The organism is candidate division WOR-3 bacterium, from assembly GCA_039804025.1.
GTDB lineage: Bacteria > Hydrothermota > Hydrothermia > Hydrothermales > JAJRUZ01 > JBCNVI01.
This window is the reverse complement of record JBDRZP010000002.1, coordinates 1-115,343: the sequence shown is the minus strand read 5'-3', so window position 1 is coordinate 115,343 and position 115,343 is coordinate 1. Positions and strand designations below refer to the sequence as shown.

Genomic DNA, 115,343 nt, shown 5'->3' with positions numbered 1-115,343 from the left:
GAGTTTTCTTCCTGAGATTGAAAACCGATAAGGAAAGTCGCGTTGTTAAATTCCTTAATTACTAAAATATAAGAAGAAAAAATTAAAAGAGAGGGGGAGGAAATTACCCTCCCCCTTCATTAAATTGAAGTTTCTTTTTATTTCTTATTATTTTCCACCAGAACCTTTTGCTGCATCTATAAGGGCATATAACTATATTAAATATTTAAAAGATTTTACTGAGCCTGTTATTTTAACAAAAAAATTACCAAAAAAAATTTTAAAAGATGATTCTTTATCAGAGGATTTGAGAGGTGTAAAAATAGAGAGGGTTTTTGATTACTTAATTTTTTTAAAAACACCTTTAAAAATTAAAAATAAAGGTGGAAGGGAATTAAAAAGATATTTAAGACCATTTTATAAAAGAGCAAAAACGATTTTAAAGGAAGAAAATTTTAAATTCATATTTGTTACAATTCCTCCCTTTGAACTTTTAAAAGTTGCTCTATCCCTAAAAAGGAGATTTAATTTACCCCTTATATGTGAGATAAGAGATCCTGCAGATTTTGAAAGTGGAAAGAAATTTAAAAAATTTATTAAAAATTCAGAAAATATAGTTGATTTATTTATAGGTTCCCATTTTTATGTTTTAAAGAGTTTTAATATAAAGGGTTATGTTTTGCATGGAGGAACAATAGAGTTTGAAAAAAAATCTCATGAGGGATTTAACATAATTTATACAGGAACTCTAAAAAATGCTATTGAAAGTTTTGAAAGATTTGTTAAGTTTACAGAATCTGTTAATTACAATCTTTACCTTTTGGGTCCTGAGGTAAGATTAAAAGATAGAAGAATTAAAAACATTGGCTATGTGGAATATAAAAATTTAAAAAATTATTTTGAAATTGCAGATTTATTTATAATTTTTAGGGATAGTGATACCAGAAATTATATCCCTCTTAAATTTTTTGAATATTCTGGAAGTTCTGTTCCTATTCTTGCTTATTTTAAAAATTCTTCAAATCTTTTTTCTTACCTTGTGAAATATGAAAAAGGTAAGGGTTTTGTTTGGGGAGAAGAAGATAAAATGCTAAAATTTATTGAAGATATAAAAAAAGGTAAGTTATCTTTTAAAAAAGCTTTTAAACCTTGGAAGGAAGTTTCTCTTGAGCTTTTAAAGGTAATAAATGAAAAAGTTCTTAACAGGAATAACCGTTTGTTTTAATAGCAGTGAAGTTATAATCAATTTACTTAATTCTATAAAAGAAGTTTTAAATAATGAAATCGAATGGATAATTGTTGATTCAGGTTCAAAGGATGAGACCCCATCAATTTTAAAAAAAATAAAAAATATTAAAATTTTCTTATTTAAAAAAAATATTGGTTTTTCAAAAGGCAACAATTTTGCTTTTAGATTCTCAAGGGGTGAATATGTTTTTTTCTGCAACCCTGACATTTCATTTGATAAATCAAACTTTGAAGGAATTATTAATGAATTAAAAAAATATAACCCTCTGGTTTTGGTTCCCCTTTTAAGAAAAGATGATAAATATTATTATTTTTTAAGAGCCTTACCTTCACTAACAAATATACTGAGATTCAGATGGCATAAAGGAATAATTAAAAAAGGTGAAAAAATTCAACCTGCTTTTTCTGCAATTTTTTTAAAAAGAGAAGTTTTTGAAAAACTTTTTGGTTTTGATGAAAGTTTTTTTGTTTATTTTACAGATGTTGAATTTTTTATAAGATTTTATAATAAAGGATTTAAAGTCAAGGATATTTATTTTTCAAAAAATTACTTTTCTCACAAGGGCTCATCTATCCTTTTAAGCAGAAAGAATGAATTTTTAAAAAAATTCGATTTTGCAAGAGGTTTTTTAATTTATTTTTTAAAATATGGAAATTTAATTGGGAAAACTTTCTCTATTTTTTTATTTATTTTTTTGCTTTTAAGGGCTTTTTATTATTATTTTAAATAAGGTTCTTTTCTTTTAGGAAATTAAAAATTTTTTCCTCATCTATTTTTACTGGAAAAGTTTTTAAATTAAACCTTATGTAAAAAAGGAGTGAATTTGTATTTTTTATTTTCTCATTAATTATTTTAAATTCATTTTCAGCTTTATCAAATTGTTTTGTATAATATAAATATAAAAAATATGGTATTCTATAAGTTGTTTGTCTATAAATATTTTCTTTGCATATTTCAATTCCCTTTTTGAAATATTCCTCTGCTCTCTCATATTCTTCTTTTTTAAAATAAATTTTTGCAAGAAGTATATTTTTTTCACTTTCAAGAATGTTTCTTTCTGTTTTTAAAGATAGTGCAATCTCTAAGGCTTTTTCTGTATTACAATTTATCAGATTGTAAAAAGATTCAAAAAGTTTCATATCAAAGATAATTTCAGGGTCTTTATATTCCTCATAAATTTCTTTTAACTTTTCATTAATTGAGTAAGCTTCTTCAAAATTCTCCATAAAAACATAGTAATCTCTTAGAACAGTGTAATATGTATTTAAATAGTAATAACTTTTTGATTTTTCAATTGATTTTTTCATTTCATTTAATGTAATTAAAGTTTTTTCTATGTTTCCAGAATAGAAATAGCTTTGAGATAACCAGCCGAGGGTGTAGGCAATTAGGTCTTCATCTACTGTATAGCTGAGGGCTTCTTTATAATTTTTTTCTGCAAGTTCATACTCACCTCTTCTTAGATAAATTGAGCCAAGGTTTGTAAGTAATATGGAGAGTCCTCTTTTTGATATTTTAATATTTTTTGCTATTTTTAATGCTTCTTCATAAAATTTTTCCGCTTCTTCTAAATTTTCTTTCATTGAATTAATTGCACCGAGCAAGTTGTTTAAGCGATAAAGAATTCTATTTTCAATTTTTTCTTTATAAAGAAGACCATTATATGCATTTTTTTCTGCTTCTTCATAATTACTTAAATAATATAATGCAGCTCCTTTCAAATAGTAATAAACACCTAAATATAATGGTTCCAGTTTATTTATGTCTATTTTTTCAAGCTCCTTTAGAATTTCTTCAAATTTATGTTCTAATAGATAAATCTGTGCTTTAATTAATATTATAAGGAAATTCTGACGAAGTTCTTCTGGCAATTTATCAAGAATAGGTTCTATTTCAAGGGCTCTATTCGTTTCAAGGATATCAAAAAACTTTTTACTTAAAATATCAAGAATTTTTGAATAGAATTTCAGTTTTTCAAGATAAAAAAGAGCCTGGAAAAAATCTTCCTTTTCAAGGTAATATTCAATGGCATTGTCAAGTATCCATTTTTTAAGCATAAGTCCCTTTGGGCTTTTTTCAAGTTCCTTTTGGAGGTATTCTCTGAAAAGGGGATTTAAGTAATAGTAATCACCGGCTTTTTCTACAAAAAGGAATTTTTTAGTTATTTCATCAATAAATTTTTCTGGTTCTTTCAATCCAAAAATTCTCTCAAGTTCTTCTTTTTTAAATCTTTCTAAACAGGAAATTCCCATAACTAAGCTTTTTTTATCAGGTTCAAGAGACATAAATTTTTCTTTTAAAATATTTTCAATATAATCTGATTCTATTTTTTCTGGTATTATATTTTTTGATAAATACTCTGATAAGAATATTCTTGTAAAAAGTCCATGCCCTCCAGTTTTTGACAAAATTTTCTCAATATCTCTTTTTTTGAAAGTTATATTATTCTTTATTAAAAAATCAATTACTTCTTCTTCAGTTAAAAGGAGATAGTTTCTATCAATCCTTTCTGTTTGGGTTTCAAGAGGTGTTTTAATTTCTTCTCTTGTTTCTAATAGAAAACTTATTTCAGGATTTGAATTTATACTTATATTCCAGAATAAACTTTCTGTTTCAGAACCTTTTATTTCTTCAAATCTTTCAAAAATAAAAAGTTTAATATCTTTTTCTTCTCTAAAAAAATTAATAAGTGAATTTTTCATTCCCTCAAGACTTTCTGCCTCACCTCTTATTAACTTTTCTGAAAGTCTTTGAAGGAAATAAGAGGTTTTTTTATCTTCTGTTTTTAAAATAAATCTTTCATAGGGAATTTTTGTTTCTGAGATAAATTTCTCTATTAATTCACTTTTTAAAAGCCCTGGTTCTCCGGAGATTATTATATATTTTTTCCCTATGCTACTCTTTAATTTATTTAATGCTTTTACTGGTATAAGGTCTTTAATTACTTCCACTTATAAATTTTATTTTTTTTGATTTAAGATTTTCAATGTAAAGGTTAAAAGAGGTAAAAAAATCAATATAGAAAGATATAGGTAGTTTATTTTTTCAGTATAAATAAAAATACTTTTATTAGATAAAAAATTTAAAAGAAAAAAAATTATTTTTGTTATTATTTCTGTAAAAACTACGAATCTTTCTGTTAAAAATCCAAAAGGTGAAATTAAACTTAATATTCCTCCAAGTAGAGATAAAAAAATAAGTGGTGAAAGAATAATATTTGATAATGGAGCAATAAGTGAAATATTTTTGAAAAAAAAGTAGATATAAGGAAAGACAAATAATTGTGCAGAAAGTGAAACGGAAAAGGGAAGGTATAAAAAGTTTCTTAAAAAATAGTTTTTGATTTTCATTTTGTTAAAAAGGGGGAATAAAACTATTATTCCTGTTGTTGCAAGATAGGAGAGATGAAAACCCGGATCAAAGGCACTTTCTGGGAATAGTATGAGGGATAAAAATCCTGCATTTCCAATAATAGAAAGCGGATGGACTTTTATATTTAAAGAAAAAGTTGAAAGAAAAGATACTATCATTATATAGGCTCTCAAAACAGAAGGTCTTAAAGGAATAATTGTTATGTATAGGGAGACTCCAAGGATTGAAAATATTATAGCCCTTTTAAAATTCATTCTTAAAAAAATAAAAAAGGAAATGAAAATAGAAGTAATTATTGTCATGTGAAGACCTGAAATAGCCAAAAAGTGGAGTGTTCCTGTTCTTATAAATTTTTTAAAGTTTTCTTTATTTAATTTACTTCTTTCACCTAATAAAAGAGGAAGTAAGAATTCCTTTGTTTCCGATTCAAAGTTTTTTTCCATTTTGTCTTTAAAGTATTTGTTTAATTTTTTTAACAAAATAGGATAATTCAAATTCTTATCTTCTTTTTTATTTAAATAAAAATGAAGATTTCCAAGTGGAATAAAAGTTAAATATTTAAATGGTGAAATTAAAAATATTAAAAAAACTAAAATACTCAGAAAAAAATTTTTAATGTTTTTACCTAAAATTATTCCAGAAAAAAAGAATATAAAAAGAATAAAACTTGGGTATTTTTTAAATATTTGCATTTTTAAAAAATATATGGTATTTTATAGAGATTTATTTTAAAGGTTCAAATCCTAAAGTTTTTTAATCAAAAGGAGTTTTTAAGATGCGTCTCACAGGTCGCGTAAAGTGGTTTAACGCAAAAAAAGGATATGGATTCATTGTTCCTGACGATGGATCCGAAGAGCTCTTTGTCCATTACTCGGACATAGAAATAGATGGATTTAAAACCTTAAGACAGGGTGAAGCTGTGAGTTTTGAAAAAGTAGATTCACCAAAAGGTCCCAAGGCTGTAAAAGTAAAAAGAGCTTAAATAGAATTTTATAGTTCTATAAAAGGGTGGAAAAAATTGGGTTGGTGGGTTTCCCAAATTCAGGGAAATCTACCTTCTTTTATATTGTAACAGGAAAGGAAGTAGAGAGAAATATCTATCCATTCACAACCATTGGTAAAAATGAAGGAAAAGCAGAGATTGAAGATGAACTTTTAAAAAAACTCGCTTTTAAGGCTAACTCAAAGGAGATAAGAAATTTTAAAGTAAATGTTTATGATATTGCAGGGATAATTGAGGGTGCCCATAAAGGAGAAGGTCTTGGTAATGAGTTTCTTTCTTATATAAGAGAAGCTGATTTATTAATATTTATTTTAAGGGGGTTTAGTGATGAAAGGGTTTCTTCTTATTTAAAAGAAATAAATCCTGATAAAGAGAGAGAAATCCTTTTACTGGAACTTTCTATTTCAGATGTGGAGAGAATAGAAAAAAAATTGAAAGAAAAAAATTTAAATAAGGATTTAAGGGAAAAATTAATTGAGGCAAAGGAAAAAATTGAAAAGGGGCTCGAACCAGAAGATATAAAAGACTTTCCCCTTTTAATGGCAAAGAAAAAAATTTTTGTTATAAATTCTGATGATAAAAAGAAAGATTATAAACTTGATATTAAGGATAAATATTTTATTTCTCCTTTCAAAATATATGAAGAATTAAAAGATCTAAGTGAAGAAGAAAGGGAAGAAATTTTAAAAGAATTAAAAAAAGAAGGTTTTTCTTCCCCCTTTGAAATTCTGGAATATGCCTTTAATTTTCTTGGCTTTATAAGATTTTATACATTAAAAGGTGAAATTGCAAGTGCCTTTCCACTTAAAAAAGGAAAGAATGCTTATGAAGCAGCAGGTAAAATCCACAGTGATATTCAGAAGGGATTTATAAAAGTAGAAGTTGCAAACCCCTTTGACTTTCTTGAAATTCCTTCCTGGAAAGAACTTAAGGAAAAGGGTAAAATAGAGATTCACGGACCGGATTATATTGTTAAGGATAGAGATATTCTTGAATTTAAGTTTAGTTCCACTGTATAATTAATTCTTAAACTTGTCTCAGGACCCGTAGGTAAAAATTACGGGTTCCAGACCCAACCTGAGACATTTTAAACAAAGGAGGAAAAATTGCGAGAGTATGAAATGATGTTAATTTTTGATCCTGAACTGGATGTTGAGAAAAGAAAAGAAATTTATAATAAATTGGAAAGTCTTATAAAAGAAAATGGTGGAGAAATTTTAAAGGTGGATGACTGGGGAATCAGGGAGTTTGCTTATCCTATAAGGCATAAAAATTCTGGATTTTATAGTTTATGGGAATTTAAATCGGGTTCAGATTTACCTATCTTTTTAAGAAATCAGATTCGTCTGATTAGAGAAATATTTCGTGTAATGATATTGAGAAAGGAAAATGTAAAATCTTTTAAAGGAAAGAAGGAGGTGGAAGTTGGCTGATATAAAGGTTCCGAATATGAATTTAGTAATTCTTTCAGGGAGACTTGTTCAGGATCCTGAAATAAGATTTACCCCTCAGGGTAGGGCAATATCAAGATTTAGGCTTGCCTCTACTAGACCTTATAGAGATCCTTCAACAGGTGATTGGAAAGAGGATACTCTTTTTGTAAATGTAGTAACCTTTGGTGCTCTTGCTGAAAGAGTAAACCAGAAACTTTCCAAAGGTTCACCTGTTTTTATTGAAGGTAGATTACAATCAAGAACCTTTGAGACTCAAAATGGTGAAAAAAGGAGTGTTGTTGAAGTTGTTGGTTTAAGGGTTCAATTTTTAGAAAAGGAAAAGACAGAAGAGATATCTGTTGCACCTGAAGAAGAATTACCACCTGAGGAGATACCACCTGAGGACGATTTACCTTTTTAAAAGGAGGAAAAATATGAAATCAAAAAAATGCAGGTTTTGTAAAGAAGGAATAGGAATAATAGATTACAAAGATGTTGAAACTTTGAAAAATTATCTTACTCCAAGAGGTAAGATAATGACAATAAGACAGACAAAGCTCTGTGCATACCATCAGAGGAAGCTTGCCCTTGCAATAAAAAGAGCAAGACAGATGGCACTTTTACCGTTTGTTAAGGAGTATGTGATTTAAAAGTTATGAAAGTAATACTTTTGAAAGATGTTAAAGGACTCGGGAAAGAGGGAGAAATAAAAGTAGTAAAAGATGGATTTGCAAGAAATTTTTTGATACCAAAGGGATTAGCAGCACCGGCAACGGACGGTATCATAAGGCATTTAAAAGAAGTTGAAAAACAGAAATTAAATAAAGAAAAGCATTTAATAGAACAGGCTGAAAGGCTTAAAGATTCTTTATCTTCAATATCTATTTCCTTTACTTTAAAGGGTAAAGAAAAAACTTACGGAGCTGTGACAAAGATTGATATAGTTAAAGCACTTGAAGAGAGAGGTTTTAAAAATATTGAAAAGACTCAGATTGAACTTGATTCACCTTTAAAAGAACCAGGTTTATATGAAATTCCTATAAAACTTTACAAAAATATTGAAGGAATAATAAAGGTCTGGGTTATAAAGGAAGAATCTTGAATTCTTTTTTTTTCTGGCATTTAACTTTTGCTCATTTTCTTACAGATTATCCTCTTCAAACAGATAAACTTTTTGAAAAGAAAACTAAAAGTATATCAGGTATTTTAATTCATGGTCTTTTGCTTTTTTCTTCAATGTTCTTATTTCTTTTGCCTTTTTCCTTTTCTTTAAATGTTCTTTTTGGGATTATTCTCATAACAATTTTGCATATTATCCAGGATAAATTTAAGGTATTCTTGTCTTATAGAGAAGAAATTGGAGAAAATTTTTTTTATTATGTAATTGATCAGCTATTGCATATATTTATCATTTTCATTTTTTCTATGTATTATCCGCTTCCTGAAGTAAAGGAAAAGGGTTTATGGTTTGAGCCTTCTTTTTTTAAAATTTTAACATTTATTATTATTGTTACTTATGCTTACTGGATTCTTTTATATTCAATAGAATATACATTTTTTAAGTACAATAATCTTATTCAGGGAAAAATGAAATTCTGGGGATTTGTTGAAAGGGGTTCTTCCTTTTTTCTTTATTTTTTAAACCCTTTTCTTTCTTTAATTCCTTTTATTTCAACCCTTTATTTTATATTTAACTTTAAAGATAAAAAAGTTAAGTTTTTTTTAGTTTTTAGGTCTTTTTCAGGTATAGTTTTAACAATTTTGACTGCTTTTTTATTTTATAATTTTATATTATGAATGAACCTCAAATTGTAGAAGTAGAAGTTTTTTCAATTTACCAACAAACCCTTGGTCCTGAGGGTGCTATAAATGAAGAGACTTTTGTGGTTGTTTTAAAAGAGAAAAACAGGAACCGTTTTCTTCCAATATGGATTGGAAAACCAGAAGCACAGGCAATTTATATGGGTATGAAAGGCATAGTTTATGAAAGACCTTTAACCCATGATTTGATTAAATCAATTCTTGATGCTTTTGATATTCAGTTAGAGAAAATTGTTATTAATGCTTTAAAAGATACAACTTATTATGCAAGACTACTATTTAAAGATAAAGAGGGAAACATTTATTCTATTGATGCAAGACCCTCTGATTCAATAGCAATTGCCTTAAGGACAGGTTCAAAGATTTTTGTAGCTGAGGAAATTATGCAAAAAGGTGAAGAATTTGATTTAAAAGAAGGATTTTAATTAATTTTAAAAAAGGAGGGATTTATGAAGGAGTATTTAAATTATATTGATGGTAAATGGAAACCTTCAAAATCAGGTAAGTTTTTTGAAAACAGAAATCCTGCAAACTGGGATGAAGTTATTGGACTTTTCCCCAAATCAGTAAGAGAGGATGTAGAAGAAGCTATTTTAGCTGCAAAAAAGGCTTTTAAGATGTGGTCAAAAGTTCCTGCTCCAAAGAGAGCTGAAGTAATGAGAAAGGCTGCTGAAATTCTTCTTGAAAGAAAAGAAGAAGTTGCTAAACTTCTTGCAAGGGAAAATGGAAAAATAATGAAGGAAGCAAGGGGTGATGTCCAAGAAGGAATTGATACTGCTTTCTATGCCTTTGGAGAAGGAAGAAGACTATTCTCTTATAACACTCCCTCAGAACTTCCTGATAAATTTGCTTTGACATTCAGAATGCCTGTTGGTGTTTTTGCTGTTATAACACCATGGAATTTTCCAATTGCTCTTCCTGCATGGAAAATTTTCCCTGCTCTTTTAGCAGGTAATACTCTCGTTTTTAAACCACCTTCTGATGCTCCAGCTTGTGCTTATGAACTGGTTAAGATTTTAGAAGAAGCAGGAACACCTCCTGGTGTTATAAATCTTGTATTCGGAGGGGGTAGTGAAGTTGGGGAAATTTTACTTTCTCATCCTGATATAAGGGGCGTTGCTTTTACTGGTTCTTCAGAAGTGGGTTCAAGAATAGCAGAGGTTGCTGGAAAAAATCTTAAGAAAGTTTCCCTTGAACTTGGTGGTAAAAATGCCCAAATTGTCATGCCTGATGCAAATCTTGAACTTGCCCTTGAAGGAGCCTTATGGGGAGCTTATGCCACAGCAGGTCAGAGATGCACTGCTACATCAAGGATAATTGTTCATCAGGATATTTATGAGAAGTTTATTGAGATGTTTGTGGAAAGAGCAAAGCTTTTAAAAATCGGAAACCCTCTTGATGAAAGAACTGAAATGGGTCCTGTTATTAATGAAGCTCAGAGGAATAAAATTCATTCATATGTAGAAATTGGGAAAAGGGAGGGTGCAAAACTTATTCTTGGTGGAGAACCTTTAAAGGGAGATGAATATGATAAAGGTTTCTTTTATAAACCCACTGTATTTAAAGATGCTGAACCTTCTATGAGGATCTGTCAGGAGGAGATATTTGGTCCTGTTGTTGCTTTTATAAAGGCTAAAAATCTTGATGAGGCTATTGATATATTAAATGGAACCAAATATGGCCTATCTTCTTCAATTTACACACAGGATATAAATAATGCAATGAAGGCAATAGCGAGAATTGAGGCTGGTATTACTTATATAAATGGACCAACAATAGGAGCAGAGTGTCATCTTCCTTTTGGAGGGGTAAAGGCTACTGGTAACGGACACAGGGAAGGCGGGTGGACGGTTTATGATATCTTTACGGAGATAAAAACAGTTTATATAGATTATTCAGGAAAACTTCAAAAAGCTCAGATTGATACCTGGGAAAATAAATAACTTTGAAAAATTTTAAAGAGATATTAGATAATGGGAAAAGGTAAAAATTAATTTTTTGAAAATTTTTGACATTTATTCTCATATTCTATAATTTTATGGTAGCCGCACCCTTTAGGGTGCGCAAAAATTCACTTTTTATGCAAAAACGGGTAAAGTAAAGGTATATTTTCTGTGCAACTCTTTTAAAAACAAAGTTTGGTTTTGCTTATGCTTACAAATTTTTATGAGGTGAAATGCAAAAAATTTTATGAGAAAATACCTATGTTGAAAAATTTAAAGAGGAATATACAAAAAACATTTTGTAGTGGGCACCTCTTTTAATCTTATTGAGCCAGAAAAATTCAATATTGTTATGGTATTCTACAAACTTTTGGCATTTATGAAAATTTGACTTAAAATAAAAATATTATTTAGGGGGGGTTAAAGGAAAAAGATAGAAAATTTAATTAAAGAATCAGTTTAAATAAAGGTTAAAAAGGAGGTATAAATGTTTAAATTTTTATTAATAATATGGGGGTTAACTCCCCCTTATCTGCCTTTTGAGGGTAAAATAACACCCTCACTAAGAGAAAAATTGAATTATCTCTCAAAGAATGATAGAATTCACGTTGTTGTGCATCTTTCTGATATTTATCCTTATGATGAAATAACTTCCCTTTCAACAGAAGAAAAAGTTCGGTTTTTTAAGGAATATGCCAAAAATTCTCAGTCAAAAGTAATAAAATGGCTTGAAGATAATTTTAAGGGTGAATATGAAATTCTAATGAAGAATTTTGCTTATAATGGTTTTCATATGGAGGCTACTAAAAAAGTTATTTATGCACTTGAAAAAAATGATGATATCTGGTTTATAGATGAAAATCGCGAGGTAAAGATAATATACACAAAAACTGAAAAGGATAATACCTATCCAGCAGCTATTGAGTGGAATGTTTCAAAGGTTAAAGCTGATTCCTGCTGGTATGCTGGTTATAATGGACAGGATGTTATAATAGGTCATATTGATACAGGAGTAGAGGTATCTCATCCTGCTCTTTCAGGTAAATGGGTTACAGGTTACTGGTTTGATGGTGTAAATGGAAATCCTAATCCATATGATGATAACGGACACGGAACCCATACAATGGGAACTATTCTCGGAGGAGATGGCGTAGGTCCTTTTACAGAAGATATAGGAGTTGCTCCTGGTGCGAGATTTGTTACAGCCAAGGCTTTTAATTCTAGCGGTTCTGGAAGTTATGCAACTATAGACCCATGTATGGACTCAATGGTTTCCTGGAAGGGAAGAGTTGATATCAGAGCTGTGTCAAATTCCTGGGGAACAACAAATTATACAGATTTGCACTGGTGGGGTGTTGTATATACCTGGCTTACTCTCGGCATTTTACCTGTTTTTGCCGCTGGAAATGAGGGTTTTTCAGGTTTAAGAGCACCAGGAAGTTATCCTCATACTCTTGCAGTTGGTGCAACTGATATAAATGATAATATTGCTTCTTTTTCAAGCAGAGGACCGGCCCCTAATCAGAGTCCCTTTAATGATACAACTTACTGGTTGAGAAATGACTGGAACTTTATAAAGCCACAGATAAGCGCACCTGGAGTAAATATTCGTTCCTCTGTTCCAGGTGGGGGTTATCAGGGAGGCTGGAATGGAACTTCAATGGCAACCCCCCATGTTGCCGGTGCAGTTGCTATTATTGTTCAAAAAAATAATCTGCTTACACCAAAACAGATATACAGTTTAATAATTGATTATCCTGACAAGCCTACTCAGGGTTCACCTTATCCAAATAACAATTATGGATGGGGAAGATTGAATATATGGAAAGCCTTACAAAATACTCCCTCACCGAATAGACCCTTTATTCTATTTTCAAGGTATAGAGTTGATGATGCAAATGGTAATGGAAACGGTATATTTGACCCGGGTGAAACTGTAAATCTTTTTATTACATTGAGAAATATAGGTATTAATGCCACAAATGTAAATGCTGTTTTAAAAACCTCAGACTCATATGTTAGTGTTTTAGACTCAACTGCACTTTATCCTGATATGCCTACAGAAAGTTCAAAGGTAAACATTGATCCCTTTGTTGTGACATCTTCACCTTCAACTCCACTGGGGTATCAGGCTCCCATGGTTCTTAAAATAAATTCCAATGATTCTATCTATGATTTCAGAAATTTCAATTTGAAGGTTGGACTTATACCAGTTCTTTACGGAAATCATGATGTTGGTGAAATTTTGCTAACAGTTACAGCTCTTGGAGCAATAGGATTTACAAATAGTAACCAGAATGAAGGTAGTGGGCTTCATTACCCTAAAAATAGTCAAAATTATCTTAAAATTGGTTCAATCTGGGCTGGTAATTCAAATTCCTATGTATTAAATACAGACTATTCAGCTGATAACGCAGATTGGATGTATTTACCAAATGGATTATTACAGATAGGAGCCACTAAATATTCAGATCAGGATGCAAGTGCAAGGTATGATGATTCAGGACACCCAAATTCAAGGGGTGTTGAGGTGCATCAGGAAAGTTTTGCTTGGGCACTTCCACCCTATAACGATTTTATAATTTTTAAATACACAATAAAAAATAACTGGAATTATAATTTGATTGATTTTTACTCAGGAATGTTTCTTGATATTGATATAAGTCCAAATTCTGATACAGGTGGAAGAGATCTTGGAAGGAAAGCTATTTATTTAAGTAATGGTAACCCTACTCATAACAAATGTCTTGGAATTGTACTCCTTGAACCACAGAACCCCAGAAATATAACATTTATACAGAATTCCGTTTATGTTGACCCTAATGGCTATATTACGGATGCCTATAAATTTCAATTTCTTAAGGGTTTAATTGGAATTCCTAATACTTACCAGAAGGATAACTGGTCTACTCTTATTTCAGCGGGTTCATTTACAATCCCTTCAGGTGATAGTATTGTTTTAGCATTTGCTGTTGTTGCAGGTGACAGTCTTTTTGATTTTCAGGGAAATGCTGATACTGCAAGAGATGTCTGGAATGGATTAGGTATTAGAGAAAAACCTGTTTCCTTTATTTATTCAAATAGTCCTTATATCATATCAACTTTTGGTTTAAAAAATAATGAATTAAAACTTTTTGTTCCTTACTCAGGTAAATATTATGTTTCAATTTATAACCAAACAGGTAGAAGACTCGGTAATACCTTTAAATTTTATGAAAAAGAGGGAATTTATACCCTTTCACTTTCAGAAATTATTTCAAAATCAAATAAACTATCCAAGGGCACTTACTTTATAAAACTTAGCTCGGATTCAAGGGACTTTTTAGGTAAGTTTATTATATTTAAATGAAAGTTAATGAAGGGTTCAATCCCCTGAAAAAATAAGGAGGAAAAGCATGAGGAGTCTCATTTTAGCCCTTTTAGTAGCAGGGCTTATAGCTGGTGAAGGCATTACAGTAAAAACAGGTTCTTTACCTACCTCTAAAAAAGATGAACTTTTAAAAGCAGGTGCCTCTCTACTTCAAAATGGAAAACCTTCAGAGGTTTATAAAAATCTTTTAAAGGTTCCTCTCTGGGATGTTGTTGATTCCTTCCCTGCTCCAGGTTCATATCACATGGGTCTTGGGTTTGATGGGACTTACCTTTATAATATTTCAAATGCAACTACCCCTGTTATAGTTTATGTTATTGATCCCTCAACTGGTAATGTGGTTAATCAGTGGCAACTTTCAAGTGGCGGTTATTGTCTTGGAATAACATATTTTCAGGGTTATTTATGGATAGCTGATTTTAGCTATGGATACATATATAAATACCAGACAAATGGAACCTATGTTCAAACATATTCTTCACCTGTTGGAACATATATAAGGGGTCTTACAAATGATAATAATTATTTATGGGTTGCAAGTGTTGGTGGTGGGGTTGGATTAGGCTCTCTTGTTCAATGGGATCCTTCCACCAATCAGATTATTAGAACTGTAAGTGTTGGAAGTATTATTGATTGGCCAATGGATATAAGTTATGATTCAAGAACAGGAAATATGTGGGTTACTGATGATAATGGAGCTTCTGCAGAGATAAATGAGGTTGATATTTCGGGCTCAAACGGTGTAATTGTGGCTCAGTATGCTCCACCCGGGGGTTACAGTCTTATTCCAGAGGGTATAGTTTTTGATGGTGATAAGTTTATATACTATACTGCCTTTTATGCCTCTTATATATGGAAAATATTGGCAGCCACTTTCAATAACGATGTCAGCACCTATCAAATAATATCACCTTCCTCAACTACTATGCCCTATACTCCTACTGATATTAAAGCTGTAGTTAAAAATATAGGTCAAACAAATGCAGGTAGTTTTAATGTTTATTGTGTTGTTGAATCTCTCGGTGTCCAGGTTTACTCTTCGTCTCAAACAATACCTTCTCTTCCTGCTGGAGCATCTGATACTATTACTTTTTCTCCACAGTGGACACCATCAGAATTTACTTATGAGATAATTGTATGGCACGATTATGCTGATGATTTTGCCGGAGATGACACTTTGACAAAACAAGTTAAAGCTTCTTCAGGTGAATGGATATGTTATAATGACGGAGTAATGGCAAATGCCTATGCATTTTATGCTGCTGGTAATGCATGGGGACACAGAATTTCCCCAGCAACATATCCTTATTATGTAGATACAGTTAAAGTTTATATTCTATCAGAAGGAGACCCTTACTGGCCATGGCCTGATGCAACCCATCAGGATTTCCAGATTTCTGTATTTGATGAGAATTCAGGTTATCCTGGAAATGAAATTTTTGTTGATACCGTGAATGTTACAACAGACTCACTTGACCCTTCAGGCTCAAGGTCCTGGGTTTATGCTTTTCCAAAAGTAAAGATTAATTCAGGAGATTTCTGGATAGGTCATGTTCAGCTTTATCCTTATCCTGGAACAGAGGGTCAGGGTGTGGATGCTTCTCTTAATTATCCATCAAGAACTTGGGCAAGAATTGGTGGAACCTGGCAGCAATATGCAACTACTGGAGATCTTATGATGTGTGCCTTTGTAAGATATCCTTATGCACATGATGTTGGAGTATTTAGTATTGAAAAACCAAAACCCTTTGCTCCTGCCTATTCTTCAATTCAGATTCAGGCTAAAATAGTTAATGAGGGATTAAATACAGAAAGTTTTAATGTGGAAGCCAAAATAGACTCTGCTGGAGTCACAGTCTATGCTGATACAGTTCTTGTGAATAACCTAATAAGTGACGATACTTTGCTTGTAAGTTTTGCTCCCTTTACTACTGGTGCAGGTAACCTCAATTATACTCTCACTATAAAAACCCTTCTTTCAACTGATGTAAAACCTACAAATAATTTTAAGTCTCTTTCCTTTACAACAGTGGAAGTTCCAAGATTTATTACTGTTCCTGTTTCTCAGGTTATGCCAATTATTGATGGATTTATTGATACTTTGAGTGAATGGAATGATGCTATAAAACTTGATGCATCAGATGTATTCCAGATGCATAGATTACTTAATCCCCCGGGTTCTGCTTTCATTTATTTAAAATACGATGGTGATTATCTCTATGCAGCTGTGAGGGCTCCCTTTGATTTGACAAGAACTCAATTTGATAGAATATTCCTTTATTTTGATGATAATAACGATGGTCAATTTCCTCCTCCAGGTATTAAAAAAGAAGGTAGAGTTGCTCTCTATTATACTTCAATTCTTGATATAGCAGCTTTCACACCTATTTTTGTAGATAGAACTCTTGGACAGACAAAAAGCGTTGGATTCCCTTGTGCTTCTGCCATGCCTCTTGGTTACGAACAGTATGAAATTGCTATCCCTTTTGGGTCCCTTGATGAGGAGCTGGATGTTTCTTTCCCTGACACTGTTGGATTTTTCTTCCAAGTAGGTGATACTTTTGCAAATAAAATAGAATATGGTGGATGGTTCCCTCAGGATAATGATAGCGTAAGGGTCCCGTCCTATTATACAAAACTTATTTTCCCTGTTGTTGCTGTCAAAGAAGGCAAAAAGCCAATTAATATAAAAGAAAGACTTGAACTTGCTCTTAATATTCCCAATTCAATTTCTAAAAATCCTGAAATTAATTTTACAATTCCATATGCTTCCCCTGTGAAGATAAATCTTTACAATGTAAATGGTGTAAAAGTTGCAACTCTAATTGATAACAAATTTATGACACCAGGTAAATATAGTGTAAAGATTGATAGAGACAAACTTTCTTCAGGTGTATACTTTGTGAGACTTGAAACAAATACAAAGGATATCACTAAGAAACTTGTATTTGTGAAATAATTATAAGGGGGGGGATAACCCCCCTTTTTTATTTATCATTATATATTTTTGTATTGTACTTTTTTAATAAATTTTCTTTTATTTTATCTTTTTTTTCTTTAAATTTTTCCATTCTTAAAGCCTTTTCTATATAAATCTTTGCATCCTCAAAGGTTTTATTTTCTTTTTTGAATTTATCTAAGTGTTTATTATAATAATTTTTAATATCTTCTTCTTTTATATTTATTGTATCAGCAATCTTTTTAAAATATAACTTTATTAAATTTTCCTCTTTTAAATTTTTTAATTCCTTATTATATTCATAATCCCAAAAAAGTCCTTCTTTTAAGGATTCAATTAAAATTAATTTTTTTAATAATAAATCTTCAATAACTTTTTTTTCTTCCTCTTTATTTTTAGGTTTTTTATAAGGTGGTAAATTCTTTACATAATTTTCATATTCCAATTTTGTTAATTTTATATTTCCAGCTTCTGCAACATATTCTTTTAACCTTTTTTCAAAAATTTTGTCTATCTCCTTTTCTGCAATTTCCTTTAAAATACTTTCTTTGTAATCTATTAAAATTTTTTGAAAGTACTTTAAGGCACTGTCTGTTTCACCTATATTTTCAAATGTTAATCCCAGTTTATAAAAAATAGAATCTCTATTTCCTTTTTCTCTTATCTTATTTAAAGTTTTTAAATAATTTATTGCCAGATTATACTCGCCTGTAAAATAAGCTATATCAATAATTTTTGAGATAATTTTTTCTTTTTCTTCCTTCAAAACGGATTTTTGTAAGGCTTTTTCACATAAGACAATTGCTTTTTTGAATTCAAAAGATGCAAAAAGAGAATCAGCCTTTTTAAGTATAGAAACTTCTGTTTTTAAGAAAATTAGATAAATTATTAGAATCATACTAATAATTTTAAAAGAAAATGTGAAATTCGTTCTATATTAATTATAAGTTTATTTTCAATTTTTTATTTTTTTGTTTTAAAATAGATTATGGGAAATTATAAAATATTAATAACAGATAAAATTCATGAAGAAGGGAAAAATTATTTAATTTCAAAAGGATTTGAAGTTAAAGAAATATTAAATCTTTCTGAAGAAGAACTGGCAAAATTAATTAAAGATTTTCATGTTCTTATTGTTAGAAGTGCTACAAAGGTAACAAAAAATATTATTGAAAATGCTTCTAATCTTAAAATAATTGGAAGAGCTGGTGTTGGCCTGGATAATATAGATGTTAAAGCTGCAGAGGAAAGAGGAATAAAAGTTATAAACTCACCTGAAGCTTCCTCAGTTGCTGTTGCTGAGCTTGCAATACTCTTTATACTTTCTGCTCTAAGAAATTTTCCTCATGCCCATATTTCAATGAAAGAAGGTAAATGGGAAAAATCTAAATTTATGGGATTAGAATTAAAAGGAAAAAAGGTGGGAATTATTGGTTACGGAAGAATCGGTAAGGAAGTTGCAAAAAGATTAAAATGTTTTGAAACTGAAATATTAGTTTATGATCCTTATGTAAAAAGAAAGGAAAATAAAACCTTTGTTCAAACTCTTGAAGAAATTTTTTCAAATTGTGATATTATTACTATTCATACTCCTCTCACAGAAGAAACTAAATACATGATAAATAAAAAAATTCTTGAGAAAGCTAAAAGAGGGATAATAATAGTTAACTGTGCAAGAGGAGGTATAATTAATGAAAAGGATCTTTTATGGGCTTTAAATGAAGGAATAGTTTCCTATGCTTGTCTTGATGTTTATGAAAATGAACCCCCTAAAAATTTTGAACTTTTAAATCATCCAAATGTAATATTAACACCTCATATTGGAGCACAAACTTTAGAGGCTCAAAGTAAGGCAAGTTTAATTCTTGCTGAAAAAATTTATAAAGAACTTATTGAGTTTTCTTCAAAAGTTTAAAGCAGTTTTTTTTGAAGATAAAGTAAGAGAAAAAATAAAGATAAGGTTAGAAAATTATTTTTCTTTTCTTGAAAAGAAAGATTTTTTAAAAAATCACCCTTTTTATGAATTTGTCAAAAAAGTTAATGAGGATGGTTTTAAATACATAGAAAGTCTCTTTAAAAAAGAAATTCTTAAAATGGATGAAGAAGAAAATTTTTATATTTATGAGCAAGAGTTTAAAATATTTGGAAATAATTATTTAAGAAGGGGTCTTTTATGTAACTTTAATATGGATTATGAAAATAAAATTTTTCCCCATGAACAAACTTTTGATTTTGCTGCTGAAATACATAAAAATTTCTATGAGAAATCAAAATTAAATTTTGAACCTGTTCTTCTTTTATATAAAGGTGAAAAGATAGATAATTTTATTGAAAAAGAAGAATTTCTTTTTGAAACTCAAGATGAATATGGTGAAATACATAGAATCAAAAGGTGTGATTTAAGAAAAGATTTTTTTGAGATAATAAATAAAAGTGAACTTGTTATTGCTGATGGACATCACAGATTTGAAGCAATTAGAAAATCTAAATTTAAAAAGAGGCTAACCCTTATATTTTCTATTGAAGATGAAAATTTAAAAGTTTTACCAACACACAGGGGTGCATTTATTAATAAAAAATATCTTGAGCATCTTATAAATAAATCAACAAAAATTGAAGAATTAGAATTTGAAAATTTCCTAAAAAATTTAAAAAATCCCTATCTAATTTTTTTTAATGGTCAAAATTTCTATTTACTAAAGGGAGAAAAAAATCTTTCAGTAGAGTATCTTCATAATGATATTCTTAAAGATAATAAAGAAAAAATTGGATTTTATAGGGATTATAAAAGTTTAATTAATGATGTTAAATTAAAAAAATTTAATGTTGCCTTTTTCTTGCCTCCAATAACACCTGAGATCGTTTTTGAATATGCAATTAAAAAAATTAAATTTCCTCCAAAATCAACAGATTTTTATCCAAAAACACTATGTGGTTTTATTGGACTTAAACTGGTATAGTTTTTTGAAATTTTAAAAACAAAGTTATAAAATAATATCATGAAAAGAATAATTTTGTTTTTTATTCTCTTATCAAACTGTTTATATATTCACCATTATCAGCATTTTCCTAAAATAGAAGAAAAAAAGGAAATTAAAGAAAAAGGTCCCTTTAAACCCTGGGATGAAGTTCTTAAGGATACAAAAATTGAGGAAGGATTTTTAAAGATTTATATAAAAAGGGATAACACTTTATACCTTGAACTCTCTCCTTCAGATTTTGAAAAGGATTTTGGTCTTATCATGCATCTTTCCTACGGTCTTGGAGATTTAAATATTATTGAAGGTCTCCCTTTAAGTGATACAAGACTTTTAAGATTTAGAAGAATTGGAGACAAAGTTTATTTAATTCATAGAAATGTAAGATTCAGGGCTGAAAGAGAGGAATTCAAACATTTTCTTGAGGAAAATGTTGGTCACTCAGTTTTAGCCTCATTTAAAATAGAAAGTGAAAATGAAAAAACTAAAAATGTTTTGATTAATATAACAGATTTTTTAGTTTCTGATTACCCTGATCTTTCAAGATACCTTAAATATTATTATGGAAATAAACCTTTAAGGTTTGATAAAAATAATAGCACAGTATATAAATTAAAAAATTTTCCAGAAAACACTGAAATAGATGTTCTTCTGAATTACGAAACATCTGATACTCCCATTTATGGAGGAGAAGGTATTTCAGATTACAGATATTTAACTATAGGTGTTAGATTTTCCTTCTATAAATTACCTGAAAAACCCATGAGAATAAGATTGGCTGATGAAAGGATGGGTTACTTTTTAGAAGCCTTTATGGATTTTGATAGAGAAAAAGAAGAATCCCCATTTTTAAGAATAATTAATAGATGGAGACTTGAAAAAAAGGACAATTCACAAGAAATATCAGAACCTGTAAAGCCAATTGTGTTTTATCTTGATAAAAGTATTCCACAGGAATATAAAAAATATGTAAAAGAAGGAATTTTGGCTTGGAATGAGGCTTTTGAAAAAGCAGGTTTTAAGGACGCAATAGTTGTCAAAGATGCCCCTGATGATCCAAACTGGGACCCTGAAGATATAAGATATTCAACAGTAAGATGGATTTCTGCAAGAGAAATGGGCTATGCGATAGGACCTTCACAGGTAGATCCAAGAACAGGTGAGATATTAAATGCTGATATTTTGATTTCAAGTAGTTTTGTAAGAGGCTGGCTTTTTGATTACGAGGAACTTATTGAACCTTTAAAAAATCAAAAGGAGATAGAAAGATTTATTAATACTTTGCCAGAAGATTTAAGGAAAAGACTTTGTTTATATGAATATGGCTTAAAACAACAAATCGGTTTTCAATATGCTGTTCTAAAAACTCTTGGAATAATAAAGGAAGATAAAGAATTTCCAGAGAAATTTATCGGTGATGCAATTAGAGAGCTTGTAATGCATGAGGTAGGACATACCCTTGGTTTGAGGCACAATTTTAAAGCCTCTTCAAGTACACCCTTTGAAAAATTGAATGATACATCCTTTACCCATAAATATGGCCTTTCCTTATCAGTTATGGATTATAACCCTGTTAACATTTCTTTGGATAGTAAAAAACAAGGAGATTTCTGGAACAAAAAGGTTGGTGAATACGATAAATGGGTTATAAAGTATGGATATGCTCCATGCTACAAACAGAAAGAGGATGGCCCTTTTCCAATGAAAGGGGAACTTATTGAGGATCCAGTGGAAGAATTTAAATATTTAAAAAAGATAGCAAGAGAGAATACTTCGCCATTTTATGCTTATGGAACAGATGAAGATGCAAGTTTTTATTATGGTGTGGATCCTCTTACTTCTACATGGGATCTTTCAGATAATCTTTTAAAATACGCAGAAGAAAGAGCCTTTATAACGAAAAATGTGTTACCAAAACTTGAAGATGTGCTGATTCAGGAGGATGAAAGTTATCTCAGATTAAGGAACGCATTTGTAAGGGTAAATTATGAAAAGTATATAGCATCTTTACCACTTATTAAATTCATTGGAGGAGTCCATTTTAACAGATTTCACAAAGGTTATGAAAAACCTCCTCTTGATCCAGTTCCTCCTGAAAATCAAAGAAAAGCAATAAGTTTTCTCCTTCAAAATTTCTTTTTGCAGAATTCTTTCAATTTTGATGAAAATTTATTGAATAAACTGGCTCCTAACAGATGGGCACACTGGGGAATGTGGAATTCCTTTTATCCTACGGATTTTCCAGTTCACGATTTTGTTTTGTTCCTTCAAAAAAGTATCTTAGAATTTTTATTTTATCCTGAAAGATTAAAGAGAGTTATTGATAATGTTGTGAGAACTAAAGACAAAAGTCCCTTTACTTTAAGCGAACTATTTGAAAATGTAACCAATTCAATTTTTGAGGAGGTTTTAAAGGATGAAATTACTATTATAAATTCTTTCAGAAGGAATCTTCAGAGAGCGTATGTGGAAAAACTTGGTGAAGTTCTTTTAAGTGAAAAGTATCCAAGTGATGCAAAATCCCTTTCAAGATATGAATTGACTAAGGTAAAAGATAAAATTGAAAAAAAGATTGATAAAATAGAAGACCTTGATACAAAAGCACACCTTATAGAAATTAAAGAGAAAATTAAAAAGATTCTTGAAAGCTCTTTAACTATAGAGGTTAAATATTAGTTAATAAAAACCTTCTCTAACAGTGGCAATTTTAATATTAATAGAACTTCCCTTTTTCACCTTTGTTCCAGGTTTTGGATTTTGATCAATTATTTTATTTTCAGGATATTCTGCACTTATTTCTTTTTCTACTTCTCCTAATTTTAATCCTTCTTTTTCTAATATCTGGTTTGCTTGGTTCAGGTACTTTCCAATAAGGTTGGGAACAGTAACGAGTTCTTCTCCAGAAGAAATATAAATTGTAATTTTTGAACCCTTTGGAATTTCACTCCCTTGTTCTGGGTATGTTTTAACAACACGACCCTCAGGTATCTCAGAATTTCTTATTTTTTCTATATCACCAATTAAAAATCCATAATCAATGAGAACTTTCTGTGCAGAAGCAAGGTCTAGACCTGAAACAGGGGGCACTTTAACAAATTCTTCCTTTTTACCTTTTGCTATTTTTACATAAATAGAAGTTCCTTTTGAAACAATTGAACCTGCAAGTGGTCTTTGTTCTGCTATCACCCCCTCTGGAACTTCAATTGTTTCTACTTCCCCTTCAATAACAAGTGATAAACCAAGCTGTGAGAGAACAAGTTTTGCTTGCTGGGGTAAGGTTCCCTTTAAATCAGGAACCTCAATATTTTTTGATTCTTCAGTTTTTTCTGATACAGTACCTTTTTTTGCTTCAAGAGCAGGTTCAATTAAATAGTAAAAAGCAAAGTTAACTCCAATTGCCACAAAAAGTGAAGTTATAAGAGAAATTAAAAAGGCTGTTCCCCTGTCAACCATAATTTATCCTTGAGAGAATAATTCCAAGGGTAAAAAGAATCCCGAAATAAAGATGTAATTGAGCTGTAAATAAGTCAAGGAGTCCGAACTGAAGGTAGTTTGGTTTAAAGGAAAGTTTTACATTTCTGTAGGCTACTGGTAAGGAAAACAGAACAAGGATTGTTTGCCAGGGAAGCATTTTTAAAAATATGAAAAAAATTGTCAAAATATATGAAAAAGAGATAAGTAAAAGGTAATAGTAAGATGAACCTTTTATACCCAAAAAGGATGCAATAGTTTTATAACCTGCTTTTATATCTTCAACAAGGTCTCTGAAGTTATTTCCGTGGAGAATTCCTATTACAAGAAGTCCTATCGGTATGGATATAATAAAGGGTAAAATTGAGATTTCTCCTGTTTGAACATAGTATGAACCAAGTGCAAGAAGTGGACCAAACCCAAGAAATACTGAAATATCACCAAGAGCCCTGTATTTTAAACCTATTGGCTTAATCTGATAAAAAACTCCAAGGAAAAATCCTATTATTCCTATGATAAAAACCCATATTCCTTTTAAAAATGTCAAAAATATCCCTATTAAAGAGCCAACTGTCAAAAGTGAAATTGAGAGAATAGTCTGTTCTTTAACACTTAGTAATTTATCCTGGAGCATTCTTGAAGCACCTAAAACAAGCCAGTCATCAACACCGTATTTATAGTCCATAAGGTCATTCAAGGCATTTACTCCAGCGTGAATGAAAAGGACACCGAAAAATGTGAGCAAAAGGATGGGTATATTAACTTTTGGGGCAATAAATGCTCCTATAAGAACCGATATGAGTGTTGCTGTAAAAGCAAAAGGTCTTGTTGCCCTAAAGAATCTTTCAATTTTTGGCATTCCCTTATCCAGTTCAAGGGCTTTCTTAAAATCTTCTTCCTGAGGCACTATTTCCTCTCTTGGTTTGAATACTGTCCTGAAGTCGGATAGATAGATTTTTGTTGGCTTAATTTTAATAACAACAAGGTTTTTGATCATTTTAACAAAAGGGATAAGTTCAATATTTTTCTGGAAAAGTAAAGCTCTTTCCTCTTCTCTTTCTTTAGGGTTTCCAAGAATTTCTACTTCTCCTTCACCCTGAATAAAAAAGTCCGGTATCCCTCTTTCAATAACGAAAAAAACCCTGTTGTTTTTGATTAAATTTTTATAGTTTTTGGATTTTTCTATAATTGCATAAATATAAAGCCCTTTACTCGCAAAATAAACCCTGCTTGACCAAAGATTTTCTCCAAAGGTGGAAATGGTCATACTTTTATTTTTTTTGAATACTTCAAAAATTCTTTTAATAGTTTTTTCTTCCATCCTTTAATTGAGATAATCTAAGGATTTGAACCTTAATTAAAAATTATAAAAAAAACAAGAAATTTTTTCAATTTAGCTGATTATTATTTAAGATTGTTAATAATTTTGTAAGATTTTTTTATATGTTAAACTTTTCTAAAGGTTTATATAATACCTTTTCACATACTTTTTGCCATTTCATAAAGCCTTTTTATTCTTTTTTCAACAGGGGGATGGGTTGAGAAGAGCTCAAAGAGGGCTTCACCTTTTAAAGGGTTTTCAATAAATAAGTGGTGAGTTCCCTCATAAATCTCAGCTGGGGCTATTTTTATTCCTTTTGATATTTTTTCAAGTGCCCTTGCAAGATAAAGAGGATTGAGAGATAGCTTTGCCCCATATTCATCTGCCATATATTCCCTTGACCTTGATATTGCAAGCTGTATTAAAAGAGTAATTATTGGAGTAAATATTAAAAGTATTAAAGCTCCAATAAAAGAGAGGGGATTATTCTCCTCCCTGTCCCTGCTATTAAACCCAAACATTAACCCCCATCTGATCCAGTGTATTATTATTGAAATTGCTCCTGCAATTGTTGCTGCTATTGAGGCTATAAGAACATCCCTGTTTTTTATGTGGGCAATTTCATGAGCTAAAACCCCCTTTATTTCCTCTTTTGTTAAAATCTGCAATAGCCCTTGAGTAACTGCAACACAAGATTTTTCAGGACCCCTTCCTGTTGCAAAGGCATTGGGCTGAGTCATCGGTATCAGGTAAATTTCAGGTTTTTTAATACCTGCTCTTGAGGAAAGCTCCTCTACAATTTCATGAAGAAAAGGTGCTTCTTCATAACTAATTTTCTTTGCACCATACATAGCAAGAACTATTTTATCTGAGAAATAGTAGGATACAAAGTTCATTATTCCAGCAAGAATTAGAGCATAGAACATACCAGTATAACCACCTAAAAGATTACCGAGAAATATTAAAATTCCTGTCAAAAAACCTAAAAATAAAAAAGTTTTTATTCTGTAATTCATAATTTATATATACTCCAGAATTTTTTTATTTTCAATCTTTATGTTTCACGTGAAACATTTAAAGGTAACTTAACCAGTATTCTCTGTCAAGTGTTCTATAGTTTATTGCCTCTGCTATATGTTCTTTTTTTATTTCTATGGAACTTTCTAAATCTGCTATTGTTCTTGCAAGTTTTAAAATTCTTGTATAAGCTCTTGCTGAAAGGCTCAAATTTTCCATTGCCTTTAAAATAAGGTTTTCGCATTCTCCATCAATTTTTATGTATTTTTTTATAAGTTTTGAATTTAAATGGGAATTTGAATATATCCCATTTTCATTTTTATATCTTTCAAGTTGTATTTCTCTTGCCTTAATAACCCTTTCCCTTATTCTTTCTGAGCATTCTCCCTCCTCTTTATTTTTTAAATCAGAAGGTGAAATTGCTGGAACTTCAATATGTATATCAATTCTATCGAGAAGTGGTCCAGAAATCTTTCTTGTATACTTTCTTATCTCCCTTGCAGTGCATCTGCATTCCCTTCTTCTATCTGTTAAATATCCACAGGGACAGGGATTCATTGCAGCAATAAGCATAAATCTTGCAGGATAGGTTAATGATATTTTTGCCCTTGAAATAGTTACAATTCCATCTTCAAGGGGTTGTCTTAAAACTTCTAAAACATCCCTTTTAAATTCAGGGAGTTCGTCAAGGAATAAGACTCCATTGTGAGCAAGTGAAACCTCACCTGGTTTTGGAATTTGTCCTCCCCCTATCATTCCTGCTGTTGATATTGTATGGTGTGGAGCTCTGAAAGGTCTTCTTGCAAGGAGTGGTTCATCTTGCGAAAGGGTTCCAGCAACTGAATGAATTTTTGTTACCTCAAGGGCTTCTTCAAGGGATAAGGGAGGTAGTATGGAAGGGACTCTTCTTGAAAGCATTGTCTTACCTGCTCCAGGCGGACCTATCATTAAAACATTGTGTCCTCCAGCTGCAGCTATTTCAAGTGCTCTTTTAACATGGTATTGCCCTTTTACTTCTGAAAAATCTTCCTTATAATTTGATAGTTCTTTAAATACTTTAATTTTATCAATATTAACAGGTTTTAAATTTTCTTCTCCCCTTAATACCCTTATCGTGTGATCTAAACTTTTCACCGGATAAATAAGAACATCCTGGACCAAACCCCCTTCTTTAGCATTTTCTTCAGGAAGATAAATTTCCCTTATCCCTTTTTCTTTTAATAGAAGGACAATTGGGAAAACACCTTTAATTTTTCTTAATTTTCCATCAAGGGAAAGTTCACCTAAAAAGGCTTTATTTTTTAAAATATGGGGTTCTATTAAATTACAAGATGCTAAAATTCCAAGAGCAATTGGTAAATCAAAACCTGCCCCTTCTTTTTTAATATCAGCAGGTGCTAAATTTATAACAATCTTTTTTACAGGAAGACTGAATCCGGAATTTTTTATTGCTGAAAGAACCCTTTCCTTTGATTCCTTTACTGCTGTTTCAGGTAAACCAACAAGAGTATAGGAAGGTAGCCCTGGTGATAAATCAACCTCAACTTCTACTAAAAAGCCATTTATTCCATAGTAGGAGGCTGATAAGACCTTTTCAACCATAAAACTTATTATAAATTAAATCCCTCGTAAAAAGCATTTTCTAAAATATTTAAGCTTTCTCCCTCAATTATTGCAACATCAAATCTAACATCTACTTTTTCATACAAATTTTTTCTTTCAAGATAAATTTTTGAAAATTTAATAATTCTATCAATTTTCTTTTTGTTTATTGATTGGATTCCTGATAGAAAATAGCCTTTCTTTCTCTTTTTAACCTCAACAAATACAATTAGATTATCCTTTTTTAAAATTAAATCGATTTCTCCTCCTCTGAAATATACATTTCTGTCTAAAAGTTTATAACCTTTTTTAAAATATTCCTTTAAGACTAAATCTTCACCCTTATGTCCTTCCTTTAATTTATTCTTCAATATTAACTATTTCCACTTCTTTTGTTTTTAAATCAATTATTGCAAAAGTTTTTTTATCATAAAGATACCCGCAGGCTTCACCAGGATTTAAAAAAATTGTATTTTCTTTTCTAACATGGATAACCTTGTGCCAGTGCCCAAAAAGTAAAAAATCTATTCCCTTAATTTCTGCAAAATAATCTTCTGGATAAATATGGAAAAGCATAAATTTTATTTTTTTTAATTCGTATAAAAGGGGTGGCTCATAAATTTCAAAATTCAGCGATTTTGCCCTCTCATAAAGACCCTGTTTTTCTCCATCATTGTTTCCAAAAATAGCCACAAGTTTTCCGGAATATATTTCTCTTATTTTATTTAAAGTGAAAGGTGATATTATATCACCAAGATGAAATACAAAATCAATTTTTCTCTGATTTATCTTTTTGAAAGCCTTAGATACGGCTTCTAAGTTATCGTGGGTATCACTTATACAGGCAATTTTCATTTTATTAAATATTTTTCAAAAATTTTTTTTATTTCTTCAGGGATTCTTATTGGTTTAAAATTTCTGTCAGTGAATACATGCCTTGTGTAGCCTGTTGCAAGTAAAGTGCCATCCCTTAATACATCATAGTGAATTTTAAAGGAAGAATTTTTCATTTCCTTTATTCCAAGTTTGATTAAAAGTTCTTCATCATAGTGGGCGGGTGATTTGTAATGACAGTAGGCCTCAATGACAGGTAAAAATAGTCCTCTTTTTTCAAGTTCACTGTATGGATAACCGTTTTCTCTCATAAAACTTGACCTTGCTGCTTCAAAATATATAAAAAAATTTGCGTAATAAACAACTCCCATCTGGTCTGTTTCAGCATATCTAACAAAAAGTTTGTATTCAAACATAATTTTATAATAAAATAAAAGAGTATGATTTTTCTAAAAATTCTCATAATAATAAATTTTTTTGAATTTAGGCCACATTTTAATAAGGGTTTTATATTTATTCCTTATCAAATTGACTATTCTCACTTTGGCTCTTACGGTGTAGCTACCTTTAATGGTTTTTGGTTGATTTATGATAATCTTTTTTACGATTTAGGTTTATCTTCTTTTTTACTTTTTGATGAAGGAATTGATTCAAGGATATTTTATGCAGAAAAAATTGTTATGGGAGGTTATGGAATTGATTTATTTTTACAGAAAAAGTTTATAAAAGGGAATAAAAATTTATTTTTACCCTTTGATATAAAACTTAGTTTTGAAGATTTTTATTCACAGTTAAGAACTATAAATTCTTTGAAGCCATCCTTCAAATTTTCTCCATCATATTATCAAAATTTTTCAAAAAATCTAAAACCAGGAATAAAGTTTGAAGGAATTTATAATATTCAGGGAGAAAGAGAGATTTTTGTTTTAAACCCATTAATTGATTTTATTTTCTTTCCTGAAAAGATTCTCTCTGTTTCTCTTTCTTTAAATTATAAGAATTTATTTTCATCTGGATTGAGTTATTCATATCCCGAAGCAAGGTTAACGTTTTTTTCAAATCCACTTTCCAATATCTTTCTTCTTTTACAGGGTTTTCTTTCTCTAAAATCAGGTGAAAATCCTTTCAGTGGTGGTTTAAAAGGTGATTATTTGTATGGGGAGCCTGTTTTAAAGGAAGGAGCTGGATTTAAATTTCTCCTTGGTTTTGTTATTTATCCTGAAAAGAAGAGGAAAATTCAGATTTTTGTAAAAGATGAGGAAGGTAAATACTTATCACCGAATGTAGAGGAAAATCCTATAATTGGTTTTGAAAGAAGAAAGGAAGGTTTTTATGAAAAAATTAATTTAAAGCCTGATACTTATTTAGTAAAATTTAGTTTAGAAGGGTATAGGGATACATCAATTTATTTATATCCAGAGGAAATTGAAAAGGATCTGGTAAAGTATTTTATAACAATGAGGAAGATTGAGTTGAAAGAAGAAATTGAAAAGCCTTTAACTATTGAAAGAACTGATTTTTATTTTTATTTTGATTCTGCAAAGGCTGAAATAAGAGATATTTACAGGGATACCTTTGACTTAATTTTAAAAATAATTAAAGAAAGTAAAAAGGATACAGTAAATTTACTTGTAAGGGGTAATGCATCCCCTGAGGGTGATACTTTATTTAACAGGAGATTATCCTTTGAAAGGGCAAATAGGGTTTTTAATTTTTTGAAACTTTTGCTTTATAGAGATGTTTTTATTTTAAGCAAGATTGAATCTGAGTATGATCCGAAAATAAAAGTTTCAGATTTGCCAAAATCAGAGTGGAAGTATAAAAGAAGAGTTCATTTAAAGATATATTAGATAATGGGAAAAAATAAAAATTCGCAGGCTAAAGCCTGCGCCTACCACTTTTTGAAAAATTTTTAACATTATTCTCATATTCTATAATTTTATGGTAGCCGCACCTTTTAAGGTATAAATTAACAAGTTTTTCAGAATATTGTTTATATTATCCTTCATATTATCTTCACCCTTAATTTTCCAAAAAAACAGAGGTTCTATAATTTTATGGTATTCGCACCCTTTAGGGTTCGCAAAAATTCTTTAAGAGAGCCTTTTTCTTTTATCCCCATAATTTTATTTAATCATATTTAATCATATGACTTCCACAATTTTATGGTAGCCGCACCCTTTAGGGTGCGCAAAAAATTCAATTTAAGATTAAAATACGAAAAAGAAAAAAAGTTTAAAAAATAATGATAGAGAGGGGAAATTTTAGGGAGATCCCTTTAAAGAGGCTTGAGATTATCAGATTTTTTGAAAAATAGGCAGTGAGTCAACAAGGGATGTTTTTATAGTTAAAAAGGTTGCGGTATATTTATAGAAAAAGCAAAATCAGGAACATTTTGTAAAAAGGCGCCCCAAAAAAATCTTATTAGCCAGAAAAATTCAATATTTTTATAGTATTCTATAGATACTTTGAATTTTTCTTATTTTTTCTTTATAATTTAAATTATGAAAATAATAACAATTCCAAAAGTTTTGAGGGAGAAACTTGGGGAGGATGGGGTTGATGCATTGATTGAACTTTTAAATGCTTCTAACGAAAAACTGAAAATTGATTTAATTGAGTTACAGACTGAAAAATATGAAAGGAGACTTACTGAGGAGATTTCAAAGTTAAGGGTTGAATTTAATGAGAAAATTTCAAAAACTTATGCGAACATAATAAAATGGATGTTTATATTCTGGGTAGGGCAAATAAGCGTTATGACTTTAATATTTTTTACCTTTCTAAAATTCATTAGATAATACTTTCAAAGTGTAAAAATCTTGTAAAGTTATTCATTAATTGAAAAATTTTAAAGAAATATTAGATAATGGGAAAAGGTTAAATTCGCAGGCTAAAGCCTGTGCCTACCATTTTTATAAAATCTTTAGATGGAAAGCTACACCTTTTAAGGTATAAAGTAAAAAGTTTTTTAGAATATTGTTTCTATTATCCTTCATATTATCTTCACCCTTAATTTTCCAAAAAACAAATGTTTTATAATTTTAGTGTAGCCGCACCCTTTAGGGTGCGCAAAAATTCACTTAAAGATTAAAATACAAAAAATAAAAAAAGTTTAAAAAATAAATGATAGAGAAGAAAAATTGAGGTGAAAATGCAAAAGATTTTATAAAAAAATGCCTATGTTGAAAGATTTAAAGAGGACTATACAAGAACATTTTGTAGCAGGCATTTATAAAAATTTTATTGAGCCAGAAAAATTCAATATATGCCTTAAATAACTTGAAAAAATCTTAAAAAGAAAGTAAAATTCAATATACAGGGAGGTAAAATTATGGAGAAAAAATGGATGGAATATTTATCAAAAGCTGTTGATGCTTTTATTGATGATATGAAAACAATTGTCCCTGAAGAAACTAAAACTCACCTAAGAAATTCTGTTAAGGAACTTATGCTTGCAGTTAAAGTTTTAATAGATAAAAAAATAGAAAAAATTGAAGGAGAAAAAAAGAAGGAGGGACATAAGGTAGAAATTAGAGAAGCTTAAAAAAATTAATGAGAATAATACTTTTCACAGGAAAGGGAGGGGTGGGTAAAACTACAATTGCAGCAGCTACAGGTGCATATGCCTCTATTTTAAATAAGAAAGTTCTCATTATTTCTGTTGATCCTGCCCACTCTCTTTCGGATGTTCTTGAAGTAGAGCTTGAAGCAGAACCAAAGGAAGTACAAAAAAACTTCTTTGCTCAAGAAGTTGATGTATATTACTCAGTTGAAAAATTCTGGGGAGAACTGAAAGATTACATAAGAGCTCTATTTCAGTGGAAAGGGGTTGACGAAATTTTAGCAGAAGAACTATCTGTTTTACCTGGAATGGAAGAGGTTTCCTCTTTTTTATGGATTAATAAACATTTAAAAGATGGAATTTATGATGTTATAATTCTTGATGCTGCACCAACAGGAGAAACTTTAAGATTTCTTTCAATTCCAGATGTTGCTAAGTGGTGGATTGACAAAATCTTACCTATACAGAAAAAGATAGTCAAAGTTGTAAGACCTGCAGTAAAAGCTATCACGGATTTTCCTCTTCCAGAGGATGAAACATACGATGCCGCAGAAAATCTTTTCAATGACTTATTTTTTTTATATAAAACACTTCAGAATCCTGAAATCTCTTCAATAAGACTTGTAACAAACCCTGAAAAAATGGTTATGAGGGAGACAGAAAGAGCTTTTACTTATCTTCATTTATATGGTTATCCTGTGGATGCGGTTATATTAAACAGGGTTGTTGATGAAAATAATTTTCTTTATGAAATTCAGAAAAACTATCTTGAAAGGATAAAGACAAGTTTTGAGCCTCTTCCTTTATTTAAGGTTCCATATTATGACAAAGAAATTTTAGGTTTTGATAGTCTTGTAAAGCTGGGTGAAGAAATTTATGGTTCAGAGGACCCTTTAAAGGTATTTTACAGGGATAGTCCCTTTGAAATTTTGAGTATGGATGGAAAGTATATTTTAAAACTTTATTTCAAGAACTTAAAAAAGGAAAAGGCTTCTGTTTTTCAGAGGGGAGAAGACCTTGTTATAAGAATAGGTAATCAGAAAAGGCACTTTTATCTGCCAAGAGTTTTAACTTCTAAGATTGCAAGAGAAGCTATTATAAGGGATAATTCTCTTGATGTAATTTTTGAATAAATTATTAAAATTTATTTTCAATAACAGTAGGTCCTTTTATTTCCTCCCCATCTTTTATTATTGAATTCTTTATTGTAACAAAAGGACCTATCTTTGCTCTTTTTCCTATTTTAGTTTTTCCCATTAAATAAACCATGGGATAAATTACTGTGTCTTTACCAATTTCCACTTCAACTTCTATATAAGTTGAGTCCTTATCCATTATTGTAATGCCCTTTTCCATCCATTCCTTAATTATCCTATTTTTAAAAACTTTAAATACTCTTTCGTAATCTTCCCTTGTATTTATTCCCAAAATTTCTTCGTGATCCTTCAAAGTATATGTATCCACTTTTTCCTTTTTAGACACAAGTATTTCAATACAATCAGTTATGTAATATTCACCTTTTAAATTATCAGGTTTAATTTCAACTATGGCTTCCTTTAATGCATTTACTTTAAAAATATAAACTCCTGCATTAACTTCCTTTATCTCTCTTTCTTTTTCCGTAGCATCTATTTCCTCGACAATTTTAAAGGGCTTTCCATTCTTTCTCAAAATCCTACCATATCCAGTTGGATCTGGTAGGAAGGCAGTTAAAAAGGTGCATGTATTTTTTTCTTTATTGTGTTTTTCTATTAAATTTTTAAGAGTTTCTGACCTTAAAAGAGGTGTATCACCCGGTAAAACGAGTATATCACTTTCTTCATCTATGTAATCAAGAGCAACCCTTACAGCATCACCTGTTCCCATAGGGACTTTCTGTTCTATAACTTTTACCTCTTGTGGTAAATTTTTTTTAAGTTCATCATAATTTTTTCCTGATACAACATATATTGGATTTAAGTTAATTTCTTTTAATTTATCAATAATATGAAATATAACAGGTTTACCAAGAATTTCATGTAGAACTTTTGATTTTTCAGAATTAAATCTTTTACTCTTCCCACCTGCTAAAATAACAGGATAAATCATTTTACTTTTACAATCTCGTTTTTTTCATTAAAAAATAAAATTTTAGGTTTAAAATCTTTTATCTTTTCAGGCTCTAAATAAATAAAAGAAAAAACAAGAATTTTGTCACCTTTAATACCGAGCCTTGCAGTTCCGCCGTTTAAAATAACTTCTCCTTTCTTTCCTTTTATTACATAGGTTTCAAACCTTTTCCCGTTAGATAAATTAACAACATAAACTGCCTCGTATTCTTTTATTCCTGCTTCCTTTATAACTTCCTCAGGCAAGGTTATTGAACCTTCATAGTTTAAATTTGTATCTGTAACAGTAAGACCGTGTAATTTAGCCCTTAAAATTTTAATATACATATTAAGATGATCCCATATTCAATTCTTCCTTGAGGCATTCTTTTAAATTATCAAGCATTTCGCCAGGAATAATAAAATTAATGTAATTCATTGCCGTAGATGTAGCAAGTATTTTTATTTTGTTTGTTATAAATATATTTAACAAACCTGCCATAACCCCTTTTTCTTCCATTAAATTTTTCCCGTAAAAAGAAACAAGAGCAACATCGTCAAAACTTCTTAAAAATCCCCATTCGAGACTTTCAAGAATTTCATTAAAAGTCTCCTTTGCTTCATCTTTTAAATAAGGAGGAACTAAAACAGTTATTGTTGATTTTCCTCTTGAAGAAGGAGAAGTTAAAATATAAGGTAGTGATATCCCTTTATTACTTATCTTCTCAAAAACATCAAGAATTACACCTATTTTATCAGGAACATCAAGAAGTGTAAAAAGTGTAAGTGGGTGTTTTATAGTAAAAGAATCTATTTTCTTTTTCATAATATTAAAATAAAGATATGCATTCGTTTATTTCACTTTCAATCATTTTTTCTGTTGCACCTATTAGAAGGTAATTTTCCTTGAAACCAAAAATTTTTAAAGGTATTCCAGGCATTATTCCCTTTTCTGAAATAGCTTTTTTCACAAATTCTTCAGCATCCTCTTTTAATTCAACTACAAATTCCCTATAAATTTCCCCTTCAAAAACTGTTTTATAACCTTTGTTTAATAGAGCATTTCTTATTTTTATTGTATTTTGGTGAGTTTTAACTGCAACTTCCCTTAAGCCTTTCTGCCCCATGTAGAGAATGTATACAAGAATAGCAAGTGCACATAACATCTGATTGGTGCATATATTACTTGTTGCTTTTTCCCTTCTTATATGTTGCTCTCTTGTTTGTAAAACCATCACATAACCTTCTTTTCCATCTAGATCAAAAGTTTTTCCAGCTATTCTTCCTGGCATCATTCTTATAAATTCCTTTTTAGCTGTGAATATTCCTGCATAGGGTCCACCAAAAGATAGGGGAAGACCAAGAGGTTGTCCCTCACATACAGCAATATCAGCATCATATTCACCAGGAGGTGAAATTATTGATATTGAAATAGGGTCAAATATAGAAATTAAAAGTATGTTTTTATTTTTTGTGATTCTTCTTATTTCAAAGGGATTTTCAAGAATACCAAAAAAATTTGGATGTTGAAAGGCAAAGCCAACTGTATCTTCATCTATTTTACTTTCTAAATCTTCAAAATCGATAGTTCCCTTTTTAGAAGAATATTTAACATATTCAATTTTTAGAGTAAAGGATGCATAAGTTTCTAAAACTTTCTTATAAAAGGGGTTTATGTTATCTGCTACAAGAATTTTATTTTTTTTGTTAATTCTTTTAGCCATAAGCACTGCTTCTGCAAAGGCTGAAGCACCATCATACATTGAAGAATTTGCTACATCCATTTGAGTTAATTCACAAATTGCAGTTTGAAATTCATACATTGCCTGAAGAGTCCCCTGAGATACCTCTGCCTGATAGGGGGTATAAGCTGTAAAAAAGGAAGGGTTTTTAATTATAAATCTTACAACAGGTGGAACATAATGGTCATAAGCCCCGGCTCCCCCAAAGATTTTTAGTAGTTTATTTTGAAGAGCAAGACCTTTTACATATTTTTCAACTTCAGATTCTGATAAAGCATAGGGTAAAGGTATTTCTTCTCTTAGTTTTATTTCGTCAGGGATAACCCAGAGGAGCTCTTCGATACTTTTTATATTTAAAAAATTTAAAATTTTTTTATAAGCTTCTTCCTGATTGGGTATAAATGGCATTTTTAGCTTTCTCCTATGTGTTTCTTGTATTCCTCAGCAGAAAGAAGATTTTTAATTTCTTCTGGATCTTTTATTCTAATTTTAAAAATCCATCCGTGACCATAAGGGTCAGAATTTATTATACCGGGTTCGCTTTCAAGTTCTTCATTTACTTCAATTACCTCTCCTGAAAGGGGAGAAAAAATATCCGCAACTGTTTTTACAGCTTCAATAGTTCCACAGGGTTCAAATTGTGTTACTTCCTGCCCAACAGAGGGAGGCTCCACATAAACTATATCAGAAAGTTCACTCTGGGCAAAATCAGTAATTCCAACTGTAGCAGTTTCTCCTTCTATTTTAACCCATTCGTGCTCCTTTGTATATTTTAAATCTTCCGGTATATGCATTTTTCCCTCCTTCAATTTTAATTTAAATTTAGGGATTTAAACCCAATTTTAAATTTTATAATATAGGATTATTATTGAAAAAATCAAAAAAATTTGGCATAATAGAGAATTATAAATGAAAGTTATACTTGCAATATCAGGTGGAATAGATTCAAGTACTGCTTTATTTTTGCTTAAAAATATGGGAGCAGAAATTGAAGCAATAACTTTATTTCTATGGGATAAAAATTCCCATAAAAGATCATGTTGCTCTATTGAAGCTGTTCAGAGAGCAAGGAGAATATGTTACAGGTTAGGCGTTAAACATACTGTAATTGATTCAAGAAGAGATTTTGAAGAAATTATAGTGAATAAAAGTTTTGTTGAAGAATATAAAAAAGGACTTACACCTAACCCCTGTGTTTTCTGTAATAGATTTTTTAAATTTGGGACTTTATTAGAAGAAATGAAAAAAAGAAATTTTGATTACCTTGCTACAGGTCATTATGCAAGAATATATAAGGAAAATGGAAAATATTTCATAAGAAAAGCAAAGGATGAAGAGAAAGATCAGAGTTATTTTCTTTCAATGATTTTCCCCTCAATTTTAAAACACCTTTTTTTTCCTCTTGGTGATTTAACAAAGAAAGAAGTTTTAGAAATTGCTGAAAGGGAAAATTTACTTTTACCTTCCTATGAGGAATCCCAGGATTTATGTTTCATAGAAAAAAGCATTCAGGATTTTTTAAAGGAAAGGCTGGGGGAAAAAAAAGGTTTTATTTTTTTTAAAGATAATGTAATAAAAGAGCACAGTGGTTTTTATAACTTTACAATAGGTCAAAGAAAAGGTTTAAATTTAAGTCTTGGTGAGAGAGTTTATGTTAAAAGAATTGATCCTGAAAAAAATGTTGTTGAAGTTGATGTTAAGAAAAATGTTATGAAAAAAGAAATATTAGTTGGTAAATTGAACCTGTTTGATAAAATAAAAGGAGAAAAAAAATTGAAGGTGAAAATTAGAAATTTACACAGGGAAAGTGATGCAAGGGTAAAATTTTATGATGATTATGCAGAGGTCAATTTTGAAGAAGAACAATTTGCACCAACACCAGGACAGATAGCAGCATTTTATGATGATGATATACTTTTTGGGGGTGGAATAATTTATGAAAAGAGATAAGATTCTTATTATTGATTTTGGCTCACAATATACAATGTTAATCGCAAGAAGAATAAGAGAGCTTAATGTTTATTCAGTTATTCTTTCTCCTTTTGAAGAAAATTTAATAGAAAGTGTGAATGCTGATGATGTAAAGGGAATAATTCTATCAGGTGGTCCAAGTAGTGTTTATGATGAGTCTGCTCCTAAAATACCCATTGAGATATTTAACTCAGGAAAACCCATACTAGGAATCTGTTATGGCTTACAGCTTATTGCCCATTTACTCGGTGGAAAGGTTTCAAAATCAAAGAAGAGAGAATATGGTTATGCTCTCTTTAAAGTTATAAGAAATTCAATACTTTTTGACGGGGTAGAAAGAAAATTTCAAGTGTGGATGAGTCACGGAGACTATGTAGAAAAGCTTCCAGAAGATTTTGTATCTACAGGAAAAACAGAGAGTACACCTTATGCCTCTATAGAAAATAAAAAATTAAAAATCTACGGAACTCAATTTCATCCAGAGGTTTATCATACGAAAAATGGGAAAAAGATAATTAAAAATTTTATTTTTAAAATAGCAGGTGCTAAAAGAAACTGGAAAATCACAAGCTTTATTGATGAAAAAATAAGAGAAATAAGAGGGGTTGTTAAAGATAAACCCTGTTTTCTTGCCTTATCAGGCGGTGTTGATTCCTCTGTTCTTGCTTTTCTTCTCAGAAAATCAATACCAGAAAATTTTTATCCAATTTTTGTGGATACAGGTTTATTAAAGGAAAAGGAAAAAGAAAGAGTTAAAAGAATTTTTAAAGATTTCAAAAATTTGAAAATTGTGGAGGCAAAGGATGATTTTTTAAATGCACTTAAAGGTGTAAAGGATCCTGAAGAAAAGAGAAAAATAATAGGTAAAGTTTTTTTTGAAGTATTTGAAAGAGAAGCAAAAAGTATTAGTAAGGAAAAAGGTGAAAAAATTGGTTTTTTAGCTCAAGGGACTCTTTATCCTGATTTGATTGAGTCAAAAAGCTATAAGGGACCTTCAAGTAAAATAAAGACACATCATAATGTAGGGGGTGTTCCAGAAAAGCATCCCTTTATTTTAATTGAGCCCTTTAAAGAACTTTTTAAGGATGAGGTGAGAAAGATAGGAAAGAAATTAAAAGTTCCTGATGAGATAATTAAAAGACATCCTTTTCCTGGTCCTGGTATGGCAGTAAGAATAATTGGTGAAATTAACGAAGAGAAACTTGAAATCATAAAAAAAGCAGATTTAATTGTTGAGGAGGAAATAAAAAAAGCAAAGCTTTATAACAAACTGTGGCAGGTTTTTCCTGTTCTTTTACCTGTTAAATCAGTGGGAGTAATGGGTGATACAAGAACTTATGAAAATGTTATTGCCATAAGGGCTGTTAAAAGTGTTGATGGAATGACTGCTGATTGGGCAAAACTCCCCTATTTTTTACTTGATAAAATAGCAAGGAGAATAATTGGAGAAATAAAAGGTATTAATAGGGTAGTTTATGATATAACTTCAAAACCTCCTTCAACAATAGAATGGGAGTGATTGAAGGAGCTTATAAAACATTATCATTTTTAAGTTATCCTATAGCCAAGAATAGAATTAAAGATTTCAGAGTAGATAAAGATTCAATATGGTTTCATGCTGCTTCTCTTGGTGAAGTTATTTCAATAAAGCCTGTTATAGAGTATTTTAAAGGAAAAGGTATATCCTTTTTTTTAACTACAATGACAGAATCAGGGAAAAAAAAAGCAGAAGAAGATTTTAAAGGTAATGTTTTTTTGTTTCCTTATGATAATCCCCTTTTTATAAAAGAAATTTTAAAAAAATCTAAGTTAATAGTTTTTGCTGAAAGTGAGTTCTGGCCGAATACAATTTTTGAAATAAGGAAAAATAAAAAAAGAATAATTCTTGTTAATGGTAGAATCTCTGAGAACTCTTTTAGAAAGTGGAAGGTTTTTAAAAATTTTTTTAAGAAAATTTTATTTTGTTTTGATAGATTTTTTGTAATAAGCAGTAAAGAGAAAAAATATTTAAAATTTTTCGGAGTTGATGAAAAAAAGATTTTTGTATCCGGAAATTTGAAACTTTTAAGTATAAAAAGAGAAGTCCTTCCTCTTTTTGATAAGCCCTTTGATTTTACCATCACTTTTGCAAGTGTAAGGTCAGGTGAATTTAAGGGTTTGGTAAATTTTATAGAAAAAGTTATAAAGATAAATGAAAATATTGGTTTTATAATAGCTGTTAGACATTTAAGTACTCTAATTTTACTTGAAAATATTTTAAGGGTGAAAAATATTGAGTATGTGAAATTTACTGAAAAAGGAGAAAAATCAAAAGAAAAAAAGAGGGTTTTAATTCTTGATACCCTTGGAAACTTGATAAGGGTTTACCCTGTAAGTGATGCTGTTATTGTAGGTGGAACCTTTGCTCCCTATGGTGGTCACAATTTACTTGAGCCAGCACAGTTTGGTGTTCCAGTTTTTTTTGGACCTTATACTTCTAATGTCAAAGGTATGGAGGAAATTTTGTTAAAAGAAAGGGGCGGAATAAAGTGTAAAACTTTTAATGAACTTTTTGAAATTTTTTTAAAACTCGTAAATGACAAAAAGGAAATAGAAAATTTAGGAAAGAATGCAAAAAGGGCTTTTGAAAGGGCAAGAAAGGTTACTGAGAATGGTTTTAATGAGATAGTAAAGTATCTGGAAAGTAATTTATGAGGAAGATAGTTATCGCGATAGATGGAACAGCTGGAAGTGGTAAGACAACTCTTTGTTTGAAACTTGCATATCTTTTAAATTATGTTCCAGTTTTAACAGGAAAACTTTATAGAGGTATAGGAGCCTATATAAAAAGAAACAATTTAAAACTAGAAGAAATTAAAAAGAAAATAAAAGATTTAAAAGTCGATTATAAATTTGAAGTAGTTCCTAAGGTTTTTGTTAATGGAATTGATTTAACAGAGGAACTTGATGACCCAGTTGTTGAAAGGATAACTTCAGAGATTGCTGAATATAAAGAGGTTAGGGAGCATCTTTATCATGTTCAAAGAAAGTTTGTTGATGAAAAAGGAGTTGTTATGGAAGGAAGGGATATAGGAACTGTAATAGCAAGGGATGCAGATTTAAAGTTTTACATGGATGCTGATCTTATGGTGAGAGCTCAAAGGAGGTATAGAGATTTTTTAAAAAGAGGAGAAAAAATAGATTTTGAGAGAGTTTTCTTAGAATTAGAGAAAAGGGATAAAAGAGACAAATCAAGAGAGAATGCTCCTCTTAAGATACCTGAAGATGCCTATTTTATTGATACAACAAATAAAAAAATAGAAGATGTTTTAATTTTATGTTTAAAACTTGCTTATGAAAAGATATATAAATCAAGAGAAAAATTCAGGTGGAAATTTGCCTATTATTTTACCTATCCTTTTATAAAATGGCTTTTTGGAATGAAAATAGAAGGAAGAAAAAATTTATTTAAAAAAGGTCCCTGCATTATAACACCCAATCATACAACTTTTTGGGATCCTCCTTTTATAGGCTTTGCAGCAAAAAGAGAAAGTTATTTTTTAGCAAAGATTGATCTTTTTTTACCAAATCCCCTTTTTGCATGGCTCATAAGAACCTTTAACGCAATTCCAATAAAAAGAGGAATAGGTGCTGTGAGTGCTTATGAAAAAGCAGAAGAATTACTTGAAAGTGGTAAGATGGTTGTAATTTTTCCAGAGGGAACAAGGAGTAAAACTGGGACTCTTCTTCCATTTAAAAAAGGTGCAGCGTCACTTGCATGTAATTTAAGAGTTCCTGTTATTCCTGCTTATATAAAAAATGTAAGAGAAAATCCATTAAAGTGGATATTGAGAAAAAAAAGACTATCAGTAAAATTCGGAGTTCCCCTTTTACCTTTTGGAAATACAAAAGAATATATTGAAGAATTTAATAAAAAAATAGAAGAAGAAGTTAAAAAACTTTCTTTGACTTGAAATTTTGCTTTAAAATGCTTAATAATAAAATTCAAAATTTCCTCTCCTTTTTGGTTCAAATCCACTCTAAGGGAGAGGAAATAAGGGAGGATTATTTTTAATGAAAGGTGAAGATTTAAAAAATCTTGATGAATTTCTCTCACAGACTTTTAAAACTATAAAGGAAGGAGATATTGTAAAGGGTAAAGTTCTTAAAGTTGGTGAAAGGGAAGTTTATTTTGATCTTGGAGTAAAAGCAGAAGGAGTTTGTCCCAAGGATGAATTTAAAAATCCAGAGGAACTGAAACCAGGTGATGAAGTTTTGCTTTATGTTGAAGATCCTGATGGTCCTGATGGTTTTGTAATTCTTTCAAAGCATAAATCAGATTTTGAGCTTGCGTGGGATAAAATAAGTGAAGCCTACGAGAAAAATAAGACAGTTACAGGTAAAGTTCTAAGAAGGGTTAAAGGAGGGTTAATTGTTGATGTTTTTGGTGTTGATGCCTTTATGCCTGGTTCCCAAATCGATGTGAAACCTGTAAGAAATATAAATCTTCTTGTAGGAAAAAATATTCATTTTAAACTTCTGAAAGTAAATAAGGAGAGAAAAAATATAGTTGCGTCAAGGAAAGCCTACATAGAGGAAGAGTTAGAAATGAAGAAAAAAATAATAGAAGAAAAGTACGAGGAAGGTGAAATTGTAGAAGGAGAAGTGAAGATGGTTTCAAACACAGGAGTAATCCTTGAGCTTGAAAATGTTGAAGGTTTTATTCCTCTAAGTGAATTATCTTCAAGGAGAGTAAAGAATGCAAAGGAAGTGGTAAGAGTTGGTGAAAAAATAAAGGCAAAGGTTATTGATAAAGATCTTGAAAGATTAAGAGTAATTTTATCTCTCAAAGATTTAATACCGGAAAAATGGGAGGAAATTGAGAAAAATTATCCAATAGGTAAAAGAGTAAAAGGGATAGTTAGAAAAATTTTACCTTATGGAGTTTTAGTGGAAATAGAAAAGGATATTCTTGGCTTCTGCCATATAAGTGAACTCTCTTGGAAAAAGATAAAAGATCCTTCAGAAGTTGTTAGAGAAGGAGATTTAGTTGAAGCTCTTATTCTTGATGTTGATAAAGAGAAAATGAGAATTGCCCTTGGAATAAAACAGACACAGCCTGATCCCTGGACATATATTGAAGAAAAATTCCCGAGAGGCTCAATTGTAAAAGGTAAGGTTGTAGGATTTGATAATTTCGGTGCAATAATTGAACTTGATGATGGAATTGAAGGTTATTTGCATACATCTGATATTTCATGGACAAGAAAATTTTCAAACCCCCAGGAGGCTTTGAGACTAAATCAAAGACTCAGATTAAAAGTTATGAATATTGATAAAAAGGCAAGACTTATAACCCTTTCCCTTAAACATCTGAGACCTGACCCATGGAAAGAAATTGTTAAAAGATTAACTCCTGAAACCACTTTAAAGGCTCCTATAATTAAAGTGAATGATAAAGGGTTAATAGTAGAGGTTGATAAAGGGCTTGAAGGTTTTGTTCCAGTTTCTCATCTCACAAAGAAAGGGAATGTAGCAGAAAATTATAAAGAAGGCGAAGAGATAAATCTTAAAGTATTAAAGGTTGAACCGCAGAGGAAGAGAATTTTATTATCAGAGAAAGAATTTGAAAGAATTATGCAGAAAAAAGAAATTGCAAAATACACTGAAAGTGGTCCTGCAAGAATAAATCTCGGAGAACTTTTGAAAGCAGAACTTGAAAAATTATCGAATATAGAAGAGGAAGAAGAAAAAGAAGAAAAATAAACTTATTCCTGTAAAGAAGGTAAAATCGTTTCAAAGAAATTTCTTTCTATTTTTAAATCAGGAATTTCTTTTATCCATATTCTGAATTGATAATCATAAAAGGGTCCTGTTTTAGACCATCTTATTTCAAGGGAAAAGCAGTGTAAATCTCTTGTTAGATTTAAACTCTGTGATACAACTCTCTTTTCTTCACTTGTGTAAGTAAAGTTATAACTAAAATTCCACATTTTTGTTATTCTTCCATTTATCTGTGAACTTAATAAATGGTTTTCCTTTTCAATATTTCTCTGATAGGTATATGTGCCATTCAGATTCAATTTTTCCTGTGAGGGTAAAATTTTATCTGTAAAAAATAAATTTATGTTGTAAGATAGTCTTAAATCAGAGCTTTCTATTTTACCGGTATATGGATTATAAATAAAAGAAGAGCTACCAGAGAAATTAAACGGTAAAGGTATTGTTCCTGTAAAATTTATATTTGAGAATTTTTTTTCTTTTTTTAAAAAGTCATAATTAGATGAAAGATAAAAATTAATTAAAGAGTATTTTTTATTTTCCTTTTTAACATAATAATCATTTTTAAGACTCAAATTCATACTTGATGAAGGATTTTTAGGTCCTTCTCCTTTGACATTTATTGCCCTAAAACCTGGTCTATAACTATAACCTAATGATAAAGTAGCAAGGTGATAAAAGTTATCAAAAAATGGTGGTTTTATAATGGATTTTCCATAAAAAGTTATTGCAGATGAAGTATTTAAGGAGATATTATGAGAAACAGGATACTTATTCTGTAAAGTATCCTCGGGATAAATTTTCTGTGAAAAATTTGCTGAACTTGTTACATTAAATATTCCCAGTATATTGTTCTGCAAAAAAAATCCTTGATTCATACTTAAAAATTTATCCTCGGTTTTCTTAGTAGTGTCTTTTGTTATTTTTCTTAAAAAATTAAATCCCCCCTCGCATCTCATTGGACCAATTTGTTTTCCAAAAAGATTAAGAGAGAGGTGAGGCACTCTTGTTTCCTTTTTCTTATTTAAAAAATCATCTCTGTGATCAAGAGTTAAATTTAATGATGATATTTTAAAATTTTTAGAAAGGGTCAAAAAAGAATAGCTTTCACTTTTAAGTCTTTCAGGTCTGTATTCAGAATAATCAGTTGCATAGGTCTGGTCTGATATAAAGTCAGCCTTTGCCTGCATTTTAATATTAAAAGGCATATTCTGTGAATGAATTGCATTTATACTCCATCTTTCCCTTTTGGGATTAATTTCCCTTGTAAATGTTCCATTTATATTACCTTCAAGGGTTTTAAAAATTTTATATTCATAATCGCTTAATATAGTTACTCCTCTTCTTTCATAAAGATCAAATCCAAAGGTAAAATCCATATAGTTATTTATTGCCCAGTAATAGGTAATGTTTTTAAGGTATAAACCTAAAAGAGAATTTCTCCCTGGTTTTGGAGTTAAAAATCCTGATTTTCTTTCTCTTGTTGCAGGAAAAATCCAGAAAGGAAGGTATAAAACAGGGAAATCCCTTATAAACATAATAACAGGTTGTGCGATTATATCTTTTTTAGGTATGGTTTTTACTTTACTTGATAAAAAGAAATAGTGGGGTGAATCTAAATCACATGTTGTATAGTGTGCTTTAAAAGCTTTTAAATTATCCTTATCAACTTTAAAAATTTCTTCTGCCCATAATATTCCTTTTTCAATTTTAGTTTTTCCTTTTGTTACTTTTCCTTTTTGAGTTTGTAAGCTATATACAATTTTTTCTCCCTTTAATGAATCTTTTCCTGACTTTAATTTAGCATTTCCGTAAGCATACATAAGATTTTTTTCTTGATAAAATAAAACTGTATCAGAGTAAAGGGTTATGTTTTCGTAATCAATTTTTACATTTCTATATAGATAAAAAACTTTTTTTCCTGCATCATAAAATAGGGAGTCAGCCTGAAATTTAATTGGTTTAAGGAAAATTAAATAAATTATTAATCCCAAAGAATATTTAAAATTTTTATTATTTTCTTTTTCAATTCTCTTCTATCAATTACCTCATCAACCATCCCATGTTCAAACTGAAATTCTGCTCTCTGAAATCCTTCAGGTAGTTTTTGTTTTATTGTTTGTTCAATTACCCTTGGTCCTGCAAAACCAAGTAAAGCTCCTTTTTCTGCAAATGATATATCTCCAAGGGCTGCAAAGGAAGCCATTACACCACCCATTGTAGGATCACAGAGAACAGTTATATAAGGTAATCTATTTTCCTCAAGTAATTTAACACCAATATTTGTTTTTACAAGTTGCATAAGGGAAAGAATTCCTTCCTGCATTCTTGCTCCACCACCTGAAGAGGTTATTGAAATTAAAGGCAATTTTTCTTTTACTGCGTATTCGCATATCCTGTAAAACTTTTCTCCATAGGCAGATCCCATACTTCCTCCCATAAAGGAAAAGTCTGTTATAAATACTGAGACTGAAAACTTTCCAATTTTCCCTTTTCCTGTTATACATGCTTCATTTAATCCTGTTTCTTCTTTTGCTTTTTTAATTTTCTTTTTATATTCAGGAAAATTTAAAGGGTCGTCGGATTCTATATTTTTAAAGAATTCTTCAAAGGAATTTTCCTCAAATAAAATTTCAATGTATTTTTTAGCAGGTATTCTGAAATGGAAGGAGCATTTCGGACAAACCCATAGATTTTTTTCAAGCTGAGCCAAGTGAAGGGTTTCCCTGCAATTGTCACACTTTCTCCACACTTCTGCCACTATTTCCTTTTTATCAGGTTTAAAGGGTTTTCTGAAGAACATAAACTATTATAAAGTATATCTTATAATTAATTCATGAAAGAATTTACTTTAAGAGCAGTAATTCTGGGAATTATTTTATCCGTAATTTTTGGTGCAAGTAATGCTTATCTCGGTCTTAAAGCTGGTATGACTGTATCTGCTTCAATTCCTGCTGCCTGTGTTTCAATGGCTATTTTAAGGGGAATTTTAAAAGGTGGAACAATTCTTGAAAATAACATTGTTCAGACAATTGCATCAGCAGGTGAATCCCTTGCAGCTGGAATTATTTTTACAATACCCGCTCTTATTCTGTTAGGAATAAATCCTTCAATTTTTTATATTTTTCTTACATCACTTTTAGGAGGAATTCTCGGTGTAGTATTTATGATACTTGTAAGGAAAAAATTTATTGAGGAAGAGGATAAAGATTTACCTTTTCCTGAGGGAAGAGCCTGTGCTGAAGTATTAAAGGCAGGTGATGAAGGGGGAGAAAAGGCTAAAAGTGTTTTTGAAGGCATTTTTTCAGGTTTCTTATATAGATTTTTTGCCTTAGGATTTAAATTGTTTCCCGATGTTTTTTATTTTAATTTTAAAAATAAGATTAACCTGGGTTTTGAAAATTCCCCTGCCCTTTTAGGTGTGGGAATTATTCTTGGAAGAAGAATTTCCTTTTTTCTTCTTGGGGGAGGTCTTTTAGGATGGTTTGTTTTAATTCCCCTAATAGGTAATTATTTTCCAGAGGCTAAACTTTTTGATCCCCATACTATATGGAGCAAATATATAAGATATATAGGTGCAGGAGCAGTATTTGCAGGTGGTTTTATTTCTTTTTTAAAAATTCTTTTTCCTTTATTTAAGGAAAGAAGTTTTTATTCCTTTAGACCAGGAGAAAAAGATCTTCCCCTTTCTTTTATTTTTATTTCTTCCTTAATTATTTATCTTTTAATTTCAATTTTACCTTTCTTTAATCAAAACTTTTTTACCTCTTTACTTATAGTTATTTTTTCCTTGATTTTTGTCGTGGTTTCTTCAAGGATTGTAGGTCTTGTTGGTTCTTCCTCAAATCCTGTTTCAGGTATGACAATTGCTACACTTTTTACTTTCAGTTTAATAATCTATTCCCTCGGTGGAAGAGGTTTTCCCGCTATGATAGCTTCTCTTACAACGGGTGCTTTTGTGTGTATTTCAGCGGCAATTGCAGGTGACATTTCTCAGGATTTGAAAACAGGTTACCTCCTTGGAGCAACACCTAAATTACAGGAAATTGGAGAAATAATAGGTGTCATCACTTCCTCAATTTTTATAGGTTTTACTCTTTTTTTATTACACAAGGCTTATGTTATTGGAAGCGAAAAACTATCTGCGCCTCAAGCAACACTTATGTCACTTATTGTAAAGGGTATTTTTGAAGGTGATATGCCCTTTAATCTTTTCTTTACAGGAATTATGATAACAGTTTTTCTTGAAATTCTTGGTATATCTTCTTTACCTGTTGCTGTTGGACTTTACCTTCCACTTTCTTTATCTACTCCTATTGCCCTTGGTGGTATTATTTCTGATTTAATAAAGAAAAAGGAAAAAGGAGTTTTACTTGCTTCTGGTTTTGTTGCAGGTGATGCTATAAGTGGAATAGTTCTCGCAATAATAATTCTATCAGGAATTTCTCTTTTTAATTTTAATATTTTGAATCCTCTTTTTGGGGTAATTTCCCTTTTAATTTTTTCTATCTATACATTTTTTAGATTAAAATAAAAATTTATAAAAAATATGATTGAGGTTATAAATATAAAAAAATTTTTTAAAACACAAAAGGAAATAATAAAGGCAGTTGATGGTGTTTCCTTTACGGTTAAAAGAGGCGAAATATTTGCTTTACTTGGTCCAAATGGAGCAGGAAAAACAACGAGTTTAAGAATAATAGCAGGAATAATGAAACCTGATGAAGGTAGTGTTCTAATAAATGGAATAGATATTTCAAAAGAGGAGGATAAGGCAAAAAAATTTATAGGATACCTTCCCTCAGATACAGGACTTTATCCAAGGTTAAAGGTAATAGAGTTTATAGAAATTTTTTCAAAACTTTATTATCAAAATAAAATTGAAAAAAGAAAAATTGAAGAGGTTATTGAAAGAATGGAATTAAGTGAGTATAAGAATATGTTGATTGAGAGATTATCTCTTGGAAATAAACAAAAAGTTTTACTTATTCCTTTAATAATTTCAGAGCCTGAAGTTTTAATACTTGATGAACCTGCAAAGGGTCTTGATGTTCCATCAGCTAAAGTTATTGAAGATTATCTGATAGAGTTAAAGAAAAAAGACAAAGCGATCTTGATATCAACACATGTGATGGAACAGGCTGAATATCTTGCAGATAGAATTGCTTTTTTATTTAAGGGTAAGGTAAAGAAAATTTATGAAAAAGAAAAACTCATGTTTGAGAAGAAAAATAAATCTTTAAGAGAATTTTTTATTGAGGTGATGTATGAATGATTTTATTTTGATTTTTAGAAAGGAATTTCTTGAAGTTATAAGGGATAAAAGAACAATATTCAATCTTTTTATTTTACCGGTGATTGGTATTCCACTTTTACTTATATTTCTTTCAAATTTAATCAGTGTAAAATCAAAGGAAGCTTCAAAAATAGTAATTAAACCTTTTGAGGAATATGATAAAATAGAAAATCTTCTTAAAAAAGAAGGTTTTGAGATTATTCTTTCAGAAAAACCTGAATCTTTAATTTTAAAGAATAAAAATATTTCAGGTCTCATTTTAGAAAATAATGAATTTAAAATTTTATTTAATCCTAAAAGTCTTGAAAATTATAGAGAAATTAAAATTATAAAGAAGGTTTTGGTTGAATATAAAAATGAAAAGATAGAGGAATTTTTTAAGAAAGAAAATATTGAGAAACCTTTGTTCTTAGATTATGAAATAAAAGAAGTTCCAATTTATGTAAGGGAAGGTTTAAATGAAATTTTTTTCCTTTTAATAGTTTTTTATTTTTTAATAATTCTTTTACAATCCTCAATTTATCCCTCAATAGAAGTTATAACAGGTGAGAAAGAAAGAAAAACAATGGAACTTCTATTATCCTATCCTGCAAAAAAATTTTATATAATTTCAGGTAAACTATTAACAGTTGTTTTACTTTCCTTTACTTCATCAATTCTTGCAATTCTTATTTATTTTTTTGTTTTCCCGAAGATTTTATTTGTCAATGTTCCCCCTGAGTACAAGGAGAGTCTTAATGTGTATTTTCCATCCTTTCACAGGGTATTTCTTTTATTTATTTTTGTTCTTGTTCTTGCCTTTTTAGTTTCTTCAATTAATATGGTTATTTCTTCTTTTGCAAGGACTTTTAAAGAAGCGCAATCTTTTCTTCAAGGCACTTTGCTTTTCTGGTTTATGCCCCTTTTTTTATTTCTTTTTTTAGTTCCTCAGGTAGATCTTCGTATATCTTTTATTCCTGTAATTAATTTTATTTATGTTACAAAACTTGTATTTGAAGGAGGGAAAATGTTTTATTTATTTTATTTAATTTCAATTTTGACGAATTTAATAACATTTTTAATTTTATTTTTACTTTTAATCCGCTTATTTGAAAGGGAAGATATAATATTTAGGGTTTAGTTAATAATAAACTTTCTTTTAAGTTTTCCTTTCTCCTTTTCAATTATCACAAAGTAAATACCCTTTTTATTTTCCTTATAGGGTAAAAACTTTGTAATTTTTTTATTCTTTTCCTTTGTTTTGAAAAGGATTCTACCTGTTAAGTCAAGAATTTTCATTTCATAGGGAGAATAATCTGGCTGGTTATATATAATTTTAATTCCATCTTTTACATATTTAACTCCGAGATATGGCTTTAAATAAGAAATTTCCCCTTCTTTTACTCCCACATTTACACCTTGAACTTCTACTTTACCATAAAGAGAAGGATTTTTAATCTGTGTAAGGGGAATATTCTGTAACCAGTAAGGATTTATATCTGCTTCTGAAGAATTTCTTCCCATTATAAAAAATGCAAAAGTATCTGTAGATGAATTCACCTGTAAATATTCATCCAATCCTGAGCCAGAAAAGGAGAAAGGAATTTCTATTTCAAAGTGTCTTTCGTCTCCTATCTCTGATATAGCAAAGTTTAGATTTAATGGATGGGATTGACCCTGTTGACCACCCGTAAAATAGGGAATAAATGTTGCATTAAAAGAGGACCCTATTTGCTGGAATTTAATCTCACCTTCAGAAGTATTTGGTGAGGGTGGAAATGTTCCATCAGCATTATCATCAAAGATAATTCTTATGTAATCTGAACCTGAAGTTGTATCCTTTACCTTTATTCCTAAATATAAGGCATTTTCAGAATTTTTTATATAAAGAAAAGATTCCTGAATATTTCTTTTTCCGCCTATTTTTAAATAATCTGAAATATCAAGGATATATGCTGAGGACCATTCATTTTCGTCTATTATGCCATCTATTGTTGGGGGAACACTTGAAAAAGGTGAGTTTAAAAAGTTTATTAATTCATAAGAAAAGAGTTTTTCTCTTAAAGTATCATTTTTAAACATCTGTTCATTTGAAGATGTTATGTAAGCATTTATATTATAAATACCATTAGAAAATTTGGTATTAAAAACTGGAAAACTGTAAGAATTTGAACTTCCTGGTGATAAAGTAAGTCCCTGAATCTGGTATTCATATACGGGAATGGAAAGTGAATCTATCCTGAGTGTTAAATTAAAATTTTGTGAATAAAAGCCTCTGTTAGATAAATATATGATAGGATTGATTGAACTATCCTTTTTAATTATAAGAGGGAAATTTGAAGAATCCACTGAAATGTTATAAACTGGAACAACCGCAAGGTCAGCATAAAAATTATTATTTAAATAGGTGATTCCTGTAACAGATACATAAGTGGTATTAAAATTATAATCCTTTGAATCAGGAATTGTATAGTTATCGAAGGATCTTTTATTGGTTGAACCTGGAAAAGGATCTTTTGGGTCACCTGGGTTATTATTTTTTTCAAGATCCCAGTTTCCGTCAGCCTGTTCAAGGGCAACTTTATAGTGTCCAAAACTTGTATGTCCTGGATACCATTCATTTCTGTTATTTGGCTGGGTTTCATCTATGTGAAATATTAAAAGACCTTCTCCTGGCAAATAGGAATCAAATTTTATTTTTTTTCTGTATTCAACAAGAAAGTATTGTGGAGAGCTTGCACCATTTGTCCATAATCTGTAGGCAATAGGAGAGTTTTCAACAGGTGAAAAAAGAGCATTGTTTATAATACTTGTAACATTTGTTGGTGAAAGGAAACCCAATTTATATTTACACCAAACATCAAAATGGACAGGGGTTCTTCCATTATTTCCCCAGGAACCTCCTGCCATCATGGACCAGTTTCCAAGTCCTTCTGAAGAATAATCTGTATCATAAAGGTCAGGGAGTCCTAAAACATGTCCGTATTCATGACCAAAAACACCCATCCTCCCATTTTCAGGTTCCATTGAGTATCTGTATGCTATAACACCATCCACCTGCACTCCACCGGGAATAACCCAGGCATGAGACCATATATCATTTGGATTTCCTGTTTCTTCAGCTCCTGGACCAGCATGAACTATAAAAAGTCCATCAATATAACCATCATTATTTCTATCAAACTGTGAGAAATCCACATAAGGATCAGCGGCAAGCACCGCATCTCTTGCGAGTCCCTGGGCATTTCTTGGGTATGAACCAAAACCGTATTGCCCATCCACATAGTAAGAGTAAGGTTGTGGCATCATTAACCAGTTTGAAACCCATCCCTTTACAAAGAAATTTCCATAGGAATTTTCAAGATAGTAGTCTGTAAGAGAGCCGGTAGGGTATGTTCCAACTGAAAAGAGCATATCCTGAAAGTGTGTGACAGGTGAATCGGCTAAATTATCTGTAAATTCAACAAGAATTACAGGAATATTGGCTGTATCTTGCTGTTTCATTAAAATTCTTATTCTGAATTTTTCTAAATTTTCATAATCAGGCTGATTAACACCTTTTTCCCTTGCCTCTTTTAAGACCTTTACCATTTTATCCCAATTTTCTTTTGTTAATTTATTCTTTAAATCCGGGTGTGGTGGCATTAAAAATATAAAAGTTAATAAAATTTTCATCTTATTTCCTCCCTTCAATTTATTATAAAAACTTATTTAAAAAAAGTCAATATTTATTTCTTACCAAGAATCTCACTTGAATGACCGCCGAAAATCTTCGCTTTTGGGTCAATGAAGGCTTTTGCTGAACCTGCTGCTATTGCAGCCTGGGCAAATCCTGTAACCAATAGTTTTGTATTTCCAAGACCTTCAACACTCACAATATCACCACAGGCAAAAATTCCCTTTATAGATGTTTCCATTCTTGAATTTACCTTAATATACCTTCCATCCATATCAAATCCCCAATCCTCAATTTTACCTATATTTGCCTTATATCCAAGAGCAAGAATAACGGCATCCACATCAATTTCTTCCTCTTCAAAAGTTTTATTTTGAAAAATAATAGCCTTTTTAACCCAGCTATCACCTTTAACTTCCTTTAATTCATAATTCAATTTAACTATACAAGGTGAATTGAAAAGTTCTTTTACAGAAGCTTCATGAGCTCTAAATTCCTCTCTCCTGTGAATTAATGTTACCTTTTCTGCAAGGGGATAAATATTTAAAGCCCAATCAAGAGCAGAATCACCTCCACCTACAATTAAAACTTTTTTACCTTTAAATTCTTCAAAATTTTTTGCAAAATAATAAATTCCCTTACCCTCAAATTCATTTATACCCGGTCTATCAATTTTATTAGGGGTAAAAGCTCCGATCCCTGCTGAAATTATAATAGTCTTTGTATAATGCCTCTTCAGTTTATGTGTTTTTAAAACAAAAATATCACCATCTTTTTCAAATTCTTCCACTTTTTCACCGAGAATAATTAAAGGATTAAACCTTTTAACCTGTTCATAAAGATTTTTAATAAAATCCTTAGCCTTTATTTCAGGAAATCCAGGGATATCATAAATTGGTTTATCAGGATATAACATTACTAATTGACCTCCTATTTCCTCGGTTGCTTCAATTACCTTAACTTTCATTTCTCTCATTCTACAATAAAAAGCAGCAAAAAGACCAACGGGTCCTCCACCAACTATTGTTACATCAAAAATTTCCCTTTCCATTTTATCTTATTAAAAATCCAACTGTTATTGGTGTGTCCCTTAATGTGTATTTTCTTACTTCTGAACCTCTTAAATCAAAAACAAGTTCTGAAAAATTTATTATATCCTCTGTTTCATAAACAACGATAAATTCCTGGTCCTGAATTCCAAAGGAATATAAAAGTAACTGTTTTATTTCAGGATATTTTCTTCCAATTCTTATATGTTCATTCATCATACCCTGCCTTGTATCCATGCTTAAAAGATACCATTCAGGAGTCTTTATAAAAGGGTAGATAATTAAATATTTTTTTCTCTCGGAAAAAACATCTATTTCTTGAGGGGATTTTCCTTTTGTGTAGATTGAAGGTTTTGTATAACCCCAGAGTAAAAGTTCTGATTTCAATTTATCTTTGAAATCTTTGAAAGATTCATAATAATCTCTCATAAAATTAAAAACAGTTTCACTATCTTCAATACTTTTAACGGTCCATATTAAAAAGTCATACTCACTCCTTGAAGGATATACCCTGTACAGAAATTTTTTTTCTGAAACTAAACCATCAAAAAATTTATTTATATCTTCCTCATCACCCTTTAAAAAATTAAAGTGGCATAGAATTTTTTCCTTCATTCTTCCTTTTCCTTCATTTTTTCCATAATTTTCATACCTTCTTCCATCATTTTCATAATTTTTTCTTTTAAATTTTCTTCCTTTTTAGGAGGTGTAAGGGAGTGTATCCCAACGAGGAGCCTTATTTCAGCCTCAGGATTCCCTTTTTCTATTCTCCCAATTTTAAAAGCGGATCCAAGTGTTACCCAGAGGTGATCCTTACCGTGACTTATACAAGGTCCAAAGTAATTTGCACCTTCTTTTCCTTTAAATTCAATTCCAAATCTTAAAAGTTCATGGATAGAATAGCTGATTCCAAGTGCATATTCAGGCTCAAACTCTTTTTCTCCTTTTTCTATTTTATATTCAAAAATAGGATTTATTGCAAAGTTAAATCTTCCTAAATCCTTTGCAAGAATTAATTTCCCCTCAAATGCATGTTTATGAAAATCAGGAACCCCTTTATATTCAAAGTATACAAGAGGATCAAGAAAATATTTATTTTTTTCACCAAATCTGTGTCTTAACCTTATTTTGTAACCTTTATATTCAAGGGGAAAACCAGGAACCTGCTCAAAAATCTGGTAAATAGAAGCATCAAAATGATCATTCATACCCACTTCAAGTTCAAGTTGAAGCTCACTTATCACATTATTTTCAAGAGAGGAAAGTTCAGGTATTTTGAATGTTGAGTAATGCTCAATTTCACCGTTTCCTCTTTCCATTGTTGCATACTGGTAAGTCCATACATAATATCTTCTATCAGCTATTAAAATATTTACGCATGCAAAAAAAATCCCTATTAATCTTTTCATTGTTTTTTTATTTTTTTACCGATTTGAACGGATTTTATAAATAGATTTTGGATAGAATTATATTAATTATAAAAAAATATTTTGAGAAAATCAAGTTAGAATATTTTTTCTTTTAAAACTTTTTCGTTCTTAAAAAGGGTAATTCTGTGTTCATCAATAAAAACATATGTTTCGTCTTCAGGAAATTCTCCTGTATTCACATAAATTTTTCCTTCTTTCTCAATAAACATCGGTTTGTGAAAGTGACCTAAAATACATATATCTCCTCCTTTTTTAAAAAATTTTTCTGCTCTCGGAGGAATCTCTTCTTTTACTTCCTTTTTTTCAGAAGAATTTCTTGAAATTTTTGAAAAGGTTTTCGCAAGTTTTATTCCTATGTCAGGGTGAAATAGATAGAATAAAAATTTTACAAGGTCAGTTCTTATAAAGAAATTGAAATAGGTTCCAATAATATCTTTATTGTAATAAAAATCACCATGGGCAAGTAAAACCCTTTTACTTCCAATTTGAAATACCCTTTCCCTCTGAAAAATTCTTATATTGAAACCTTTTACAAATTCTTTAACAAAAAAATCATGATTACCTGTGAAATAAAGGAATTCAAACTTGTCCCTGAATTTATATAATTCTGAAACAAAAAGAAAGTTTTCCTTTGGTATAACTGTTTTGTATTCAAACCAGAAATCAAATATATCCCCTAAAAAAACAATTTTAGTTTTTTCAGGAATTTTCTCAAGTAATTTAAAAAATTTATCAAATATCTTTTTATCCCTCTCTTCAGAGTAGCCAAGGTGAAAATCTGCAAAAATATAGTATTGCACTTTAAATATTATATACTCTATAATAGACTTTATGAAAATATTTGTTCTCCTATTAATTTTTCTTTCCGAGGAGGAACCTTTATATTATTCAAATTTTTATGAAATATATGCAAGCTGGGATTCAATAAATTTTTATATAAAAATAAAAGTAAAAGAATTTGATAGAGTTTATTTAGCCACGGGAAATGGAGAAGAGGGTGAATACTTTTTCCCTGAATTAAGGGAAGTTAATAAATTTCCTGTTAAACTTAATAATTTTTTAATGTTTGATATAAAAGAAAATAAAAGTTATATCACTGATAAAAGGATAATATATAAACTTGATACTCTTGAAAATAATTTTATGATTAATTTTAAATTACCCATTAAAATTTATGATAAAAGCCAATATGTTTATTTCTGGATAGGTTTAGAAATCAAAGAAAAATTTTATTCAATTCCTGAAAAAAAAGAAAATATTTTCCCTGTTTTTTCTTTTTCCCCTGACAAGGATTTTGATGGAAAATGGGATAAGGGTGTTAATATTAAAGCAATAACAAGAGTAATTTTCAAGGGAGAGGAAGAGGAAGAATTAACTTTAAAAGAATTGAAAAAGTTTTTTAATCCTGAAAAAGAAAATCTTGAAATAGTTCTTGAAGGAGAAAGAGAGTTAAATAATATCTTTGCATCAGTTTACAGTTTAACAGGTAAAAAAATAAGAGATATTGATGTTTTAAAATCCGGTAAAAAGGTTATAATTATATGGGATGGAAGGGATGAATCTGGTAAAATTCAAAGGTCAGGAGTTTATTTAATAGTTGTTATGAAGGGAAATGAGACCTGGGCACAGATTCCAGTTGTCATATTTAAATGATAGAGGAGAGATTAAAGAGAATTTTCCCCCTTTACTTTGGGAAAAAAATAGAAAACTTAAAAAATAAAAAAATTTTTCTCATTGGTCTTGGTGCCCTTGGTTCAAATATCCTTGATTTACTTGTAAGAGCTGGTGTTAAAAATATAGTGCTTATGGACAGGGATTATGTTGAATTTTCAGATTTATTAACAAGTCCCTTTTATACAAGAGATGATGCACAAGTTTCAAAACCAAAGGTTATTGCAGCTTTTGAGAGAATAAAATCTATTGATAAAGATATAAATGCTTTTATTTTTTTTGAAAATTTTTCTCCTCAATTTGTTAAAAATTTTAATTTTTCTGGAATTGACCTTTTAATTGATGCTGTTGATAATCTTGAAACAAGGTTTTTGATAAATGAAATTTCTTTTAAATATAAAATTCCCTGGATTCATGGAGCCTGTGTGGCTGAGAGGGGAGAGGTTTCTTTTTTTAAGCCCTGGGAAGCTGCCTGTTACAGATGTTTATTTAATAAAATTCCAGAAAGAGGTAGGCTTGAAACTTGTGAAACACATGGAATAAATCCCTCTGTTAGCAAAATAGTTGCAGGAATTGAATCTGATATTGCTATTAAATACCTTACAGTGAATAAGTCTTTTGTTAATAAAATAATTTATATTGATTACTCAGAAGGATACTCTTTAAGGGAATTTGAAATTAAAAAAAGAAAAGACTGTCCCTTATGTATAAAAGGAATTTTTGAGTTTATGGATAGAAAAGAAGAAAAGATAATAACTTTCTGTTCTGAAAAAAATGTATTTATAAAATTAGAAAATTTTGATTTTGAAAAAATTAAAGAAAAGTGGAAGGGACTCGAAAACTTTTCTGAAAACATATACTTCATAAGGATTAATCCAAAGGGTCTTGAACTCAAGTTTTTTAAAGAAGGGAAACTCTTTATAAGTTCAGAAGAACCCCTGGAAGAGAAAAAAGTAAAAACTATTATCTCAAGATATATTGGAAATTAGTTTTTGATAATTTTTAAAATAAAGATTTATAATAAAAAATAATGGGAAAAAGGAAATTTATTTTTGTAACAGGTGGAGTGGTTTCTTCCCTTGGAAAAGGCGTTGCGACCTCTTCAATTGCCTTTTTATTGAAATCAAGGGGTTTTAAAGTTACTGCTTTAAAACTTGATCCATACATAAATGTTGACCCTGGGACAATGAATCCTTATCAGCATGGAGAAGTTTATGTTACTGAAGATGGAGCTGAAACTGATCTTGATCTTGGGCACTATGAAAGATTTTTGGACCAAAATATGGGTCAGATGAATAATGTAACAACAGGACAGGTTTACGGAACTGTTATTGAAAAGGAAAGAAGAGGTGATTACCTTGGTGCTACAGTTCAGATAATTCCCCATATTACTGATGAGATAAAAAGAAGAATAAGGGATGTTGGAGAAAAGTATGGTGCTGAAATTGTAATAGTTGAAGTTGGTGGAACTGTAGGTGATATAGAAAGTCTCCCTTTTCTTGAGTCAATAAGACAGATAAGGCTTGAAGAGGGATTTGAAAATACAATTTTTATTCATCTCACCCTTGTTCCCTTTATAGAAAGTGCAGGTGAATTAAAAACAAAACCAACACAGCATTCTGTGATGAAATTGAGAGAAATAGGAATTCAGCCAGATTTTGTTATAGCAAGGGTTGATAGACCACTTAATGAAAGTTCAAGGGCAAAAATCGCTTTATTTTCAAACCTTCCCCCTGAGAATGTCATTGAGGCAATAGATGTAAAAACAGTTTACGAGGTTCCCATAAATTTTAGAAAACAGAAGCTTGATGAGAAGATTTTAAAACATTTTAAAATTCCTGATTCTGAGCCTGATTTAAAGGAATGGGAAAAATTTCTTGATGGGATTTTAAATCCTGAAAATGAAGTTGAAATAGCGATATGTGGTAAATATACACATTTAAAGGATGCTTATAAAAGCATTATAGAAGCACTTACTCATTCCGGTTCTTTTCATAGGGTAAAGGTGAATATAAGATGGGTAGAAGCAAGTGATTTGGAAAAAGGCAAGGCTCAGGATTTTTTAAGTGGTGTGAATGGTATTCTTGTTCCAGGAGGTTTTGGAGAAAGGGGAATAGAGGGTAAAATTAAAGCATGTAAATATGCAAGGGAAAATAAAATTCCCTTTTTTGGTATATGTCTTGGAATGCAAGTGGCTGCAATAGAATTTGCAAGGAATGTTCTTGGATTAAAAGATGCAAACAGTACAGAATTCAACCCCCAAACAAATCACCCTATAATAACAATTTTACCTGAAAAGAAAGATATTAAGTATTTTGGTGGAACACTTAGAAAGGGTGCTTATCCATGTAAGATTAAAAGGGATACTCTTGCTTACAGAATTTATAATACTGATTTGATTTATGAAAGACACAGACATAGATACGAATTTAATCCTAAATACAGGAAAATTTTCGAAGAAAACGGTATGATAATAAGTGGAGAATCACCAGATGGATACCTTGCTGAGATAATGGAATTAAAGGATCATCCCTTTTTTATTGGTGTTCAATTTCATCCTGAGTTTAAATCAAGACCCTTAAAAGTTCACCCAATTTTCAGAGAATTTGTAAAAAAAGCTCTGGAAAGAATTTATCTATATGTGTCCTGATTTTTTAAGAATCGGAGGATTTGTAATTTCTTCTTACGGTGTAATGGTTGCCCTTGCATTTTTTACCGGAACTTATCTTGCTGAAAGGGAATGGAAAAGGTTAAATCTAAATATAAAAGTTTTTAATAATATTTTTATTCTTGCCTTAATTGGTGCAATTTTAGGTTCAAAGCTTTTATTCATTTTTGAAAATATTCCTTTTAAAGATTTTATATCAAATCCTTTTAAATATCTTTTAGAAAGAGGAGGATTTACCTTTTACGGTGGATTTCTTTTAGCTTTTTTTTTGATTTGGTTATATTTGATTTTAATTAAACATCCTATTTTAAAAGTAGGGGATGCAATATCCCCTTCCCTTGCAATTGGTTATGCAATAGGGAGAATCGGTTGTTTTCTTGTAGGAGATGATTATGGAAAACCTTCTAATTTGCCCTGGGCAATGGCTTTTCCAAAGGGTGCTCCTCCAACATATATTGGAGCAATGAGGGAATATTTTCCTTTTTTAAAAATTGAAGGTCCCCCAGATCAGCTTATTAAAGTTCATCCTACTCAGCTTTACGAAGTTTTTATTATGTTAATAGTTTTTATTTTAATTTTTTCTTTAAGAAAAAAATTAAAAGAGGGAAAAGTTTTTTCTTTGTATTTAATTCTTGCAAGTCTTGAAAGGTTTTTTGTCGAATTTTTCAGACTCACAACACCTTCCTTTATACCATTTTTAACAGTTGCTCAGATTATCTCTCTTTTTTTATTATTTCTCGGTATTACAATATGGATATTGAAGAAATAGTTAAAAGTTTAAAGAAGAATAAACTTTTTAAAAATTTAACCGATGATATTTTAAGAGAAATAGCCCCTTATATAAATTCCAGAGAATATAAAAAGGGTAGAACTATTTTCTTTGAAGGTGATACGGGAAGAGTTTTGTATCTTGTTAAAAGCGGTAAAGTGGAGGTTTTTAAGAGAAATAATGAGGGTGAAGAAGTTATACTTGCAAGTTTTGGTCCAGGTGATTTTTTGGGGGAAATGGCTCTTATTGAGGAAAGCACAAGAAGTGCTACATGCAGGGCAGTTGAGGATTCAGAGCTTTTACTTTTTTCCCATAGGGCTTTCCTTGATTTAATTGAAGAAAGACCAAAGGCAGCAGCAAAGCTTATTCTTGAAATTGCAAAAGTTTTATCAAAGAGATTGAGGAGCTCTTAAAAGAAATCTATTTTTCACATATAACCCCATCCTTTTAATTTTTCTTCTATTTCTTTTTTCTCTTTATCTATAAATATGTGTTCTTCAAAAATTAATTCCTTTCCCCATTTTTCCCTTTTAAACTCCATTTTTGATAGGTATTCTTCCTTTACAATCTCCTCTATTACTTTCCCTTCAAATTCTTCTGGTATTGGAAGTCCTGAAAGAAATAAAAATGTAGGAGCAAGGTCTAAAAGAGTATATTTTCCTTTTATCTTGTATTTTTCTTTTAAAATTTTTCCCATTCCAAAAAATATTCCCTTTGTTGAGTGAATACCGTTCAATTTTTCGTAATCCTTTTTATCTATTTCACTTATATATTCATTTAAAGAAGAACCGCCTTCAAAATCATCTGAGTATAGAACAATAAGGTCTGGAAGTTTTTCAGAATATTTACCCTTATAAAGTTCTTCTCTTAAGAAAACTTTCTGAACGGGCTTTATTCCATTAATGCTAAATTCCTCTAATTTTTCCTTTATAGTGATTCTTACTTTTTCATAATCTTCTTTCTTTACAATTCCTTTTGGCTGCCTTTCTTTAAGATTTATTACAATTCCGTCAACAGGAGGATAAAGGGGGAATCTATATGCCTTTGTTTTGTTGAAATCAATGTTAAAAAGAGAAGTTTCAGAAAAAGTGTCAATTTTTGTTAAAATTTTCCTTAAATTTAAAGGTAATTTTTTAAAAACAATTTCCTGGTAAGGAAATTTTCTTTTTAATTTTCTGTAAATTTCTTTAAAGGGTTCGTATAAACTTCCGGTTTTCTTTTCTTTTAAAAATCCTGTTTCTTTTAAAAAGAAATTCAGATTGAATTTTTTTAAAGGTCTTTTTCTTGCACCGTGATCTGACATAATAAAAACAAGTGTATCTTGATCTAAAATTTTTAAGAATTCCCCTATCACTTCATCGGTTTTTATGTAGACTTTTTCTATGTAGTTATCTTCCTCTTCTATGTATTTATAAAAATTATGCTGGGCTCTATCAGGTGAGCCTAAAACGATTATAAAGAAAAAGGGTTTATATTTTTTATAAAGATAAATCCCTGCTTTTTTTCTAATTTCAAGAAGTCTTATAAGTTCATCAAAAACCCTTTTTTCCGAACCACCCTTAAAAATTGAGGTATTTTCTGTAAGAGCTTCAATTTCCTTTTTTAATTCAGAAGGATAAGCAAAAACCTCCTTTGTATCAGGTGTTGGAAATCCTGAAACCAGAAAATCTTTAATTTCCCAAGGTGGATAGGTTATGGGAACTGTAATTGCCCCAACATTTAACCCCTTTTCATTAAAATAGTCAAGAAAAGTAATCCCTTTAAAAAATCCTGAGTGTATTATTTCTGCTTCCCTCATTTCATAGAGATTTATATTCCAATTTCTGAAGTCAAAAACACCATGGGCTCCTGGATTTTTTGAAGTTAAAAAACTTGTCCATGCACAGGCAGAAATAGATGGATAGGTTGATTCTATCTCACCTATAAAGCCTTTTAAAAAAAATTTCTCAAAATTTTTTAATTTACCCTTTTTTACATATTTTTCAATTATGTCAAAGGAACCTCCGTCAATTCCAATTACAAAAATTTTCATATTCAAAGATAAATTTTAAGATTTAAAAAATTGTTTTTCAATACCCCTTTTGACTTTAATTTTAACTTTATATTATTTTAATTCTTTTAAAATGAATGAGGAAAAAACTCTTGAAAAACATCTTGAAAAATATATAGAAAATCTTTTCTCCGGCTCTCTTTTAAATTTTATCGGAATGATAATGAAAAGGTTTACAGGTTACCTTTACCAGATTCTTATAGTTAGACTTCTGGGAACATTTATATATGGAATCTATACCCTTTCTTATACCCTTATTAATATTGTATTAAGATTTTCTCAACTTGGTCTTGATAGAGGTGGAATAAGGTATATAGCAGTTTTAAAAGAAGATGAAAAATACGGTTTAATTAAAAAATTGAGTCTTTTTTTATTTTTTTTATCCTTTTTTTCAGGACTTTTATGGGGAATTTTTACTTTTCTTACTTCTTCCTTTTTTTCTCAAATTTATAAAAAGCCAGAACTTAGAGAAGCTTTAATTTACTTCAGCTTTCTTGTCCCCTTTTATACATCATTACTTGTTATGGCTTATAGTTCAAAGGGTTTTAATAAAATGGAATATTATGTTTTATCAGAGGATATTTTAAGACCAATCTTTCAGTTTTTATTTTTATTTTTACTTTTTTATTTTTTGGGCAAAAAAATCATAACAGCAATACTTCCCTGGACCCTATCTTCCCTTTTAGGACTTCTTTTAATAATTTTTTTCTTTGTAAAAGAGTTAAAAGGCAAAGACACTGATTCAAAAGAAAATTTTAATTATAAAGAAGTTGTAACTTTTTCCCTTCCAGTTACCATAATATCAATTTTATATTTCCTTTTTGCCTGGACTGATATGGTTTTGCTTGGTTTTTTCAGGAAAGCTGAGGAAATCGGTATCTATAATGGAATTGCAAGGACCGCAGAAATGGCTAACTTATTTTTACTTTCAATAAATGAGGTATTTTCACCCCTTGTTTCACAGTTATCTTATAAAAAAGATCTTAAATCCTTAAAAAATATTTATGAAATAATAATAAGATGGACTTTATATTTTTCAATACCTCTTTACATATTCTTTTTATTTTCAGGAAAAGAATTTTTATATATTATTTTTGGTAAAGAGTTTATTTCAGGATTTATTCCAATGATCATTCTTTTGACAGGTCTTATGATACAGAATTTAATAGGTGAAGTGGCAATGACTTTAACAATGAGTGGTTATCAGAAAGAATGGGCATTTATTAATTTTTTAGGTCTTTTTATAAATGTAATTCTTGGACTTTTATTTATACCAAAATTTGGAATTCTTGGTGCTTCTTTATCCACATCTTTATCTCTCGTTATTTTAAGAACAATGGGGCTTTTTGGTGTAAAAAAATTTTTAAAATTCTGGGGACTCAGTAAAAGGGTTTTTAAACCTTTTCTTCAGGGTATATTTACCTTATTAATTATTTTATTTTTAAATACCTTTTTTATTAGCAAAGTAAATTTTAATATTCTTTTAAAAGTTATTTTAAACTTTTTTTTACCTTATCTTTTCTATCTTTTACTCTTTTTTGTTTTAAAACCTGAAAAGGAGGAGATTTTTTTGATAAATAAATTAAGAAGTTTTATTAAAAGAGGATAAAATTTTTTTTAGATTTTCAATTTCTCCTTCAAATCTTTTTATGTAATCTTTTTTAAAATTTTTTATTTTTTGAGTGTAATAATCATAATTTTCCAAAAGTTTTTCAATTCCCTTTTTAATGGAATCTGGATTATTGTTTACATAAATAACATTTTCTTTAAAAAATTCTCTAAGAGCTCTTTTATTACTAACAATTAAAGGTTTTTCAAGGTTTAAAGCTTCAAAACCTGCTGATAAAAGGGTATTCTCCCATTTTGTTAAAGCTATTATTCCTTTAGAACCTTTTAAAAGTGAGTAAAATTCCTTAAAAGATAAAAGACCTGTGAATTTTACATTTTGGGGTACATTTAAAAATTTCTTTTTGTGTTTTCCAGTTATATAAAAATCAAGTTCATGAAAAAATTTGGCACTTTCAATTAGTTCCTCTAAGGGTTCATCCTCTCCACCAGAAGAAGGAAAAACAAGGTATTCCTTTTCCTTATAAAAAACTGGAATATCTTTAAAATTTAAAGGTGGATCATGAATAATTATAAATTTTTTATCTTTTAAAAATTTTAGTTTTTTTATTATAGTTTTTTCATGAATTATAATTAAGTCAGACCTTTTTAAAACAAAGTACGTTAAAGATTGAAGGTTTTTCCATTGTTTTGAAACGAGAGGTCCTGAATGGAAATCAATAATAGTTATCTTTTTAAAAATTTTCTTATATAATATTGAGGTAAGGCCTATAAAGGGTTGTGTAAATTCAACTAATAAAATTTCAGGTTTTTTTTTAAAAAGATAGATAAGAGTTATTATAATTTGAATGGGGAACTTAATAGGTGATAGAAGAATATTTCTTGTAAAAAGCGGAAATCTGAATATATCGGAATTTAAATAAGAGGATAAAATTTTTGTTCTTTGAGAGCCTTTTGTATCAGGTGTCCAGGAAATAAATAATATTTTTTGATAAGACATTTATCAATTATAATTATAAATCAAAATGAGAATTGGAATAAATGGTCTTTCAATACATGGAAAATCAAGAAGAGGTGGCTTCTGGGAGTATTTTTATAGTCTTATAAAAATTCTTGAAAAAGTAGTTCAAAAGGAAGAAATCTTTGTGTTCATTAATAAAAAATTGAGAGAATATTTTGATAATGTTGAAAATAAAAATTTTAAATTTGTGGAAATAGAAATTCCTGAAAAAATTTCCCAGTATACAGAAATTTTTCTTTTACCCTTTTATCTTAAAAAGTATAAAATAAAACTTTTGCACTTTCCTACTTTTGCTTTTCCCTTATATTTAAAAATTCCGTATATTGTTACCGTGCATGATCTTGCCTTTTTAAAATTTAAAAGAAATTTAGGTTTTCACAATACCTTTTACTGGAGATACATTTTCAGAATGGGTGTAAGGATGGCAAGTTTTATTATAAGTGTTTCGGAAAATACAAAAAGGGTTTTAAAGATTTTATGGAGAATAAAAGGGGATAAGATAAAAGTTATTCCTTCCTTTTCATCGCTTCTTATTTCGGAAAAAGTGGAGATAGATGATAGTATCATTGAAAAATATGGTGTAAAAAAACCTTATTTTCTTTTTATAGGAACCCTTGAGCCAAGAAAAAATTTGAGAAATGTTTTGAAAGCCTTTTTAAAAGTTAGTGAAAAAGTTAAAGATTTAAATCTTTTAATAATAGGTCAAAAGGGTTGGGAAAAAGAAGACTTAATAAAAAAAATAGAAGAAAATAAAGATAAGGTAGTGTGGCTTAGTAATATAAAAGGCTACGAATTACCAGCCTTTTACAAAAATGCTATAGCACTCCTTTATCCATCTTTATATGAAGGGTTTGGATTACCTATTCTTGAAGCTTATAAGTTTCTCGTCCCTGTTATAACATCAAATGTATCCTCTTTACCAGAAGTTGCAGGAAAAGGAGCACTTTTTGTGGATCCACAAAATATTGAGGAACTTGAAAAAAACATGATTGAAATTTTCTATAACACAGAATTGAGAGAAAAATTAATCCAGAATCAAAAAGAAGAATTAATGAAATATGATTATATTAAATTGGGAGAGAAAATTCTTTCAACTTATAGAGAAGTTCTTTTAAGATAGATTTTGGGAATTAAAAAGGTTAAAAGCAAAAAAATAAAGAAAAATTTTATCTCCATATCTGTTATAGCATTAAACCAGAAATAATCAAAAGTTAACTGGAAAATTATTGTAATCCATCCTGTAATTAGTCCGGTTATTAAATATATTTCCTTTTTTTCTGTTTTTAAAAAGAGGTTAAAAAGGAACTTAAAGATTTTAAAAATTATAATCAAAAATAAAATAAACCCAGGTAGCCCGGTTTCAGCTAAAAGATTTAAAAAAACATTGTGAGCATGTAAATGTATTTGGGATACATTAAGAAAGGCAAACTGTCCTATCCCGATACCTGTTAGGGGTTTTTCAAGGAATATTTTTATACATGTTTCCCAGAATAAAGTTCTTGTCCATATACTTATATCCCTTTTACCCCAGAAAATTGATTGAAACCTGAGGTAAATTGAAGGTGATAAAATTTTAATTATTAGAATAAAAGATAAAGTTAATAAAAAGGATAAAACTAAAAATAAAAATAAATTCTTTATTTTTTTTGTTTTTAATAAATAGAAAAAGAAATAGACAAAAAAAGAGAAAAATAGAGATAAGTATCCAGCACGGGACAAGGTTAAAAAAGTTGTGAAGATTGTTAAAAACAAAATAAAAATTAAAAATCTCCTTACAAGTTTATTTTCACTATAAAGTATAAAACTTAAAGTTAAGATAGATGAAATAACCATAAAGGCAGCAGAAGAGTTACTGTGATAAAAAACTCCGCTTGACCTTTGAGACCAGTAATATAAACCACCCTCTATTCTCCAGAATTTAAGTAAGGGAAAACCTGGTAAAAAGTATTGAAATATTGATATGAAGATATTAAAGGAAATAAAGAGTAAAAATATCAAAAGTAAAATTTTTAAGTCCCTTTCTGTTTTTATATAAAAGTAACCTATAAAATAATAAAAAATGTTTATAAAAAAAAGTGTTGAATAAACTACGGCGTAATCTTTTTTTATTGACCAGATACTTGATAAGAAAAATATTAAGGAAAGTAAAAGTAAAAGATTAAACAAAGGAACTTTTTCTTTTAATCTTCCACCACTTAAAAGGTATAGGATTAAAATAAAAAGAAATATTAAAACAAAAATGTTAAATAGTTTAAATGGTATAACTATAACTGGAAGTCCCTTTTTCAAAATTTGGGGAAATATAGCATAATTTATGTTAAAGGAAACTTTAAAAAGAAGTGATAAAGGAAGTAAAAGAATTAAATTTTTAAAAAAATTTCCAATTAAAAGGATCAATACAAAAATTAAAAAAATTAAAAGTTTTATAACATAAATGATTTTAACTTGTGTTTCTGATAAAAGATAAATATAAAAAAAATAAAAAAGAAGAAATAAAAGAAAATTTGATAAAAAAAGTATCTGGTTTATTCTGAATTTCAGTGCATTTAGCATATCTTATTATAAAACAATTTTTTTAAAATTTAAAAAAACTTGGAATTTTCTAAAATTTAAATAATAAAATTTTTTAAATGAAAATCCTTTTTATAACCTCTCAGGTTTTTTTCCCACCTCTTTCAGGATTAAGAAAAAAAATTTTTTTACTTTTAAAGGAATTAAAGGAGAAAAATAATAAAATTTACCTTTTTTCCTTTCCTAAATTTGAAATTCCTGATAATTATTTTGAAAGAGTAGAATTTTCCTCTCCTTTATCAAAATTTGTTTTTTTTAAAAATCTTTTTTTCTCTTTTTTAAAAAATCCTTTTGAAATTGTTTTTTATATAAATCCAAAAAGTTTTAAAAGAATAAAAAATTTTGTTAAAGAGGTTAATCCTGATATAATATTTGTTGATTATATAAGGATTGCTCATATTTTCCCCTATATAAATTTTAAAAACAAAAAACTTATTTTAAATATGGATGACCCTCAGTCCCTTAAATACATAAAAATGAAAAGTTTAATAAAAGATATAGAAAATCCCTTTGGTGAAGCCCTTGAAGATTTACCAATTTTAATAAAGAAAATTTTAAAAAATAATTTTGTAAAAAAATTAATTTTGTCCTATGAGATAAAAATGATGCAAAAGTATGAAAAAAAATGGACAAAAAGTTACGATTTGGTTCTAACTAACTCTGAAAAGGATAAAATGTATCTAAATTCTATTGGAATAAAAAATGTAAATATCTTACCACCACTTGTAAAAATTGATGAGGATTTAAAAATAGAGGAAAAAGAAAACTATATTCTCTTTGTCGGTAAAATGGATTATGCCCCAAATCCTGATGCTGTTAATTATTTTTTAAAAAAAATATTTCCCTATGTAAGAGAAGTTCATCCTGAAGTATGGTTTTATATTATAGGCTCAAATATAAATAAAGATTTAGAAGAAAAATGGAAAAAGGAAAAAAATGTAAAAGTCATAGGAAGAGTTCCTGATGTTGAAGTTTTTTATAAAAGAGCAAAAGTTTTTGTTTCTCCCTTAAGATTTGGAACAGGAATAAAAGTTAAAATACTTGAAGCAATGAGTTATGGGGCTCCTGTTGTAACTACAAAAATAGGTGCAGAAGGTATGAAAGTTTTAAATAGAAAGCATCTTTTGATTGCAGAAGATGAAAAGGATTTTGCCTTGAAAGTCATAGAATTAATTGAAAACAAATCTTTATGTGAAAATATTGTAAAAAATGCTTTTAAGTTTGTTAGGGAAAATTACGATATAAAAAAATGGACTAAAAAGATTTTTAACTTTTAAGATTTTGTTTTATAATAAAACTATGAAAAGATTTAATGGTGTAAAAATAAAGTATTACGGACATGCTGCTTTTAAATTAATATCACCCAATAAAAGGGTGATTTTCATTGACCCATGGCTTTCTAATCCATCTTCTCCTTCCAAGGATTATGATAAAGTGGATTTTATACTTTTAACACATGCTCACGGTGACCACCTTGGAGATACAATAGAAATTGCTAAAAAAACAGGTGCTAAGGTCTATGCCATTCATGAGATATCAGTGTATCTATCCTCAAAGGGTATTAAAAATGCAATTGGTATGAATATAGGTGGTCATATTAAAGATGGAGAAATTGAGATTATTCAAACAGAGGCAACACACTCCTCAACAATTCAGGAAGGCGATAAACTTATTCCTGGGGGCTTGGCATCAGGTTTTGTTATAAAGTTTGAAAATGGTTTTACAGTTTATCATGCTGGTGATACTGGTGTTTTTGCAGGTATGCAGATTATTGGAGAACTTTATAAACCCCATCTTGCCCTTTTACCAATAGGTTCTCACTATACTATGGATCCTTTTGATGCAAGTTATGCCTGTAAACTTTTAAAACCGAAATATGTAATTCCAATGCACTATGGGACTTTCCCTGTTTTAACAGGTAGCCCTGAAGAATTAAAAAAGAATCTTGATCCAGCACTTAATATTGAAGTTATTGTTTTAAAACCAGGAGAAGAAGCAGAATAATTCAGAGTTCTCTTATGATTCCATAAGGAACTTTTTTTCTTGCTAAAAATATTTTTTCTTTTTTGTAATAATAAAGGGAAAATAAAGCACAGAAAAAGGAATCAAGATGGTTGTGATTTTTTATTAAACTTATGTTATCTATTTTTTCTTTCAATTTATTTAAAATTTTTTTTAGTTCTTTTTTATTTTTTTTATAATTTTCTTTAAATCCAATTGCTCTTAAAGATGCAGTGGGATGGGTTTCTAAAACTTCTGTTATTTTCCTCAATTTTAAATAAATTCTTTTCCCCTTTTTAGATACTTCATACATACTTTTAACATAAAAGGGTAATACTCCAGGAACTTTAATTTTTCTTTCAATGAAGTATCTTCTTAAAATTTTATCCTCTTTTCTATCTTTAATTTTTCTCCATGTAAAAGGTGCATCTATTGCAATGTAAAGGGGCTTATATTTTTTAACCTCCTCTATAATTTCTTTTTCTGATATTTTATCTTTTAAAAAAACAATTTTTATTTTTTTTGAATCTTCAATAAAACACAAAGAAGTATTTTTATCACCTTTAGATAAATCAATTCCACCAAAAAACATTTTAAAAATTAATTCTATTTATAAAATAGCCTCTTTAATTTCACAATTGGTTTTAAATTTTCAATTTCAAAATCCCTATTAATATTCTCTGAAAATAGAAGATTTATATCCCATAAGTTTGGTTTTTCAACTAAAAACTCAATTTCTTCTATGTCATTTTTAAGAAAATAAGTAAGGTCTAATTTGTTTTGAAAAGGAATTTCAAGTTCGATTTCTTCCTCATCAAATAAATCTGAAGGGTCATAAGCATCAAAAAGTGAATCAAAAATCTTTGCTATTTTTCTTTTTTCTCCTAAATTATTGATAAATTCTCCACCGTATTCAAAGGGTGTTTGAATGAAAAGGGAATAAAAATTATTGTCTTCTTTTGGTTTTAATGAATTTATATAAAAAACTTTTAGTTCCTTTAATGAGTTTAAAAATTCTTCATCTTTAATTTCATAAAAGGGTTCAATTCTATAAAAAATGAGACACTTAATTTCCTTTTTTTCTATTTTTTCCTTTATTTCCTTTAAACTTTTAAACTCTATTCCATTAAAAATCCTTAAAAATCCTTCTGTATTAAATGAGCTCCTTAAATTTAAAATTTTAGATTTTTCATAAAATTTTGATAATAAATAAAAGAGAACCTGAATTTTAGGTGGTAACATATCATTAAAAACCAAAATAAAATTCTCATATTTCTTTATTTTTTCAAAAATTTCCTTAGATTCTTCAAAGAATAGTTTTCTTTTTTTAATTTCCTCTTCAAAAAAGAATTTGTTTAAAACCTTAAAATCTTTAATTTCAGGGATTTCCCCTTTTTCCTTGTAAAAGAGTGTTAAAAGATCTAAAAGAAATTCATAGGATTTCTTAAGTTCCATTTTTAATGAAAGATCTGCATTTTTGAAAAATCTATCCTCAAAACCTGATAAAATTATAAAATAGTTATTTTTTCTTTCTCTATTTCCAAAATAGAAAAATTTTACTTTTTTTCTTCTTTCTCCCTCTTTCATTATTCTGAAGAGTTCAAATCCTATAACAGGATGTGAGTAATCTAAAAGGGAGTAATAAATAAGTGTAAAGGAATTTTCAAAATCTGAATAATTTACCTCAGAAAGAATTTTTTCTGCACCCCTATGGATCTCGGTAGGCAAAATTACTATATTCTTTATTTTATTTTTTAATATGAAACTTTTAATTCTTCTTAAAACAGAATTTGTTTCCCTTGGGGAAATAAAAAAGCAGATTTCATCAGGACTAAATTTTTTTAATGATTCATTTAATTTATCTTTAAATTCCTCTAAGGTGAGTCCTTTAAAAATTCTTTTTTCATTTGAAATAAAATCCTTACCATAAAATATTCTGTCACAGAATATTGTCGGATTTTCAAAATCATCCTTTGCAATAACCTTATATATTTTATCGGGTTTCTTTTTTATTCCTGATTTTAATACTTTTTCTCTTCTTGGATTTTTAACCCAGAATTTAAGTTCACACCCAGTTGAACAAAGAAAGCAGGAACTTTCTATTTCATTAAGGTCCCATGGTCTTGGTCCGAACCTATAGTCTTTATCATCAAGAATAGCACCAACAGGACATATATGGGTTAAGTATCCTAAGAAAGGAACATCGTCTTTAAGTTCCATTTCAAAGGGTCCTACGAAACTTTCCTTTCCCCTTTTAAAGGATAGCCACTCATCTGAATAAACTTCTTCTCTCCAGAAGTTTGAGCATCTGTAACATAATATGCATCTTGTTTCATAGAATCTCAAAAGTCTATTTAATTTCTGTTTGGGGGGCAGTATCTTTTTATAATTTGAAAAAGGAAAACTTCTTCCAAATTTATAGGTAAAATCCTGTAAATCGCATTTTCCTCCTTTTTCGCATAAGGGACAATCTATTGGGTGGTGTATAAGCATAAATTCTAAGATATTAGCCCTTGCTTCTTTTGATTTTTCGGAATAGGGAAAGATTTTCATTTCCTCCTGTGGATAGGTGGAGCAGCTTGTTACAAGAAATCTTTTGCCCTTTAATTCAACTTCTACCATACAGACTCTGCAGGAAGCAGTAATTCTTAAGTTAGGGTGAAAGCAATAATAAGGAATATCAAATCCATTTTCCTTTAAAATCTGTAAGACAGTTTTTTGAGGGTTAACTTCAAATTGTTTATTATCAATAAAAATTTTCATTCTTTTGAATTTTAACTCTTTTTATTTTAAAATTTCTATATAAAATGATAATTGCCATTTTATTTACCCACAAGAAAGCACCCAGTGAAGTAAGAGAAGAAGTTTTTAAATTTTTTGAAAATAAACTCAATGAAATAAATGATTATATTTTTGAAAAATTATTACTCGCTACTTGTTACCGGGTAGAACTTTATTTAAGGATAGATAAATCCAAAAAGGTAAAATTACTGAAGGAATTTTTGCCCTCTGAATTTAAAAATTACGCGGAAATACTTGATTCACCAAAGGATATTTTTGAGCATATTGTTATTGTTGCAAGTGGGGCAGATTCCCCTGCAATTGGTGAACCTGAGGTTCAGGGACAGGTTAAAAGGGCTTTTGAAGAGGCAAAGAAAAAAGGATGGGTAAAAAAGTTCCTTGGTAAGGCTTTTGAAAGAGCAATTTTTGTTTCAAAAAAGATAAGGGAGGAATCGGAAATTCAAAAAGGTTCCCTTTCAATACCAAGAATTGTTTCCTTGTATTTAAAAGACTTAAATGGAGAAGAAAAGGATTTAAAGATTTTAATTGTTGGAACAGGTGAAATGGGAGCAGGAATTGCAATGTATTTGAGAAAAGAAGGAATCCCCTTTCATGTTGCTACCAAAAGTAAAGAGAGAGCACAATTTTTAAAGGAACATGCGAATATTGATACAATTTTATATTCAAAGGAAACTCTTCCTTTTTATGTAAAACATTACGATGCTGTTATATTTGCAACAGAAAGCGATGGATATTTACTTGATAGAGACTTTTTAGAAAAAAGTAAAGAAAGACCAAAACTTATAATAGATCTTGGCTTTCCGAGGAATGTTGACCCTGAAATTAAAAATATAAAAGGTATTGAATTCCATCAGATAGATGAATTTAAAAAGATAATAGAAGAGAGAGTTAAGGAAAAGGAGGAGATGCTTTCCTATATAAGGTTCAGAGCAAAAAGGGAAAGTGAAAAATTTGAAAAGTGGTTAATAAGGGAGGAAAAGATTTTGAAATTATTTAATTATGTTGATAAGAGAATAAGTAATATTGAGGATAAGACAAAAATTAAAAAATTCCTTTTATACCCTATATTAAAGTCTTTAAGAAGTGGAAAGGATATTGAGGAGATAATAGAAAGTTGGATAAAGTAATAAGGGTTGGTGCAAGAGGGTCAAAGCTCAGTTTTACTCAGGCAAAAAAAGTTTTGGAAATTTTAAATAAAAAGGGATTTAAAACAGAATTTGTTCCTGTTACAACAAAAGGAGACAGAGAAAGGGATAAACCCCTTTTTAAAATAAGCGGAGTAGGTATTTTTGTTAAGGAAATTGAAAGAAAAATTTTAGAAGGAGAGATTGATATTGGTGTTCACAGTGCAAAGGATGTCCCAACTCGATTAGAAGAAGGTTTGGAGATCTCCTGTTATTTAAAAAGGGAAAGTCCCTTTGATGTTATTATTTCCAATGTGAGTTCAATATATGAGTTGAAGGAAGGAGCAGTTGTTGGAACAAGTAGTATAAGGAGAAGGGAATTTTTACTTGAAAAAAGAGCTGATTTAATTATCAAGGATTTAAGGGGAAACATTGATACAAGAATAAAAAAATGGGAAAGGGGTGAATATGATGCAATAATTATATCTGAAGTAGCTATAAAAAGATTAAATCTTAATGTTCCTTATGTAAGACTTGATATTGAGGAATTTCCTCCTTCACCTGGGCAGGGGGCGATATGTATTGAGTCTAAAAAAGATTTTATTTACAGAGATGTTTTAAAAGAAATAAATGATGAGAAAACTTTTATTGAAGTAGAAACAGAAAGGGAAATTCTTTCAAAACTTTCCATAGGGTGTTCAGTCCCTTTTGGAGCCTATGCCTTTATTGATAATGGAGAAATCAATTTAATTCTTAAATATAAAAAGGGTAAAGAATTTATAAAAATTAAAGAAAAGGGGAAAACAAAGGAAGAACTTGTTAAAAAGGTTTATGAAAAAATCTTCTCATAGCACCCTTTTAGTTTTGAATACAAATACCTTTACTCTTTTTCCTGAAATATGGCAATTTTTAAAGAACTATAAGAATATTTATTATGAGGAAAAAAAACCACCTTTTATATTATGGGCTTCACCCTTTTCCAAATGGGAAAAAATTCAAGTAAATTTAAATAAAAAGAATTCACTTTTTATTCTTGATGGTTTGAAGGGTTTGAAAAATATCTTAAGTAAATTTAATTTTAATAATTTATTAAAATTAAGTTATTATGTAAGGGATAAGAATTTCGGGAAAAATATATTCTGTGTTGTAAGGCCAATGCCTGAAGCTCTTTATTTTGCTAATGAGCTTGAAAAATCAGGTTTGAAATCCTTTCCCTTTCCTGTTTTAAAATTTAAAGTTATAAAAGTTAAAAATTTAAAGGAAATTTTAAAGGATAAATGGGATTATGTGATTTTTACTTCCAAAAGGGGAATAGATGCTTTAAGAGAAAATATAAAAGATGTTTTTTTGTTAAGGGAACTTTTGATTGATAAGAAAATAATAGCAATTGGACCTGAAACAAAAAAGAATTTGGAGGAAGTTGGTTTAGATGCAATTTTACCTAAGGAATTTTCCCAGGAAGGTATAATGGAAATTTTAAAAGAAGAAAAATATAGAAGAATTTTAATGTTGAAAACCGAGGGTAGAGAGGATTTAAAAAATTTTCTTTTAAATAACAAAAATTATGTTGAAGAGGTTAAAATTTATGATATGGTAAAGGAAAAAATAGAAAGATTAAAAATTTTTGAAATGTATTTAGATATGGCTACACATTTTATTTTCACAAGTCCTAAACTTTTTGATACATTTATTCAGATTTTTAAAAATAAAAAATTTTTAGAAAATAAAGAAATTTTGGCAATAGGAAGAGTAACAAAGAGTCATATTGAAAAAAAAGGTTTTAAAGTGAATTTTGCTCCTCAAAAATTTTTAGGTAAATATCTTTTAAAAGAAATTTTAAAAAGGAGTTAAAATTATGAAGGAATTTCCTTTTATAAGAATGAGAAGATTGAGAAAAAAAGAATTTTTAAGGGACCTTGTAAGGGAAACGGTTTTAACTCCAGATGATCTTGTTTATCCACTTTTTGTAATTAAAGGGGAGGGGAAAAAAGAAGAAATATCTTCCATGCCAGGTCAATACAGATATTCAATTGATGTTCTATGTGAGGAAATTCAAAAAATAAAAGAAGAAGGTATAAAGGCAGTTATTCTGTTCGGAATTCCAGAAAAAAAGGATGAAATGGGAAGTGATTCATATTCTGATGATGGTATAATTCAAAGGGCATTAAGGGAGATAAGAAAATTTGAAAAGGATATTATATTGATTACTGATCTTTGTATGTGTGAATACACTTCGCATGGTCATTGTGGAATCATTAAAAATGGTGATGTTGATAATGATACGACTCTCGAATATCTCGGAAAAATAGCAGTTTCACAGGTTGTTGCAGGTGCTGATATTGTAGCACCTTCAGGTATGATGGATGGTATGGTAAAGGCAATTAGAAAGGCTCTTGATGAGAGTGGTTTTAAAGATACTCCTATTCTTTCCTATGCTGTGAAGTATGCATCAAGTTTCTATGGACCTTTCAGGGAGGCTGCTGAATCAGCTCCCCAGTTTGGTAATAGAAAGACCTATCAGATGGATCCTGCAAATTTGAGAGAGGCAATACTTGAAGCAGAGCTTGATTATGAAGAAGGTGCAGATATTTTAATGGTTAAACCTGCCTTAGCCTATCTTGATGTTATAAAAACTATTAGAGAAAGATTTAATAGACCAATTGCAGCCTATAATGTTTCAGGTGAATATGCTATGGTGAAGGCTGCTTCAATGAAAGGTTATATAAATGAAAGGGATGTTGTTCTTGAAATTTTGACTTCAATCAAAAGGGCTGGGGCTGATATAATTTTGACCTATCATGCGAGGGATGTTGTAAAGTGGTTGAAAGGTGGATAAGTTAAAAAAATTAAAGGATTTTTTTTATTATTACCTATATCCTTCAGACTCTGAGAAAAAGGTAATTTATTTTTTGATTTTTATTATTCTTTTGGGTGATGTAGGTAAAAGATTTTTTTATCAAAACAAAAATAAGAATGAAAATTCAAAAGTTGAGAGAATTGATTTTAATCTTGCTGAAATTGAAGATCTTGTAAATCTTCCTTCTATAGGACCTCGTCTTGCAGCAAAAATTTTAGATTTCAGGGATAAAAAGGGGAAGATTAAAAAGCCTGAGGAACTTCTTGAAATAAATGGTTTAGGTGAGAAAAGATTAGAGATTATAAAAAAATATTTTAAGTTTCCTGAAGAAGATTAGAAATGAAATTTATTTACATGAATCTATAAATTTTTTAAAGAGTTTTAAAAATATTTTGTTTTCCTCAAATAGATGTTCAGGGTGAAATTGCACTCCTAAAAAGAAGGGGTGTTTATCACTTTCAATTGCTTCAACAATTCCATCTTTTGCTCTTGCTGATATTTTTAAATCTTTTCCCAATTTATTCACAGCTTGATGATGAAAACTGTTTACTCTTATCTCTCTTTTTTTAAAAATATCATATAAAAGCGTTTCTTTCTCTATTATTATTGTATGAGTTAATTTACTGTGACTTGCTGATTGCTCATGTTCTATCTCTGAATTAATATGTTGAATTAAATTACCCCCCATTGCCACATTCATTACCTGTGAGCCCCTGCAAATCGCAAAAAATGGTTTTTTATTTAAAAAACAAGCTTTAACAATTTCTATTTCAAGAATATCTCTTTCAGGAACAACTCCTCTTGTTTTTTTAGGCTCCTCTCTGTAATATAAAGGATGCACATCTCCCCCACCTGTTAATAAAAATCCATCAAATTTTTCTAAAAGAGTTTTTATTTCATTTTTAAAATCAGTATACGGAATAATTAGGGGAATTCCCCCTGCTTCCTGTATTGCTTTTGTATATTTAATATTTAAGTAAAATCTGTTAGATTGAATATCAAAAGAAGGGGTAACACCGATAAAAGGTTTTTTATTCAATTTATATTAAAAAAATCCCCGGGGAATTACCCCGGGGAAATCTTTCCTTAAAAAGGTTCGATTCACTCTTCTATTTCAATCTTTATTTCTTTTGGTTTTACCTTTTCACTCTTTGGTATTTCAATTCTTAAAATCCCATCTTTATAAGAAGCTTTTGCTTTTTCAGGCTGAACTTCTTTGGGAAAAGGTATATATCTCTGGAATTTCCCGTAACTTCTTTCAATTCTATGATAGGTTTTTCCTTTTTCCTCTTTTTCTCTTTTTCTTTCACCAGAAATTGTAATACCATCCTCATCAACTGTAACCTTTATTTCATCTTTTTTCATTCCTGGAAGTTCAGCAGTAACTATAAAGGATTCTTCTGTTTCCTCAAGATCACAAGCAGGAACGAAAGTTTCTGTTTCACCGAAAAGAAAACTTCTCCTGCCAAAGAACGAATCAAATAGTTTGTCAATTTCTTCCCTTAAGGAAGAAATTTCTTTAAAGGGATCCCATTTTATAATTTCCTTCATATTTCCCCCCTTTTATTTACCTCCCTTTGGGAATTGAACCCTTTAAAGAGAGGTATTTTATATATAAAATCTTTTTTAAAATTTTTCAAGCAAGATTTAATATAAGTTTTTTTCCATAAATATCAACTCTATTAATAAAAACATTTACATTGTCACCAATATCAATTATTTTTCTGTTTTTAAGATAGATTCTTTTTTCTTCAATATTAAAAATTGTTTTAAAAGGTAAGGAATCCTTACTTACAAATCCTTCAAAGTAAAATTCAGGAACATATACAAAAAATCCATCACTTTTTATATTTGTTACAAAACCTTCTCCTCTTTCACCTATTCTTTCTTTAAGATGTTCAAGAATTTTCATATCAACAATATCCCATTCAGCTTTTTGTGCTGTTCTTTCTGTTTCTGATGCCTTTTCAGCTATGTCCCTTAATTCATCTTCATCAGGATATTTATTCATTTTGTTTTCCATAACAAAATTTAAAAGGTTATGAACTGTTAAATCTGCTAATCTTCTTATTGGTGAAGTAAAGTGAGTATAAAAGTTTAATTTAAGTCCATAATGACCTTTATTTTCCACAGAATACTTTGCCTGTTTCATTGCTTTAAGGATACTTTTTATAACTATCAATTCTTCCCTTTTACCTTTGACACCCTCAATTATTTCAAATAAATCACGGGAAGTTAATTCATCTTTTAATAGAATTTTTTTAAGTTTTTCTTCTTTTAAAAGTTTTAATAAAATTTTTTTAAGTTCTTCAAGTTTTTTCTTATCTGGTTCTTCATGGATTCTGTAAATAAAAGGTAAATTCTTTTTAGCAAAAAATTTTGCAATCATCCTGTTTGCAAGTATCATACATTCTTCTATAAGGGAATGAGTAAATACTGCTTTTTCAAGTTGAATAAGTTTAACCTTTCCTTCGTCTGTGAAAAGTATTTCTGGTTCAGGTAAATCAAAATCAAGGGAAAACCTTTTCCTTCTTTTTTCCTTTAAAATTTTTGAAATTTCCTCTGCTATTTTTAGAGAATTATAGATTTCTTTTTCCTTAATTTTAATTTTACCATCAATTATATCCTGTGCCTCTTCATAATTAAGTCTCTTATTTGATTTTATAATTGAGTTATAAATTTCAAATTTTTTTACATTACCTCTAAAATCAAGGATAATGTGAACTGTTTTAGCAAGACGGATTTTACTTGGCTGAAGAGAACAGAACTTTTCAGATAATTCTTTTGGTAACATATGGATAACTTTATCTAAAAGATAGTAACTTGTTCCCCTTGTGTAAGCTTCTCTGAAAATTTTTGAATTCAGTGGAACAAAATAGGAAACATCTGCTATATGGACAAATAAATCATATCCATCTTTATTTTTAAAGGCACTTATAGCATCATCAAAATCCTTTGCATTATAAGGGTCAATTGTAAAGGTTACTAAATTCCTTAAATCTTTCCTTCTTTTTTTTTCCTCTTTAATTTTTCTTTTTAAAACCTCTTCATCAAAATATTTTTCCTTATAGTCCTCGGGAAGATTATAAATATATTTTATAAGATTAAAGGGGGTTTCTGGGTCTTCAGGATTACCGAGATTTTTTATACCTTTGGCTTTATTCCCGTTTATAAGTATAAATCCCACTTTATTTCCTGACGGAATTTCTTCTAAACTCTCAAGGGGGTATATTTTCTTTGGAAGAAAATCTTGATCTGGTTCAATGAAATTATCCCTGTATCTTTTCCATAAGGTTCCAGAAAATCTTCTTAAAGATTTTTTTATAATTTCTAAAACTTTTCCTTCAGGTCCTCTTTCTTTAAATTTAGTTATAACTACCTTAACATAATCACCATCTCTTGCACCTTTTAAAAATCTCTTGGGTATAAATATATCCTTTCCCTTATCGACAATTAAAAATCCAAACCCCCCTTGTTTTACCTCTATTTTTCCTTCAATAATTTTATTTTGAGTGAATATTATTTTTTTATTTTCTATAAGTTTGAGAGTGCCTTCTTTTTCTAATTCTTTTAAAATTTCAATTATCTTATTTTTATTTTCTTTTTGTAAGTGCAAAATTTTAATTAATTTTTTTAATTTTACTTCTTTTTTGTTTTTTCTTTGAAGGTAATTTAAAATTTTTTCTTTTAATTTTTCCATTCTTTATTTTATAATTTAATTTATGAAAAAAGCACTCATTTCAGTTTTTGATAAAACAAAAATTGAAATTCTATCAGATTATTTGCTAAAAAAAGATTTTGAAATTTATGCTACCTCAGGAACGAAGGAATATCTTGAAAAAAAGAATATAAAAGTTAAGGGTCTTATCGATCTGGGGATTGAATCAGAGGGTCTGGCTCAGGGAAGAATTAAAACACTTCATCCAACTATTTATGAAAAGATACTCTCAAAGGAAGGAGATGTTTTTGATGTAGTAATAGTTAATCTTTATCCCTTTCATGAAAAAATTAAAGAAGGAAAGGAAGGTGAGGAAATTTATGAGTTTATAGATATAGGTGGAGTTAGTTTAATAAGAGCTGCATGTAAAAATATTATGAGGGTTATACCACTTGTTGATCCCCTTGACTATGAATTTTTTATTGAGTGTTATGAAAAAGGTTTAAAGGAAAAAGAAAGATTTTATTTTGCAGCAAAAGCCTTTGAATATGTTACCTTTTATGATTCTGTAATTTCTCATTTTTTCAGAAAAAAAGCAGGTGGTGAGCCTTTATATTTAACACTAAGTGGTAAAAAAGTTTTTGATTTAAGATATGGGGAAAATCCTCAGCAAAAGGGTTTTGTTTATGGAATTGATTTTATAGAGCCCCTTCAGGGTAAAAAACTTTCTTACAATAACCTTCTTGATATTGAGACTGCTTTTTTATGTGTAAGTGAATTTGATGAACCTACCTGTGTGATTGTAAAACATACTTCTCCCTGTGCTTGTGCCTCAGGTGAAACCCTTGATGAAGCTTTTGAAAGGGCTTATCTTTCTGATCCTGAATCTTCTTTTGGTGGAATTTTAGCTTTTAATAAAAAAATTGATAAGATCACTGCTGAGAGAGTTTTATCACATTTTTTTGAAATTGTAATTGCTCCTTCTTTTGAAGAAGGAGTTTTAGACATGTTTAAAAATAAAAAAAATTTAAGAGTAATAGACTCGAGTAAATTTTTTGTTCCTGAATATGAGTTAAGAACCTGTTTTGATATGATACTTTATCAGGAAAAAATGAAGAAAACTTTACCACCTTCAGAATGGGAGCTTATGACAAAAAGAGAAGCAAAGGAATCAGAACTTGAGGATTTATTTTTTGCTTTAAAAGTTGTAAAATATGTAAAATCTAATGCGGTTTGCATTGTTAAGGCAAAAAGAACACTTGGAATTGGTTCAGGACAACCTTCAAGAATAAGGGCTCTTGAAATTGCCCTTTCAAAAGCGAAAAGCTTCGGACTTACTACTTTCGAAGCAGTTTTAGCCTCTGATGGTTTTTTTCCTTTCCGGGATTCAATTGATAAAGCAAGTGAAGAGGGAATTGTTGCAATAGTTGCTCCTTCAGGCTCAATAAGGGATGAAGAAATCGTAAAGGCTGCAGATGAAAATGACATTTCCCTTTATTTTATAAAAGAAAGGTATTTCAGACATTAATTTAGAAAAAGTAATTTATCCTCCTCTTTATGTAAATACCTATATTGTTTTTGATCAAAAGAAGAATGCAATTATCATTGATCCAGGTGGAAGTTATAAAAATATCAAAGAAATTCTTACAAAAAGGAATTTAAATTTGAAGGCAGTTTTTGTTACCCATTCCCATTTTGACCATGTTCTTGGTATTCCTATGATAGAATGTATTGATTCAATTCCAGTTTATATTCCTGAAAAGGATTTAAATCTTTATAATTCTGCAAGAGATTTTACAAAAAATTTTTTAGGTTTTGACCCTGGAGAGTTTAAAAAACCTGATTTTTTACTCAAGGGTGGTGAGGAAATTAATATAGGAGAAATAAAAATTAAGGTTCATCATGTGCCCGGACACACAATGGGTCATCTTCTTTATGAAATAGATGAAAAGATTTTTTGTGGAGATTTAATTTTCTCAGGAAGTATAGGTAGAACAGATTTTCCTGAAAGCTCATGGAAAGACATGAAAAATTCCCTTTTATATTTAATTAATAACTTCCCTCCAAATTATGAACTTTACCCTGGGCATGGACCTAAAACCGATATTGAGAAAGAAAAACTAGAAAATCCCTTTTTAAAAGAACTTTTTTAAATTTTTTCCATATAACTTTTAGCCATCATAAAAAATTTTTTAGCTCTTTCCTTTATTTTTTCCTTCCCTTTTATATTTTTATCTCTTAAAAGAAAACCTGTTACTTTTCCTCTAACATATGCTCTGTAAGATAAATAAAAATAATAAAGTGGTTTAATTTCTTCAAAGTTCTCACCCGTTTTATTTAACCACCCTTTTATAAAACAATCACCGAGTTTTTCCTTTCCCATTATATCAAGTTCCATTTTTAAAAAAACTGCATCAAGTAAAATATCACCGAATCTAAATCTTTCGTTAAATTCAATACAATCTATTATTCTTATTTTATTTTCAAAAAAAGTGACATGTTCAAGCCTTATATCACCATGACAATCCTTTATTTTACCTTCTCTTACTCTTTTTAACATTAAATCATAATATTTTCTGTAAAATTCTTCTGTTTTATTTTTTAAAAACTCAAAATCTTTTTTCTTTAAAATATCCTCTTCAAAATCTTCTGTTTGAGTAAAATTTTCATCGGTGTTAATCCTGAATACCTCTGGTTTCCCGAATTTACTTATTTTTTCATTTGTTTCTGCTTTTAAATGAAATTCTCCGAGAAATTCTCCTACTTTATATAAATCCTCTTCTTTTGCTAAATTTTTTTCTATAATATATGATAAAAGTGTATCTTCAGGGATCCTTTTCATTCTTACAAGATATTCAACTGGTTTTCCTTTATTGAAAAATAATTTGCCCATTTCCTCACCTATAAAAATAACTCCCTCATAGATACCTTCAGCCATTCTTCTATTCAGTTCTACTTCCCTTTCACAAAAATATTTTCTTTTTTCAAGACTTGTGTAATCAAGAAAGCCAAAATTAACTGGTTTTTTTAACTTATAGGCATATTTATCAGATAAAAAAACAATTGATATATGAGTTTCAATTCTCTCTATTTTTTCAGGTTTTTCCTCATAATTTAATGGATTGAGAAGAAATTCAATTATTCTTTCCATTTTCAAGATCTGGATAAAAAGCCCAGGATTCCATCATTTTTAAATATTTCAATTTCCATTTTCTTGGCTCATGAACACCAATATCAATAAAAATTGTATTTCCATCTTTTTCAAATACAAGGGATTCAAATCCTCCACCAACTTTTAGATTAAGATTTCCCCATGCACCGTATAAATATATTGCCCTTTTACCATTTATATTTTTATACTTATAATTAACAAATTTTCTTATGACACTATCACCAGCATAAACGTCTTTAGCAAAACTATCCCTTAATCTCATAATCCTTTCAGGTAAAAGATTTATTTTTTTATTTATTTTCCAGAACAAAATAAATCTATCAGGATAATGGGCATTTATAATTATGAAATTTTCTCCTTCCTTAAATATGTTGAAACCAACTGGAACTTCTATTTTAATTCCTGTTTTTTCAAAAATTTTTTCAGAAAGGTCTTTTCTTTTGCCAGGAAAATAAGAGAGTTCTCTTAAGTTTTTTAACATTTTGTTATAAAATATATTGAAAATTGTGTCCCTTTTTTCTGATATAATTTTCAAAATTTCCTCTTCTTTCTGTCCATATATACCCAATGCCGATGAACCGTTCAAAAAAGGGTTTTCCTTTATATAAATTCCACTTCTTTTAACTTCACCGAATATGCTTTTAAATAAATCAAAATTTTTTGAGTTTGGGGTAGAGATTATGATGTAATAGCGATAAAGAAATCTTTCCTCCTTTTCAAGAGAATCAATATCTAAGATCTCTATTATTTTTTCCTCTCTTGGAGTAAATTGTATAATTTCAAGGTTTTTTTTTAAAAATTTTTTAGCATTTTTTAAAGAACCTGCCGACAAAACAAGATTATTAAATTCACCTTTGAAAATTATAAAATTATCTGTACAGGATATTAATAAAATTAAAAATATAAATTTTTTCAATATATTTCTTCTTTTATTTCTTCCTGAGATGAACCCCTTGGAATAACTATTTCTTCTATTTCATTTAAATTGTAATATTCATCAGAAACTCTTATAAGTTCAAGGGAAGTTGCACCTTTCATTGGTCCTATAGTTATAACCCTGCAACCTTTTCTATTTAGTTCTTCAATAAGTGGAACAAAATCTCCATCACCTGTAACAAGGATAATTTGTTCTAAATAATCAGAGGCTTTAACAATTTCAAGACATATTTCAAGGTCCATGTTTGCTTTTAAAGAGCCGTCAGGTAAATGTTTTATCTGTTTTGTCACAACTCTATAACCCATTAAGGAGAGTGCATCTATCAATCTCTTTCTGTGCTGGTCCTCTGGATTATAGGGGACAAAACAGACTGCTTTGAAGGGCTCACCGTATTTATTTTTTATGAATTCAAGGAATTTATCATATCTTACGCTCTGATTAAATTTTTCAAAGGTTGCCTGTAAATTTTGAACATCTATATAAATTCCATATTTTTTATTCATATTTTTTCTCCTTGTTTTTTAAATTATTTTTTGCTTTTTCCCATAATTCATCCATTTCCTTTATACTCAAATTATAAAAGTTTTTTCCCTCTTTTTCAGAAATTGAAAGCATTTCATTAAATCTTTTTATAAACTTTTCGTTTACCTTTGAAAGTGCTATCTCTGCTGAGATTCCAAGGTGTCTTCCTATATTTGTTAATACAAAAAGTATATCCCCCAGTTCTTCTTCTATCTCTTCCTTACTTTTTTCTTTTATGGCATTTCTTAATTCTTCAATTTCTTCTTTTAATTTACTAAAAACTTCATCAGCATTATTCCAATCAAATCCTATTCTCCCTGCTCTTTTTGATAATTTTTCTGCCATTAAGAGTGCTGGGAAAACTTTATCCTCCATATCAAGACCTTTTTTATTCTTCTCAATTTCCCATCTCTTTAAAAATTCCTTTTCTGAAAGATTCTCTTCTCCAAAAACATGAGGGTGTTTTTCAATCATTTTTTTTACAACATTGAGTATAATATTTTCCTTTTTCTCTATGTTTTCCCTTTCAATGGCGTCAAGCATCATGAAAACTGTTAAAACAAGGTCCCCCATTTCCTCCTTTATTTTTTCCCTATCATTGAAATTTATTGCACTTATCACCTCATAACACTCTTCAAGAAGTTCCCTTTTATAAGTAGATAAATTCTGTTTCTTATCCCAGGGACAGTTTTCCCTTAAAATCTTTACAAGTGTTAAGAGTTTTTTTAAAGGTTCTTTTTCTTTTTCAATTAATTCTTTTAAATCCTTCATTATTCACCCACTGCAATTTTTGCTTTGATTTTTTTATTTTCTTCCCCCCTTTTACCCTTTAATAGTAAAAAATATATTCCCTTTGATACCTTATTTCCATAAAAATCTCTCAAATTCCATGTAACTTTATGTTTTCCCTTTAGATTAAGAGGTCTTCCCTCATCATCGGTTATAAATTCCTTTATAAGTCTTCCTGAAACTGTATAAATTTTTATTTCCATTTCTTCTGCTTCCTTTGTTAATTCATAAAATATAATTGTTTTTCCTTCTTTTGCCGGGTTTGGATAGTTCCCGTAATATAATATATCAAAAGGCACAAAAACTTCAACCAAAAAGTCATTTTCACTTTTATTTCCCATTGCATCAAAAGCTAAAAGTTTTAACGGGTATATACCTTCTTTAAATGGACCTTCTTTTAAATTTATTATAACTCCCTTTTCCTTTCTTATCATTGAGTTTTCATAATTGATTTTTGAATTATTAAATATTATTTCTGGTTTTTTAAAGATAAGGTCTATTCCTGAAGTGTCTCTTAAAAGAATTTTTAAATCAAGATTTTTTGATATTCTGAATTTTTCTTCCTCTATTTTTCTGTTTTTATAATAAACTTCAATTAAAGGACCTTTATTATCATAAGTATTAAAAAGGGCAATTTCACCTTTTTGAGTTAAATAGAACTCAATTTTATTATTTAAACTGTCATAATAATAATCAATTTTGTGCCATAAGGAGTCCTTATCTATTTTTATTATAACATCCTTTTTTTCATTAATATTTTCAAAAATAAATTTACCAATTGTATCCTTTTTGTTATTCTCTTTTATTCCTATAATTTTTATTGTAGAGTCTTCTATTGAAGTATTTTTTAACTTTTTTAACTCATATACTGACAAATTATTTGATGGATAAAATTCCATATTGAATTTTAAATTTTTAAAATTTATTTTACCTTTAAAACCTGATGTATCCACATATATGTAAGGATTCCTTATTATACCCGAATCTGAATTATTGAATTCACTTATTTCTTTTACACTATTTTTATAATCAAGAATTATTTTATAGCTGTAATAGGTGGTGCAGGGAAGAGGAATTTTTAGAATTTGTGTTTCATGTGATTTAAAGGTATTTATAAAAACAGAGTCTTTTTTAAAAAATCTTCCTGTTTTTATTAGATAAAAAATGTAAAAATTATTTGCATCCCTTCCACCTGAATTTGTAAAGGGAAAATTTATTTCAGGAAATTTTGTAGAAGGTGTTATATTTATTAAGTTCTTTTTTAAAACAAGGTCAGCTAAAGTTTTATTTTTTAAATAGAGAGTATCGGAAAAGTGGCTATTAAAGAAGGTGTCAGTTGCAATAAATGCATAGTGGAAATATTTTCTACTAAAAGGCGGAAGAGTTATATTTGTTTTGAAAGTATTTCTACTTATTCTTGACATTGTAACTCTGATTAAATTTTGTGGATTTAAGGTATCATTCATAGAATACCATAATTCACAGGATTTAAGAGGATAAGAAGCACTTAAGTTTGCATAGACTCTAAAGGTATCTTCTGAGTAAATGTCAGGTTTAAAATATATTGAATCAACATTTAATATTTTTACACTGAAGTTTCCCTTTGAAATTATTTCTTTAAAGGGGTTTAAACCAAAGGCATAAAGGTTTATTTCTGCTTTCGCCCTTGTAATTGTTTGAGGAATTTGAAATTTAATTTTTATCTCCCCATTATCAAAGGCTTTTGTATATAATTCTCTTAAAATTATATCATCCTTTAAATTTTTATAGATTACTTCCCAAGCTGAACTTCCTGAAACAATTTGTGGATTTTGAACATAAATAAGAGCGCTGTCTGAAGGATTATAGTAATTCTTATCGGATTTAACATTTACTTCTTCTAATTCAGGTAAATCTAACAGCGGGTCTCCGAGTAAATTTGATGTTTTTAAAGTTGTTTCAACAAATTTATCAAGAATTGAGAATCTTGACAGTAAATACATTCTTGAGTAAAGAACAAGGTCCCCGATTTTATTTATTGAATTTCTTAAATAACCTATAAAAATTGATTTTGTATAATCAGAACTTATATCAAAGTTTAAATTTCCTGGTTCTTTTCCACTTCCCGATAAGGAGATTGATGCAATAGCTCCTCTTTCAGGTAAAAGGAGAATTTCTTCACCAAAGGCTCTTGCATCTATCATGCCAAATTCTCCAGTCCAGCATGAAAGTGCTGTAAAGAAATAACATTTTTTATAATTAGTAGTTTCCCAGAGGTCTTCCTGTCTGAATGCACCTTTTACCCATAAAGTGTGTATTCCTCCATGCCCTATAAAATTAAAAATTGATGCTCCATCTGAAAGGTAATTAATTAAATTCTCAGGTGTTTCATTTTCATCAGGTTCAACATAAGTCATTCCTTTTTTCATTAAGGATTTTAGAAAGTTATTTATCTGTGTGTATATATCACTACCCTGTCCTGTTTTTTTCTCTGTTGCTAAAATAAAATGTCTTCTCCACATTCCTGGATTTTTTTTTGAGTATTCTTTTATTTTTCTTAACATAATTTTCATTTCAATTTTATTTTGAACTGGAATTCTTGAAACAACTATATCAGGAAATGGGTCATCACCTATTATGTTTGAATAGTAAAAATCAGAGGAGAAAAATCCTGTAAATATAGCATTAGATTGGAATTGATAAAAAGTTGATGGAAACAAAAAGGTTGGAACTTTATCTTTCATTATACCCTTTAAAATATCTCTTGGGTCTTTACTTGCGTCTCCTATGATTATTAAATAATTAAATTTTGGCTCTTTTGTTATATAAAAGTATTTAAGGAATTTTCTTATTGCAAAGGGACTTTTTATCCCATAGTTAAATTGAACATAAATATCTTTAACTGAAAAGGCTTTTATATTATAGTTACCACCACTGGGTGATGAATGAAATAAGACTAATGAGTCAGCAAACTCTTTAAATTCAGGATGATATAAAATTATTGCATTGGCACCACTTACCTTTCTAACATCTTTTTCTATTCTGTATAAAATAATAGAATCAGGTGATAAAGTTTTATCTGTTACAAAAAATAAAGAGGGTAAATTTTCATTTATTTTTGCCTTTAACCCATAATAGGTTTTACCATTTTCAATATAACTTATGATTTCAAAATTTTTGTAATTTTTTTTGTTTATATTTATAAAGAATAAAGGTTTATTTTTGAAACCTTTTATAACAATGTTTTTATTTATATTTTTTAATTCAAATTTTAAGTTATCTAATTTATTTGAATTAAGCAAAAATTCTCCCTCAATTTCTATATAATTCAAATAGTTTGGTATATCTGATTTTTCCCGTATAAAGAATAAAGAATCAGAATTTAAAATAAATCCTTTTATTTCTACTTCAATAGTATATGGACTTCTTGAGTTATAAATAAAACTATCAATGAAGTAATTTCCGATTTTTAAGTAAATTTTATGTATCCAGTCAGAACTTTGAGTTTCTTCTGAATCAAAATTAAGTTTTAATTTATAAATATTAGAATCAATTGCTAAAGGAATCTTTATTTTTAGAGTTTCTTCTTTTAATTTTGTTAAATATCTAAAAAACCATATATCCTCTGTATCTGAATGAGCAGGGTCAAGATCAGGAAAATATCTTTCCTCTTCAAAATGAAATTTGAAAATTCCACTATTTATATATGAAGTATCATTATCTGGTTTTGCATCTTCTTCTGGTATTTCCACTTTCGGATTTCTGTTAAAGAAAAGAATATAGGTATTTTCAAAGGAATAAAGGTCATAAAAGGAGTTTATACTTTGCAATCTTTTTGCATAAAAAATTATTTCATCAAAAGGATCAAATTTACCATCATTTAAACCTTTTGTTATAATAGGTAATTTTCCCTCTTTTCCTAAAATTGTTATGTAATCTGGATTAACTGTATCAAGATTTATTCCTTTTGAAGATAACATATACCCCTTTATTGAGTAAAGTCCTTCCTCTTTTGTATAAATTAAAACTAAATTTTTAGGTAAATTTAAGGGTGTGTCAGTTTCTAAAAAATTTGTCAGATTTACATTTTTAGCCTCTTCAATATATGAAGGATTTAAGGCTAATTTTTTTAAAATATTTCCATAGAAATCAAGATTCTTTGAGATAGTAAAATTTTTTTCAAAATTAAAATTAGATTCTCCAATTGCTATTTTATAAGGTCCAAAGTATCCTTCTCTATATATTTTAATTTTATCCCTTATGTTATCATTGATAAGAAAAATTCCTGTTTTTAAGAAAATTATTAAAACAAGATACATTTAAACTTTTCTCCTTTTTTATTTTTTAAAAAATAAATTCCATCTTTAAATTTTCCTTTAATTTTTCTTCCTGAAATATTATAGATTTCTATTTCTTTTTTATCAGTGGGTAATGAAAAAGTTAGAAATTTCCTTTTATCTCTTTTAATGGTATAAGCAAAGGTCTTCTTTTTAAAATATATATGACTCAAGCCATAGGGAAGTGTTCCTGTATATTTACTTCTATCGCTTTGAAAAAAAACAAAAAATTCACCTTCTGAGGTTATAAGGGGTATCGGGATTTCATTTTTTCCAAGAGAAGTGACAAATAAATTTTTTTCTATTAAAGGATTTTTGTATTTTATAAGATAAATATCACTATTTATGTTATTTCCCTTTTCATAAAAAATAAAAAGGGTATCAAAAAAGAAAATTGATGATGGGTTTTTAAGGTAAAAACCTTCTCCTTTATCTAAAAATAAATTATTTTTTGTATTGAAACTGTAATCTGTTATTTTTAAAAAAAGTGAATCATTCCTTATGTAAGTTATATATAATTCAATACCGGTAAAATTCACAGAATAGTTATATCCTCTTGCAATTTCAAAGGGTCCCTGAAAAATGTTATTTTTAAATTTCCTTGCTAAAATTTTTTTTGATATTGCTTCATAGTAAAATATCACCTTATCATTATTCTTTAAAGTTATTATAAGGGGATTTTCTGCTAACTCATTTTCATTGGTTATTTTCTTATTTATCCAGTTACCAAAATTATCTCTCTCTGCTAAATAAATGCTTTCTTCCCACTCTTTTATTTTCCAGTATACAACATAGATTCTATTATCAAGGTCACAGGTGGCACTGGGAAAAAGATCAAAGGAATTTGTATCCCTGGATATATTTTCAATACCAGGGAAATATATATAAGGGGGTAAAGAGTAAGAATAAAATATATCAGTTTGCCACCAGAAGGGGTATCCTCCTAAATTTCTTTCTGAATTCCAGAAAATATGTAGTTTGAAATTGTAAGAAGAATCTATAACAAGAACAGGGGAACCATCGTAAGGTGGTCTTGTTGAAGGAGGGTCTTCAAAAATTTTGATTGGTGTATCTATGAAAGTTGTAGTTGGTGTTCTTAAAATATAATAAATATCAGAGTTTAGGTAATGGGGATAACCTGTAAAAACTAAAAAGGCATAACCATTTTTTTCAGCAGCACTAAAATTTTTATTATCAGTTAAAAAATAATGTCCACTTACATACTTTGAATATAAAAGGGAATCTGAGGAAAAGTTTAAAAATAAAAATAAAAATAAAAATAAAATCATTTTTTTATAGAAAGGTTTATTACTTCTATGAGACCAAGTTCATGAATTCTCAAGGAATAGTATATTTCAAAATTTTTAAAGACAAGACCGGCTCCGAATCTTGGTTCTCTATCATAACCTGCAAGTATTGAGAAAATATCCTTAATTTTTATTTCCATTCCTGATGAATAAAGAAGTTCTATATCATATCCAATCTTACCTGATAATGCGAGACTTATAAATTTTAAATTTTTTTTAAAGGTTAAGAAAGTTAAGATTTTAATATTTTCTTTATCTTCACTTCCTCTGTTCCATAAAATTTTAGTTCCAAAGGGGTCAAGTAAAGAAATCCCAAGATAAGTGTTTATTCCTTTTAATTTAAAATCTTTTTTAAAGCCAAGGTCAAAACCTATTCCCTTTCCTTTTAAATCCTTAAATCTTTTATTAATAATTTTAAACTGGAAAGCAAGATTTAAATTTTTAAACTTAAAAGGAATTAAAAAGGCTTCTTCAATACTTGAAAATTCACCTGTTTTTAATTTAGGGATAGTATCATTTTCTTCTAAGAAAGGGTATTCTGGGATTTCATCAATCTGGGTTCTTATCCATAAAAAACCTGTTTTAATATTTTTAAAGGGAAGAGAAAATCCAAAAAGATAGTAATTTGCTAAAAGTGCAAAGTTTTGGGTTCCAAAATTTAAGCTTATAAAATCGGGTATTAAGGAGGGATTTAAGGGTGTTAAGTTAATATTATTTTCTGAGATATTAGAAAAACCAAGTGATACTCCTTTTGCATCGGGTAATTCCTTTAGAAATTCAAGAGCATAGTAGGTAAAAATTATTATTAAAATCATAAGAGTTATATATTATAATAAAAAAATGGAAAAAAAACACTATATATTGATAACACCTGAATATCCACCTTTTAGAGGAGGTATTTCAAGATGTCTTTCTTCAATATATGGGACATTTCCTTCAGACTCACTTACTGTAATTGCCCCCTATTTTAAAGGTTCAGAAGTATTTGATTTTAATCAAAATTATAAAATTAAAAGGTTGAATAAATTTTTTTATTTTTTGCCAAAAAAATTAAGGCTTTTTTTATTTATTTTTTCTTTAACCTTTTCTCTTTTTTTAGAAGTTTTAAAAAATAAAGAGAAAAAAATAGTTATACATTCAGGGCATGTTTTAAGTGGTATTTCTGCATTTATTTTAAAAAAAATTTTAAAAGTTCCATACATACAATGGACACATGCAATTGAAGTTATGGATAAAAGAAGATTCTGGTTAATAAAGAATATTTTGAATTTTGCAAATTATGTTATAACAATAAGCAAATTTTCAGAAGATTATTTAAAGAGATTTGTTTCTGAAGAAAAGATAAAAAAAATTAGGCATCCATTACCAGAAATTAAGTATCCCTCAAGAGAAATGGTTGAAAAAGTTTCAAGGGAAGTTAGCGGGAAAAAGGTTATTTTAACTGTTGCAAGATTAGAAAAGTTTAACAGGTATAAGGGAGTTGATTTAACAATAAGAAGTTTTAAAAAAGTCAAGGAAGAAATTCCAGAATCGGTTTATATAGTAATCGGTGGTGGGGGTTTAAAAAGTTATTATGAAGAGATGGCTAAATCTTTAGGATTGGGAGAAAGTGTTATTTTTAAAGGAGAAATTTCTGATGATGAGCTTTATGCATGGTATTCAATATGTGATTTATTTGTAATGCCTTCAAGGGTTGAGAAAAATTATAAGGGTATTTTGGGTGAGGGTTTTGGACTTGTTTTCTTGGAGGCTTCTTTTTTTGGTAAACCTGTTATAGGAGGGGAGGGTGGATGTAAGGATGCAATAATTAATGGAGTTACAGGTTTTTTAGTTAACCCGAGAGATGAAGATGAGCTTAAAGAGAAAATTATCTATTTACTCAGAAATCCTTCTATTGCAAAGAAGATGGGAGAAGAGGGAAAAAGATGGGCAGAGAGTGTAAAGAGAGAAGAGCTCGGTTTATATTTAAGAGAACTTCTCTAAATTATTTTAAAATTTTATATTCTGTTCCCTTTTTTGTATCTAAAAGTTCTATTCCAAAATTTTTTAATTTTTCCCTTATTTTATCACTTAAATGAAAAATTTTTTCTTCTCTAAGCAATTGTCTTATTTCAATTATTGTTGAAAGAAGGTTATTTAAAAGGGAAGAATTAATTTTTTCCTCATCCAGTTTAAAACCTAAAATTTTAAGTATAAAAATCATTAAATTTTTTACTTCGAAAAATTCTTCTTTACCCTCCTCATAGAGTTTATTAGCTAAATTTTTTAACTCATGTAAAATTGCAAAAACTTTAGGGGTATTTAAATCCTCTTCAAGTGCTGATTCAAATTTTTTTAAATATTCCCTAATTGGAGGTGAAAAGCCCTCTAATTCTTTATTTTCCCCTTTAAAAATAACATCTTTTATTTTATCCCATGACTTTTTTGCTTCTTCAAGAGAATTTTCATCATATTCAAGTGGTGATCTATAGTGGGCTTTTAATAAAAAGTATCTCAAAACATCAGGGTGATATCTTTTGAGAGCATCAATTGCTCTGAAAAAAAGTCCAGTTGATTTACTCATTTTTTCACCTTTCATTCTCAGTAATCCTGTGTGAAACCAGTATCTTGCAAATTCTTTACCGGTTGCTCCTTTACTCTGAGCAATTTCATTTTCATGATGTGGAAATATTAAATCTTCGCCTCCTCCATGGATATCAATTGTTTCACCAAGGTGTTTCATACTCATTGCAGAACACTCTATATGCCATCCGGGTCTACCTTCTCCAAAGGGTGAATAAAAGAAGGGCTCATTTTCTTTTCTCTTTTTCCATAAAGAAAAATCAAGGGGGTCCTTCTTTGTTGGGTCCGGTTCAACCCTTGCTCCTTTTTCAAGTTCCTCTAAGGGTTTACCCGACAATTTTCCATATTCATCAAATTCTGAAACATCATACCATATATTTCCCTCAGATTCATAAGCAAGCTTCTTATTCAGTAATTTTTTTATAATTTCGGAAATTTCAGTTATATGTTGAGTTGCTCTTGGGTAAATATCAGCTTTTCTTAAATTAATCTTTTCACTAACTTCAAAAAATTCCCTTTCATATCTTTCTGCTATTTCCCTAAAATCTTTTCCCTCTTTAATTGCCTTCTGAATAATCTTATCATCAATATCAGTAATATTTAAAACAAATTTAATTTTATAACCTTTGTATTCTAAGAACCTTACAAGAATATCAGCACATAGAAATGCTCTTAAATGGCCAAGGTGTGGTGAATCCTGGACAGTCATTCCACAGAAATAAAATTTGACCTTTCCCTCCTCCAAGGGAATAAAATTTTCAATTTTTTTACTTATAGTATTGAAAATTTTCATTGTTCTTATTATAATATAAAAATTTATTAAGGGTTCAATCCCCAAAAAAAAACTTTTAAGCTATGAATTTAATTATTTTTTTAGCTTTCAGTGCAGTAAGGGTAAATTTAAATTTTACGAAAGAGCATATTATCTGGAAATGGGATCTGCGAAATTTTTCAAATGTAAAAATAAATTCTTTCTATCCTCTTACTTACATAGGACCTGAGGGTGGAACAATTTTATACCCTATAACTTCTGAAGTTAATTTAAAAAAGGTGGTTTTGCCTTCTTTTTTAGAGTTTCATAAATGTGAGGATGTTTTTGCTGGTGATACTTTTGAGATTGCTATACCGTATTCAGGATTCAATTTTAGGCTCGGTAAAAGTGGAGTAATGATTTCATCTAACACATTTCTTCTTTTGAGGGATTCCTTATCCTTTTACTTTACTGATGATAATTTTGCCACGTTAAATATAGTGAGTTTAAATTCAAAAATTGGGGCTTTGGATGCGCTTGGTTCAACAATTTACATTATTTCCGGTGATTCTCTTTTAAGGTCAGATAATGGTGGTTATACTTTTAATTTTATTAGCGATCTTGAAAATTATTTGAATTCTGGTAATTATAACTATGTTATTGATGTTTTCCCCTTTAACCAACAGGTAATTGCAATTGCAGCTTATGGTCAAGCGAATAAATTTTTAATTTCAACTGATGGTGGAAACAATTTTTCTGTTTACAATTTACCCTTTTCTGGAGATATTTATTCCTTGAGATTTTCTCCTCAGAATCAAAATGTTATATTTTTAGATCCTGCATCAGGCGGTGTTCTATACACTACAGATGCTGGTGTTACCTGGAATAATGTAAATTTAATTCCAAATTTTCCTCTTTATCCTGGTTTTATCATAGATATTTTACCTTTAAATTCAGATACCTTTTTAATATCTTCTGTAATTGATAGAGGTATTTTTAAAGCTTATAGAACATTTGGTAATAATTTTTCTTATTCCTATCTTGATACCACTTTAGTTCCCTTTTTCTTTGAACCCACCTATAGAAATTCAAAATTGAATGACACTTTTTATATAGGTTCAAATGACGGGGTTTATTACACTGTTAACAGGGGAAATACATGGACAAGGTATAAGAATCGTTTAAAGGCAGTTTTACTTTGGGGACCAGGACAGGTTACATCAAAGAAAGATACAACTTTTTTAATAACAGATGGAGGAATTGTTTACAGAAGCTTTGACCTTATAAATAGTAGTTTTTCTGAGCTTTCTTTTAAGGGTAATTTAATTTTCTTTGGTAACAATCTTGTTGAAAACTTTTATTTTTCTTCAAAAAGCCTTTATCTTCTAACATCTAAATTCAGAATATTTGCTTCTCCTTTCCAGAGAGTTTTGTTTTTCTCTAATAATACAGGTGAGAATTTTACCTTAAAAAATTCTGATGGTTCTCTTGTAAGTTATTACGATATATTACCTGGTTCAAATACAAATACTCTTTATCTATGGAATGATTCAACTCTCATAAAATCATCAGATGGTGGGATTACTTTTGACACAATTTATTCTGGTCTCATAAGTAGTGTAGCTGGTGAAGGTGATACAATTTTTGTTTTGAAAAACAGTGACACTCTATATGCAAGTTTTGATGGATTAAATTTTTCAGCTTTAACATATTTACCTGATGCAGGTGAGTTATACTATGTAAAAGGTTCTCCCTTTGTATTTTATTCTAATACCTTTAAAAACTATCTTATGTCTTATGATTTAAATAACTCAATAATAGATACGGCTATTAAAAGACCGAATAACTCATCAATTCTTATTCATTCTTCACTATCCTATGATGGATACATTTATTCTCTTTTCCTTAACAATCAAACTGGAGAAAAAAATATTTATTACAGAAAAATTCCAGATGGAAATATAAATTCGGTTCCTATTAATCTTGAAAATCCTGTTGGTATCTTTGCTCTTGAAGGTGGTTATGTTCTTATATATGAAATGGGAAGGGGACTTTATATTATAGGTGTAACTTCTGTAGCTGAAAGAAATAGGGAGGATGTAAAATTGTTATACATAACTACACTTGTAAGGAATAATCTTGAAATAAAAGGATTTAGAGGTTCTATAAATTATGGAATTTACGATATCACTGGAAAGAGATTACTTTCTGGAAATATTTCTTCTACAGAAAGGGTTTTGAATTTGAATAATTTTAAGTCAGGAACTTATTATATAAAATTAAACAATAAAATTTACAAGTTTATAAAATTTTAGGCCCCGTAGCTCAGGTGGTTAGAGCGTACGCCTGATAAGCGTAAGGTCGGTGGTTCAAGTCCACCCGGGGCCATAATAAATTTTTTTAAGGTTCAAATCCTTAAGAGTGTAATTAATAAAAAAAATTAAAAGGAGGTAATATATGAGGAAAATATTAGGAACTCTTGCACTCCTCTTGGGAGTGCTTTCTGCTACAGAGACAAGAGTAACTACATTTGGAGGAGTGGCTGATTTCTTAAAGGACGATGCTCTTGCTCTTAAATATCCTTCTCAGATTCTTTCATTTCCTGGTTATCTTGTTCTTGAGGCTTACGATGAAGCTACTCTTACTTCAGGTAATGCCTATTTAAAAGGTTATTTTGGTCTTGGAGAAAACCATTCAAAGGGTGTGTTTGGAGTTTATTTAAATATTCCAGTATATACATATCCTTACAGAACTATAAAAGGTTTTATGCTCTCTTATGGAAAATATTTAGGTGAAAAGCTTGGTTTGGGACTCAATTTTGGATTTGGAAATTACAGTAGAACCTATGAAGATACAACAGGTGCTGGTTTTAAAAATAAGGAAAGCGCAAACATAATTTCCTTAAATCCAGGCATTACCTTTTATCTCTCCGAAACCGACTTTATTGATGCAGCTTTTAAATTTAACATTCACTCCTTTGATGTAAAGAGCGCCACACCTCGTGATACAACAAAAGCAAAAGGAACTTCTGATATTTCTTTTGATGCAAGATATATGAGGTCCCTTTCAGAATACACATCATTTGTAGTTGGTTTTCACTTTTTAAGTTCTGATAATTCAATAGAGGAAAGAGCCGGAGGACAGACTGTTGAATATACTGATAAATTTTCAAGCTTTGGACTCAATATTGGAATTAATACCCAGCCAATAGATGTCTTAAACTTTATTTTAGGATTCCAGATTGTAAATACTTCTAATGATTATGGTGATGCTGGTAAACAGGGAAGATTTTCTTTTGGAGCAGTTACAGGACTTGAAGCAGACCTTGGAAAATACTTCCTCTTGAGACTTGCAGCAAGAAAAGATCTCTGGGGAAGTTATACTGATGATTACTTCTCTTCTCCTACTGGAAAGTTAAGTGTTACATCACAGGATTTACTTCCACTTGCCCTTGGTTTTGCTTATAAGAGGGGTAATTTAAGAGTAGATGCTCAGGCTTCCCCTGATATTTTCTATAATGGTCCCTATTTCATTACAGGAAGACTGAGTAATTTCTTTACCTCAATAAGTATTCTTTATTCCTTTTCAAGTTACTGAGAAAGAAAGTAAATTTGTGGGGGAGGGGGATTATAAAAATTTCCTCTTCCCCCTTTTATTTTAATTAAATTTAATAAATGGGAATAAAAAACGATAAGTGGATTAAGAAAATGGCTTTTGAGGCAAGGATGATAGAGCCTTTTTCTGAAACTCTTGTTACAAAAAATGTAATTTCATACGGAACATCTTCTTATGGATACGATATAAGAATTGCTGATGAATTTAAAATTTTTACAAATGTTTTTTCAACAGTTGTAGATCCCAAGAATTTTGATCCAAAGTCCTTTGTAGAATTTAAAGGTAATGAGTGTATAATTCCGCCTAATTCCTTTGCCCTTGGAAGAAGTGTTGAATATTTCAGGATCCCGAGAAATGTGCTGGGTATATGTCTTGGTAAATCAACTTATGCCCGATGTGGAATTGTTATAAATATAACTCCCCTTGAGCCAGAATGGGAAGGATTTATTACAATTGAAATTTCAAATACAACTCCTCTTCCTGCGAAGATATATGCAAATGAGGGAATAGCACAGGTTATTTTTATAGAAGGTGATGAGATATGTGAGATTTCCTATAAGGATAGAAAGGGAAAGTATCAGGCTCAAAAGGGTATAGTTCTTCCGAAAATTTGATTAAATTATTTTTACTTTTTGCTATTATCTTAGAGAAAGAAAAAGAAAAAATTGAGGAATATTTGAATTATCTATGGAAAGAGGATTATTTAAGTGCAATTGAACTTGAAAAGGGGTATTTCAATAAATATAAAGATCATCCGATTTTATATTCTTTAAAAACAATCAGGTATTTTGAATATTTTTTGGATTTTTATGAGCCAGACTCTGAAGAAAAATTTTTTAAGAGTATAGAAAAGGGACTTTCACTCTGTGATAAATATAAGGGAAAAGATAAGGATATTGTTTTCTTGGAGGGTGTTTTTTTAGCATTTTCTGCTATGTTTGAGGGTTTAAGGGAAAATTATTTACAGGCACTTACAAAGGGATTTAAGGCATATAACATTATAAAAAAATTTAAAAATTATCCTGATTCTTATTTGGCTCTTGGAATTTATGATTATGGGGCAAGCATTCTTCAGAAGTATGTTGGTAAAACTTTTATTAAAGGTGATAGAAGACAAAAGGGTGTTGAGGAGGTAAAAGTGAGTATTTTAAGAGGGGTTTTTATGAAAGCAAATTCCTATGATGCGCTTATAGAAATTTTTTTAAGGGAGAAGATGAGGGATAGTGCTTTTAAATGGGCTGAGAAATTCTATCAGGAATTTGGAGAATCAAGGAGAACCTTATTTACCCTTGGAAGTGCTTATAGAAGAAGTGGTTATTTTGAGAAAGCAGAGAAAATTTATTTGAAACTTCTTCCTATGGTAGAAAATCAAAATTCAAATTACAATAAAGGAATTGTCCGTTTATATTTATCTGAATGTTATTATGTTCTGAACAAAAACAAAGAGGAAGCAAAAAAATTAATAAATGAGGCTGAGATTTATTTAGAAAAAAGCAGATGGTATAGAAAGGAAAAAGTTCTTGAATATTTAAAAAAATTAAAAAGACAAAAATTTTTTAATTAATTGATTTTTTTAATTTTTCAATATTATATTATTAGGTTCAAATCCATTAAAAGAAGGATGGGTAAAATGTCTAAAATAATCAAACTAATCACAATATGTGTAATAAGTATTCCCCTATTTGCACAGGGGAGAATATCAGGGTATATGTTTGGCGATTACTATTTCGTGGCTTTACATCATGATAGCACACTGAAAAACCTCAATGGTTTCTGGTTCAGGAGGATCTATTTTACCTATGATTATGATATTTCAGAAAGTTTTTCCACAAGACTCAGACTCGAGTTTAATAGTCCGGGAGATTTTAAAACCAGTGGCTTACTTACTCCTTATGTTAAGGATGCTTATTTGAAATGGAAATTACCAATATTTGATTTGATTTTTGGTATTTCAGCAACCCCCACATGGGAAGTAATTGAGGAACATTTTGGTTATCGCTCTATTGAAAAAACACCTCTTGATCTGCAAAAAATGGGTTCCGCAAGGGATTTTGGCTTTGCCTTAAAAGGAGGATTGGGTGAATCTAAAAAAATCAAATATCACTTTATGTTTGGAAATGGTGAGGGTGTAAAATCTGAGGTAAATAAACAGAAAGCTTTTTATTTCTCACTCGGTTTTTATCCGGGAGATTTCGTAATAGAATTTTATGGAGACTACTTTGATGCAGAAGGTCATAGACAGGTTTATACATATCAGGGTTTTATTGGATTTAAGAAGGAAAAAATGAGAATGGGTGCTCAATTTGCCACTCAAAGTAGACTTCAGGATCCTGATACATCAATTAATTACAGCATAGGTTCTTTTTATTTTATCTTTAATACTACTGAGAAAACATCCCTAATTTTCAGATTTGACAAAATGTTTGAAAAAAATCTTGACGGAAACAAAATATCTTATACCCCCTTCTCTTCACTTGCTCCCTCAAATCTTATTATCGCGGGTTTTGATTTAAAACCTTATAAGGATGTTCATTTTATGCCAAACATTAAGTATGTATTTTATGATGAAGAAAAGGGAATAAAACCAGATCCTGATTTATATCTGAATTTGACATTTTTCTATAAATTTTAAATAAAAAGAGGGGGGTTCTTTATGGCTATAACAAGAAGAGAGTTTCTTAAAAAAACATTTTCCTTTACAACAATTGCTCTCCTTTCTGATTTATTTTTTGATTTTAAAAATTTAACTGCCGAGGAAAATAAGTCTATAGTAAATTTCTCACCTGATGAAGATGTAATGATCCCTTCAACAGATACGATGTGTGTTAATTTCTGTGGAATAAGGGTAAGAAGGGTAAATGGTGTTATAAGGGCAATATATGGAAATCCTGAAAGTCCTTATAATAAGGGTCACCTTTGTCCAAAGGGGCAGGCTGGAATTTTTCATACCTACAATCCTTACAGAATTAAAGCACCTTTAAAGAGAACTAATCCTAATAAGGGTTTGGGTGAGGACCCTAAATGGAAGGAAATTTCATGGGAAGAAGCCTTTGATGAGATTGTAAAAAAGTTGAAAGAAATAAAGGATGAAGATCCAAGAGGACTTACTTTCCATATTTCTCACGGAAAATATTTAATTGGTGATAAATTTACAAAGCCCTTCTGCAAAGCCTTTGGAACCCCTAACCATGTTCATAGAACAACAGTTTGTGAGGCAGCAAGGCATGTAGCAGATGAGATTACCTGGGGAGGTCATGGTCCATTACCTGACCTTGAATATACAAAATATTTTATAAATATTGGGGCAAATTTTACAGAGGCTGAACAATGGGCAAGATGGCTTGATAGGACTTCCTTGAAAAGAATAGTAGATGGTGATATGAAAATGGTTGTTATTGAACCAAGATTGTCCAATACCGCAAGTAAGGCAAATGAATGGGTTCCTATAAGACCTGGTAAAGATGCTCTTTTTCTACTTGCAATGGCAAAGGAATTAATTAAAATGAATTATATTGATGAGGAATTTTTGAAAAATTATACAGATGCAGCTTATCTTGTTGGGGAAGATAAAAAATTCTATAAGGATGAAAAGAATAATTTCTATGTTTATGATAATAAGAATAAAAAGATAGTTCCTTACGATGAACATGAAGAAATATCCCTTGATACAGAGATAGCTATTGAAGGTAAAAAATATAAAACTGCTTTTAGAATTTTTAAAGAGTATGTGTTATCTTTAAAGGATAAGGAGATTGAGGAAATCACAGGAATTCCTTATAGCACAATAAAAAGAATTGCAAAGGAATTTGGTGAAAATGCTAATATTGGAAAAACAATAGAAATTGACGGTGAGAAATTAAGATATAGACCTGTTTGTGTTTACACTTTCAGGGGACTTGTTGCCAGGGAATATGGTACCCAGAATTGGAGGGCTGGTCTAATAGTTAATATGCTTGTAGGTAATTTTGACGCTGTTGGTGGTCTTTTACTTTATAAGGCTGACCCAAATTATAAGAGCATGAAACCATCCAAGTGTGAATATCCTCCCCAAAGGGTTGATTTACAGGAGAGTGTATTTTATCCCTTTGCAACCCATAATGTAGCTCAGCAGGTAGCATATACTTATAGCGAACCCGAAAAATATGGACTTCCTTATAAACCCAGGATGGCAATATTTTATGCGACAAATAGAATACTCTCTACTTCAGATATACAGAAACAGATTGAGGGTTATAAAAATGTTTATTCTGTAAATATAAATGTTGTGCTGGATGAAACAGCAGAGATGGCGGATATAGTTTTACCTGATAAAACCTATCTTGAATCCTGGCACTATTCATCCACAAGATGGGTTCCTGATGCTGAACACAAGGCGATTAGGCAGCCTGTTGTTGATGTATTTAATCTAAAATATGATGCTTTTTCAATACTTATGGAAATCGCTAAAAGGCTTTCTATTCTCGATAAGTTTATAGATGAAATAAATAAGGAATGGAAACTGGAAGATAAGGAAAAGAAATTTGAAAAAAGGGTATACGATTCAAAGGAGGCAGTTCAGATTATCTGGGAAGCAGAAACAGGAAAACCTTTTGATTATGCAATTCAGCATGGTCTTTATATTAAAAAAAGGGATGTAAAAAAGAGATATTTAAGTGAGGCAGAAAAATATAATGGTAAAGGTAAACCAAAGATGCATTTTTATGCTGAACAACTTGTTTATACAAAGGAAAAAGTTTTTGAAATAATGGAAAAAAATGATAATGTAAAAAAAGTTTTTATGGAATGGTTTGAGGAAAATGATTTAAATGAATTAAGAAAAATTCTTGACATAGTATATTCTCCTTTACCATTAAAAGAGCATGCTTTTCCAACACCCCATCGTAAAAGGGACCCTAAGGAATATCCCTTTTACCTTATCACATATAAGAGAATGTATAGAACGCAAACAGATTTCCACGCCTTAAATCCACTTTTGAATGAGATTGCCAATGATTCAGACACAAATTACTGTTTGATAAATAAAAAAACTGCAGGAAAACTTGGTATTGATGAAGGTGATAAAATTATTGTTGAAAGTAAAATTGGTAAAGTAGAAGCTATTGCAAGGTTAACAGAGGGAATTAGACCTGATACAGTTGCTATAAGTTACCATTATGGAAGGTTTTCAAAATCATTTCCCTCCTATGCTAAAAAAGGAGTTTTACCAAACTTCATATTAGAACTTCATCCTGATCTTTTATCAGGGGAAAATTCTTTTAATGACACAAAGGTAAAAATTTATAAAGCATAAAGGAGGTTAAAAAATGGCAAGGTATGGGCTTGTTATAGATTTAAAAAAATGTTGTGGATGTAGGAGTTGTGTTGCAGCCTGCAAAATAGAAAATATGGTTCAAAAAGGAAATTACTGGAATTTTGTTATTGAATATGAAGAAGGAACATATCCTAATGTTAGAAGAATTTTTATACCTATGAACTGTATGCATTGTGATAATCCACCATGTATGAAAGCCTGTCCCGAAAAGGCAATCAAAAAAAATGAATATGGAATAGTCCTAATTGATTACGATAAATGTAAAGGTAAAAGGTATTGTATTGCAGCCTGTCCTTATGGTGTTATTCATTACATAAATAAAGAGGAAAGTTATTATCCTAATTACAAAACTCCTTATGAGAATTTGGATAAAAAAGCAAGACATCCCCTTCACAGAAAAAAACCAGGGATCGCAGAAAAATGCACCTTGTGCTGGCACAGAATAGAAAAGGCACTTAAAGAAGGTAAAAAACCAGGTAGTGATTATGACTCAACTCCTGCCTGTGTTCCAGTCTGTCCTGTAGAAGCAAGATATTTTGGTGACCTTGATGATCCTGAAAGTGAAGTTTCTAAACTTATAAAAAAGAGGAATGGTAAAAAATTAAAGGAGGAATTTGGAACAAATCCAAAGGTTTATTACCTATTTTAAAGGAGGTGAAAAGTGAAAAAAGTTATATTTTTTCTCCTTATAGGTTTTATCCTTATCTCAGGTTCAAAGGAGAAATTTAAGTCCTTTAACAAAAAGGAGATAGAAAAAATTGCAAGGGAAATAAAGGAAGGCAAAATTGATGCTGGAAAAGAAACGGGAATGGAGCCTGGCGAAAGGTGGCATAACATTCATTCTGAGATTTTAAAAATTGAATGTTCTTACTGTCATAAGGAAAAATACCCTGAAAATTACCTTTATCAGAGAAAATATAAAGTTCCTGAAAGGGGAGCACCAGGTGTTGTAATGAGGGAACTGTGTATTGGATGTCATTCAGAAAAGGGACCTGCCATAACAAAGCTATATAAATAGTTATTCTGATTGATGATTGATGAAAAGGAGTTGAAGAAGGAGGCGGAATTAAGAAGTAAATCATTTTTACTTCTTTCCCATTTTTATTTAAAAAGACCTGACCCTGAATTTTTGAGAAAGATTAAGAGAGAGGAATTCAGTAGTTATTTAAAAAAAATATCTTTATATTTTGAAAAATTTTATGAACATACAGAAAAATTAAGTGATGAGAAAATTCTGGATGAGTTATGTGTGGATTTTACTAAACTCTTGCGCGGTATAAAAAAGGGTTACTCTTTACCACCTCCCTATGAATCAGTCTGGAGGGGAGAAAATACTCTTATGGGAAATTTTACAAGAGAAGTATTGAATTTTTATTTAAATTCAGGAATAAATATTTCAATAGAAGATGAACTTCCTGATTATATTGGAATAGAACTTAAATTTTTCTCACTTCTTGCCTTTTATGAAAGAAATGCCTGGGAAAGTTCTTCTTTAAATGATGCAAAAAGGTTTCTTAAGCTTCAGAAGGAATTTTTAGAAAAGCATATTTTAACCTGGGTTTTTTATTTCTGTGAAGAAATGTTTAAAAGAGCAGAAACTTACTTTTATAAGGGTATCTCCCTTTTGACAAAATTTTTGCTTTCGGAAACAAAAGAAAGAATTGACGAACTTTTAATTAATTTAAAGGATGGATAAAAGTATAAAGGTTGCAATACTTGCTGGTGGAAGATCAGAAAGATTTGAAAGTGACAAAAGATTTTTTAAGATTGATAAAAGATATATGATAGAGATAATTATTTTAAAGTTGAAAAATTTTTTTGATGAAATTTTTATTCTCTGTGATGATAAGAAAATCATAGAAAAAAAGTTAGGGATTCTAATTAATAATTTGAATTTAAAATTAATAGAGGATAAAATTAAATATATGGGTCCCCTTTATGCAATATATAATTTTTTTAATAAAACAGATTGTAAGAATGTCTTGTTTTTTCCTGTGGATATGCCCTTTATTCCCATGGAATTTATAAAATTTTTATTGAATCTTTGTGAAAAGTTTAATTTTGAAAAAATTGTTTTAATTTCAGAGGATAAACCTTTACCTATTTTTTTAAGCTCTATTTTTAAAAGGGAAATTGAAAATTATTTAAAAAAAGGCAATTCCATAAAGGGATTTATAGAAAGGATAAAATTAAAGGATGAAAATAAAATTTATTTTATAAAGGAGGAAGAACTCAAGATTTTTGGAGATTATAATTTTTATCTAAAAAACATAAATAAAAGGGATGACTTAAATGATTCTTAAAGATAGTTTTGGAAGAGAATTTGATTACTTAAGGATTTCTTTAACAGACAGGTGTAATTTGAGATGTTTTTATTGTATGCCAGAGGAAGGAGTTAAACTTTTTAAAAAGGAGGAAATTCTTTCCCTTGAAGAGATAGAATTTCTTGTAGAATTTTTTTATAAGAATTTTTCAATAAAAAAGGTAAGGTTTACAGGGGGGGAGCCGCTTTTAAGGAAAGGTTTTGAAGATTTAGTTATTAAAATTAAAAAGAATATTCCTGAAATTGACCTTAATATAACAACTAATGGAATTCTTCTTAAAGAAAAAGCTATATTTTTAAAGGATTTTGATATAAAGGTTAATTTAAGTCTTGATACTTTAAAAAAGGAAAAATTTAAGAAAATAACAGGATTTGATTTTCTTGATGAAATAATTGAAGGTCTTGATTTATGTAATAAATTAAAAATTCCTTTAAAAATAAATACTGTAATGTTAAAGGGAATAAATGATGAGGAAATTTTTGATTTGATTGAATTTTCAGGGGAAAAAGGAATTCCGATAAGATTTATAGAGTATATGCCACTTTCAGGAAATGCAAACTGGAAAAAATTTTTTATCTCAAAAAAAGAAATTATAGAAAAAATAAAGGCAAAATATGATATTATTTATTATGAAAAAGAAAAAATTGCAGAAAATTATAATTTAAATAATGATAAAAAATTTGTGACAAAAGTAGGATTTATATCCACAATAACAGATACATTCTGTAATTCCTGTTCAAGACTCAGAATAACTTCCGATGGTAATATGGTTTTGTGTTTATTTGATAAAAGAGGTTACAATTTAAAAGAATTCTTAAGACCAGAGGTAAGGGAAAAGGAACTTTATGATTTTATTTTAAAAATTGTAAAATTAAAACCAGAAGGTTTTATAGCATTAAAGAAAAGTTTTTTTGATAATGGTGAAAATATAGAAAGTTTTTTTGTTATGAGGAAAATCGGAGGTTAAAATGAAGGTTTTATTTTTTGGAAAGTTAAGGGAAATAACAAAGAAAAGTAAAATGGAGATAAAAGGAATAAAAGACCTATCTGAATTGAAAAGTTTTATTTATAAAAAATTTCCAGAAATTGAAAGGGAGATTTTTTTTATTGCTGTTAACCAAAAAATATGTAATGAAGATATTGATTTAAGAGAAGAAGATGAAATTGCATTTTTACCACCTCTTTCAGGAGGATGAAATATTTAACTCGTAAAAAAATAACTGTAAAATTAATTAATGAAATTGTTAAAAAAAATAGTGATAAAAGCATAGGTTCCCTTATAATCTTTACCGGTAAAGTGAGGAAGGATTTAGTTGATGGAAAAAATTTTGTTAAGGAGATTTATTATGAATCTTATAAAAAAATGTCAGAAAAAGAAATAGATGAGATTATAAAATCCGCAAAAGAAAAATTTAAGGTGAAGAAAATAATTGTAAAACATAGATTGGGAAGGGTAAAATTGGGTGAGATTGCCTTTTTGGTAATAGTTTTTTCTTCACACAGGAAAGAAGGATTTTCAGCAATTCAGTTTGTTATTGATGAAATAAAAAATAAAGTTCCAATATGGAAAAAAGAGATTTTAAGTAACAATAAAGAAAGATGGAAGGAGGAAAAATATGTTTGATATAAGTGATAAAATCAAAACTTTGAGAATTGCAAAAGCAAGGGCAGTGATAGAAGTTTCTGAAAATATAATTAAAAGGATTGAAAATAAAGAAATTGAAAAAGGTGATATTTTTGAGGTTTCCAAAGCTGTTGCCTGTCAATCTGTTAAAAAGACTCCTTTTATTTTACCTTTCTGTCATAACATTCCTATTGAATGGATTTCCTTTGACCATAAAATTGATGATAAAAGAATAACAATTGAGGTTACTGTTAAAACAATTGCAAGGACAGGCTGTGAAATGGAAGCCCTTTTTTCTGTTAGCTGTGCTGCTCTTAATATTTACGATATGCTAAAGCCTTATGATAGAAATATTGAAATTAAAGAGATAAAAGTGATTGAGAAAAAGGGTGGAAAATCTGATTTTATAGAGGAAGTTCCTCCCGATTTTAAAGCAGGTGTGCTTGTTGTATCGGATTCAGTTTATGCTGGAAAGAAACAGGATAAATCAGGAAAAATTATTGTAAAGATTCTTGAGGAATGTGGTTTAAAGAATATTGATTATAAAATTGTTCCGGATGAAAGGGATATGATAGAAAAAGAGGTTAAAAACTGGATTGAAAATAAATATAATCTTGTTATAACAACAGGTGGAACAGGACTTTCACCAAGAGATATAACCCCTGAGGCTGTAAAACCTTTAATAGAAAAGGAAATTTCTGCTATAATGGAGGCTTCAAGGGTTTATGGTTATGAAAGGACTCCTTATTCAATGCTTTCAAGGGGTATAGCAGGGGTTAGTGGTAAGACTTTGATTATTACTTTGCCAGGTTCATCAAAGGGTTCTTATGAATCAATGAGGGCAATTTTCCCTTATGTTTTTCATATTTATAAAATGATGGAAGGTAAAGGGCATAAGGAATGATTTTTTTTAATCCCTTTATTTATTTTCTTTTTTTCCTTTTTGCTCTGATATATTCCTCAGTAGGGCTTGGTGGTGGAAGTGCCTATGTGGCCCTTATGAGTTTCTGTGGAGTTTCTCATAAGTTCATACCTTCCACCTCCCTTTTTTTAAATGTGCTTGCTTCTCTTATAGCTTTTTTAAATTACAGAATTCATATTGATTTTAAAAACCGCTTTAAATTTTTAACTTTACTTTACTTACTTTCCCTTACAGGTGTTTATATTGGAGCAAAAATTGTAATTGAGAGAAAATTATTTATGATAGTTCTTGGTTTAGTTTTAATTTTATTATCAATAATTTCAATTCTTGAAAATTTCATAAAGAAACTTAAAATTAGAATAAAAATTTCTTTTGTTCCCCTTTTTGGTTTTATTGCCGGAATAATAGCGGGTCTTTTAGGAATAGGCGGAGGGATTCTTGTATCTTCTGTTTTAATTTTTTCAGGTATAGGTGAAAAGGAAATACCCGGTATACTTTCCTTTTTTGTTATGATTAATTCTCTTTTTGGTTTTATTATCCATTTTATAAGGGGTAATGTAAATTTTAATTTAATTTTACCTATAACATTTTCTGTTTTCTTGGGTTCTATTATAGGTTCTTTTGTAGGTTCTTATAAATTAAAGCCAATTTATGTTAAGAAAATTTTAAACCTTATAATTTTATCTTTTGGAGTAAAAATACTATGGGACAGCATCTTATAAGTTTCTTTAAAGCAAGAAAACTTCTTTTAAATTCCCTTTATACTCTGGAAGAAATAGAAGTGCCCCTTAAAGAATCTATTTTTTATGTTTTATCTCGTGATATATACTCTCCTATTGATTTACCGGTTTTTACAAATTCAGCAATGGATGGATATGCTTTGTGTTTTGAAAAGTTTAAAAAAGGTGATAAATTCAAGGTAATTGGAGAGATAAAGGCAGGTGATTATAAGGTTATAAAACTTAAAGAAGGAGAAGCATTTCGTGTTTTTACAGGTTCTCCGCTTCCTGAAAATACTACTTCAGTTGTGATGCAGGAATTTGTTGAGAAGGAAGGTGATTATATAATTGTAAAAAAAGATCTTAAAAAGGGAGAAAATATAAGGTATAAGGGTGAGGAAATAAAAAAGGGGAAACTGGTTCTTAAAAAGGGGGAGGTTTTAAATCCTAATTCTATCGGCTTACTTTCTATGCTTGGTATAGAAAAAGTAAGAGTTATAAGAAGACCCAAGGTTTTTATAGTAGTTACAGGTAATGAGGTGATAAAACCAGGTGAAAAACTTGTGCCAGGAAAAATCTATGATGCAAATTCTTTTTCCCTTTATTCATCCTTAAGGTCATTAAATATTTCAGACATTGAGATAAGGTATGTAGGTGATGATTTTGAGGAGATAAGAAATAATTTTTATGAAGGACTTTTATCCTATGATCTTATAATTTTTTCAGGTGGTATTTCAGTTGGTGATTATGACATTGTCAGGGAGTTGTTTATCAGGGAAGGTGTGGAGAAGGTTTTTTATAAGGTGGCTCAGAAGCCCGGGAAGCCTTTATTTTTTGGGAAAAAAGGTAAAAGTTTGATTTTTGGATTACCGGGTAATCCTTTTGCAGTTTTATTTTGTTTTTATGAATATATTTATCCTGCTGTGAGGAAAATGTCGGGTTTTAAGGATATTTTTCTCCCTGAAAAAAGGTTAATTTTATTAAAGGATATAAAAAAGAAGAATGATAGGGCATATTTTTTGAAGGGGAAGATTTATAAGGATGGGGTTTTACCACTTAAGTATCAGGAATCACATATGCTTTCATCCCTTGTAAGGGGGGATTGTTTGATTTTTGCCCCGAAAAGTAAAACTCTAATTAAAAAAGGGGAAAAAATAAAAGTCCATCTATTACCCAATTTTTATAAAAAATTAATTTAAGTTTAAAACTTTTAAAAATTTAAACTTATTTGAAAAATATTTTTTTAAGGATTTATATTAAAAAGTTATGGAAAGGTATGAAAGGTATCATATAAAGATAAAAAAAATGCCCCCACTTTTTAAAATCCCGCATAAGTATGAACCAATCGTGAATAAGTTTGAACTTTTTAAAATGATTACAAGTGAATTCTTCCATAATTTAAAAGAGGGTTTAAAGAAAAGAAAATTAAAGGATTATATTAAACTTACATTTTCAAGACCCTGTAAGTATGGAGTTTTTTCAGGAAGGTTCGGAGGTTTCAAACCTATAAAAGAAAAGTGTGTAAGATGCTTTGAATGTAAAATTGAATACCCGAAGGTTATAAAAGATGTGATTATAAACCCCCATTATAAGGTTCTTGAAAAATTCAACCTCTCAATGGAGGATATTGATACAATTTTATTTGAAAGTGAAACAGGTATGGAAAAGGTAAGTGGCATGGGTTATAAAGGTCCCTTTGTTGGAAAAGGTTTTGATTCAATATGGCTTGATATGTCAGAAATTGTTAGACCGACAAGGGATGGCAAAGAGGGAAGAGAATATATCTCCACAGAAACCCAGATAGGGAGAAAGGTTAAAAAATTCGGTGAGGGAATTTCAAAAACAGTTACGGTGCAAATTCCTGTAATCTTTGAATATGAGCCTTTAAAGGATGATAATTTTCACAGAATATTATCATGTGCTGCTTACGAAGCTGGAACATTTTATATTTTGGGAATTTCCAATTTTAAAAAACTTGAAAGGGATTATAAAAATATTTTCCCACTTTTTAAAAGAGAGGAAAAAATTGAAGTGGTCAGTTCTAAAATTGTTGAATTTGAGATAGAAGAAAATGATGATATAAAGATTTTAGAGGAATTAAAAAAAATCAATGATAAATCAATAATGATAGCAAGAATAAAGGCAAAAGGGGATTTTAAAGAGTTAATTTATTTTGTTTTAAATGAAGGAGCTGAGGGAATACATTTAGTTTTTAAAAGGAATGGTTATGCCTTTGATAATAAAAAACATCTTACCGAAATTTTAAGAGATTTGAATAAAGATTTAATAGAAAAGGGCATAAGAAGCCAGATAACTTTAATAGTAAGCGGAGGGATAAACAAAGCAGAACATGTTCCAAAAGCAATAGGCTGTGGTGCTGACCTTGTAGCAATAGACATTCCTTTACATATTGCCCTTCAATCTGAATTTAAAGAAAGAGATGATGAATATGAAATAATCTTAAAAAAGTTAAATTTTGATTGGGGGAAGCAGAGAATTTTAAATCTTTTAAGTGCCTGGCATGAACAGTTAATAGAGGCTTTAAGTGCTATGGGGAAAAGGGATGTAAGGAGACTTGTAGGTGATTATGGAAGACTAATATTTTTTGAGGAGATTTTTGAAGAATCCTTTGCTGGAATTGAGAGGGTAAAATGATAAGCTTAGAAGATTTAATTGTTGAAAAACATAGTAAAAATATAAAGAAAGGATTAGAGGTTTTACCCTATGAGGTTTTAACACAGAATTCTGCTCTTGGACATTATGGCTGGACAAGGGAACTTATCTTCTCTACATGGATAATGGCTACTAAAGGTATGCCTCCAAAAAATAAAATTGAGTACAGAATAGGTAATAGCGGTGGGGGGTTTGATAGACTTTTTTTCAAGAAACTTATTAATAAAGAGGATTTACCTGAAATTGAAGAAGTTATTGATGATGAAGAAATAGACCTGTCCCTTGACTTAAACAGAAAGGATTATGGTGAAAGGATAAAAATCCCGATTCCCTTTTATGGAGCAGGTATGTCCTATGGTTCTGTGAGTTTAAATTTTATGATTGCAAGAGCAAAAGCTGCAAGGAAATTTAATACCTTCACCTCAACAGGGGAAGGAGGTTATCCACCTGAATTAATGGAATATAAAGAAAATGTTATTGTCCAGGCATCCACAGGTTACTTTGGGGTAAGAGAAGAAACGCTTCAACTTGCAAGAATAATAGAACTTAAATACGCTCAGGGTGCAAAACCGGGGCTTGGAGGGCACTTATTATCTTTTAAGGTTTCAGAAGATGTGGCAAAGATGAGGGAAACAGTTCCCCATGTTGATATTTTTCAGCCCTTTCCTTTTCACAGTGTTTATTCGGTGGAGGATCATAAAAAGCATGTTGATTTTTTTAGAACTATTAATCCAAATGCTTTAATATCCGTTAAAGTTTCAACCCCTATTGATGTGGATATGGTTTCAATAGGAATATATTATGCAGGTGCACACATAATTCATCTTGATGGTGGATACGGGGGAACAGGTGCAGCACCTGATTTTGCTAAAAAAAATATTGCAATGCCAATAGAACTTGCTATACCTAAGGTTCATGAGTATCTTTTAAAGGAAGGTGTAAGGGATAATGTAGTTGTAATGGCAAGTGGCAGAATAAGAACTGCTCATGATATAGCAAAAGCAATAGCACTTGGTGCAGATGGATGTATTCTTGGGACAGTTGAAGCAATTGCAGTGGGATGCACACAGTGTGGAAATTGTGAAAAGGGAGCATCAGATAGAGGGTGTCAGTTTGGAATAGCTACTCCTGATAGATTTTTATCAAAATTTCTGGATGTTGAATGGGCTTCAGAGAGAATTGTTAATTTATATAATGCCTTTAAAATTGAACTTAAAAGAATACTTAAAGGTCTCGGATTAAAAAGTATAAGGGATTTAAGGGGTAGAAAGGATTTACTTATTTACTATGGATAAAAAATTTTTTGAACTTATTGAAAATTCAAGAAGAGATTTAGCCCCTCATAAAATTGAATACAGAAAAAAAGAGGCAGAAGGAGGTTGCGGTGTTGTGGGTTTTATATCTTCAAAAAAGATTGAAGGTAAATATCTTTTAAAGTCACTTATTCAGATGAAAAACAGGGGGAATGGTAAGGGTGGTGGTATATGTGCCTGTGGTCTTGACCCTGAAGATATGCAAGTAGATTCTGAAATTTTAAAGGAATACTATATCCTTCAGATAGCCTATCTTGATAAGAGTGTTATTAAAGAAATTGAGAATTTTATAAATTATAATTTTGAAATAAGGGAAAGTTATCCTTTAAGGGAAAGTGAGGAAAAGAAAGAATTAAATTTAGAGATAACTCCACCACTTGTTAAAAGGTATTTTGTAAAACCCAAGGAGAAAATTTTATCAGATTTTATTAAGCAAAATAATTTAGAAGGTTTTGATATAAGGAAAATAGAAGATGAATTTATGTATCAAAAGTGTTTTATTTTGAATAAAACTTTTTATAAGGCAGGGGTTGAGCAGAAGGCATTTGTTCTTTCTTCAGGTAAAGATATGATTGTTCTTAAGATTGTTGGGTTTGCTGATGATGTTATTAGATACTACGATTTGTATGATTTTAAAGCTCATCTATGGATTGGTCATCACAGGTATCCTACAAAGGGAAAGGTATGGCATCCAGGAGGGGCACATCCCTTTTCAATTTTACATTATGCCCTTATTCATAACGGAGATTTTTCAAATTACGCTGGAATAATAAATTACCTTGCAGAAAGAAAAATGTATCCCCTTTTCCTTACTGATACTGAAGCAGCTATTTTACTTTTTGATTTATGGAAGAGACAGTATGAGTATAAAATGGAGTATTTGCTTGAAGCTATGGCTCCAACAACTGAAAGAGATTTTTACCTTTTACCACCTGAAAAAAGGGAAATTTACAGAGAAATTCAGATATCCCATATCTCCGCTTCACCCGATGGACCATGGTTTTTCATAATAGGTGGGAATAACATTTTTGATGAAAGGTATGAACTTATAGGAATAACAGATACTTCTATGTTAAGACCACAGGTATTTGCAATTCTTAAAGACAAAATAGAAATAGGTATTATAGCATCAGAGAGACAGGCAATAAATGCAATTTTAAGAGAACTTAAAAAGGATGGGATTATAAATACTTCCTATGCTGATAAATACTGGAATGCAAGGGGTGGAAGTCATACAGATGGAGGTGCTTATGTTTTTTCTTATGATTATAGAAATTTTCGAATGATTTTTGAGGATAAATTTGGTAAGAGAATAGAAAAGGAAGATGGGATTATTTTAGAAAAATTGATAAAGGGTAATCCTAAAAGGGAGAGTTTTGTTTTAACCTATGAGGAAAAAAGTGTTTTTTACAGAATAAAGGATTCCCTTGATTATTTTATTGAAAATAAAGATGCAAGGGGATGTTATGAATTTTTAAAGAATGTTATTAAGGATTTAAGTTATGAAACTCTTTTTAATATTCTTGTTATGCTGGAAGAGGTATCCTTTAAAGATGATAGTTTTAAAAAATTTTCAATTGATGTTTTAACATACTTAAATGACCTATATTACAATGTCGGGAATAAAAGGAGAAACTACATTATTGATATGGTTGAATCTTTTTTAGTTAGTATTTTTAAGAGAGAATCTGATAATTTTAAAGTTATAGATTATGAGAGAAGAGGAAAGTTAAAGGAATGTGAGGGAGATTTAGTTCTTGTTGTTGATTCTTTAAATTTTCCACCAGAAGGTGATGATAGTTTGGCAAGGTTTTTAGTAGAATCTTATAAGAAGGGTTATAAGAAATTTATAGTTTTTAATTTAAGGGGACAGAGATTTATTGGGTGCGGTTTTGGAAAGGATTCAAAGGGAGTTAGAATTGATTGTTATGGTGATATTGGAGATTATGCTGGTTCAGGAATTGATGGTCTTGAAATTTACATTCATTCATCAGGTCAGGATCAAATGCTCAATATAATGAAATCAGGTAAAGCCGTTATTTATGGTGATGCAGGACAAACTTTTATGTATGGAGCAAAGGGTGGAAAAGTGTTTGTGATGGGAAATTTAGCGGGAAGACCTCTAATAAACACTGTTGGAAATCCAAAGGTTGTAATAAATGGAACTTGTCTTGATTATCTTGCAGAATCTTTTATGGCTGGTGATCCGCTAAATGGAGGTGGTTTCTGTATTTTAAATGGAATAAGATTTAATAGAAAGGGTGAAATAGAGGAGCTTGATGAGGTTTATCCAGGCTCAAATTTAATGTCTTTACCTTCAGGTGGTGCAATTTATGTTAGAGATCCATTTAGGAAAATAGAGGAAAACCAACTTCATGGTAGCAAAATAGAAGATATAACTGAAGGGGACTTAAATTTAATAATGAAATTATTAGAGGAGAACGAGAAGCTTTTTGATATAAAAATTGAAGAACTTTTGAGGGTGAGGGGAGAGATACTTAAACCTGAAAAAGTTTATATAAAAATAGTTCCCAAAAAAATGAAAACTTAAATCTGTAAATAGATTTTCCAAAAAAAACTCAAAAGGAATTGTTTAATTTGAGCCAATTAAAAGATGTATATTTTTTAGGGCATATGGGGGTCGATTTATTTGGAGTACAAGAGGATAAAAATCACTATTGAAAAATTTAATATAAACCCAGTCTAAATGTTATGGTATTCTACAAAATCTTGACATTTTATATTTTTTTACCTTATAATTAGGAATGCTAACTGTAAGGAGGTAAAATATGCAAATTTTAATTTTGGCAGTTTTAATAAC

The 115,343-nt window shown here is 29.6% G+C and carries 103 protein-coding genes and 1 tRNA gene (1 of these 104 running past the window's edge); 66 read left to right on the top strand and 38 right to left on the bottom strand.

Annotation, left to right across the window (positions count from 1 at the left end; all coding sequences use genetic code 11):
• The 3 genes in view from ABIN73_01445 to ABIN73_01435 are tightly spaced (at most 59 nt apart) and all read left to right on the top strand, a layout consistent with a single transcriptional unit that may run on beyond the window.
• Positions 1-65, top strand: partial view of a S8 family peptidase gene (locus ABIN73_01445; protein MEO0268393.1) — the final stretch only. Its footprint begins 2,800 nt before the window's first position; only the last 65 of its 2,865 coding nucleotides appear in the window; its start codon lies off the left edge, out of view; it ends in the stop codon at positions 63-65.
• A 59-nt stretch (positions 66-124) separates the two neighbouring features.
• Positions 125-1,204 carry a hypothetical protein gene (locus ABIN73_01440; protein MEO0268392.1) on the top strand — a complete coding sequence of 360 codons (1,080 nt, stop codon included), beginning with the start codon at positions 125-127 and terminating at the stop codon, positions 1,202-1,204.
• The gene (locus ABIN73_01435; GenBank protein MEO0268391.1) at positions 1,167-1,958 is read left to right on the top strand and encodes a glycosyltransferase; all 792 of its coding nucleotides are present in this window, start codon (positions 1,167-1,169) and stop codon (positions 1,956-1,958) included. Before ABIN73_01440 ends, ABIN73_01435 begins: the two co-directional genes overlap by 38 nt.
• On the opposite strand, the gene ABIN73_01430 is transcribed toward ABIN73_01435, so the two are convergent.
• Together ABIN73_01430 and ABIN73_01425 are read right to left on the bottom strand one after the other, a co-directional pair.
• Positions 1,951-4,179, bottom strand: coding sequence for a tetratricopeptide repeat protein (locus ABIN73_01430; protein MEO0268390.1), 2,229 nt, complete (start codon positions 4,177-4,179; stop codon positions 1,951-1,953). The genes ABIN73_01435 and ABIN73_01430 overlap by 8 nt on opposite strands.
• A 9-nt stretch (positions 4,180-4,188) precedes the next feature.
• Positions 4,189-5,043 carry a ComEC/Rec2 family competence protein gene (locus tag ABIN73_01425; GenBank protein MEO0268389.1) on the bottom strand — a complete coding sequence of 285 codons (855 nt, stop codon included), beginning with the start codon at positions 5,041-5,043 and terminating at the stop codon, positions 4,189-4,191.
• Positions 5,044-5,375: 332 nt separating this feature from the next.
• On the opposite strand from ABIN73_01425, the gene ABIN73_01420 reads away from it, so the two are divergent.
• The 11 genes from ABIN73_01420 to ABIN73_01370 all read left to right on the top strand — a co-directional run bounded on the left by ABIN73_01420 (position 5,376) and on the right by ABIN73_01370 (position 17,129).
• A complete protein-coding gene (locus ABIN73_01420; protein ID MEO0268388.1) occupies positions 5,376-5,582 on the top strand; it encodes a cold-shock protein in 207 nt (68 codons plus the stop codon).
• 44 nt (positions 5,583-5,626) lie between these two features.
• Positions 5,627-6,622, top strand: coding sequence for a DUF933 domain-containing protein (locus ABIN73_01415; GenBank protein ID MEO0268387.1), 996 nt, complete (start codon positions 5,627-5,629; stop codon positions 6,620-6,622).
• A gap of 87 nt (positions 6,623-6,709) precedes the next feature.
• Positions 6,710-7,036 (top strand): 30S ribosomal protein S6, encoded by a 327-nt coding sequence (gene rpsF / locus ABIN73_01410; protein ID MEO0268386.1) that lies wholly within the window; start codon positions 6,710-6,712, stop codon positions 7,034-7,036.
• Positions 7,029-7,457, top strand: a complete 429-nt coding sequence (locus ABIN73_01405; protein ID MEO0268385.1) for a single-stranded DNA-binding protein — start codon at positions 7,029-7,031, stop codon at positions 7,455-7,457. The genes rpsF and ABIN73_01405 overlap by 8 nt, the downstream gene beginning before the upstream one ends.
• 13 nt (positions 7,458-7,470) lie before the next feature.
• Positions 7,471-7,686, top strand: a complete 216-nt coding sequence (gene rpsR, locus ABIN73_01400; GenBank protein ID MEO0268384.1) for a 30S ribosomal protein S18 — start codon at positions 7,471-7,473, stop codon at positions 7,684-7,686.
• Between the two features lie 5 nt (positions 7,687-7,691).
• A complete protein-coding gene (rplI, locus tag ABIN73_01395; protein ID MEO0268383.1) occupies positions 7,692-8,138 on the top strand; it encodes a 50S ribosomal protein L9 in 447 nt (148 codons plus the stop codon).
• On the top strand, positions 8,135-8,833 hold the full coding sequence (locus tag ABIN73_01390; GenBank protein MEO0268382.1) for a DUF3307 domain-containing protein: 699 nt from the start codon (positions 8,135-8,137) through the stop codon (positions 8,831-8,833). The genes rplI and ABIN73_01390 overlap by 4 nt, the downstream gene beginning before the upstream one ends.
• Positions 8,830-9,282 (top strand): bifunctional nuclease family protein, encoded by a 453-nt coding sequence (locus ABIN73_01385; protein ID MEO0268381.1) that lies wholly within the window; start codon positions 8,830-8,832, stop codon positions 9,280-9,282. The genes ABIN73_01390 and ABIN73_01385 overlap by 4 nt, the downstream gene beginning before the upstream one ends.
• Before the next feature lie 24 nt (positions 9,283-9,306).
• A complete protein-coding gene (locus ABIN73_01380; GenBank protein MEO0268380.1) occupies positions 9,307-10,800 on the top strand; it encodes an aldehyde dehydrogenase family protein in 1,494 nt (497 codons plus the stop codon).
• A 487-nt stretch (positions 10,801-11,287) separates the two neighbouring features.
• Complete coding sequence (locus ABIN73_01375; protein MEO0268379.1) at positions 11,288-14,149, top strand: S8 family serine peptidase; 2,862 nt, start codon at positions 11,288-11,290, stop codon at positions 14,147-14,149.
• Between the two features lie 46 nt (positions 14,150-14,195).
• Positions 14,196-17,129 (top strand): CARDB domain-containing protein, encoded by a 2,934-nt coding sequence (locus tag ABIN73_01370; protein MEO0268378.1) that lies wholly within the window; start codon positions 14,196-14,198, stop codon positions 17,127-17,129.
• 28 nt (positions 17,130-17,157) lie between these two features.
• Here ABIN73_01370 and ABIN73_01365 read toward each other — a convergent pair whose 3' ends face one another.
• Positions 17,158-18,027 (bottom strand): tetratricopeptide repeat protein, encoded by an 870-nt coding sequence (locus ABIN73_01365; GenBank protein MEO0268377.1) that lies wholly within the window; start codon positions 18,025-18,027, stop codon positions 17,158-17,160.
• A gap of 90 nt (positions 18,028-18,117) precedes the next feature.
• Here ABIN73_01365 and ABIN73_01360 point away from each other — a divergent pair, with 90 nt between their 5' ends.
• The 3 genes from ABIN73_01360 to ABIN73_01350 are packed head-to-tail and all read left to right on the top strand — an operon-like array spanning position 18,118 to position 22,783.
• Positions 18,118-19,044, top strand: a complete 927-nt coding sequence (locus tag ABIN73_01360) for a hydroxyacid dehydrogenase (protein MEO0268376.1) — start codon at positions 18,118-18,120, stop codon at positions 19,042-19,044.
• Entirely contained in the window at positions 19,022-20,089 is a 1,068-nt protein-coding gene (locus tag ABIN73_01355; GenBank protein MEO0268375.1) for a DUF1015 family protein, read from the top strand. The genes ABIN73_01360 and ABIN73_01355 overlap by 23 nt, the downstream gene beginning before the upstream one ends.
• Positions 20,090-20,128: 39 nt before the next feature.
• Positions 20,129-22,783: a zinc-dependent metalloprotease gene (locus tag ABIN73_01350; GenBank protein ID MEO0268374.1), complete on the top strand. Its 2,655-nt coding sequence runs from the start codon at positions 20,129-20,131 to the stop codon at positions 22,781-22,783.
• Here the strand turns inward: ABIN73_01350 and ABIN73_01345 are convergent, their stop codons facing one another.
• From ABIN73_01345 to ABIN73_01315, 7 genes are all read right to left on the bottom strand, one after another.
• Positions 22,784-23,560: a PASTA domain-containing protein gene (locus ABIN73_01345; GenBank protein ID MEO0268373.1), complete on the bottom strand. Its 777-nt coding sequence runs from the start codon at positions 23,558-23,560 to the stop codon at positions 22,784-22,786.
• Complete coding sequence (locus ABIN73_01340) at positions 23,553-24,899, bottom strand: prenyltransferase (GenBank protein MEO0268372.1); 1,347 nt, start codon at positions 24,897-24,899, stop codon at positions 23,553-23,555. Before ABIN73_01340 ends, ABIN73_01345 begins: the two co-directional genes overlap by 8 nt.
• Positions 24,900-25,057: 158 nt before the next feature.
• Positions 25,058-25,915: a zinc metalloprotease HtpX gene (locus ABIN73_01335; protein ID MEO0268371.1), complete on the bottom strand. Its 858-nt coding sequence runs from the start codon at positions 25,913-25,915 to the stop codon at positions 25,058-25,060.
• A 58-nt stretch (positions 25,916-25,973) separates the two neighbouring features.
• Positions 25,974-27,518 (bottom strand): YifB family Mg chelatase-like AAA ATPase, encoded by a 1,545-nt coding sequence (locus ABIN73_01330; protein ID MEO0268370.1) that lies wholly within the window; start codon positions 27,516-27,518, stop codon positions 25,974-25,976.
• An 8-nt stretch (positions 27,519-27,526) separates the two neighbouring features.
• Positions 27,527-27,889: a YraN family protein gene (locus ABIN73_01325; GenBank protein MEO0268369.1), complete on the bottom strand. Its 363-nt coding sequence runs from the start codon at positions 27,887-27,889 to the stop codon at positions 27,527-27,529.
• Positions 27,879-28,373 (bottom strand): metallophosphoesterase, encoded by a 495-nt coding sequence (locus tag ABIN73_01320; GenBank protein MEO0268368.1) that lies wholly within the window; start codon positions 28,371-28,373, stop codon positions 27,879-27,881. The genes ABIN73_01325 and ABIN73_01320 overlap by 11 nt, the downstream gene beginning before the upstream one ends.
• Complete coding sequence (locus ABIN73_01315) at positions 28,370-28,768, bottom strand: thioesterase family protein (GenBank protein MEO0268367.1); 399 nt, start codon at positions 28,766-28,768, stop codon at positions 28,370-28,372. The genes ABIN73_01320 and ABIN73_01315 overlap by 4 nt, the downstream gene beginning before the upstream one ends.
• Before the next feature lie 24 nt (positions 28,769-28,792).
• On the opposite strand from ABIN73_01315, the gene ABIN73_01310 reads away from it, so the two are divergent.
• From ABIN73_01310 to ABIN73_01295, 4 genes are all read left to right on the top strand, one after another.
• On the top strand, positions 28,793-30,202 hold the full coding sequence (locus ABIN73_01310; protein MEO0268366.1) for a hypothetical protein: 1,410 nt from the start codon (positions 28,793-28,795) through the stop codon (positions 30,200-30,202).
• A 654-nt stretch (positions 30,203-30,856) separates the two neighbouring features.
• Positions 30,857-31,153, top strand: a complete 297-nt coding sequence (locus ABIN73_01305) for a hypothetical protein (protein ID MEO0268365.1) — start codon at positions 30,857-30,859, stop codon at positions 31,151-31,153.
• A gap of 533 nt (positions 31,154-31,686) precedes the next feature.
• Entirely contained in the window at positions 31,687-31,899 is a 213-nt protein-coding gene (locus ABIN73_01300; protein ID MEO0268364.1) for a hypothetical protein, read from the top strand.
• A gap of 8 nt (positions 31,900-31,907) precedes the next feature.
• On the top strand, positions 31,908-33,050 hold the full coding sequence (locus tag ABIN73_01295) for an ArsA family ATPase (protein ID MEO0268363.1): 1,143 nt from the start codon (positions 31,908-31,910) through the stop codon (positions 33,048-33,050).
• Between the two features lie 4 nt (positions 33,051-33,054).
• Here the strand turns inward: ABIN73_01295 and ABIN73_01290 are convergent, their stop codons facing one another.
• The 5 genes from ABIN73_01290 to gcvH are packed head-to-tail and all read right to left on the bottom strand — an operon-like array spanning position 33,055 to position 36,540.
• Positions 33,055-34,005: an NTP transferase domain-containing protein gene (locus ABIN73_01290; protein MEO0268362.1), complete on the bottom strand. Its 951-nt coding sequence runs from the start codon at positions 34,003-34,005 to the stop codon at positions 33,055-33,057.
• A complete protein-coding gene (panD, locus tag ABIN73_01285) occupies positions 34,002-34,352 on the bottom strand; it encodes an aspartate 1-decarboxylase (protein MEO0268361.1) in 351 nt (116 codons plus the stop codon). Before panD ends, ABIN73_01290 begins: the two co-directional genes overlap by 4 nt.
• A 1-nt stretch (position 34,353) precedes the next feature.
• On the bottom strand, positions 34,354-34,830 hold the full coding sequence (locus ABIN73_01280) for a hypothetical protein (protein MEO0268360.1): 477 nt from the start codon (positions 34,828-34,830) through the stop codon (positions 34,354-34,356).
• A gap of 4 nt (positions 34,831-34,834) precedes the next feature.
• Entirely contained in the window at positions 34,835-36,154 is a 1,320-nt protein-coding gene (gene gcvPA, locus ABIN73_01275; GenBank protein MEO0268359.1) for an aminomethyl-transferring glycine dehydrogenase subunit GcvPA, read from the bottom strand.
• Between the two features lie 2 nt (positions 36,155-36,156).
• The gene (gcvH, locus tag ABIN73_01270) at positions 36,157-36,540 is read right to left on the bottom strand and encodes a glycine cleavage system protein GcvH (protein MEO0268358.1); all 384 of its coding nucleotides are present in this window, start codon (positions 36,538-36,540) and stop codon (positions 36,157-36,159) included.
• Between the two features lie 115 nt (positions 36,541-36,655).
• Between gcvH and mnmA the strand changes: the two genes are divergently transcribed.
• The 5 genes from mnmA to ABIN73_01245 all read left to right on the top strand — a co-directional run bounded on the left by mnmA (position 36,656) and on the right by ABIN73_01245 (position 43,462).
• Positions 36,656-37,696 (top strand): tRNA 2-thiouridine(34) synthase MnmA, encoded by a 1,041-nt coding sequence (gene mnmA / locus ABIN73_01265; GenBank protein ID MEO0268357.1) that lies wholly within the window; start codon positions 36,656-36,658, stop codon positions 37,694-37,696.
• Complete coding sequence (gene guaA / locus ABIN73_01260; GenBank protein ID MEO0268356.1) at positions 37,683-39,236, top strand: glutamine-hydrolyzing GMP synthase; 1,554 nt, start codon at positions 37,683-37,685, stop codon at positions 39,234-39,236. Before mnmA ends, guaA begins: the two co-directional genes overlap by 14 nt.
• Entirely contained in the window at positions 39,227-40,411 is a 1,185-nt protein-coding gene (locus ABIN73_01255) for a glycosyltransferase N-terminal domain-containing protein (protein ID MEO0268355.1), read from the top strand. Before guaA ends, ABIN73_01255 begins: the two co-directional genes overlap by 10 nt.
• Positions 40,408-41,670 (top strand): (d)CMP kinase, encoded by a 1,263-nt coding sequence (gene cmk, locus ABIN73_01250; protein MEO0268354.1) that lies wholly within the window; start codon positions 40,408-40,410, stop codon positions 41,668-41,670. Before ABIN73_01255 ends, cmk begins: the two co-directional genes overlap by 4 nt.
• A gap of 100 nt (positions 41,671-41,770) precedes the next feature.
• Positions 41,771-43,462, top strand: a complete 1,692-nt coding sequence (locus ABIN73_01245) for a 30S ribosomal protein S1 (protein MEO0268353.1) — start codon at positions 41,771-41,773, stop codon at positions 43,460-43,462.
• Between the two features lie 2 nt (positions 43,463-43,464).
• Here the strand turns inward: ABIN73_01245 and ABIN73_01240 are convergent, their stop codons facing one another.
• The gene (locus ABIN73_01240) at positions 43,465-45,471 is read right to left on the bottom strand and encodes a putative LPS assembly protein LptD (protein ID MEO0268352.1); all 2,007 of its coding nucleotides are present in this window, start codon (positions 45,469-45,471) and stop codon (positions 43,465-43,467) included.
• Positions 45,462-46,280, bottom strand: coding sequence for an acetyl-CoA carboxylase, carboxyltransferase subunit beta (gene accD / locus ABIN73_01235; GenBank protein ID MEO0268351.1), 819 nt, complete (start codon positions 46,278-46,280; stop codon positions 45,462-45,464). The genes ABIN73_01240 and accD overlap by 10 nt, the downstream gene beginning before the upstream one ends.
• Positions 46,281-46,313: 33 nt before the next feature.
• Between accD and ABIN73_01230 the strand changes: the two genes are divergently transcribed.
• Genes ABIN73_01230 through ABIN73_01220 form a run of 3 tightly spaced genes read left to right on the top strand, consistent with a single transcriptional unit; the run spans position 46,314 to position 49,893 of the window.
• Positions 46,314-48,011: an oligopeptide transporter, OPT family gene (locus ABIN73_01230; GenBank protein ID MEO0268350.1), complete on the top strand. Its 1,698-nt coding sequence runs from the start codon at positions 46,314-46,316 to the stop codon at positions 48,009-48,011.
• A 15-nt stretch (positions 48,012-48,026) separates the two neighbouring features.
• Complete coding sequence (locus ABIN73_01225; GenBank protein MEO0268349.1) at positions 48,027-48,752, top strand: ABC transporter ATP-binding protein; 726 nt, start codon at positions 48,027-48,029, stop codon at positions 48,750-48,752.
• A complete protein-coding gene (locus ABIN73_01220) occupies positions 48,745-49,893 on the top strand; it encodes an ABC transporter permease subunit (GenBank protein MEO0268348.1) in 1,149 nt (382 codons plus the stop codon). The genes ABIN73_01225 and ABIN73_01220 overlap by 8 nt, the downstream gene beginning before the upstream one ends.
• Here ABIN73_01220 and ABIN73_01215 read toward each other — a convergent pair.
• The 5 genes from ABIN73_01215 to ABIN73_01195 form a co-directional block, all read right to left on the bottom strand.
• Positions 49,890-52,427 carry a M6 family metalloprotease domain-containing protein gene (locus ABIN73_01215; protein MEO0268347.1) on the bottom strand — a complete coding sequence of 846 codons (2,538 nt, stop codon included), beginning with the start codon at positions 52,425-52,427 and terminating at the stop codon, positions 49,890-49,892. The two genes, ABIN73_01220 and ABIN73_01215, sit on opposite strands and share 4 nt — an antisense overlap.
• A gap of 53 nt (positions 52,428-52,480) precedes the next feature.
• Entirely contained in the window at positions 52,481-53,479 is a 999-nt protein-coding gene (locus tag ABIN73_01210; GenBank protein MEO0268346.1) for an NAD(P)/FAD-dependent oxidoreductase, read from the bottom strand.
• 1 nt (position 53,480) lies between these two features.
• A complete protein-coding gene (locus tag ABIN73_01205; protein ID MEO0268345.1) occupies positions 53,481-54,092 on the bottom strand; it encodes a chlorite dismutase family protein in 612 nt (203 codons plus the stop codon).
• Entirely contained in the window at positions 54,089-54,886 is a 798-nt protein-coding gene (locus tag ABIN73_01200) for a hypothetical protein (protein ID MEO0268344.1), read from the bottom strand. The genes ABIN73_01205 and ABIN73_01200 overlap by 4 nt, the downstream gene beginning before the upstream one ends.
• A gap of 95 nt (positions 54,887-54,981) precedes the next feature.
• Positions 54,982-55,707 (bottom strand): UDP-2,3-diacylglucosamine diphosphatase, encoded by a 726-nt coding sequence (locus ABIN73_01195; GenBank protein ID MEO0268343.1) that lies wholly within the window; start codon positions 55,705-55,707, stop codon positions 54,982-54,984.
• A 31-nt stretch (positions 55,708-55,738) separates the two neighbouring features.
• Here ABIN73_01195 and ABIN73_01190 point away from each other — a divergent pair, with 31 nt between their 5' ends.
• The 5 genes from ABIN73_01190 to ABIN73_01170 are packed head-to-tail and all read left to right on the top strand — an operon-like array spanning position 55,739 to position 60,428.
• On the top strand, positions 55,739-56,560 hold the full coding sequence (locus tag ABIN73_01190; GenBank protein ID MEO0268342.1) for a hypothetical protein: 822 nt from the start codon (positions 55,739-55,741) through the stop codon (positions 56,558-56,560).
• Positions 56,557-57,567 carry a ThiF family adenylyltransferase gene (locus tag ABIN73_01185; protein ID MEO0268341.1) on the top strand — a complete coding sequence of 337 codons (1,011 nt, stop codon included), beginning with the start codon at positions 56,557-56,559 and terminating at the stop codon, positions 57,565-57,567. The genes ABIN73_01190 and ABIN73_01185 overlap by 4 nt, the downstream gene beginning before the upstream one ends.
• Before the next feature lie 41 nt (positions 57,568-57,608).
• A complete protein-coding gene (locus ABIN73_01180; protein ID MEO0268340.1) occupies positions 57,609-59,228 on the top strand; it encodes a CTP synthase in 1,620 nt (539 codons plus the stop codon).
• Entirely contained in the window at positions 59,218-60,015 is a 798-nt protein-coding gene (gene lgt / locus ABIN73_01175; GenBank protein MEO0268339.1) for a prolipoprotein diacylglyceryl transferase, read from the top strand. Before ABIN73_01180 ends, lgt begins: the two co-directional genes overlap by 11 nt.
• Complete coding sequence (locus tag ABIN73_01170; GenBank protein MEO0268338.1) at positions 59,997-60,428, top strand: cyclic nucleotide-binding domain-containing protein; 432 nt, start codon at positions 59,997-59,999, stop codon at positions 60,426-60,428. Before lgt ends, ABIN73_01170 begins: the two co-directional genes overlap by 19 nt.
• 14 nt (positions 60,429-60,442) lie before the next feature.
• Here ABIN73_01170 and ABIN73_01165 read toward each other — a convergent pair whose 3' ends face one another.
• Positions 60,443-62,047 carry an alkaline phosphatase family protein gene (locus ABIN73_01165; protein MEO0268337.1) on the bottom strand — a complete coding sequence of 535 codons (1,605 nt, stop codon included), beginning with the start codon at positions 62,045-62,047 and terminating at the stop codon, positions 60,443-60,445.
• A 91-nt stretch (positions 62,048-62,138) separates the two neighbouring features.
• On the opposite strand from ABIN73_01165, the gene ABIN73_01160 reads away from it, so the two are divergent.
• Positions 62,139-63,674, top strand: a complete 1,536-nt coding sequence (locus tag ABIN73_01160; GenBank protein ID MEO0268336.1) for a flippase — start codon at positions 62,139-62,141, stop codon at positions 63,672-63,674.
• On the opposite strand, the gene ABIN73_01155 is transcribed toward ABIN73_01160, so the two are convergent.
• Positions 63,648-64,631, bottom strand: a complete 984-nt coding sequence (locus tag ABIN73_01155; protein MEO0268335.1) for a glycosyltransferase — start codon at positions 64,629-64,631, stop codon at positions 63,648-63,650. The two genes, ABIN73_01160 and ABIN73_01155, sit on opposite strands and share 27 nt — an antisense overlap.
• A gap of 25 nt (positions 64,632-64,656) precedes the next feature.
• Here ABIN73_01155 and ABIN73_01150 point away from each other — a divergent pair, with 25 nt between their 5' ends.
• The gene (locus ABIN73_01150) at positions 64,657-65,772 is read left to right on the top strand and encodes a glycosyltransferase family 1 protein (GenBank protein MEO0268334.1); all 1,116 of its coding nucleotides are present in this window, start codon (positions 64,657-64,659) and stop codon (positions 65,770-65,772) included.
• Here ABIN73_01150 and ABIN73_01145 read toward each other — a convergent pair.
• Positions 65,748-67,205, bottom strand: a complete 1,458-nt coding sequence (locus tag ABIN73_01145; protein MEO0268333.1) for an O-antigen ligase family protein — start codon at positions 67,203-67,205, stop codon at positions 65,748-65,750. The two genes, ABIN73_01150 and ABIN73_01145, sit on opposite strands and share 25 nt — an antisense overlap.
• A gap of 77 nt (positions 67,206-67,282) precedes the next feature.
• Between ABIN73_01145 and ABIN73_01140 the strand changes: the two genes are divergently transcribed.
• Positions 67,283-68,500, top strand: a complete 1,218-nt coding sequence (locus ABIN73_01140; GenBank protein MEO0268332.1) for a glycosyltransferase family 4 protein — start codon at positions 67,283-67,285, stop codon at positions 68,498-68,500.
• Positions 68,501-68,522: 22 nt separating this feature from the next.
• The gene (locus ABIN73_01135; GenBank protein MEO0268331.1) at positions 68,523-69,227 is read left to right on the top strand and encodes a metal-dependent hydrolase; all 705 of its coding nucleotides are present in this window, start codon (positions 68,523-68,525) and stop codon (positions 69,225-69,227) included.
• Between the two features lies 1 nt (position 69,228).
• Here the strand turns inward: ABIN73_01135 and ABIN73_01130 are convergent, their stop codons facing one another.
• Both ABIN73_01130 and ABIN73_01125 read right to left on the bottom strand, forming a co-directional pair.
• Positions 69,229-69,816: a DUF429 domain-containing protein gene (locus tag ABIN73_01130; protein ID MEO0268330.1), complete on the bottom strand. Its 588-nt coding sequence runs from the start codon at positions 69,814-69,816 to the stop codon at positions 69,229-69,231.
• A gap of 14 nt (positions 69,817-69,830) precedes the next feature.
• Positions 69,831-71,987 (bottom strand): 2Fe-2S iron-sulfur cluster-binding protein, encoded by a 2,157-nt coding sequence (locus ABIN73_01125; GenBank protein MEO0268329.1) that lies wholly within the window; start codon positions 71,985-71,987, stop codon positions 69,831-69,833.
• A gap of 44 nt (positions 71,988-72,031) precedes the next feature.
• On the opposite strand from ABIN73_01125, the gene ABIN73_01120 reads away from it, so the two are divergent.
• From ABIN73_01120 to ABIN73_01100, 5 genes are read left to right on the top strand one after another with little or no spacing between them, the layout of a single operon-like run.
• Complete coding sequence (locus tag ABIN73_01120) at positions 72,032-73,153, top strand: hypothetical protein (protein MEO0268328.1); 1,122 nt, start codon at positions 72,032-72,034, stop codon at positions 73,151-73,153.
• Positions 73,141-74,001 (top strand): hydroxymethylbilane synthase, encoded by an 861-nt coding sequence (gene hemC / locus ABIN73_01115; GenBank protein ID MEO0268327.1) that lies wholly within the window; start codon positions 73,141-73,143, stop codon positions 73,999-74,001. Before ABIN73_01120 ends, hemC begins: the two co-directional genes overlap by 13 nt.
• A complete protein-coding gene (locus tag ABIN73_01110) occupies positions 73,982-75,001 on the top strand; it encodes a uroporphyrinogen-III synthase (protein ID MEO0268326.1) in 1,020 nt (339 codons plus the stop codon). Before hemC ends, ABIN73_01110 begins: the two co-directional genes overlap by 20 nt.
• 4 nt (positions 75,002-75,005) lie before the next feature.
• Positions 75,006-75,986, top strand: coding sequence for a porphobilinogen synthase (gene hemB, locus ABIN73_01105; GenBank protein MEO0268325.1), 981 nt, complete (start codon positions 75,006-75,008; stop codon positions 75,984-75,986).
• Positions 75,979-76,344, top strand: a complete 366-nt coding sequence (locus ABIN73_01100; protein ID MEO0268324.1) for a helix-hairpin-helix domain-containing protein — start codon at positions 75,979-75,981, stop codon at positions 76,342-76,344. Before hemB ends, ABIN73_01100 begins: the two co-directional genes overlap by 8 nt.
• Before the next feature lie 9 nt (positions 76,345-76,353).
• Here ABIN73_01100 and ABIN73_01095 read toward each other — a convergent pair whose 3' ends face one another.
• From ABIN73_01095 to ABIN73_01085, 3 genes are all read right to left on the bottom strand, one after another.
• Positions 76,354-77,046, bottom strand: a complete 693-nt coding sequence (locus ABIN73_01095) for a gamma-glutamyl-gamma-aminobutyrate hydrolase family protein (GenBank protein ID MEO0268323.1) — start codon at positions 77,044-77,046, stop codon at positions 76,354-76,356.
• A gap of 62 nt (positions 77,047-77,108) precedes the next feature.
• On the bottom strand, positions 77,109-77,558 hold the full coding sequence (locus tag ABIN73_01090) for an Hsp20/alpha crystallin family protein (GenBank protein MEO0268322.1): 450 nt from the start codon (positions 77,556-77,558) through the stop codon (positions 77,109-77,111).
• A gap of 85 nt (positions 77,559-77,643) precedes the next feature.
• Positions 77,644-79,707: a VacB/RNase II family 3'-5' exoribonuclease gene (locus tag ABIN73_01085; GenBank protein ID MEO0268321.1), complete on the bottom strand. Its 2,064-nt coding sequence runs from the start codon at positions 79,705-79,707 to the stop codon at positions 77,644-77,646.
• Positions 79,708-79,729: 22 nt separating this feature from the next.
• Between ABIN73_01085 and purH the strand changes: the two genes are divergently transcribed.
• Entirely contained in the window at positions 79,730-81,193 is a 1,464-nt protein-coding gene (gene purH, locus ABIN73_01080) for a bifunctional phosphoribosylaminoimidazolecarboxamide formyltransferase/IMP cyclohydrolase (GenBank protein ID MEO0268320.1), read from the top strand.
• Positions 81,180-81,818, top strand: coding sequence for an MBL fold metallo-hydrolase (locus ABIN73_01075; protein MEO0268319.1), 639 nt, complete (start codon positions 81,180-81,182; stop codon positions 81,816-81,818). The genes purH and ABIN73_01075 overlap by 14 nt, the downstream gene beginning before the upstream one ends.
• Here ABIN73_01075 and ABIN73_01070 read toward each other — a convergent pair.
• The 7 genes from ABIN73_01070 to ABIN73_01040 are packed head-to-tail and all read right to left on the bottom strand — an operon-like array spanning position 81,815 to position 91,523.
• Positions 81,815-82,816: a gluconokinase gene (locus ABIN73_01070; protein ID MEO0268318.1), complete on the bottom strand. Its 1,002-nt coding sequence runs from the start codon at positions 82,814-82,816 to the stop codon at positions 81,815-81,817. The genes ABIN73_01075 and ABIN73_01070 overlap by 4 nt on opposite strands.
• Positions 82,800-83,753 (bottom strand): DUF4837 family protein, encoded by a 954-nt coding sequence (locus tag ABIN73_01065; GenBank protein MEO0268317.1) that lies wholly within the window; start codon positions 83,751-83,753, stop codon positions 82,800-82,802. Before ABIN73_01065 ends, ABIN73_01070 begins: the two co-directional genes overlap by 17 nt.
• Complete coding sequence (locus tag ABIN73_01060) at positions 83,750-84,277, bottom strand: NYN domain-containing protein (protein MEO0268316.1); 528 nt, start codon at positions 84,275-84,277, stop codon at positions 83,750-83,752. Before ABIN73_01060 ends, ABIN73_01065 begins: the two co-directional genes overlap by 4 nt.
• Positions 84,270-85,067, bottom strand: coding sequence for a nucleoside triphosphate pyrophosphohydrolase (gene mazG / locus ABIN73_01055; protein MEO0268315.1), 798 nt, complete (start codon positions 85,065-85,067; stop codon positions 84,270-84,272). The genes ABIN73_01060 and mazG overlap by 8 nt, the downstream gene beginning before the upstream one ends.
• Entirely contained in the window at positions 85,067-89,383 is a 4,317-nt protein-coding gene (locus ABIN73_01050; protein MEO0268314.1) for a C25 family cysteine peptidase, read from the bottom strand. The genes mazG and ABIN73_01050 overlap by 1 nt, the downstream gene beginning before the upstream one ends.
• Positions 89,368-90,690, bottom strand: a complete 1,323-nt coding sequence (locus ABIN73_01045; GenBank protein ID MEO0268313.1) for a hypothetical protein — start codon at positions 90,688-90,690, stop codon at positions 89,368-89,370. Before ABIN73_01045 ends, ABIN73_01050 begins: the two co-directional genes overlap by 16 nt.
• Entirely contained in the window at positions 90,687-91,523 is an 837-nt protein-coding gene (locus tag ABIN73_01040) for a hypothetical protein (GenBank protein ID MEO0268312.1), read from the bottom strand. Before ABIN73_01040 ends, ABIN73_01045 begins: the two co-directional genes overlap by 4 nt.
• Before the next feature lie 25 nt (positions 91,524-91,548).
• Between ABIN73_01040 and ABIN73_01035 the strand changes: the two genes are divergently transcribed.
• On the top strand, positions 91,549-92,691 hold the full coding sequence (locus tag ABIN73_01035) for a glycosyltransferase family 4 protein (protein ID MEO0268311.1): 1,143 nt from the start codon (positions 91,549-91,551) through the stop codon (positions 92,689-92,691).
• Position 92,692: 1 nt separating this feature from the next.
• Here ABIN73_01035 and cysS read toward each other — a convergent pair whose 3' ends face one another.
• Positions 92,693-94,063 carry a cysteine--tRNA ligase gene (cysS, locus tag ABIN73_01030; GenBank protein MEO0268310.1) on the bottom strand — a complete coding sequence of 457 codons (1,371 nt, stop codon included), beginning with the start codon at positions 94,061-94,063 and terminating at the stop codon, positions 92,693-92,695.
• A gap of 62 nt (positions 94,064-94,125) precedes the next feature.
• Between cysS and ABIN73_01025 the strand changes: the two genes are divergently transcribed.
• The 20 genes from ABIN73_01025 (at position 94,126) to ABIN73_00930 (ending at position 115,073) form a co-directional block, all read left to right on the top strand.
• On the top strand, positions 94,126-96,336 hold the full coding sequence (locus tag ABIN73_01025; GenBank protein MEO0268309.1) for a hypothetical protein: 2,211 nt from the start codon (positions 94,126-94,128) through the stop codon (positions 96,334-96,336).
• A tRNA-Ile gene (locus ABIN73_01020) sits at positions 96,336-96,409 on the top strand. The genes ABIN73_01025 and ABIN73_01020 overlap by 1 nt, the downstream gene beginning before the upstream one ends.
• A 69-nt stretch (positions 96,410-96,478) precedes the next feature.
• Entirely contained in the window at positions 96,479-97,618 is a 1,140-nt protein-coding gene (locus ABIN73_01015; protein ID MEO0268308.1) for a hypothetical protein, read from the top strand.
• Positions 97,619-97,695: 77 nt separating this feature from the next.
• Positions 97,696-98,250: a dCTP deaminase gene (gene dcd / locus ABIN73_01010; GenBank protein ID MEO0268307.1), complete on the top strand. Its 555-nt coding sequence runs from the start codon at positions 97,696-97,698 to the stop codon at positions 98,248-98,250.
• Entirely contained in the window at positions 98,247-99,200 is a 954-nt protein-coding gene (locus ABIN73_01005) for a hypothetical protein (protein ID MEO0268306.1), read from the top strand. Before dcd ends, ABIN73_01005 begins: the two co-directional genes overlap by 4 nt.
• A 66-nt stretch (positions 99,201-99,266) precedes the next feature.
• Positions 99,267-100,268 (top strand): hypothetical protein, encoded by a 1,002-nt coding sequence (locus tag ABIN73_01000; GenBank protein ID MEO0268305.1) that lies wholly within the window; start codon positions 99,267-99,269, stop codon positions 100,266-100,268.
• Between the two features lie 21 nt (positions 100,269-100,289).
• Positions 100,290-102,926, top strand: a complete 2,637-nt coding sequence (locus ABIN73_00995; GenBank protein MEO0268304.1) for a molybdopterin-dependent oxidoreductase — start codon at positions 100,290-100,292, stop codon at positions 102,924-102,926.
• 13 nt (positions 102,927-102,939) lie between these two features.
• A complete protein-coding gene (locus ABIN73_00990; protein MEO0268303.1) occupies positions 102,940-103,596 on the top strand; it encodes a 4Fe-4S dicluster domain-containing protein in 657 nt (218 codons plus the stop codon).
• Positions 103,597-103,608: 12 nt separating this feature from the next.
• Positions 103,609-103,965, top strand: a complete 357-nt coding sequence (locus ABIN73_00985) for a hypothetical protein (GenBank protein ID MEO0268302.1) — start codon at positions 103,609-103,611, stop codon at positions 103,963-103,965.
• Positions 103,966-103,977: 12 nt separating this feature from the next.
• The gene (locus ABIN73_00980) at positions 103,978-104,643 is read left to right on the top strand and encodes a molecular chaperone TorD family protein (GenBank protein MEO0268301.1); all 666 of its coding nucleotides are present in this window, start codon (positions 103,978-103,980) and stop codon (positions 104,641-104,643) included.
• Complete coding sequence (locus ABIN73_00975) at positions 104,636-105,250, top strand: molybdenum cofactor guanylyltransferase (GenBank protein ID MEO0268300.1); 615 nt, start codon at positions 104,636-104,638, stop codon at positions 105,248-105,250. The genes ABIN73_00980 and ABIN73_00975 overlap by 8 nt, the downstream gene beginning before the upstream one ends.
• Positions 105,240-106,238 (top strand): GTP 3',8-cyclase MoaA, encoded by a 999-nt coding sequence (moaA, locus tag ABIN73_00970; protein MEO0268299.1) that lies wholly within the window; start codon positions 105,240-105,242, stop codon positions 106,236-106,238. Before ABIN73_00975 ends, moaA begins: the two co-directional genes overlap by 11 nt.
• A gap of 1 nt (position 106,239) precedes the next feature.
• Entirely contained in the window at positions 106,240-106,467 is a 228-nt protein-coding gene (locus ABIN73_00965) for a MoaD/ThiS family protein (GenBank protein ID MEO0268298.1), read from the top strand.
• Positions 106,464-106,895, top strand: coding sequence for a molybdenum cofactor biosynthesis protein MoaE (locus ABIN73_00960; GenBank protein ID MEO0268297.1), 432 nt, complete (start codon positions 106,464-106,466; stop codon positions 106,893-106,895). The genes ABIN73_00965 and ABIN73_00960 overlap by 4 nt, the downstream gene beginning before the upstream one ends.
• Entirely contained in the window at positions 106,888-107,799 is a 912-nt protein-coding gene (gene moaCB, locus ABIN73_00955) for a bifunctional molybdenum cofactor biosynthesis protein MoaC/MoaB (GenBank protein MEO0268296.1), read from the top strand. Before ABIN73_00960 ends, moaCB begins: the two co-directional genes overlap by 8 nt.
• The gene (locus ABIN73_00950; GenBank protein MEO0268295.1) at positions 107,796-108,539 is read left to right on the top strand and encodes a TSUP family transporter; all 744 of its coding nucleotides are present in this window, start codon (positions 107,796-107,798) and stop codon (positions 108,537-108,539) included. The genes moaCB and ABIN73_00950 overlap by 4 nt, the downstream gene beginning before the upstream one ends.
• The gene (gene glp, locus ABIN73_00945; protein ID MEO0268294.1) at positions 108,521-109,735 is read left to right on the top strand and encodes a gephyrin-like molybdotransferase Glp; all 1,215 of its coding nucleotides are present in this window, start codon (positions 108,521-108,523) and stop codon (positions 109,733-109,735) included. The genes ABIN73_00950 and glp overlap by 19 nt, the downstream gene beginning before the upstream one ends.
• Positions 109,736-109,802: 67 nt before the next feature.
• Complete coding sequence (locus ABIN73_00940) at positions 109,803-111,191, top strand: hypothetical protein (GenBank protein ID MEO0268293.1); 1,389 nt, start codon at positions 109,803-109,805, stop codon at positions 111,189-111,191.
• Entirely contained in the window at positions 111,188-112,504 is a 1,317-nt protein-coding gene (locus ABIN73_00935) for an FMN-binding glutamate synthase family protein (protein MEO0268292.1), read from the top strand. The genes ABIN73_00940 and ABIN73_00935 overlap by 4 nt, the downstream gene beginning before the upstream one ends.
• On the top strand, positions 112,497-115,073 hold the full coding sequence (locus ABIN73_00930; protein ID MEO0268291.1) for a hypothetical protein: 2,577 nt from the start codon (positions 112,497-112,499) through the stop codon (positions 115,071-115,073). The genes ABIN73_00935 and ABIN73_00930 overlap by 8 nt, the downstream gene beginning before the upstream one ends.
• Positions 115,074-115,343 lie beyond the last annotated feature (270 nt).

Excerpts from the sequence above, each read along its gene's own strand:
- gcvPA (MEO0268359.1), bottom strand. The coding sequence starts at position 36,154 with ATGCCATTTATACCCAATCAGGAAGAAGCTTATAAAAAAATTTTAAAT.
- ABIN73_01385 (MEO0268381.1), top strand. The coding sequence starts at position 8,830 with ATGAATGAACCTCAAATTGTAGAAGTAGAAGTTTTTTCAATTTACCAA.
- mazG (MEO0268315.1), bottom strand. The coding sequence starts at position 85,067 with ATGAAGGATTTAAAAGAATTAATTGAAAAAGAAAAAGAACCTTTAAAA.
- ABIN73_01090 (MEO0268322.1), bottom strand. The coding sequence starts at position 77,558 with ATGAAGGAAATTATAAAATGGGATCCCTTTAAAGAAATTTCTTCCTTA.
- ABIN73_01155 (MEO0268335.1), bottom strand. The coding sequence starts at position 64,631 with ATGTCTTATCAAAAAATATTATTTATTTCCTGGACACCTGATACAAAA.
- ABIN73_01085 (MEO0268321.1), bottom strand. The coding sequence starts at position 79,707 with ATGGAAAAATTAAAAGAAAAAATTTTAAATTACCTTCAAAGAAAAAAC.
- ABIN73_00930 (MEO0268291.1), top strand. The coding sequence starts at position 112,497 with ATGGATAAAAAATTTTTTGAACTTATTGAAAATTCAAGAAGAGATTTA.
- rplI (MEO0268383.1), top strand. The coding sequence starts at position 7,692 with ATGAAAGTAATACTTTTGAAAGATGTTAAAGGACTCGGGAAAGAGGGA.
- ABIN73_01305 (MEO0268365.1), top strand. The coding sequence starts at position 30,857 with ATGAAAATAATAACAATTCCAAAAGTTTTGAGGGAGAAACTTGGGGAG.
- ABIN73_01335 (MEO0268371.1), bottom strand. The coding sequence starts at position 25,915 with ATGAATTACAGAATAAAAACTTTTTTATTTTTAGGTTTTTTGACAGGA.
- ABIN73_01310 (MEO0268366.1), top strand. The coding sequence starts at position 28,793 with ATGATTTTTCTAAAAATTCTCATAATAATAAATTTTTTTGAATTTAGG.
- ABIN73_00995 (MEO0268304.1), top strand. The coding sequence starts at position 100,290 with ATGGCTATAACAAGAAGAGAGTTTCTTAAAAAAACATTTTCCTTTACA.
- ABIN73_01365 (MEO0268377.1), bottom strand. The coding sequence starts at position 18,027 with ATGATTCTAATAATTTATCTAATTTTCTTAAAAACAGAAGTTTCTATA.
- ABIN73_00990 (MEO0268303.1), top strand. The coding sequence starts at position 102,940 with ATGGCAAGGTATGGGCTTGTTATAGATTTAAAAAAATGTTGTGGATGT.
- ABIN73_01220 (MEO0268348.1), top strand. The coding sequence starts at position 48,745 with ATGAATGATTTTATTTTGATTTTTAGAAAGGAATTTCTTGAAGTTATA.
- ABIN73_01245 (MEO0268353.1), top strand. The coding sequence starts at position 41,771 with ATGAAAGGTGAAGATTTAAAAAATCTTGATGAATTTCTCTCACAGACT.
- ABIN73_01070 (MEO0268318.1), bottom strand. The coding sequence starts at position 82,816 with ATGGAAAGAATAATTGAATTTCTTCTCAATCCATTAAATTATGAGGAA.
- ABIN73_01315 (MEO0268367.1), bottom strand. The coding sequence starts at position 28,768 with ATGTTTGAATACAAACTTTTTGTTAGATATGCTGAAACAGACCAGATG.
- ABIN73_01050 (MEO0268314.1), bottom strand. The coding sequence starts at position 89,383 with ATGTATCTTGTTTTAATAATTTTCTTAAAAACAGGAATTTTTCTTATC.
- accD (MEO0268351.1), bottom strand. The coding sequence starts at position 46,280 with ATGTTCTTCAGAAAACCCTTTAAACCTGATAAAAAGGAAATAGTGGCA.
- ABIN73_01015 (MEO0268308.1), top strand. The coding sequence starts at position 96,479 with ATGAGGAAAATATTAGGAACTCTTGCACTCCTCTTGGGAGTGCTTTCT.
- mnmA (MEO0268357.1), top strand. The coding sequence starts at position 36,656 with ATGAAAGTTATACTTGCAATATCAGGTGGAATAGATTCAAGTACTGCT.
- ABIN73_01025 (MEO0268309.1), top strand. The coding sequence starts at position 94,126 with ATGAATTTAATTATTTTTTTAGCTTTCAGTGCAGTAAGGGTAAATTTA.
- ABIN73_01375 (MEO0268379.1), top strand. The coding sequence starts at position 11,288 with ATGTTTAAATTTTTATTAATAATATGGGGGTTAACTCCCCCTTATCTG.
- rpsR (MEO0268384.1), top strand. The coding sequence starts at position 7,471 with ATGAAATCAAAAAAATGCAGGTTTTGTAAAGAAGGAATAGGAATAATA.
- ABIN73_01425 (MEO0268389.1), bottom strand. The coding sequence starts at position 5,043 with ATGGAAAAAAACTTTGAATCGGAAACAAAGGAATTCTTACTTCCTCTT.
- ABIN73_01045 (MEO0268313.1), bottom strand. The coding sequence starts at position 90,690 with ATGATTTTATTTTTATTTTTATTTTTATTTTTAAACTTTTCCTCAGAT.
- moaA (MEO0268299.1), top strand. The coding sequence starts at position 105,240 with ATGATTCTTAAAGATAGTTTTGGAAGAGAATTTGATTACTTAAGGATT.
- cmk (MEO0268354.1), top strand. The coding sequence starts at position 40,408 with ATGAGGAAGATAGTTATCGCGATAGATGGAACAGCTGGAAGTGGTAAG.
- ABIN73_01125 (MEO0268329.1), bottom strand. The coding sequence starts at position 71,987 with ATGAAAATTTTTATTGATAATAAACAATTTGAAGTTAACCCTCAAAAA.
- ABIN73_00975 (MEO0268300.1), top strand. The coding sequence starts at position 104,636 with ATGGATAAAAGTATAAAGGTTGCAATACTTGCTGGTGGAAGATCAGAA.
- glp (MEO0268294.1), top strand. The coding sequence starts at position 108,521 with ATGGGACAGCATCTTATAAGTTTCTTTAAAGCAAGAAAACTTCTTTTA.
- ABIN73_01295 (MEO0268363.1), top strand. The coding sequence starts at position 31,908 with ATGAGAATAATACTTTTCACAGGAAAGGGAGGGGTGGGTAAAACTACA.
- ABIN73_01230 (MEO0268350.1), top strand. The coding sequence starts at position 46,314 with ATGAAAGAATTTACTTTAAGAGCAGTAATTCTGGGAATTATTTTATCC.
- ABIN73_01340 (MEO0268372.1), bottom strand. The coding sequence starts at position 24,899 with ATGGAAGAAAAAACTATTAAAAGAATTTTTGAAGTATTCAAAAAAAAT.
- ABIN73_00965 (MEO0268298.1), top strand. The coding sequence starts at position 106,240 with ATGAAGGTTTTATTTTTTGGAAAGTTAAGGGAAATAACAAAGAAAAGT.
- ABIN73_01170 (MEO0268338.1), top strand. The coding sequence starts at position 59,997 with ATGGATATTGAAGAAATAGTTAAAAGTTTAAAGAAGAATAAACTTTTT.
- ABIN73_01180 (MEO0268340.1), top strand. The coding sequence starts at position 57,609 with ATGGGAAAAAGGAAATTTATTTTTGTAACAGGTGGAGTGGTTTCTTCC.
- ABIN73_00950 (MEO0268295.1), top strand. The coding sequence starts at position 107,796 with ATGATTTTTTTTAATCCCTTTATTTATTTTCTTTTTTTCCTTTTTGCT.
- ABIN73_01060 (MEO0268316.1), bottom strand. The coding sequence starts at position 84,277 with ATGAATAAAAAATATGGAATTTATATAGATGTTCAAAATTTACAGGCA.
- ABIN73_00980 (MEO0268301.1), top strand. The coding sequence starts at position 103,978 with ATGATTGATGAAAAGGAGTTGAAGAAGGAGGCGGAATTAAGAAGTAAA.
- gcvH (MEO0268358.1), bottom strand. The coding sequence starts at position 36,540 with ATGCATATACCGGAAGATTTAAAATATACAAAGGAGCACGAATGGGTT.
- ABIN73_01145 (MEO0268333.1), bottom strand. The coding sequence starts at position 67,205 with ATGCTAAATGCACTGAAATTCAGAATAAACCAGATACTTTTTTTATCA.
- cysS (MEO0268310.1), bottom strand. The coding sequence starts at position 94,063 with ATGAAAATTTTCAATACTATAAGTAAAAAAATTGAAAATTTTATTCCC.
- ABIN73_01035 (MEO0268311.1), top strand. The coding sequence starts at position 91,549 with ATGGAAAAAAAACACTATATATTGATAACACCTGAATATCCACCTTTT.
- panD (MEO0268361.1), bottom strand. The coding sequence starts at position 34,352 with ATGTATATTAAAATTTTAAGGGCTAAATTACACGGTCTTACTGTTACA.
- ABIN73_01165 (MEO0268337.1), bottom strand. The coding sequence starts at position 62,047 with ATGAAAATTTTTGTAATTGGAATTGACGGAGGTTCCTTTGACATAATT.
- ABIN73_01435 (MEO0268391.1), top strand. The coding sequence starts at position 1,167 with ATGAAAAAGTTCTTAACAGGAATAACCGTTTGTTTTAATAGCAGTGAA.
- ABIN73_01350 (MEO0268374.1), top strand. The coding sequence starts at position 20,129 with ATGAAAAGAATAATTTTGTTTTTTATTCTCTTATCAAACTGTTTATAT.
- purH (MEO0268320.1), top strand. The coding sequence starts at position 79,730 with ATGAAAAAAGCACTCATTTCAGTTTTTGATAAAACAAAAATTGAAATT.
- ABIN73_01290 (MEO0268362.1), bottom strand. The coding sequence starts at position 34,005 with ATGATTTATCCTGTTATTTTAGCAGGTGGGAAGAGTAAAAGATTTAAT.
- ABIN73_01040 (MEO0268312.1), bottom strand. The coding sequence starts at position 91,523 with ATGATTTTAATAATAATTTTTACCTACTATGCTCTTGAATTTCTAAAG.
- ABIN73_01135 (MEO0268331.1), top strand. The coding sequence starts at position 68,523 with ATGAAAAGATTTAATGGTGTAAAAATAAAGTATTACGGACATGCTGCT.
- ABIN73_00960 (MEO0268297.1), top strand. The coding sequence starts at position 106,464 with ATGAAATATTTAACTCGTAAAAAAATAACTGTAAAATTAATTAATGAA.
- ABIN73_01140 (MEO0268332.1), top strand. The coding sequence starts at position 67,283 with ATGAAAATCCTTTTTATAACCTCTCAGGTTTTTTTCCCACCTCTTTCA.
- ABIN73_01200 (MEO0268344.1), bottom strand. The coding sequence starts at position 54,886 with ATGAAAAGATTAATAGGGATTTTTTTTGCATGCGTAAATATTTTAATA.
- lgt (MEO0268339.1), top strand. The coding sequence starts at position 59,218 with ATGTGTCCTGATTTTTTAAGAATCGGAGGATTTGTAATTTCTTCTTAC.
- hemB (MEO0268325.1), top strand. The coding sequence starts at position 75,006 with ATGAAGGAATTTCCTTTTATAAGAATGAGAAGATTGAGAAAAAAAGAA.
- ABIN73_01190 (MEO0268342.1), top strand. The coding sequence starts at position 55,739 with ATGAAAATATTTGTTCTCCTATTAATTTTTCTTTCCGAGGAGGAACCT.
- guaA (MEO0268356.1), top strand. The coding sequence starts at position 37,683 with ATGAAAAGAGATAAGATTCTTATTATTGATTTTGGCTCACAATATACA.
- ABIN73_01150 (MEO0268334.1), top strand. The coding sequence starts at position 64,657 with ATGAGAATTGGAATAAATGGTCTTTCAATACATGGAAAATCAAGAAGA.
- ABIN73_01205 (MEO0268345.1), bottom strand. The coding sequence starts at position 54,092 with ATGAAGGAAAAAATTCTATGCCACTTTAATTTTTTAAAGGGTGATGAG.
- ABIN73_01380 (MEO0268380.1), top strand. The coding sequence starts at position 9,307 with ATGAAGGAGTATTTAAATTATATTGATGGTAAATGGAAACCTTCAAAA.
- ABIN73_01320 (MEO0268368.1), bottom strand. The coding sequence starts at position 28,373 with ATGAAAATTGCCTGTATAAGTGATACCCACGATAACTTAGAAGCCGTA.
- ABIN73_01280 (MEO0268360.1), bottom strand. The coding sequence starts at position 34,830 with ATGAAAAAGAAAATAGATTCTTTTACTATAAAACACCCACTTACACTT.
- ABIN73_01360 (MEO0268376.1), top strand. The coding sequence starts at position 18,118 with ATGGGAAATTATAAAATATTAATAACAGATAAAATTCATGAAGAAGGG.
- ABIN73_01185 (MEO0268341.1), top strand. The coding sequence starts at position 56,557 with ATGATAGAGGAGAGATTAAAGAGAATTTTCCCCCTTTACTTTGGGAAA.
- ABIN73_00940 (MEO0268293.1), top strand. The coding sequence starts at position 109,803 with ATGGAAAGGTATGAAAGGTATCATATAAAGATAAAAAAAATGCCCCCA.
- ABIN73_01225 (MEO0268349.1), top strand. The coding sequence starts at position 48,027 with ATGATTGAGGTTATAAATATAAAAAAATTTTTTAAAACACAAAAGGAA.
- ABIN73_01215 (MEO0268347.1), bottom strand. The coding sequence starts at position 52,427 with ATGAAAATTTTATTAACTTTTATATTTTTAATGCCACCACACCCGGAT.
- ABIN73_01000 (MEO0268305.1), top strand. The coding sequence starts at position 99,267 with ATGTCTAAAATAATCAAACTAATCACAATATGTGTAATAAGTATTCCC.
- ABIN73_01130 (MEO0268330.1), bottom strand. The coding sequence starts at position 69,816 with ATGTTTTTTGGTGGAATTGATTTATCTAAAGGTGATAAAAATACTTCT.
- ABIN73_01420 (MEO0268388.1), top strand. The coding sequence starts at position 5,376 with ATGCGTCTCACAGGTCGCGTAAAGTGGTTTAACGCAAAAAAAGGATAT.
- ABIN73_01345 (MEO0268373.1), bottom strand. The coding sequence starts at position 23,560 with ATGGTTGACAGGGGAACAGCCTTTTTAATTTCTCTTATAACTTCACTT.
- dcd (MEO0268307.1), top strand. The coding sequence starts at position 97,696 with ATGGGAATAAAAAACGATAAGTGGATTAAGAAAATGGCTTTTGAGGCA.
- ABIN73_01255 (MEO0268355.1), top strand. The coding sequence starts at position 39,227 with ATGGGAGTGATTGAAGGAGCTTATAAAACATTATCATTTTTAAGTTAT.
- ABIN73_01370 (MEO0268378.1), top strand. The coding sequence starts at position 14,196 with ATGAGGAGTCTCATTTTAGCCCTTTTAGTAGCAGGGCTTATAGCTGGT.
- moaCB (MEO0268296.1), top strand. The coding sequence starts at position 106,888 with ATGTTTGATATAAGTGATAAAATCAAAACTTTGAGAATTGCAAAAGCA.
- ABIN73_01300 (MEO0268364.1), top strand. The coding sequence starts at position 31,687 with ATGGAGAAAAAATGGATGGAATATTTATCAAAAGCTGTTGATGCTTTT.
- ABIN73_00935 (MEO0268292.1), top strand. The coding sequence starts at position 111,188 with ATGATAAGCTTAGAAGATTTAATTGTTGAAAAACATAGTAAAAATATA.
- ABIN73_01330 (MEO0268370.1), bottom strand. The coding sequence starts at position 27,518 with ATGGTTGAAAAGGTCTTATCAGCCTCCTACTATGGAATAAATGGCTTT.
- ABIN73_01160 (MEO0268336.1), top strand. The coding sequence starts at position 62,139 with ATGAATGAGGAAAAAACTCTTGAAAAACATCTTGAAAAATATATAGAA.
- ABIN73_01120 (MEO0268328.1), top strand. The coding sequence starts at position 72,032 with ATGATAATTGCCATTTTATTTACCCACAAGAAAGCACCCAGTGAAGTA.
- ABIN73_01210 (MEO0268346.1), bottom strand. The coding sequence starts at position 53,479 with ATGGAAAGGGAAATTTTTGATGTAACAATAGTTGGTGGAGGACCCGTT.
- ABIN73_01110 (MEO0268326.1), top strand. The coding sequence starts at position 73,982 with ATGAAAAAATCTTCTCATAGCACCCTTTTAGTTTTGAATACAAATACC.